We start from the raw sequence: 113,639 nt of genomic DNA, 5'->3' as shown, positions 1-113,639 counted from the left end.
GTCCCCCACCAGCTTGATCGCCGTAGCGAACTGGGGGTGGGTGGCGAGGTCCTTGATCTCGTCGCCCTCGGCGAAGATGCGCCGCCCGTCGTCGAGGGAAGCGAGGTACTGGGACCGGTTCATCATCGCCATCTGGGATCTCCTGCATCGAGGGTTTCTCGGGTACTTTTCTGATGCTAGATTCAGATTCAGAAGTGTGCAAGAGGGGAGGATGGTTCAAAATGCAGCACCCAGGGGCGCACCGGGGCGGAACTGCGAGGGCGCAGGGCTCCCTTCAGGGCGTGAGAAGGACCGAGACAGGGGTCGATGTACGTGGCAGCCACGACGAAGGGCCAGCGGACCGAGGCCGCATTTCTCGATGCGGCGCGCAGGACGTTCGCGGAGAAGGGCTACTTCAACACCAAGATCTCGGACATTGCAGCCGCCGCGGGGCGGTCGGCGGGATCGTTCTACAACTACTACGACAACAAGGAGCAGCTGCTCGAGGCGCTGCTGGAGGAGTTCTCCGCCGAGGTCGTCTCGGCCTCGTCCCTGCAGTCGAGTGCGGGCGACCCGCACGAGGGCGTTCGCGCCGCGGTCACGGCGTACTGGACGACGTACAAGAAGTACCTCCCCGAGATGATCGGGCTCTTCCAGATGTCCATGCTGGACCCGGACTTCCGCCAGCGTTGGCGGGACAACCGCGCTGCCGGCATCAAGGCCGTGCTGAGTGGCCTGCACGGCGCCGAACGGTCGGGACAGCACGTGGGACTCGACCTGCCGACTCTGGCGTCCGCCCTGGTCAGCCTGCTGGAATCGTTCTGCTGGACCTGGTTGGCGGCAGGTGGTGACGCCGATGTGGAGACGCCCGACGACGCCACGGCCATCGCGACGCTCACCGAGATCTGGTACCGCACGGTGTACGGCGCCACGCCACCTGGCTGATGCCTCTGCCCGCGGACGGCTCGTCGCCCAGACCGCCGGGGGTGCGGCGTGAGCGCGGGACCGCTGGACGGGATCACGGTCGTCGAGCTCGGTGGGTTCATCGCCGGACCTTTCGCCGGGCAGCTGCTGGGTGACTACGGCGCCCGGGTGATCAAGATCGAGCCACCGGCCGGCGATCCGATGCGGCGCTGGGGCGTGCTGCACGAGGGACGCAGCCTCTGGTGGCCGGCGATCGCGCGCAACAAGGAGTCGGTGGTCCTCGACCTGAAGTCCGAGAGCGACCGCGCCCTGGCGCGGTCCCTGGTGACGAGCGCGGACGTGGTCCTGGAGAACTTCGCACCCGGCCGAATGGCGGAGTGGGGCCTCGACTATGCGTCGGTGGTCGCAGACAACCCCGGCCTGATCATGGTGCACGTCTCCGGCTTCGGGCAGGACGGGCCGCGCTCCCACGACCGTGGATTCGGCAGCGTGGCCGAGGCGATGGGCGGTCTGCGGGCCCTGATGGGCTTCCCCGATCGCCCACCCGTGCGGGCCGGCATCAGCCTTGGCGACGAGCTCGCCGCCATGTTCGCCGTGATCGGCACCCTCGCGGCGATCAACGAGCGACACCGCACCGGCCGTGGTCAGGAGGTGGACGTCGGACTCTACGAGAGCGTCTTCGCGCTCACCGAGTCCCTGCTTCCCGACTGGGAGATCGGCGGCGTCACGCGGGGCCGGGCCGGGAGCACGCTGCCCGGCGTCGCCCCGTCGAACGTCTACCGGACACATGACGGGATCGAGGTGCTCATCGCGGCCAACGCCGACGCCATCTTCCAGCGTCTGTGCCGGGCCATGGGCCGGCCCGACCTCGCCACCGATGAGCGGTACGCGACGCACGAGGCGCGTGGCCAGCACGCGGACGAGCTCGACCGCCTGGTGCAGCAGTGGACCGCCGGTCTGAGCGCTGCAGCCCTCGAGGCGGTCCTCGACGAGCACGAGATCCCTCGAGGCCGGATCTACACCCCGGCGGACATCGTGACGGACGAGCAGTACGCCGCTCGGGGAATGGTCACGCGGCTCGAGGCGGCGGGGTATCCCCAGCCGGTGCCGATGCCGAGCGTCGTCCCCAAGTTCACTGGGACCCCGGGTTCCATCCGGCGGCCTGGCCCGGAGCTCGGGGAGCACACCGAGCGCGTGCGCCAGGAGTTCGCCACCCCCGAATGACCGGCGTGAGGCAGCCCGTCTCACCGAGATCAGCCACGTCGACAGGAGTCCCCGATGACCACCCCCACCACCACCCCGCCACGAACAGCGATCGTCACCGGGGCCGCACGAGGGATCGGCGCCAGCATCGCCCGTCGCCTTGCCGCCGACGGCCACGCGGTCGCCGTTCTCGACCTCGACCACGGGTCTTGCACCGAGGTGGTCAGCCAGATCGAAGCAGACGGCGGCCGAGCGATCTCGGTGGCGGCCGACGTATCCGACGAGGCCGCCGTCCGGCAGGCCGTCGACCGGACGGTGGCCGAGCTCGGCACGCCGACCATCCTGATCAACAACGCCGGGATCATCCGGGACAACCTGCTGTTCAAGATGGCCGCCGACGAGTGGGACGCCGTCATGAACGTCCACCTGCGTGGCGCCTTCCTGATGACCCGGGCGGTGCAGAGCTACATGATCCAGACCCGCTGGGGTCGCATCGTCAACCTGTCCAGCACCTCCGCCCTGGGCAATCGGGGGCAGGTCAACTACTCCGCCGCCAAGGCCGGCGTCCAAGGCTTCACCAAGACCCTCGCACTGGAGCTCGGCAAGTTCGGCGTCACCGCCAACGCGGTCGCGCCCGGCTTCATCGAGACGGAGATGACGGCGGCCACCGCCGAGCGCCTCGGGATGACCTTCGAGGACTTCAAGGCGGCCGTCGCCAAGGACGTCCCGGTCGGCCGCATCGGGTCCCCGGCTGACATCGCCCGGGCAGTCGCGTTCTTCGTCGACGAGGACGCAGGCTTCGTCTCCGGGCAGGTGCTCTACGTGGCGGGCGGACCTGCATCGTGAGAACCCTCGACGCGGTCGCGTCGAGCTGACCGGCCGGTCCCGCCCCGAGGGGCGGGACCGGCGTTTCGGTCTTTGCGGAGCCTCAGGCCGACTGCTCGCGCAGCGGGAACAGCCGCCGCAGCAGGTCGGCGACCGTGACCAGGCCGCGCACCCGGGACGGGTCGGCCGGGTCGGTCACGACCGCGAGCTGGTTGCTGGTCTCCCGCATCCGCGCGAGCGCGGCGTACACCTTCGTGTCGGCGGGGAGCCTCATCAGCGGCCGGGTCAGGCCGTCGACAGCTGTGCCGACGGGCTCCTCGAGGGTGTCGCGGACGTGCACGACCCCGACCGCGTGGTCGGCCTCGCCCACCAGGATGCGCAGGTGGCCGGTGCGCCGGCTGGCCTCCTGCACGTCGGCCACCCGAGCACCGACCGGGACGGCGGTCGGCGGCGTGGCGCGGACCAGGTCGCCGAGCGTGAGCGTCTCCAGCTCCAGGGCCCCCGAGAGCTGGCGGGAGTACGACGCGTCCAGCGCGCCGACGTTCGCCGAGTGCTCGACCAGCTGGCGCAGCGCGCCGGGGTCCTGGCCGGACGCGACCTCGTTGACAGCGTCGACACCGACCCGGTGCAGGCACCAGTTCGCGGCGTTGTTCAGGGCCCGCAGCAGCGGGCGGGTCAGCCACATGAAGCCGCGCATCGGGATCGCCAGCAGCGTGGCGGAGCGCTCGGGGTGCGCGATCGCCCAGGACTTCGGCGCCATCTCCCCCACCACGAGGTGCAGGAACGTCACGACGATCAGCGCCAGGACGAACCCGGCGACGTCGGCCATCCAGTACGCCGCGCCCCAGTCCGCGAACAGCGGGGTCAGCCAGTGGTGCACGGCCGGCTTGGTGATCGCGCCGAGGGCCAGCACGCAGACGGTGATGCCCAGCTGGGAACCGGCGAGCAGGACGGTCAGCTCCGAGGAGCTGCGCAGCGCCGCGCGGGCGGCGCGGCTGTCGGCGGCGGCGTCCTCGAGGCGGTGCCTCTTGGCGGCCATCAGCGCGAACTCGACGGCGACGAAGAACGCGCTGGCGGCGATGATGACGACGGTGGCGACGGCCACCACGACGGGGTTCTCCATCAGGACTCCTCCTCGCCGGCGCTCGGCCGGTCGAGAGTGACGCGGACGGTCGAGGGCACGTGCTGCTCGACCTCGACCACCTCCAGGCGGACGTAGCGGGGCTGCGGCTCGTCGCCGTGGGCCAGGTCCCCGGGGTCGTCGGGCAGCCGCAGCCGCACCACCGTTCCGGGCTCGGGGAGCCGGCCGTGCGCGGCGATGACCAGGCCGGCCAGCGTCTGGTAGTCGCCCTGGGGCAGGTCCTGGTCGATGGTGCGCTCGACCTCGTCGACCGGCAGCTCACCCGGGACCAGCCACGAGCCGGAGGCGTCGTCGACGGTCGCCGCGGGCTCGTCGTACTCGTCGTGCTCGTCGGTCAGCTCGCCGACCAGCTCCTCGGCCAGGTCCTCGAGGGTGAGTACGCCGACGAACCCGCCGTACTCGTCGACGACAGCTGCCAGCTCGTTGCGGGTGCGCGCCAGCTCCTCGAGCGCATCCGGCAGCGCCATCCGGGTGGGGACCACCAGCGGTGGCTGCGTCAGGTCGGCCAGGGTCGCCTCCGGGCCGGCGTCGAGCAGGTCGCCCAGGTGCACCACGCCGACGACCTCGTGGTCGGCATCGGTGACCGGGTAGCGCGAGTGGCCGGTGGCCATCAGCCGGCGCACCTCGGAGACCTCCATGGTGGCCGGGACCACGTCGACGCGGGTCCGCGGCACCATCGCGTGCTCGACGTCGCGCGTCGGGAAGTCCAGGATCCGGTCGAGCAGGACCGACAGCTCGTCCGGGAGGTCACCGGTCTGGCGGGAGTCGGCGACGATGTGCTCGAGGTCGCGGGCGGTGGCGGAGTGCTCGACGTCGTGCACGGGCTCGATCCGCAGCGCCCGCAGCAGCAGGTTGGAGGACTGGTCGAAGACCCAGATCAGCGGCCCGGTCACCTTGAGGTAGCCGAGCGTGGAGCGGGCCAGCCGGTCGGCGACCGGTCCGGGCCGGGCGATGGCGAGGTTCTTCGGGAACAGCTCGCCGAAGAGCATCTGCACGATCGTCGAGAACGCCAGCGCCAGGACCGTGCCCACCGCGACACCGACGGCGGTCGGCACCCCGACGCCGCCGAGCATCTCGCCGAGCGCGTCGCCGATCAGCGGCTCGGCGACGTAGCCGACCAGCAGGCCGGTGACGGTGATGCCGAGCTGGGCGCCCGAGAGCATGAACGAGGTCCGGCGGGTGACCTTCAGCGCCCGCTCGGCCGTGGCGTCGCCGTCAGCGGCGCGGGCCTTGAGGCGGGAGCGGTCGACCGCCATGTAGGCGAACTCCTGGGCCACGAAGTAGCCGGTGGCCGCGGTGATCGCGAGCACGACCAGCACACCCAGGAGCAGCGAGAGGATCGGAGTCATCGGCCACCCGCCTCGGTGACGTCGCGGCGGACGTCAGGTCGGAGTCGGGGGGCCCGGGATCGTCGAGGTTTCTTCTTGCGCATGGTGTCCAGTGCAACGACCGGACCTTCCCGAGGGTTCCGCACAGCCGCCGGCCCCCGGTACGGCGTACATCACACGTCCGCGGGGCCGACGAGGGACTCCAGGATGCGGCGCAGGGTCTCGTCGATCCGGGCCCGGGCGCCGCCTCCGCCCTTCCCGGCTTTCTCTCCGGCTCCCTCCCCGGCTCCCTCCTCGCCCTCCTCCTCGGCGAGCCAGAGGACCGCCTCGTTCATCGCTCCCGAGAGCAGGGTCGCGGCGGCCGTGGCGCTCCCCGCCGCGAGCTCTCCGGCCTCCTCGAGCGCGCGCAGCCCGCGCTCCAGCAGCGCCCGCGAGTGGTCGGCGTCCAGGGAGCGCCAGTGCCGCCAGCCCAGGACCGCCGGCGCCTCCAGGAGCAGGGTCCGGCGCACCGCCGGCGCCCCGGCGGCGTCCAGGAAGGCCAGGCACCCCGCGACCAGCCCGGGGCGCCCAGGGCCGGCCGCCTCCGCAGCCCGGCCCACCTGGACGGCGATCTCGCGGTGCAGCCCGGCGACCACCTCCTCGAAGAGCGGGCGCTTGCCCCCGAAGTGGTGGTAGACCGCGCCGCGGGTGACGCCGACCGCCCGGCCCACGTCCTCGACGCTGACGGCGTCGAAGCCCCGCTCGAGGAAGAGGCCCCGAGCCGCGTCCAGCAGCGCGGCACGGGTCCGCAGGCTCTCCTCGCGACTGGACCGTCCCATCGAAAGCCTCCTGACATCGATACCTACAGGCTGTATGTTACAGATACATACGTCCTGCATCTATCTGGGAGGTCGGCATGGAGATCTCGAGCTTCTACCCGGTGCTCACCGCGACCGACGTCGCGTCGAGCGCCGCGTTCTACCGCCGGTGGCTCGGCTTCGAGACCACCTTCGAGTCCGACTGGTACGTCTCGCTCGCCGGCCCGGCCGGCGAGCTCGCACTGCTGGACCCCACCCACGAGACCGTCCCCGCCGGCTTCGGACGCCCCGCCCAGGGCGTCCTGCTGAACGTCGAGGTGCCGGACGTCGACGCCGAGTGGCGGCGCCTGGTCGTCGACGGCGGGGTCGAGTGCGTCGTACCGCTGCGGACCGAGGAGTTCGGCCAGCGGCACTTCATCGCCCGGGGGCCCGACGACGTGCTCATCGACGTGATCACCGTGACTCCCCCCAGCGACCGGTACGCCGCGAACTACACCGACCGCGTCCCGGACTGAGCCGCCTCGCGCGACCCCCACGTCACGCGGCTCGGTCAGTCGGCGAGCGTGCCGCAGGTGAGGTTGGCGATCGCGGCCGTCATGGCCCCCGCCCGGTCCGAGGCGACGAACGCGGCGTACTCGGCGACGTCCGCCAGGGTCGGCAGCCGCCCCAGGAGCGTGGCCTGGTCGGCCATGGCCGCCAGCCAGCCCGGCACGTCGGTGCCCGCGCGCTCAGCGACCGGCGCGAAGACCTCGCCCACGTGGGAGGTGGCCACCGACTCGGGGATCGCGTTCGGACGCAGGCAGACGACCCGGATCCCGTCGCGACCCAGCTCCCCGGCGAGCACCCGGGAGAACGCCTCGACGGCGCCGCAGGCCGCGGCGTACCCGAGGTAGCCGGTGCCGGGCAGCTGGGAGCCGGGCGTGGAAAGGGTGAGCACGACGCCGGCCCCCTGGGCCCGCATCGGCTCCGCCACCGCCTGCGCCGTGACGAAGTTCGTGCGCAGGTAGCCCTCGATCGGCCGCAGGAACTGCGGGAGCGACACCTCCTCGAGCGGGGGCCCCTGGAGGTGCGGCACGCCGACCGCGTTGAGCGCGATGTCGACGCGGCCGGAGCCGCGGACGACCCGGGCCACGTGCTCGCGCACCGGCTCCGGCTCGAAGGCGTCGAGGACCGCCGTCGAGGCCCGGCCCCCAGCGGCCTCGATGTCGTCGGTCACCGCGTCCAGCGGCCCGGGGGTGCGGCCGACCAGGTGCACCTCGGCACCCTCCCGGGCGAACACGCGCGCGGCCGCCCCTCCCAGCGCGCCGCCCCCGCCATGAACGATCGCGACCTTGTTCTCCAGCAGCATCCGAGTCCACCTCCATTGTGCAACCGATGGTTGCACTAGCAGCCTGGCACTGCAACCGTTGGTTGCTCTTCTCGGCTAGCGTGGGACGGCACCCACCGTCGCAGCGAGGAGATCCATGGACCACGTGCGGGACACCATCGACCGCGAGGTGTACGTCGACGCGGCGCCGGCGACGGTGTGGCAGGTGATCACCCGCCCCGAGCACGTGCGGCGCTGGTTCGGCGACGACGCGACATTCGTGGCGGAGCCCGGCGCCGAGGGCACCGTGGGGTGGGACGCGCACGGGGAGTACCCGCTCCGCGTCGAGCTCGTCGAGCCGACGACCCGGTTCGCCTTCCGCTGGATCCGGCGGACCGGCGTCGACCTGCGCGAGTGCTCGACGCTGGTGGAGTTCGAGCTCGTCCCGGAGGGTCGCGGGACCCGGCTCCGGGTCACCGAGAGCGGGTTCGCCAGCCTGCCCTGGCCGCCCGAGGAGCGAACCGGGCACGCCGAGGAGAACGCGGCCGGCTGGCAGCGCGAGCTCGAGGAGCTCGTGGCGTACGTCGCGACCCTCCCCGCCGAGCCCGGCTCCGGGCCCGGCTCCGCATGAGGCTGCCTACCGGCACCGGGGCCGACGCCTGGGAGGTGCTGGCCGACGGCACCCGCCGACAGCTCGTGGACCTGCTGCTGGCATCCGGCGAGGCCTCGGCCACCGAGCTCGCCTCCGGGGTCTCGATCAGCCGGCAGGGGGTGCTCAAGCACCTGGCCGTGCTGGAGCGGGTCGGGCTGCTGCGGCGACGGGCCGTCGGCCGGGAGGTCCGGTTCCGGGTCGACGACGAGCGCCTCGCCCAGGCGGCGCGCGACATGGCGGCCGCGGCCCGGGACTGGGACCGGCGCCTGCGGTTGATCAAGGACCTCGCCGAGGACGTCGAGCGGGCGCGCGCCGACCACCTGTAGTGCGGGGCTCGGTCAGCCGTCCCGGTGTCGTCGCGCGCCCAGGACGAACTCGGCGACCGCGCGCCCGGTGCGGGTCTCCGTGCCGTCCAGGGTGAGGACGAGCTCCCAGCCGTGACCGCCGGGGAGGCCGAGGAACTGCGCGCCCGCCCGCTCGGCCAGGGTCCGGGCGGCCCGGAACTCCGAGGCGGCGCCGTCGCTCCGGGCGTGGACCACCAGTCCCGGCTGGCGCAGCCGCCCGGCGACGTCGAGGAGCCTGGTGCCATCCCAGGCGCTGGGGCCGGACAGGTCCACCCAGGCGTCGACGGCGGCGCCCTGGGCGGTGGCGCGCACCGCCTGCGAGCCTCCCATCGAGGCGCCGACCACCACGACCGTCGACGCGCCGGCCTCCCGCCGCAGCCACTGCCCGGCCAGGTCGACCTGGTCGGCGACCGCCGACGAACGGCCGGCGTCGCACCGGCTCTCGCCCCCCTCGCAGAGATCGAGGCTGACCGCCGCGATGCCGCGCGAGCTCAGCGCCGCGGCGTACGGCAGCCAGCCGCAGAGGCCGTGCGCGCCCGTCTGCGGAAGCAGGACCACGGCCGCGCGCGCCGGGCTCCCCGGCAGGACGGCGGCGGCCCGCAGGTCGAGGCCGGGCCCGCGCAGCGTCAGGGGCCGCAGCTCGACGTCCGCGGGCGCGTCGCTGACGCACCGCTCGGCCACGTCGTCGGGGTGCTCCCACGACGGGGACTCCTCCGGCTGAACCGGCTCCACCGCGGGGCGGGCCGCGGACTCGCCGGTGTCCTCGCACGCCAGGCCCGCCAGGGCGAGGGCCGCGGCCAGGACGAGCGCGACGAGGCCGCGGAACGGACTCCGGGAGCTGGGCATGGCGCCTCGACCTGGTGCGGAAGGTGCGGACCTCTCGCAAGTTACTACGAGTTCGTACTATCGGCCAGAGCGGACCGGCGCGCTCACGAGCCGGCGTCGCCCGACTCGCAGGCGCGGCCTGCGTCGTCGCGGGTGGGCGGGCACAGCGCCGCGTCGCGGGAGAGCGCGGCGCCCTCGTCGAACAGCCCGACCCAGGCGTCCGGGACCAGCGGCGGGTCGTGGTCGGCGTACCCGAGACGCTCGGCGGTGTCGTCCCCCTCAAGCGGATAGGCCAGGCCCAGCGGGTCCGCGAGGTACGCCGCGGCGCCGGCCGTGTCGTCCCACGACCCGGCGACGACGTACGCGCCGTGCCCGTCCTCGACCGAGATCCGCCGGCTCCCGGCCTCGACGTCCGCGGCGGACGCCGACCCGGTGGGATCGGTCGCCAGGTGCACCGCCGGCATCCGTCCGGCCGCCGTGTCGAGCACCGCGCACGGCGCGCCGAGGGTGGGCTCCAGCGTCCGGTCCGGCCAGTGCGCCCCGAGGAACGGCGCGATGCCGCCACTGACCTGGGGCGCGGCGGGCAGGTCGACCGGGCCGATGTCGACGCCCCGAGGATGCTCGGCGGCCAGGTAGACCGCGAAGGAGAACGGGTCGAGCTCGACCGGCCCGTCGGCGGTGAGCAGCTGGGGGTCCTCGCCGCCGACCGTGATCACCTGGCCGACCAGGGACCCGGCGGGCAGGCCGCGGCCCCCGGTCTCGGGGGCCGGGGCGCCGAATCCCTCCAGCGCGAAGCTCGCGTGGTCCAGGCGGCCGCCGGCCGGGAACAGGTCGACCCACTGCTCGGGGACCTCGACCGCCTCCACCGCCCGGCGCACCCCCAGCTGCTGCAGCATCGAGTCAGCGCCCGGGGTGTCCGGCACCTCGTAGCGGTAGGCCCGCAGCGGACGGTCGCGCTCCTCGCGCCCCTGGGCGAGGACGTAGAGCCGCCCGCCGCTGCGCACGGTGAAGCCGAGGGCGGCGTCGGGAGTCGCCCGCGGCTCCTCGGCCAGGTCCACCGCGACGCCGGCGCCGTCCTCGGTGCAGGCCGTCCAGCCGGTCCCGATCAGCCGGGACGGGGACGGCACCTGCTCGGGGGAACCGAAGATGCCGAGGGTGCCGAGCACCTCCTGGTCGGCGACGGTCTCCGCGGAGACCACTGTCGGACGGGCGTCGGCGCCCATGATCAGCCGGCCGGAGGTGATGTTGAGGACCGGGTGCAGCCGGGGGTCCTCGCTCTCCTCGAGGATCACGTAGAGACCGCCGGTGTCCCGGGTGAGCAGCAGCCCCGGCGAGCTCCAGTCGACCGGGTCCCGGCCCGAGACGACGCCCGCGACGGCAGCGCCCGCCAGCAGCAGGACCGACAGCGCGACGCCCGCGAGGATCGTGCGCAGCGGCCGGGCCGGCTCGACCTCGCGCCCGCCGGGGGCACCGGAGACGAACGCCGTGACCAGCCGCCGGCGACTGAAGGAGTACGCCTCGACGAGGTCGCGCTTGGTCGCCACGCCTGCCTCAGCCGCCGACCGCGGCCACGACGCCGGTGGCGACCAGGAGCAGCGGCAGCAGCGCGAGCAGGGCGACGCTCTCGGCGATGTCACCGAGCCGGCCGCGACGCAGCGACGGCGGGCCCGGGAGCAGCGTGGCGGCGAGCACGGCGAGGCCGGCGCCGGCGAGCACCAGGGCGAGGCCGGGCCGCCAGTCCGGGTGCAGCCACAGCACCGAGGCCGCCACGCAGCCGAGCCCGAGGACTCCCGAGACGAGGCCGACCAGGACCTCCGGGCCGGTGCGGTACTGGCGGGTCCGCAGCATGACCACCGCGCAGCACGCGAGCGCGAGCAGCGTGCCGGCCAGGCCGGTCCCGACGGCCACGGGGGCGACCAGGACCAGCAGCAGCCCGACGGTCGCCGAGATCGCGACCAGGATCTCGTGGGCGACCCGGGCGTCGGCCCCGACCCGCGCCGGGTCGATCTCGGCGGGGTCCGCCGTGACGTCGCGGGCGCTGTAGAGCTGGTCGGGGGCGGTGCCGGTCACGCCCAGCGCGAGCCACGGGAAGACGCTGCCGGCCAGCACCACCAGGACCAGGGCCGGGACCAGCACGGTCGCGGCGTCGAGGTCGGAGGCCCGGCCGACCAGGCCGGTGCCGAGGAAGACCGCACCGACCACGACCGGCGGGATCGCGAGGGCCCGACCGGCGCCGAGGCCGGTCAGCGCCACCAGCCCCGCGCCCAGCGCGCCGGCTCCGGCGTACGCGACGGGAAGCTGGAAGAACGGGCCCTCGGGAGCGAGCACCAGGCCGGCGACCGCGGCGTACGCCGTGCCCATCCAGGCCACCGCCACCCCGGCCTCCGGCTCCCGCTGCGCCCGCGAGAGCACGACCGCCCCGGCGAGCAGCGCCAGCGCGACGACGGCGGCGGTGCTGCCGGCGAGCTGCGCGCCGCGCTCGGTCAGCAGCGCGGCGGCGCCGAGCGCCATCAGCAGCCCCGACGCGGCCAGGGCGGTCCGGCGCCCGGAGGCCGGGTCCCACGGCCGGAGGTCGCGCTCGACGACGTCGGCCATCGCCTCGACCACGTCGTCGTAGACCCGGGGCGGGTCGTCGTCGACCCGGGCGGCAACCGTGAGCAGGCCGCCGTCCTCGACCCCCTGGATCGTGAGGCCGGCGTCGGTGGCCAGCTCCCGTCCCTCGGCGGTCACGACCCGGTAGCCGCCGTAGACGGTCGTCGCGTCCAGCAGTCCGACCGAGCGGACCAGCTCGGGGAGCAGCTCCGCGAGCGGGACCGAGCCCGGCAGCACGAGGTCGACCCGGCGGGTCCCGGAGGCGACGGTGACCCGGACCAGTCCCGACGCGGCGGTGGGCGCCTGGCTCATCGCGTCCTCCCCCACCTTCCTGGCTCGCCCGGTTGCCGCCCGGCGCCCGCCGACCAGGTCGGCGGCCCCGGGGCCGCCCGAAGGCTACCGCTCGGCGCGCTCTCCCGGCTGCTCCCCGGACCGGCGCGAGTCCCCGGGCATCGCCCGGGGACCCGCTCGCCGCAGGGGCCAGCACCCCCCGCGGACGTCGTGACGTGCCGGAACCTCAGAGCCGACTCAGGGCTGGCTCAGATCTGGAACGCCTGCGCGCCCCGGGCGTCGGCGGCCGCATAGTCGGCGTTCGACTGGTCCACGGCGCGGCCGGTGTCCTGCAGGAGGAGCCTCATCTCCTCGATGGCGCCGTCCCAGGTCGCCTTCGCGGAGTCGTAGGCGAGCCGGGCGTTGCCCGCCCACGAGGAGCGCAGCGCGCCGAGCTCGCGCTCCAGCTGGTTCATCCGGCTGTCGATGTCCTTGACCTTGGCGAGCAGGTCCTGGGCGGCCTGCTCGAGGCCGGCATGCTGGACGCGGATTCCGTCGAGTTCCATGTCGTTGTCTCCCACCGGTGTGCCCGGAGTCCGGGCGGATGTCGGACCGAGCCGCTCAGCTCCCGCCGAGCCGGCCCGCCGTCCGGGTGTAGTTGGCCGACTGGGTGTCGTCGGTCGTGGTGTTGTCGCGCTCGGTCGTCAGCAGCGCCGCCTCGAACTCGTCGAGCGCCCGCACGATCGTGCGCTGCTTCTCGGTCCAGGCCTGGTGCAGCGTGAAGAACGACGCCGCCCCCTGCCCGACCCAGCGGCCGCGCAGGCCGCTGATCTGCCCGTCGAGCTGGGTGGCCAGCGCGTCGAAGTCGCGCTTGGCGTCGGCCACCAGGGTGGCCGCCTTGGAGAGTGCCTGCTCTCCCTGTCCGTACTCGGAGGATCCGTGGGTCACCGCCTGCTCCCTTCCCTCCGCAGGGCGGCACCAGCCGCCGCCGGAGGCGTGTGTGACTCGTGTGTGTGACTCGGGTGTGTGCTGCGACGATCCCGGGCGGTGCGGCGGCCGGATGGCGAGCAGATGCCCGGGGCCTCGGCCGCTAAACCCGGGATCCGGGTTTCCCACAGGCCACGTCGGCCCGGGCCTGGGTTTCCCACAGGGACGGGCCCTCAGGAGGTGGTTTCCCACAGGCTGCGGAAGATCCCGACCGCGACCAGCAGCGCGCCGATGGCCAGGGAACCGGCGGCCCCCTCGGCGATCTCCGCGCACCGCGCCCACCACGCCGAGCGCCAGCCGCGACCGGTCCCGATGGCCGCGAGCACGAGCGCGGCGCCCAGCGCGACGCAGCCCAGGGCGAACGCCGTGGCCGGGCCGGCGGCGAGGGCGGGGAGCAGCACGACCGCCAGGGAGGTCCAGGCCGCCAGACCGGCGAGGCGGAGCAGCGCCCGGGCTCCCGGGTGGCGGTGGCTGCGGGCCGCGAGCAGCAGCGCGGCACCGCACAGCGCCACCAGCGCCCGGGCCCCGAGCCGGTCGATCTCCACGGTGGCCGTGGCCAGCAGCAGCGGCGCCGAGACCGCGACGACCCCGAGGATCGCGGCCGCGGCCGCGGTCACGGTCCGTCCGCCCCGGGCCACGACCCGCTCGACGGCCTCGGTCGGCACCGCCCCGCGGCGCCGACGGCGGGGCTGCTCGCGGGCCGACCAGGCGGTCACGGCCAGCCGGTCCAGGTCGAGCAGGTACTGGTCGGGGACGTCGACGGCCACGGCGGGGACCAGGCGCGCCGCGAGCGTGGCCAGGAGCAGCAGCACGCCCCAGGAGACCTCGGGCCGGAGCCCGGCGAGGGTGGCCGGGCCGGTCACCGCGAAGACGCCGGCGCCGGCGACCATCCAGACCCGCAGACCCTCCGCGGCACGGTCGTCGAGCGGTCGCCCGACGATGGCGCCCAGCCCGGCGACCAGCCCAGCGACCAGCCCAGCGAGCCCGACCGCCAGCGGCAGCCGCTCGGGCCCGGCGGCGACGAAGGCTGCGGCGCCCGCGAGGACTGGTGCGACCAGCACCCGGCGCCACGCGAGCCGGCCGACCGGGAGCAGGCCGAGGAGCGCACCGGCCGCCAGCAGCACCCCGACGACGTCCCGCGGAGCGCCGCCCCGGCCCGCGGCGCCCCACGCGGCCAGCACGGCGGCGGCGCCGGCCAGCGCGCAGCACAGGGCCCAGACGGCCCCCGGCTCCGCGCCGGGGGCCGGGCCGGGCAACTCCGCCGGGACCGGGGCGCTGCCCGGCGCGGCCGGCGGCGCGGCCACGAGCACCTCGCCGGCGCGGACCCCCGCCTCGATCAGCGGGCGGTCGGGGTCCAGCGGCGTCCCGAGGCGGTGCAGCACCGGCGGCACGGGGTGGTCGCCGACCCCGGCGCCGGTCTGCTCGGCGTACTCCCGGGCGACGTCGGCAGCGGTGGCGCCGGGCGGGGCGAGGAGGTCCAGCACGCCGACGGGTCCGTGGACGCTCAGCGCGAGGCTCTCGGCCGTCCGCCCGCCTGCGGTCACCACGCACCTCCGGGTCTGCCGGCTCGATCCAGGGCCGGCCGCCGCAGCGCCGGTAGCCGAGAGGGTAGTGCGTGCCGCGTGCCGGACGCGGCGTCGCCGCCCTATCATCGCCAGCGACCCGCGGGGAGTGCCGCTGCGGACGAAGGGGGCCCCACGGTGAGTACGACGCTGCGCGGCGCCCGGCTCGAGGAGCCGGAGGCGCCCACCGGGCAGATCGTGCTGCAGGCACCGCCGCCGATCCAGCCGCACGAGGGCGCGAGCGGGCTGCTGATGAACGCCATCCCGCTGCTCGGCAGCATCGGCTCGATCGTGGTGGTGGCGACGATGAGCCAGACCATGGGCGCCCGCAGCTACCTGGCCGCCGGGCTGTTCCTGTTCGCCACCCTCGGCTTCGTGCTGGTCCAGGTGGACCGGCAGCGCAAGCAGCGCACCCAGTCGGTGACCGGCTCCCGCACCGAGTACCTGCGCTACCTGGCCAACGTGCGCCGGCTCGCCCGCGAGGCAGCCGACCAGCAGCGCCGGGCGCTCACCTGGCACCACCCGGACCCGGGCGCGCTGCCGACGCTGGCCGAGGAGCGCACCCGGGTGTGGGAGCGCGGCCACGCCGACCCCCGGTTCCTCCAGGTCCGCTACGGCCGGTCCCCCCAGCCGCTGTCCCTGGAGCTGGTCCCCCCGGAGAGCACCCCGGTCGACCAGGCCGACCCGGCCGCCGCGTCGGCGCTGCACCGGCTGCTGGCCGTCCACCGGGTCCAACCGGACCTGCCGGCGGCGGTCGACCTGCGGGCCTTCGACCGGGTCGAGCTGTGCGGGTCCGACGACCGCGCGCGGTCCCTGGCCCGCGCGATGATCTGCTCGGCCGCGGCGTTCCACTCACCCGACCAGCTGCTGGTCGCGGTCCTGACCACGGACCGCTACCTCGCCCACTGGGACTGGCTGAAGTGGCTGCCGCACGGCCTGAGCACCCGCGAGACCGACGCGGTGGGGCCGCGGCGCATGGTCAGCACCTCCCTGGCGGACCTGGCCTCGATGCTCCCCGCCGACCTGGCCGAGCGGCCCCGGTTCGGTGCCGACGAGCGGCGGCCCTCGCCCCACGTCCTGCTGATCACCGACGGCGCCGCCCTGCCTCCCGGCAACCACCTGATCCCGCCCGACGGCCTGCACGGGGTGACCGTCCTGGACCTGCCGGCCCGCTGGGACGCCCTCGAGGACGGCACCCGGCTGCGGCTGCTGCTCGAGGACGGAGACCCGGGCGACGAGCACCCCCGGATCTCGGCGCAGCGGCTGCGCGAGGCCCCGGTCGGCGGCCGCGCCGACCAGTGCGACCTGGCCACCGCGGAGGCGTTCGCCCGGCGACTGGCCCCCCTGCACACGGTCTCGACCGCCGGTCCGGCCGTCGGGTCGGAGCCCGGGGACCTCGCGGGACCCTCGGACCTGCCCAACCTGATGGAGCTGATCGCGCTCGGCGACGTGCACACCTTCGACCCGGCCGCGGCCTGGCGACCGCGCCCGGCCCGGGACCGGCTGCGGGTCCCGATCGGGCTCGGCGACGGCGGCGCCCCGGTCCACCTCGACCTCAAGGAGTCCGCCCAGCAGGGCATGGGCCCGCACGGCCTGGTGATCGGCGCGACCGGGTCCGGCAAGTCCGAGCTGCTGCGCACCCTGGTGCTCGGCCTGGCCCTGACCCACTCCCCCGAGCACCTGAACATGGTCCTGGTCGACTTCAAGGGCGGCGCGACGTTCGCCGGCATGTCCTCGCTGCCGCACGTGTCGGCGGTGATCACCAACCTGGCCCAGGAGCTCACCCTCGTCGACCGGATGCAGGACGCCCTGTCCGGGGAGATGGTGCGCCGCCAGGAGCTGCTGCGCGAGGCCGGCAACTTCGCCTCGGTCCGCGACTACGAGAAGGCCCGCGCCGCCGGGGAGCCCCTGGAGCCGCTGCCATCGCTGTTCGTCGTCGTCGACGAGTTCTCCGAGATGCTCTCGGCCAAGCCGGAGTTCATCGACCTGTTCGTCGCGATCGGCCGCCTCGGCCGGTCGCTGGGCCTGCACCTGCTGCTGGCCTCCCAGCGGCTCGAGGAGGGCCGGCTGCGCGGACTGGAGTCGCACCTGTCCTACCGGATCGGGCTGCGCACGTTCAGCGCCCAGGAGTCGCGCTCGGTGCTCGGCGTCCCCGACGCCTACGAGCTGCCAGCGGTGCCTGGGCTCGGCTACCTCAAGCCGGACCCCACCACGCTGCAGCGCTTCAAGGCCGCCTACGTCTCCGGCCCGCCGTCGGGCCGGGCCCGGGTACGCCGTGGCGCGGCCGGCGAGGTCCAGGGGATCCTGCCGTTCACGATCTCGCAGGTGCGCACCCTCGAGGTCGCCGAGCCCGAGCCCGCCCCGGCGCCCGCCCCCGAGCCGGGAGACCAGGCCTCGCTGCTCGAGACAGCTGTGCAGCGGATGGCCGGGCGCGGGCCGGCGGCGCACCAGGTCTGGCTGCCGCCGCTGGACGTCCCCGACACCCTCGACCAGCTGATGGGCGACCTGGTCGCCGATCCCACGCTGGGGCTGGTCTCCCCGCAGTGGCGCCGGCTGGGCGGCCTCACGGTGCCGCTGGGCACCGTCGACCGCCCCCGCGAGCAGCGCCGGGAGACGCTGAGCATCGACCTCAGCGGCTCCGCCGGGCACGTCGCGGTCGTCGGCGGCCCGCGCAGCGGCAAGAGCACCCTGCTGCGCACGATCGTCGCCAGCATGGCGCTGACGACGACCCCGCAGGAGTCGCAGTTCTTCGTGCTGGACTTCGGCGGCGGCACCTTCGCGCCGTTCCCCCGACTGCCGCACGTCGCGGGCGTCGGCACCCGCTCCGAGCCCGACGTCGTCCGCCGGATCCTGGCCGAGGTGCACGGCATCGTCGACCGCCGCGAGGCGTACTTCCGGGCGCACGGCATCGACTCGATCGAGACCTACCGCTCGCGGCGCGCCGCGGGAGCCCCCGAGGCCCGCACCGACGACGGCTACGGCGACGTCTTCCTCGTCGTGGACGGCTGGAGCACGCTGCGCGCGGACTTCGACGACCTCGAGATCGAGGTCCAGCAGCTCGCGGCCCGTGGCCTGACGTTCGGGCTGCACGTCGTCGCCGGCGCCGGTCGGTGGGCGGACTTCCGGGCCGCGATGCGCGACGTCTTCGGCACCCGGCTGGAGCTGCGCCTGGGCGACCCGATGGACTCCGAGATCGACCGCAAGGTCGCCGCGCTGGTGCCGACCCGTCGCCCGGGCCGCGGGCTGGTCGCCGGCAAGCTGCACTTCCTCGCCGCGCTGCCCCGGCTGGACTCCGCGTCCTCCGCAGAGACCCTCGGCGGCGGCGTCGGCGACCTCATCGACCGCGTCGCCGCGGCGTGGACCGGCCCCTCCGGGCCGAAGCTGCGGCTGCTGCCCGAGCGCGTCGACCTGGCCGCCGTCCGCGACCTGGCCGGTGCGGGCGCCGGCACCGAGGCCGCCACCGAGGCCGACAAGCCCGGCGGTCGCCTGCTCATCGGGATCGACGAGAAGGAGCTGGCGCCGGTCGGCCTGGACCCCGCCACGGAGCCGCACCTGCTGGTCTTCGGCGATGGCCAGTCCGGCAAGAGCGCGGTGCTGCGGGCCTACATCCGGGAGGTGATGCGCACCCGGTCGCCCCAGCAGGCGCAGATCGTGCTCGTCGACTACCGGCGCTCGCTGCTCGGCGAGGTGCCCGACGAGTACCTGCTCAACTACCTCACCTCCGCGACCCAGGCGCAGCCGGCGCTCGCCGACCTGGCCACCTACCTGCACAACCGCATCCCCGGCCCCGACGTCACCCCCGAGCAGCTGCGCAACCGGTCGTGGTGGTCGGGCGCCGAGGTGTTCGTGGTCGTCGACGACTACGACCTGGTCGCCACCCAGCAGAGCTCACCGGTGCAGGTCCTCCAGCCTCTGCTGGCCCAGGCCCGCGACACCGGGCTGCACCTCGCGCTGGCGCGGCGCACCGGCGGCGCCGGCCGGGCGCTCTACGAGCCGGTCATCCAGTCCCTGCGCGACCTCGCGATGCCTGGCCTGCTGCTCGCCGGCAGCCCCGACGAGGGCCCGCTGGTCGGCAACCTGCGCCCGGCGCCGGCGCCGGCCGGTCGGGGCCGGCTCGTGACCCGCGACCGCGGCGTGGAGGTCGTGCAGACCGCCTGGACCGATCCGGCCCTGTGAGCGCACCCGGAACTTCCCCGTAACAGCGAGTCAACCTCCTGGCGATCTTGGTCCGCCACGGTGGGGCTCCACCGAGACCACCAGGAGGGCCGCATGGCACAGGCACCCACCCAGATCGGCACCGAGATCAGCACCGGGACCGGCACCGGGACCAGGACCGACCTGGAGGCCGAGATCGGCCTCCAGCAGGAGCGGGCCCTCGCCCGGCGGGCCGAGGAGCTGCGCAGCCGGCACTCCCAGGCCCTGAGCCGGCTGATGGAGGAGCGTCGTGACCTGCACGGGGTGCACGCGCTCGCGGACTTCGTGGCCGACTCGCTGCGCTGGACCGCCTGAGCCGACCGCGGGGCGGGCGGGCGGGCAGCACTGTCAAGAACGCCCGCCCGCCCGGCGTACCGCCCTCGTTATAGTCACAGCGTGATCTTCAAGCGCGTGGGGGACGGTCGGCCCTACCCCGACCACGGACTGTCCTCGCGCGCCTGGGCCGCCGTACCCCCGCGACAGGTCCGGCTCGACCAGCTGGTGACCACCAAGGACACCCTGCAGCTGGCCGCGCTGCTCGACGACGACTCCACGTTCTTCGGCGACCTGTTCGCCCACGTCGTGGAGTGGCGGGGCGAGTACTACCTCGAGGACGGCCTGCACCGAGCGCTGCGCGCCGCACTGCAGCAGCGCAACGTCCTGCACGCCCGAGTCCACACGGTGCCCGCGTGAGCCTGTCCGCCGGCGCCCGGTCGGCGCTCACCGTGCTCGTGCTGGTCCTGCTGCTGCTCGCCGCGCTCCTGTGGGGCTGGACGGCGGTGACGGCGCCGCTGCCCACCAGCACCGCCCCCACCGAGAAGTGCGTCCCGACCGAGGTCGAGAAGGGCAGCACGGTGCGGCCGGGTCAGGTCGTGGTCAGTGTCCTGAACGCCAGCAGCCGCGAGGGGCTGGCCGGGCGGACCATGCAGCTGTTCGAGGACGACGGGTACGTCGCGGGCAGCAGCGGCAACGCCCCGTCGAGCACCCGGGTCGCCAAGGCCCAGATCTGGGCCCCGAACCCCGACGACCCGTCGGTCCAGCTGGTCCGCTCCCGGCTCGGCCGGGGCACCAAGGTCGTCGACACCCCCACCACCGCACCGGGGGTGGTCGTGGTCGTGGGTGACCGGTTCCGCGACCTGGCCGAGGGCCGCAAGGCGGTCCGGGTCGAGGAGGACACCACGATCTGCAGCCCGCCCGAGGGCTGAGGTCCCTCAGGGCTCGCCAGGGCTCGCCAGGGCTCGCCAGCGCTCGTCGGGGCTCGTCAGCGCTCGTCGGAGAGCCAGTGCGCCAGCCGGCCGCGCAGGCTCACCTCGCGCAGCCGCGCCTCGGTGAGCTCGCGCTGCTTGCGCGGGGTCACCACCAGCAGCGCGTCGCCGCGGCGCAGCACCGTACGCCGCTCCGGCACCAGCGTCTCCCCGTCGCGGATGACGATCGAGACCGAGGCCCCCGGCGGCAGCCGCAGCTCCCCGACCTCGACCCCGTGCATCCGGGAGGCCGGGCTGATCGTGATCTGGAGCAGGTCGGCCGCGATCCGCTCCAGCGGCGCGGCCTCGAGCTCCAGCTCGCGCGGCTCCGCGCGCTGCGCGACGCCCAGCCAGCGGGCGACCAGTGGCAGCGTCGGGCCGGTGAGCAGCGTGTAGATGACCACCATCACGAAGACCACGTCGAAGAGCCGCTCGCCTCCGGCGATGCCGTCGGCCAGCGGGATCGTGGTGAAGACGATCGGGACCGCACCACGCAGCCCGGCCCAGGAGAGGAAGGCCAGCTCGCGCGGGGGCATCGGCTGCACCAGGGAGCAGACCAGCACCGAGATCGGCCGGGCCACGACTGTCAGGATCAGCCCGGCGGCGAACGCCAGCCCGACGACCTCCCAGGTGATCCGCGACGGGCTGAGCAGCAGGCCCAGCATCACGAACAGCCCGATCTGGGCGATCCAGGCGATCCCCTCGGAGAACGACCGGGTGGCGCCGCGGTGCGGCAGCTCGGAGTTGCCGAGGACCAGCGCCGCGACGTACACGGCGGCGAACCCCGACGCGTGCAGGCCGGCGCCGGCGCCGTACGCGAGGACGGTGAGGCACAGCACCGCGATCGGGTAGAGGCCGGTGGCGGGCAGGGCGGCGCGGCGCATCACCCAGGCGCCGCCGAACCCCACGGCCAGGCCGATCGCGACGCCGACGACGAGCTCGAAGGCGATCAGCCCCAGCATCGCCAGCGGGCCGTCCTCGACGGCCGCGCCGGAGGAGACCAGGACGACCAGGACGACCACCGGGGCGTCGTTCAGCCCCGACTCCGCCTCGAGCGCGCCGGTGAGGCGCCGGGGCAGCGGCACCGCGCGCAGCACCGAGAACACGGCGGCGGCGTCGGTCGCCGAGGTGACGGCACCGAGGAGGATCGAGACCTGCCACGACAGCCCCAGCAGGTAGTGTGACGCGACCGCGACGATGCCCACCGAGATGCTGACGCCGACGGTGGCGAGGGCGAGGCTCAGCCGCATGGTCGGCCTGATCTCGCGCCAGTTGGTGGTCAGACCACCCTCGGCCAGGATCACGACCAGGGCACCGAACCCGAGCGCGTGCGCCAGCTCGGCGTCCTCGAATGGGATCCCGAGCCCGGCCTCGCCGAGGAGCACGCCCATCAACAGGTAGATCAGCAGGCTGGGCAGCCCCGCGCGGCTCGACGCCCGGACCGCGAGGACTGCCAGCAGCGTGACGGCCGACCCGACGAGCAGGAACACGTCCAGCTGGTGGGCGTCGAACGTCATCTCACCTCGGGAGGTCGGCGTGGGCGGCCCCCGCAGTCTACCGGCAGGCGGCGTCTCGCCCGGGTCGCGTGCGGGGGCTGGGGGCCGGGGATCCCCGGCCCCCAGCCCACCCCGCCCTAGAGTTCCCCCGTGACCGCCGACCGCCTGACCGTGGCCCACCGGGCCAACGTGCCGCCGTTCCACGTGATGGACCTGCTGGCCGCCTCGGCGGCCAGGCAGCGCACCCACGGCGACATGGTCAACCTGCTGGCCGGCCAGCCCAGCTCGGGTGCGCCGCGGCGGGTCAGCGACGAGGCGGTCCGGCTGCTCCAGTCCGGCGACCCGCTCGGCTACACACCGGCGGCCGGCATCCTGGAGCTGCGCGAGGCGATCGCCGGACACCACCGCCGCGCGCACGGCATCGACGTCGGGCCCCAGGACGTCGTGGTGACCACCGGCTCCAGCGGCGGCTTCCTGCTGGCGTTCCTCGCCGCCTTCGAGGCCGGCGACAAGGTCGCGATGGCCCGGCCGGGCTACCCCTGCTACCGCAACGTGCTCAGCGCGCTGGGCTGCGAGGTGGTGGAGATCCCCACCGGTCCCGAGACCCGCTTCCAGCCGACCGTGGAGCAGGTCGCCGCCCTCGGCCCGGACATCCGGGGCCTGGTCGTCGCGAGCCCCGCCAACCCGACCGGCACCATGCTGCTGCCCGCCGAGCTCGCCGCGCTCGCGGCGTACTGCGAGGAGCACGGCATCCAGCTGATCTCCGATGAGATCTACCACGGCATCGAGTACGCCGCGCTCGACGGCGGCGCGCCCATGGCCCGCTCTGCGTGGGAGACCAGCCGCGAGGCGGTGGTCTTCTCCAGCTTCAGCAAGTACTTCTCGATGACCGGCTGGCGGATCGGCTGGATGCTGGTCCCCCAGCGGCTGCGCCGCGCCGTGGACGTGCTGACCGGCAACTTCACGATCTGCCCGCCGGTGCTCGCGCAGCGGGCCTGCATCGCCGCCTTCGACGACGCGACCTACGCCGAGCTCGACGGCCACGTGCACCGGTACGCCGAGAACCGCCGGGTCCTCCTCGACGGCCTCGCCGACCTCGGCATCACCCGGCTGGCGCCGGCCGACGGCGCCTTCTACGCGTACGCCGACGTCGGGCACCTGACCGACGACACGATGGTCTGGACCCACGACCTGCTGACCCGGATCGGCGTGGCGATCGCCCCGGGCATCGACTTCGACACCGTCGACGGGCACCGCTTCGTCCGGTTCAGCTTCGCCGGCCAGCGCGCCGAGATCGAGGAGGCGCTGACCCGGCTGGCGGGCGTCGTGTGAGGCGCGCCCCGGACCCGGTCCTCGCGGGGGCCGCGCGACCCCGCTAGTTTCGGAGCAGCACGGCCGGGAAGGTGCTCGGCACAGGCCGAGCCGACGGCACCGGAGGGAGCTCGATGTACGGCGAGACCGACGCGATGCGTCGACGCGTGCGCGCCCTGCGCGAGCAGGGCACCGACGTGCGGATGCTCGCCGACCAGCTGGTCGCGCAGACCGACGCAGTCGGCTGGAGCGGCCGCGCGGCCGCCGCGCTGCGCGAGCGGATCCGCGACCGAGCCGCCCACCTGCGCCGGGTCGCCTCCCGCCACGACGCCGCGGCCGACTCCCTCGAGCGGCACCTGCACGAGGTGGACCGGATCAAGGAGTCCATCGCCGCCGTGGAGCGCCGCACCCGCGACCTGGTCGCCGAGGCCCGCACCCGGGCTGCCCGCCTGGAGACGGTCCCGGACGACGACGCGGGCTCCGGCGTACGCCTGGAGCTGGCCGCGGCCGACCGGGCGCTGCTCGACCTCGACCCCCCGCCCCCGGGCCACCGCGACTGGCTCGGCGTGTCGGTGCCGGGGATGAGCGCCCGATGACAGTCATCGACCTGCGCGCCCCGGCGCCCGCCGAGTCCCTGCTGCTCGCGGCCCTGCCGCGGCGGCTCGCGCTGACCCTGCCCGAGCTCCGGTTCGTCGCCGCCGCGGCCGGCGACGCGCCGCTGCCGTTCACGATCGCGGACGCGCCCGCCGAGTCCGCGCTCGCGGGGCGGCTCGGCGCCAGCCCCGGCTCGGTCGAGGACTCCGCCTACACAGCGGTCCTGGACTCCCTGCGCGACCCGGAGACCTCGCTGGGGCGCCGCGGCCTGCTCACCGAGGACGGCCGCGTCGACGCCGGCCTGCTCGGCGCGGTCGGCCTGCTCGCGAGCCCCGAGGTCGCCCTCGACCTCGACGTCGCCGCCGGCGGGTTCCACGCCCGCGCCTGGCACCGCCAGGCCGGGAGCGCGGTCGCGACCCTGGCGACGGCGGACGGCATCGTCTTCGAGCTGGCCTGGTTCCCGCTGGCGCAGTGGCCCGGCGAGCTGGCCCGCGCGGCGGTGCTCCCCGAGGACCTGCCGGTGCGGCCCTCGACGGTCCCGGCGGCCGTCGATCTCCCCTTCGAGCTCGCCGACGCCGCCGGCGAGGCGGTCCGCTCCGGCCGGGCCGACCTGGTCCCGGTCCTGGTGCAGCGGCACGGCGAGCCGGTCACCGACGCCGAGGGCGCGCCGCTGAGCGAGGCGGCCGCCGGCGACGTGCTGCGCGGGCTGACCGCGGAGGCGCGCGGCCGGCTGCGCGCCCTGGTCGCCGACGTCTCCGGCAGCGAGACCACCACCGTCGGCGTCGTGTCCTGGGTGCTGCTGGCCGACGGCTGGCACGCCCTGCGTCCCCGGCACGAGCAGGAGGATCGCGACCACCGGGTGCAGGTACGCCGGGTCACGCCCGCCGAGCTCGCCGCGGAGCTGGCGCCGATCCTGGCCGAGGTGCTCGGCCTCCCGGCCGAGCCGGACGAGGGGACGTCGTGACCGACCTGACCGACCCGCGCCCCGCCGCCGAACCGACGGCGGACCAGGTCGCCGACCTGACCGACCGCTACGAGCAGATGACCCGGCTGGCGGCGCTCTTCGACTCCGCCGGGGGCGAGCTGCGCCGCCGCGCGACCCTCGGGGAGGAGATTCTCGCCGACCCCGAGGTCGCGGAGTCCGCCGAGCTGTCCCCGCGCACCTGGCAGCAGGTCGAGGAGGACCTCCGCGGCGCCACCGGACGCCACGGCCTGCTCGGCCGGTCCGCCGAGCTGGACGCCGACGCGCTCGTCGTCCGCGCGACCGTGCAGACCTACCGCTGGATCGACGAGCTGCAGCAGATCGCCTACGACACCCTCGGGTCGATCGCCGGCCGGGCGATCGGCTACCTCGCGCCCGAGGTCGCCCTGGGCGGGACCGTCGTGTCCGCCGGGCTGATCGAGATCGACCCCGACGACCGCGAGGACGTCGCGGCGTACCTCGACGAGCTCGCGCTCAGCAACCGCGAGCTGCTCGAGCACGTCAGCGGCGGCGGCGGGCTGCTCGACGGCCTCCAGCTGCGCGCGCTGCTCACCGTGGGGGCGCTGGCCTCCGACACCGCGCCGCTCGCCGCCCGCGGCGGCATGCGGGCGCTCGGGGCCGACTCCTTCGCGACCGGGTTCGGCCCGGCGCTGCGCGACATCGCCGGCGGGCTGGTCGAGGACGTCGTCCACTCCGAGGACGACCCGGCGACCGTCGACAGCGCCCCCCGGGGGCTCGGCGGGCTGCTGACCGCCCTGGCCGCCACCCGGCGCGCGGTCGCTGTGCAGCGGGTGACCGAGAGCCGCTACATCGCCTACCTGCCCGGGCCGGAGGGCACCGGGCGGCGGCTGCGGCTCGTCGGAGGCGACCCCACCACCTACACCGCCCAGGTGCTGCGCGCGCTGGCCGCGGCGCTCGGCGACGACCCCGACCCCCGGCTGCTGCTCGTCGGCTCCGGGCAGGGCGGCGTGAGCGCCGCCGAGATCGCCGCCGCCCCCGGGCCCGCGTTCACCGTCGACCAGGTGGTGACCGCCGGCGCCCCCGCCGCGCAGGCGGCGCAGGTCCCCGACGGCACCCACGTGCTCGCCCTGGAGGACCGCGGCGACCCGGTGGTGCTGCTGGGCTCGCTGCTCAACGCCAACGCCCCCAACCGCCTCACGGTGCTCTTCGACAGCGGCGACGACGGGTCCGGCCCCGAGCCGGAGCCCGGCGACGAGCGGTACGTCGCGGGCGGACGGGCCGCGGACGCCGCCGACCACCCCGAGCTGCGGGCGGTCCTGGACCGGCTGCGCGAGCAGGGCTTCCTGGCGCCCTGACCGCGGCCGCCGAGCGGTACCCGCTCAGACCAGCATCAGACCAGATCGTGCACGAACTCGCCGAGCTGGGTCAGGTTGCGGCACTCCACCATCGGCACCACCTCGCCGTACACGCCGGCCAGGGAGTCCCCGGTCTGCCAGTGCCGGCGGTGCTCGGGGTTGAGCCACCAGGCGTGCCGGGCCGCGCCGGCCATCTCCCGCAGCGCCTCCAGGCCGGGGTCGCTGTAGTTGGAGCGGGCGTCGCCCAGGATCAGCAGCGAGGACCGCGGCCCGAGCACGCCGCCGTACTGCTCGGTGAACGTCGTGAACGCCCGCCCGTAGCTGGTCCGGCCCCACCGCGCCGCGTGCTCGGCGCTGGCAGCGAGCTCGGCCATCACGTCGCCGAGGTCCGCCCCCGGGCGCAGGTGCCCGGTCACCTCGTGGACCTGGTCGACGAACGTGAACGCCCGCAGGTTCTGGAACTGCTCGCGCAGCGCGAGGACCAGGAGCAGCGTGAACTGCGCGAAGTTCGCCACCGACCCGCTGACGTCGCACAGCACGACCAGGTCGGTGCGGTGCGGCCGCTTCGGCCGGTGGTGGGTGGTCAGCGGCACGCCGCCGGTGGAGACCGACGCGCGGACCGTACGCCGGAAGTCCACCGGCCCCCGGCGGCGCGCGTGCTGCTCGCGGGTGAGCCGGGTCGCGAGCCGCCGGGCCAACGGATAGATCTGGCGCCGCATCTCCTCGACGTCGGCGCGCCGGGCGGCGGTGAAGTCGATCCGCTCGATGCTGGGCCGGACCGCTGTGCGCGCGACGTGGTCGGGCCCTTTCTCCTCGGCGATCCGGCGGCGCGCGTCGTCCTCGACCAGCGCGGTGAAGGCGCCCACGCTGCGAGCGGCGGCGCGCCGCGCCTCCGCCTCGCCGCTGCCCTCGGTGAGCAGGGCGGCCACGATCCGCCGGGTCAGCTCCGCGGGGGCCACCCGCCGCAGCGCGGAGTACGCCGACCAGCTGGACAGGCCGGGGCCGCGCCCGGGCATCGACCCGAAGCGGCTCACGGTCTCCACCGCCAGCGGGCCCAGCGTCGCGGGGTCGTCGGCCGCCAGCGCGTCGACCAGCCGGTCCCGCAGGTCGCGCAGCGCCACGGCGCCGTCGCGCAGGGGCGGCGGCTCCGCATCCCCGCCATCCCCGCCGTCCCCGTCCGCCGACCCGTCGGCGTCCGGCCCGGCCTCGGCACCCGCGACCCCGTCCCCCACCAGCCGGGGGAAGTACAGGTCGAAGAGCGTGTCGAAGGTGGTCCGCTGCGCCTGCCGCTTCACCAGCGTCGCGGCGTACGCCGCCCGGACCACCTCCCGGTCGTCCCACGGCAGCGCACCGAGCGCCGCGACGGCGTCCAGGTCCTCCACCAGCGAGACCGGCAGGCCGGCCCCGCGCAGCGCCTCGAGGAACGCGAGATGTCGCTCGAGCAGGCCCCCGGTCATCAGCGCATCACCCCCGGGTCACCGCAGCCGCAGCTCGCGGACGGCCCGGTCCTGGTCGGAGGCGTGCTTGAGCACCACGCCCAGGGTGTCGCCGATCGCCTTCTCGTCCAGCTCCCGGATCTCCAGCGCCACCAGCGTGCGCGCCCAGTCGACCGACTCCGCGATCGAGGGCGCCTTCTTCAGCTCCAGCTCGCGCAGCCGGGCCACGGTCGCGACCAGCTGCTCGGCCACCCGCTGCTCCAGGTCCGGCACCTGGGAGGCGACGATCTCCGCCTCGCGGGCCGCGTCCGGATAGTCCAGGTGCAGGAACAGGCAGCGCCGCTTGACCGCCTCGGACAGCTCCCGGCTGGCGTTGGAGGTGAGCACCACGAACGGGCGGCGTACGGCGCTGAGCGTCCCCAGCTCGGGGATCGTGACCTGGAAGTCCGAGAGCACCTCCAGCAGCAGCCCCTCGACCTCGACGTCGGTCTTGTCGACCTCGTCGACCAGCAGCACCGTCGGCTCCGCGCGCCGGATCGCGGTCAGCAGCGGCCGAGTCAGCAGGAACTCGTCGGTGAAGATGTCGTCGTGGGTCTCGTCCCACGACTCCTGGCCCTGGCTGGCCTGGATCCGCAGCAGCTGCTTCTTGTAGTTCCACTCATACAGCGCCCGGGCCTCGTCGAGCCCCTCGTAGCACTGCAGCCGCACCAGCTCGGCCCCCGTCGCCCGGGACACCGCCTTGGCCAGCTCGGTCTTGCCGACGCCGGCCGGGCCCTCCACCAGCAGCGGCTTCTCCAGCGCCCCGGCGAGGTACGCCGTCGTGCCGGTCGCCTCGTCGGCGAGGTAGCCGGCGGCCGCCAGTCGCGCCTGGGCGTCCGAAGGTGAGCTGAACCACTGTGCATCGGGCATGACGACATCCTGCCGGACCGGTGCCGGGGACGCGCCGCCGAGCCCTCAGCAGCGGGGAATGCTCGACTTCGCCATCGTCCCGCCCAGGCCCGGGCCGTCGATCTCGTCGATGCCGGCTCCCACGGCGTCGCCACGGTTCACCCGCAGCGACTTCGTGCCGGACCACTCGCCGCCCCCGGCGCGGACCCTGGCGTCGGTCCACTTGCCGCCGCGCAGCCGGTAGACGTAGCCGACGTGGCCGTGCTTGGCCCGCCGGTTGTCCAGGCGGACCTTGACCTTCAGGTCGCCCCCGCCCAGCGGGACCTTGCAGACCCGGACCTTGCCGCCGTCGTTGGCGACGCCGGTCGTCCACGCGGCCTCGGCGGACGGGGCGGCGACCATTCCAGCGGCCAGCAGGGACGTCAGGGCCGAGCCCACCAGCGCCGGTCGGAGTGCCGATCGGAGGAGGGAACGGGCCGGCGCCGGGCGGTATCGAGAGATCACGGGCACACCCTCCCACACGCCCGGGAAACGAAGATCCCGCCCAGGTCACCCTGGGCGGGATCTTCGATCGCTGCCGGGTCCGGCCGGACCCACTGGCGGTGGCGGTGGGATTTGAACCCACGGTGGGTTTAACCCCACACATCATTTCGAGTGATGCACCTTCGGCCGCTCGGACACGCCACCGCGGTGGAATGTACCGGAGCCCGGGGCCGGCCTGGAAATCGCCCCCGGTCAGCCGACCCTGATGGTCCGGGCCGCGGCGACCGAGGCCGCCACGGTGGCCGAGCCGGCGTACCGGGCAGTGACCCGGTGGCTGCCGCGGCGAGCGATCCGGACCGTGACGCTGGCCCGGCCGTTGCGCACGACGACCGTGCGCACGACCCTGCCGTCGACCCGGACCTTCGCCCGGCCGGTGGCCTTGACCCCGCTCGCGACGACGCGGACGGCCACCGTGACCGGCCGGCCGGGCTGGACCCGGGTGCGGTTCGGCCGCACCGTGGTGCGCGAGGTCGCCTTGCCCACCGGCGCGGTGGCCCGCGAGACCGAGGTCCCGGGCGCCTTGCCGGGCTTCGTCGCGGTCACCCGCACCGAGATCCGGCGACCCACGTCCGCCGCCCCCAGCCGGTACGCCGACCCGGTCGCGCCCCGGATGGCCGAGCCGTTGCGCAGCCACTGGTAGCCGAACGCGAGGCCCTTGGTGTTCCAGGAGCCGGCCGTGGCCCGCAGCGTCGAGCCGAGCCGCGCGGTGCCGGTCACCTGCGGCGCGACCAGGGCCGCGACCCGGTCCACGTCGGCCAGGGTGACGGTCTCGCGGCGCAGCGTCTCGGGGTTCCCGGCGACGTCGGTGGAGGCGAACTCCACCGCGTGCTCACCGAACCCGGTGACCGTGATCCGCTCCTGGCCCACGGTCCGCCACGGGCCGCCGTCGACGCGGTAGAGCGTCGCGGCCACCCCGCTGGTGGCGTCGGTCGCCTCGAACCGCAGCGTGGCCGAGTCCAGCCCCTCCACGCCCGGCCCGCGGGTCGCCGCGAGCGAGGTGGCCGGCGCCGTCGTGTCGATCCCGACCGTGACCGACCGGTCACCCGAGGAGTTGCCGGCGGCGTCGCGGGCGCGGAACCCCACGGTGTGGGTGCCGTCGCCGCTCACCGGCACCGGACCGACGTACTCCTGCCAGGTGCTCCCGTCGCCGGTCTCGACCACGGGCGCGGGGTCGCGGTTGTCCGCGGCACTGACGGCCACGCTGACGTCCGAGCGGTACCAGCCGGCGTCGCCCGCCGTGCCTGCGGCGACCGCCGCCGACACGTCCGGCGCCTGGGTGTCCTCCGGGACGGCGAGCACCCACAGGTCGGCGATGGACGGGTCGTAGAACCCGGCCGCGTCGGTGGGGAACTCGAACCGCACCCGCACGTTGCCGTCGTTGCCGGTCACCGCGGGGCCGGCGATCAGGGCGTCGTAGACCTTGGTCCCGGCCCCGGGCTCGCTGCGCGGGACCAGCTGGGTCTTGACCAGCACGTCGTCGACGTAGACGTGGTACTTCTTCGTCCGCGGCCCGTCGTAGGTCTCGATGTTGCGCAGGATGAACGGCTCACCGGCCGGCACGTCCAGCGTCACCGAGTACCACGACCCCGGATAGCCGGAGTGCGCGTAGCGGCGGGTCAGCCCGGCCTCGGCGTTGGTGCCGCTGCTCGCGGACGCCTGGATCCCGTGGGCGTTCTCCGAGGCCGCGTTGCCGAAGTCGACGTGGTCGAGCACGGCGGCGGCCGGCGGGGTCGGCAGGTCGAACGTCGCCGTCGTCTCCGCCGAGGCCAGGAGCACCCCGGCGCGGCGTACCGCCACGGTGACCGGCACTGCGCCGCCGACCCGGTCCAGCGGAAGCACCACCGGCACCTCGACGGCGGCGGTGCCGCCGGCCGGGACGAGGACGTCGGCGGAGGGCACCGTGCCCCACCCGGCCGGGACGGTCAGCGCCACCGAGGCGCGGACGTCCGCGCCTCCGGTGTTGCTCAGCGGGACCGTCACCGTGGCGTGCTCGCTGGGGTCGCTCCCGTCCAGCGCCGTCGTCAGCGCGCCGACGTCCAGCCCGGAGGTCACGGTGACCCAGTCGGGGGTGGTGTCGGTGAGCGTGAAGGTCTGCCCCCCGGCCGTGTAGGTCAGCGACAGCTCCGCGTCGTAGCGGCCCGGGTCCTGCTGGCGCGGGACCGCGATCGCGACCGGCAGCTGCGCCGAGGCGCCGGCCGGCACCTCGGCCAGCTCCACCGAGGCCTCCCCCAGCCCGGCCACGACGACCGAGCCCGAGAGCCCGGTCAGCGGGGTGGGCCCGTCGTTGGTCACCTCGATCGTGCCGCTCACCGTGCTGCCCGGCAGCGCCTCGCCGGCGACCGGCGGCAGCGCCACCGTGACCCCCATCGACGAGGTCAGGGCCCGGACCAGCTTGGCCTCGATCCTCCCCGCTCGGGCGTCCAGGTCGGTCCGGACGGCGGCGTCCAGGTCGGCGGCGGCCAGCCAGGCCCGCAGCTCCCGGGTCCCGCCGAGCGCGGCCTCCAGGGACGCGGTGACCGCGGCGTCGTCGCCCTCGAGCCCGGCGAGGAGCGCGGCGGTCACGTCCTCGCGGATCCCGTCCAGCGCGGTGTCGATCGAGGTGCGGTCCGCGCCGTCGAGCACTCCGCCCTGGGCCAGGTCACCGACGTGGGCCTGGGTGGTGTCGAGGTCCTCGAGGATCGAGCCGAGCAGCGCGTTCGCCGAGACGACCTGGAAGTCGTAGCTGCCCGAGCCGACCGACACCGTGACGGTGTCCCCGTCGTCGACCGCGCCGGTCACGCCGTCGGCGTCGCGCAGCAGCGTGCCGCTCTCGGTGGCCGAGAAGACGTTGGGGGCGGGCAGCACGACCTCGGCCGTGGTGTTGGCCGGGACGTCGACCCGCAGGTGCAGGTCCTCGCCCTCGACTGTCCAGTCGGTGCTGATCCGGCCGTAGACCGAGTCGTAGTCGCCGCCGCCGCGGGTCAGACCCCCGCCGACGACCGGCGCCACCCGGATCCTGCGGTAGCCGGCCTCGAGCGCGCTGATGCCGCCGATGTTCTGGTACATCCAGTCGCCGACCGCGCCGTAGGCGTAGTGGTTGAACGAGTTCATGCCCACGTCCCCGAAGGAGCCGTCCGGCTTGATCGAGTCCCAGCGCTCCCACATGGTGGTGGCGCCGTTCTCGACCTCGTAGCCCCAGGACGGGAAGTCCTTGTGGGTCAGCAGCGTGTACGCCAGGTCGTCGCGGCCGATGCTGCTCAGCGCCGGCAGCAGCCACGGCGTGCCGAGGAAGCCGGTCGAGAGGTGGTTGTTCTTGGAGGCGAGCTTCGCCACGAACCGGGCGGCCACCCTCGCGCGCAGCTCCTCGTCAGGCACCAGGTCCATCCCGAGGGCCAGCGCGTAGCCGGTCTGGCTGTTGCCGTTGACGGTGCCGTCGGCCGCCACCAGCTCGGCGGCGAACACCTCGCGGACCCGGGCCGAGAGCTCGGTGAGCTCGGCTGCGTCCTCGTCCTCCCCGATCGCGGTCGCCATCTCCGCGAGCATCCGGGCGTCCTCGGCGAGGTACGCCGTGCCCAGGACGCCGGTCGGCGTCGGGTCGTCCAGGTTGAGCCAGTCGTCCCAGTTGCCGCGCGCGGTGTCGACGAGGTCCGGACCGGCCCCGGCCCGCACGAAGTCCAGGTAGGCGGTCATCGCTGCATAGTTCTCCCGCACGATCGCGGTGTCGCCCTGGCTGTGCCACACCGCGTACGGGACCGTGATCACCGCGTCGGACCAGCCCAGGCCGCTGCCGAGGTCGATGCCCTTGGGCTGCGGGGCGACGCCCGGGATGTTGCCGTTCGGGTACGCCGAGTCGCGCAGGTCGGTCATCCACTTGCGCAGGAACGCCCGGGTGTCCTTGAGGTAGCTCGCCGTGGGGGCGAAGACGTTGATGTCGCCGGTCCAGCCGAGCCGCTCGTCGCGGGCGGGGGTGTCGGTCGGGATCGAGAGGAAGTTGCCGCGCTGGCCCCAGGAGATGTTGCTGGCCAGCTGGTTGAGCATCGGGTCGGACGTCTCGAGCTCGCCGGTGTCGGCGAGATCGGACTCCCACACGACGCCGGTGACGTCGGCGGCGGCCGGGGGCGTGGAGGCGCCGACGATCTCGACGTACCGGAAGCCGTGCTGGGTGAACTTCGGCTCGTAGGTGACTGTGCCGTCCTCGGCGAAGGTGTAGCGGTCGGTGACCTTCGCGGCCCGCAGGTTCGCGGTGTAGAGGGTGCCGTCGGGGTTGAGCATCTCGCCGTAGCGGATGGTGACCGTGGTGCCGGCCCTCCCCTGCAGGCGCATCCGGGCCACGCCGACCATGTTCTGGCCGAGGTCGTAGACGAAGGCGCCGGGGGCCGGCTCGGTGCGCTCGACTGTCGCGAGCTCCTGGGTCGCCCGGACCGGCTCGTCGGGCTGCGGCACGACCAGCTCGGTGGCCGAGGGGCGGGCCACGGCCGCGGCCCAGCCGGCGTCGTCGAAGCCGGCCTCGTCCCAGCCCGGCTGCTCCTGGCGGGCGTCGTAGGACTCGCCGTCGATGTTGTCGGTGAACGTGTACGGCCCGGTGTGGCTGGACCAGGACTCCGCGTCGGTGTCCACCCACTCGCTGGTGCCGTCGGAGTAGTCCAGCCGCAGCCGGGCGACCAGCGAGAGGTCGTTGCCGTAGACCCCGGGGCCCCACATGCCGACCTTGCCGCCCCACCAGCCGTCGGCGAGCTCGGCGCCGAAGGAGTTCGCGCCGCTCGTGACGAGCTCGGTGACGTCGTAGGTCTGGTGCTGGATGCGGTCCTCGTAGTCGGTCCAGCCCGGCGCCAGGAACTGGTCGCCCACCTTCTCGCCGTTGAGGTTCAGCTCGTAGATGCCCCGGGCGGTCGCGTAGACCCGCGCCTGGGTCACGGTCTTGTCGGCGGCGGTCTCGAAGTCGGTACGCAGCAGCGGCAGGTTGTCGTCCGGCGAGCGCCACAGCGCCTCGACGTTGCCCTTGATCTCGAGGCCGCGCTCGACGAGCGTGCCGGCCGAGAACGGGTTGCCCTGGGCCGCGAAGTCGGTGTCGAGGAGGACGTCGCCGTTCTCGGCCGTCACCCGGACATCGTGCACCGTGGCCGCCTCCGTGCCCTCGGTCGCCTGGGAGGCCCGGAAGCCCACGAACCCCTTGGCGAACGTCGCGTCGGTTCGGGTGTCGATGACCTCGCCGTCGAGCCGGGTCGTGATCGTCTGGCCGTCGAAGGCCACGCTCATCGTGTGCTGCCCGGTGCGCAGCTCCTCGGCGGTGATCGAGGCGGAGATGTCCTTGTTGTCCAGCAGCCGGTAGCTGCCGCCGACCTTGACGTGCGGGCGGAACCGCGGGGTCCCGTCGGCCAGGCTCAGCTGCCACAGGTAGCCGTTGTCGAGGTTCGCGGTGCGGACGAAGGCTGCGAGGACCAGGTTGTCGATGGTGAAGTCGATGTCGGCGGTGTAGTCGGTCCAGCGGTCCACCTCGGTGCCGGCCGGGGCGCCGATCCACTCCGCGTCGCCCCAGTCGTCGGCGTCGAGGAGGCCGGTCTCGAAGGTCGCCGGCTCGCTCCACGCGGTGGCCTGGTCGGCACCGTCCCAGGTGCGGACCTGCCACGCGTAGCGGGTCCCGGCGGCCAGCGCCGGACCGCCGTACTCCACGTCGACCTGGCGGGGGGAGGCCACCTTGCCCGAGCTCCACACGTCCGCGGAGTCGAGCGCGTCCTCGCTGCTCGCCACCCGGATCTCGTACGCCGTCTGCACCACGCCGCGGGCCGCCGAGACCGCCCGCCAGCTGAGCTGGGGCGCGGCGCCGGGGATGCCGAGCGGATCGGTGCGGCCGTTGGCCTGGAGGCCCTCGACCCGGACCGTGCCGTCGGGGGCGAGCGCCGCCGCGCCGGGGGTGACGGCCGGGACGACGCTCAGGGAGAGACCGGCGGCCAGCACCAGCCCGGGGATCAGCAGGCGTCGTGCTCGGCTTCGTTGGGTGGACATCGCGGCCTCTTCCCGCTCGGCATTGAAACGTTGCAAACGCAACGTAAGTCCGCGTGACCCAGGTCACAACAGGTCTGACCGGATCCGGCCAGCAACCGGCCCGGGCCGCGAGCAGCCCACCCGTCGTCGCCCCTCGCTAGCGGCCGAGGATCTTCTGCAGGGCTGCGATCAGGCTGGTTCGCTCCTGGGGCGCGAGCGGCTCCAACAGCTCGTTCTGGGCGACCGTCAGCCGGGCGTGGATCTGGTCGAGCCGGTCCCGTCCGTGAGCGGTGATGCGGACGAGGTTGCGTCTCGGATCCGCGGGGTCCGGGCGGCGCCGCAGGCACTGCTGGTCCTCGAGCTCGAGAACCCGCTGAGCCACGTCCTTCCTGTCCATGTTCAGCCGGCCGCCGATCTCAACCTGGCTGCAGGGGCCGAACTCCTCGACGGCGCAGAGGATCGCGTAGTGGTAGCGGCCGGCTCCGAGCGAGTCGAAGACCTCGCGGCTGCGCCGACCCGCGCTCGCCGCGATCTGGGTCAGCAGCCAGCTGGGCGTCTCCAGCAGTCGCTGGGGTGGACGGTCAGGCACGACATCTCCCTTGCGTTGGTGACACCAACGATTTACGTTGCGTTGGTGCCACCAACCATAGGGAGGGATGTCGTGAGCGAGAGGCCAAAGCCGTGGCTGGTCCTCGGCGCGGTGGTGACCGGCCAGCTGATGGTCGGTGTCGACGCGACCATCCTGGCCCTGGCGCTCCCCGGGATGGCCGCCGATCTGCACCTGTCGTCGCAGGCCGTGGCCTGGGTGATGGCCGCGTACGTCCTGGCGGCGGGCTCGCTGATGATCGCCGGAGGCCGGGTCGCCCAGGCAGTCGGATATCGCCGCGTCATGACGCTGGGCCTGATCGCCTTCGGACTCGCCTCGGCGGTGGGAGGCGCTGCCGACCTGGGCTGGCTGCTGATCTGTGCCCGGGTCGCCCAGGGGGTCGCCGCGGCCGCGATGACGCCGGCGGCGATGGCGCGCCTCTCGGCCGCGTTCCCCGATGCGGGCCGCGACCGGGCGTACGCCGTCTTCGGGATGATCATGGGCAGCGGGACCGCCATCGGGCTGCTGCTCGGAGGGGTGCTGACCCAGCTCGCGGGCTGGCGGGCGTGCCTGTACGTCAACGTCGCGTTCGTCGTGGTGGCCCTGGTTCTCTCGACCCTCGCCGGGGACGACGTCGAGCGCTCACCGGGGCACGGGCGCGGCTCCTGGCGGGGCGCCGTCCTGGCCGCGGGGGCTGCACTGGTCATCCAGGCGCTCACGGTCGTGGACGACCCGGGGCGGGCGACGGCCTCCGGGGTCGCCGGCGCCCTGGTGCTGATCGGGTTCGCGGCTTCCGAGCGGCGCTCGACGGCTCCGTTGATCCCGGCCGCGCTGTTCGAGAGCGCGACCAGGCGCGTGGCCTACTACGGGCTCTTCCTGTGGGGTGTCGCCACGATCGCCACGTTCGTGTCGGCGAACGGTTCGCTCCAGCACGACCATCACCTCGCACCGCTGGCCACCGGTGCCCTGTTCTCGATCTACCCGGCGGCCATCCAGCTGGGCCTGTTCCTCTCCCGCCGGCTCGGCGCCCGGCCACCGGACCGCCAGATCGGCGTCGGGCTCGCGCTCCTCGGCGCCGGACAGATCGTCTTCGCGCTGTCGCCGACCAGTCTCGCCGCGGTTCTCGCCGCGCTCGGCGTGATGGGACTGGGGACCTCCCAGGTCATGCCGGCCGCGAACAGCGCCATGAACCGTGACGCCGGACCCCACGCAGGAGTCGCCGGCGCCGTCGGAACGACCCTGCAACAGCTCGGAGCCAGTGTCGGCCTGGCCATCCCCGTGGCCCTCGCGGCGATCACCGCCCACGCGACCAGCATCGCCATCGGCGTCACGGCCCTCGCGTTGGTCGTCGGGTCGGCCCTCGCCCTGCGCCAGCAGGCGGGATCGACAGCCACACCGGCTCCCACACCGCACGAAACCTCGACCTGAATTGGCGTGCCGCACCGTCCGCTCGCCAGGCACGCTGTCTTCCGTCCCGCCCCGGTCCCGTCCGTCCCCTCCAAGGAGAACCATGGACCAGCAGTCGCTCGACGAGCTCCGCACCTTCTACGCATCCTTCGGTCGGCTGCCGCTGCCGGACGGCACCCGGATCACCGAGACCACGCTGGGCGGAGTGCCCGCCGTCGACATCGCGGTGCCGCAGGCCGTCCGCGGGACGGGCACGCTGCTCTACCTGCACGGCGGCGGCTACGCCATCGGCGCGGACCGCACCGGCGTTCCGCTCGCTGCCGGGCTCGCAGCGCGGGCCGGGCTGCGCGCCGTCTCCCTCGACTACCGGCTGGCCCCGGAGAACCCCTTCCCCGCAGCAGTCGACGACGCGCTCGCGTCGTACCGGCAGCTGCTGGTCGACGTCGACCCCGCCGGGCTGGTTCTCGCGGGCGACTCGGCGGGCGGCGGCCTCGCGCTGGCGACCATGCTCGCCGCCCGCGAGGCCGGACTGGGCCTGCCGGCCGGCCTCGCGGCGTTCTCGGGATGGTTCGACCTCACCCTGTCCGGCGCGAGCCTGACGGGCAAGGAGGCCGCCGACCCGGTCTTCGACGCCGCCGACATCCGGGCGTACGCCGACCTCTACCTCGCCGGCAGCGACGGTCGCGACCCGCTCGCCAGTCCGCTTCTCGCCGATCTGCGTGGACTGCCCCCGCTCCTGCTCCAGGTCGGCTCCCGCGAGGTCCTGCTCGACGACAGCACACGCCTCGCGGCCCGGGCCGCGACCGCCGACGTCGACGTCGCCCTCGAGGTGTACGCCGGCGCCACCCACGTCTTCCAGCACGACCACGCCACCGACCCGACCGCCGCGCGGGCGATCGACTCCGCGGCATCGTTCCTGCGACGACAGCTCGAGCCCCGCTGACCTGGAGTCGCTGACCTGGAGTGGCTGACCTGGAGTGGGCGGACCCGGCGTCAGAGCCGGGCGGCCAGCCGGTGGTACGCCGCGTTCCAGCGCAGCTCGCGCTGGAAGGCGCGCGGCGTGGTGTCGGCGTCGATCGTCAGCAGCTCGGTGCGGGTCATCTCGGCGAAGTCCTCGAGCACCTCGCGGCCGATCGCCTGGGACAGCACGGTGTGGTGGGGGGCGCCGGCCATCAGCCACGCCTCGGCCGAGGTGGCCAGCGAGGGCCGCGGCCGCCACACCGCGCACGCGACCGGCAGCCGCGGCAGCTCCTGGTCCGGCTCGACGACGTCGACCTCGTTGACGGTCAGCCGGAACCGGTCGCCGAGGTCGGAGAGCCCGGCCACCACGGCGGGGCCGGGGTCGGCGGTGAACCGCAGCCGCACCGGGTCGTCGCGGCCGCCGATCGCGAGCGGGTGGACCTCCAGCGAGGGCCGGGCGGTGGTGATCGTGGGGCAGACCTCGAGCATGTGGGCGCCGAGGATCTTCTCCTCCCCCGGGACCAGGTGGTAGGTGTAGTCCTCCATGAACGACGTGCCGCCGGGCAGGCCGACGCTCATCGCCTTGACAGCGCGCAGCAGCACCGAGGTCTTCCAGTCCCCCTCGCCGCCGAAGCCGTGGCCGTCGGCCATCAGCCGCTGCACGGCCAGGCCCGGGAGCTGGCGCAGGCCGCCGAGGTCCTCGAAGTTCGTCGTGAAGGCGCCGAAGCCGCCGTCGGTGAGGAACGTCCGCAGTCCCAGCTCGATGCGGGCGCCGTCGCGCAGCGACGCGTGCCGCTCGGCGCCCGGGAGCAGCTCGGGCGCGACCGTGTAGCTGTCGGCGTACTCCGTGACGAGCTGGTCGACCTCGGCGTCGGGCACCTGGTCGACCAGCGCCACGAGGTCGTTGACGCCGTAGGTGTTGACCGAGACGCCGAAGCGCAACTGGGCCTCGACCTTGTCCCCCTCGGTGACAGCGACGTCGCGCATGTTGTCGCCGAACCGCGCCAGCCGCAGCCGGGCCAGCTCGGCGCGGCCGAGGGCCGCCCGCGCCCAGTCCGCCACCCGGGCGGCGACCACCGGGGAGTCGACGTGCCCGGCGACGGTCTTGCGGGCCACGCCGATCCGGGACTGGACGAAGCCGAACTCCCGGTCGCCGTGGGCGGCCTGGTTGAGGTTCATGAAGTCCATGTCGATCGTCGACCACGGCAGCTCCATGCCGGCCTGGGTGTGCAGGTGGAGCAGCGGCTTGGCGAGCGCGTCGAGCCCGGCGATCCACATCTTCGCCGGGGAGAACGTGTGCATCCAGGCGATCACGCCCACGCATCCCGACTCGCTGTTCGCCTCGAGCAGCTGGCGGGAGATCGAGTCGGCGTCGAGCAGCACCGGCTTCCAGCAGACCCGGACCGGCAGGTCCGGCCGCGCGTCGAGGCGGGCCGCGATCTCCCGGGACTGCGCCGCGACCTGGTCGAGGGTCTCGGGCCCGTAGAGGGACTGGCTCCCGGTGAGGAACCAGACCTCGGGGACGGCGGTGGACGGGGAGGTGGTGGTCATGGTGCTCCTTCGGGGGCGCTCCCGACGGGGGTCGGGCGCGGGGCGGGACACGGGGGGCGGCGGGGGGTCGCGGCGGCTCAGTGCTGGCCGGGCTGGCCGTAGACGTTTCGGTAGCGGTCGTGGAGGGCGTCGACGTGGTGCTGCGCGATCGGCACCGGCTCGCCGATCTGGCGGGCGATGTGCACGGTGCGGGCGACGTCCTCGCACATCACCGCGGCCTTGACCGCGGCTGCGGCGGTCGGCCCGACCGTGAAGACCCCGTGGTTGCGCATCAGCACCGCCGAGGAGCGGCTCGCCCGCAGGGTCGACACGATGCCGCGCCCGATCGAGTCGTCGCCGATCATCGCGAACGGCCCCACCGGGATCTCGCCCCCGAACTCGTCGGCGACCATCGTCAGCACGCACGGGACCGGCTCGCCCCGGCTGGCCCACGCGGTGGCGTAGGTCGAGTGGGTGTGCACCACGCCGCCGACCTGCGGCAGCTCCCGGTAGACGTAGGCCTGCGCCTCGGTGTCCGAGGACGGGGCGTGCTCGCCCTCGACGACGCGCCCGTCGAGGTCGCAGACCACCATGTTCTCCGGCGTGAGCTCGTCGTAGGCGACCCCGCTGGGCTTGATCACCAGCAGCTCGTGGCCCGGCACCCGCGCCGAGACGTTGCCGGCGGTCCACACCACCAGCTGGTAGCGGATCAGCTGCTCGTGCAGCGCGCAGACCTCGCGGCGCAGCGCGGCGACGGTCTCCTGCACCCCGGTGACGGCGCTCATGCCCCCTCCTCCCCGGCCAGCGCGGACCTGCGGATCGCCTTCAGCCGCCGCATCGTGGTGGTCCGGCGGCCGAAGTGGTCGTGCAGCTCGAGGTAGACCCCGAAGAGCTCGTCGTAGGCCTGCGCGCGGGCCTCGTCGGGCAGGTACGCCGCCGGGCGCACCCGGCCCATGGCCTTGGCCGCGGTGGGGACGTCGGGGAAGCACCCGGCGGCGACCGCCGCGTGGATGGCCGAGCCGAGGGCCGGCCCCTGCTCGGAGTCCAGGACCGACAGCGGCAGCCGGGTGACGTCGGCGTAGATCTGCATCAGCAGCGGGTTGCGGACCAGCCCGCCGGCGACGACGAGCTCCTCGACCGGGACCTCGGCGTCACGGAAGGCCTCGATGATCACCCGGGTCCCGAACGCGGTCGCCTCCAGCAGCGCGCGGTAGACGTCCTCGGGCCGGGTCGCCAGGGTCTGGCCGAGCACCAGCCCGGACAGCTCGTGGTCGACCAGCACCGACCGGTTGCCCGAGTGCCAGTCCAGCGCCACCAGGCCGTGCTGCCCGACCGCCTGCGCCGCTGCCAGCCGGGTCAGGTGCTGGTGCGGGGACTCCCCCGCGGCCGCCGCCGCCTCGGCGTACGCCGGGGGCAGCGAGGTCGCGGTGAACCAGCCGAAGATGTCGCCGACGCCGCTCTGTCCGGCCTCGTAGCCCCAGCTGCCGGCGATCACCCCGCCGTCGACCACCCCGCACATGCCGGGGACCTCGCGCAGCACGTCGGAGCTCATCACGTGGCAGGTCGAGGTGCCCATGATCGCGACCATCTGGCCCGGCCGGACCGCCTGCGCGGCGGGCGCGGTGACGTGGGCGTCGACGTTGCCGACCGCGACCGGGATCCCGGCGGGCAGCCCGGTCCAGGCCGCGGCCTGCGTGGTGAGCAGGCCGGCGGGCTCGCCGAGCTGGCCGATCCGGTGGGCCACCTTCTCCTCGACGAACGACCCGAAGCCGCTGGCCAGCGCCTCCAGGTAGGCGCGGGTCGGATAGCTGCCGGCCGCGCCGTCGAGCCGCTGGTAGAGGCCCTTGTAGCCGGCGGTGCAGGCGTTGCGGACGTACTGCCCGCACAGCTGCCACACGATCCAGTCGGCGGCCTCGACCCAGTGCTCCATGCGGTCGTAGAGGTCCCGGTCCTCCTCGAAGAGCTGGAGTCCCTTGGCGAACTCCCACTCCGAGGAGATCAGCCCGCCGTACCGGGGCAGCCAGGCCTCCGCCCGCTCCTCGGCGAGCCGGTTGATCCGGTCCGCCTGCGGCTGGGCGGCGTGGTGCTTCCACAGCTTCACGTAGGCGTGCGGCCGGTCGGCGTGGCCGGCCTCGTTCAGCGGGGTGCCGTCGGCCAGGCAGGGCACCATCGTGCAGGCGGTGAAGTCGGTGCCGAGACCGACGACGTCGGCCGGGTCGATGCCGGCGGCGGCCACCGCCGCGGGCACCGCCGTGCGCAGCACCTCCCGGTAGTCCTCCGGCACCTGCAGGGCCCACTCCGCGGGCAGCCGGCGCGCATCGGCGCCGGTCAGCGAGGCGGGCAGCGTGGTGTCGAGGACTGCGTGCGGATACTCGTGCACCGCCGTGCCGAGCTCGGCCCCGTCGCTCACCCGGACGACGACGGCGCGTCCGGAGAGCGTGCCGTAGTCGACGCCCACGACGTACTGGTCAGGCATCTGCCCACCTCCTGCTGCTGGCTCGGTCGGTTCGGGTCCCGGGCGCCCCGGTGCTGGCGCGGACGACGAGCTCGGGCTCGATCAGCCGCCCGGGGCCGGGCTCCCCGGCGAGCGCGGCCTGGATGATCTCGATGGCGCGGCGGCCCACCGCTGTGAAGTCCTGGCGCACGGTGGTGAGGGGCGGGATGAGGTACGCCGCCTCCGGGATGTCGTCGAAGCCGACCACGCTCACCTCCCCGGGGACCGACCGGCCGGCCTCGGCCAGCGCTCGCAGCAGACCCAGGGCCATCTGGTCGTTGGCGCAGAACACAGCGCTCACGTCGCCGCGACGGGCGATGCCCCGGCCGGCCTCGTAGCCGCTGCGCGCTGACCAGTCGCCGGTGACGGCCGGGGCGGGGTGCAGCCCCGCGGCGTACATGGCGTTCTGGAAGCCGGCGAGCCGGGACCTGGCCTCGGTCCAGGACGGCGGGCCGCCCAGGTGCAGGATCTCGGTGTGGCCGAGCTCGATCAGCAGCGAGGTGCCCAGCTCGGCGCCGGCCACCTGGTCCACGCCCACGGTCCAGCGGGTCTTGGTCTCGTCGCCCTCCACGACGACGACCGGGATGCCGAGGTCCTCCTGGGCCCGGGCCGCCTCGAGCGCGTCGTCGGTGCCGCCGATCAGCACGATTGCCTCCACGCTCTGGTCGCGCAGGTGGCTAATCGCGTCGACGAGCTCCTCGCGGGTCAGGCTCGGCAGGTTGGCCGAGCTGACGAAGTAGCCAGCCTCGCGGCCGGCCGCCTGGATCGTGCGGTGCACGGTGCTGGGCCCCCAGAAGCCGGCCTTGGAGCCGATCACGCCGATGGTCGCCGAGCGCCGGGTCACCAGCGCCCGCGCCGCCGTGTTGCGCCGGTAGCCGAGCTGGCGGATCGCCTCGAGCACCCGCTCCCGGGTCTCCGGGCGCAGGTTGTGCTGCCCGTTGACGACCCGGGACACGGTCTGGTGGGAGACCCCGGCGAGCCGTGCGACGTCGGCCATCACCGGCGTCCGCTCCGCCGGCGTCCGCTCGGCCGGCGTGCGGGCGGCCTCGCTCACGGCTGCCGCCGGGTGGCGAAGCGCTGCACCACGACGAAGGCCAGCAGCAGGACTCCGGTGATGATCCGGATCCAGTAGGAGCTGAGGGTCCCGTCGAAGGAGATCAGCGTCTTGATGATCCCCAGCACCAGGACGCCCAGCAGCGAGCCCACGACGTACCCGCGGCCACCGGTGAGCAGGGTGCCGCCGATGACGACGGCGGCGATCGCGTCCAGCTCCATCCCGATCGCGTGCAGGCTGTTGCCGGAGAGGATGTAGAGGGAGAACAGCAGCCCGGCGAGCGAGGCGCAGAAGCCGCTGATCACGTACACGCCGACCTTGGTGACCGCGACCCGCAGGCCCATCAGCATCGCCGAGCTCTCGCTGCCGCCGATCGCGTAGACGGTGCGGCCGAAGCGGGTCCGGGCCAGGACGTACGCCGCGATCGCGACGGTCGCCAGCGCGACGATCGCCGTCCAGCGCAGGTAGTACTCGCCGAAGTAGACGGTCTTGAAGGCCAGCTGGGTGAAGGTCTCGTCGCTGATCGAGATCGACTCGACGCTGATCAGGTAGGTCAGGCCGCGGGCCAGGAACAGCCCGGCCAGGGTGGCGATGAACGGCTGGATGTCGAAGTAGTGGATGAGCAGGCCCATCAGCAGCCCGAGCAGGGTGCCGGTGGCCAGCACCGCGGCGATGGAGAGGTACGGCGACCACCCCAGCTCCAGCGTCTTCGCGGCGATCATCGTCGAGAGCGCCACCACCGAGCCGACCGAGAGGTCGATGCCGCCGGTGAGGATCACGAAGGTCATGCCGACCGCGAGCACGATCAGGAACGCGTTGTCGATCAGCAGGCTGAGCAGAACCTGCGGGTCGGCGAAGCCCTCGTAGCGCACGCCGCCGACCCCGAACAGGCCGACGAGCAGCGCGAACGTGGCGATCACCGGCAGGTAGCGGGTGGGCGGGCTGTAGCCCCGGACGCGGTCCCAGACCGAGGGGGCGGGGGCGGTGGCGGTGCTCATGCCGAGGAACCTGCCTTCGCGGGAGCGGCGGGTGCCGGGGGTGCCGGTGGTGCTGGGGGGCCGGAGCGCCGGACGCGGAGGACCGCGCGGGCCTTCGGGGACTGGACCAGGCAGACCGCGATCACGACGACTGCCTTGAACAGGTAGTTGGCCTCCGAGGGGATCCCGATGTTGGGGATGGTGCGGCTCAGGGTCGCGATGAACAGGGCGCCGATCAGGGTCCCGGTCAGCGAGAAGCGGCCCCCGGCGAGCGAGGTGCCGCCGATCACGACGGCGAGGATCGCGTCGAGCTCGATCCACAGCCCCAGGCTGTTGGCGTTGACCGAGTTGGTGTTGGCGGCGATGACCAGGCCGGCGATCCCCGAGCACAGGCCGGAGAAGGCGTAGACGGTCCAGATGATCGTGCGGGACCGGACGCCGGCGAGCCGGCTGGCCTCCGGGTTGATGCCGACCGACTCGATCAGCATGCCGAGCGCCGTACGCCGGGTCAGCAGCGCCGTGAGCGCGAAGACGCCCAGCGCGATCAGGAACGCCAGCGGCACCGTGAGCACGAACCCGGAGGCGAGGTCGCTGAACCAGCCGTTGTTGACGGTGGTGATCTGGCCGTCGGTGACCGCCATCGAGATGCCGCGGCCGGCGACCATCAGGATCAGTGTCGCGATGATCGGCTGGATGCCCAGCACCGAGACCAGGAAGCCGTTCCACGCACCGAGGAGCACGCAGACGACGAGGGCGTAGGTGGCGGCCATCACCGCGGTGACCAGGGCGCCCTCGTCCCCGGCGCCCACGATCCGCGTGCAGGCCACGGCCGCGGCGATCGCGGCGATCGCGCCGACGGAGAGGTCGATGCCGCGGGTCGCGATGACCAGGGTCATGCCGAGCGCGACCAGCAGCACCGGCGCGCTGTTGCGGACGATGTCGACGAGGTTGCCGTAGAGATGGCCGTCCTGCATCCGGATGTCGAGGAAGCTCGGCGTCGCGACGACGTTGAGGACCAGCAGCACCGCGAGCGCCAGCACCGGCCACAGCAGCTGGTGGCCCAGGAGCCGCCGGACCCGGGTCGGGGACTCAGCCACGGGGGGCCTCCTCCTGCTCGGAGCGGGCCTCGCCCGCGATGATCTCGAGCACGTCGCTCACGCTCACGTCGCGGTTGGGGCGCTCGTCGATCTTGCGCCGGTCGCGCATCACGACCAGCCGGTCGCTGAGGCGCAGCACCTCCTCGAGCTCGGCGGAGATGAAGACCACCGAGATGCCCTGCTCGGCGAGCTCGGCGACCTTGGCCTGGATCTGGGTCTTGGCGCCGATGTCGATCCCGCGGGTGGGCTCGTCGAGGATCAGGATCTCCGGCTCGGTGATCAGCCACCGCGCCAGGAGCACCTTCTGCTGGTTGCCGCCCGAGAGGTTGCGCATCAGCGCGGTCGGGTCGGCCGGGCGGATGTCGAGCGCCCGGAGGTACTGCTCGACCAGCCGGGTCCGGGTCGCCTGCGGGATCGGGCGGAGCCAGCCGCGGGAGGCCTGCAGGGCGAGCAGCATGTTGTCGGCGACTGTCAGGTCGCCGACCACGCCCTCGGCCTTGCGGTCCTCGCTGGAGAACGCGATGTGGCGGTCGATCGCGTGCCGCGGGCTGCGCAGCCGGCGCCGCTCGGAGCGGATCGCCACCTCGCCGGTGTCGGCGGTGTCGGCGCCGGAGAGCAGCCGGGCGAGCTCGGTGCGGCCGGAGCCGAGCAGGCCGGCGAGCCCGATCACCTCCCCTCGTACAGGTCCAGGTCGGTCGCCTCGAGCGAGCCCTTGCGGCCCACCCCGAGCGCCCGGAGCACCGGGGTCCCGGCCACGGCGGCGGTGTTGGCCTGACTCTCCAGGCGCTCCAGGACCGCCAGCTCCCGGCCGATCATCAGCCGGACCAGCTCCAGCTGGCTGGTCTCGGCGACCATGCGCTCCTCGACCAGGAGGCCGTTGCGCAGGATCGTCATCCGGTCGGCGATCTCGTAGACCTGGTCGAGGAAGTGGGAGACGAACACGATCGCGACGCCCTGCCCGCGCAGGCGGCGCATCACCTCGAAGAGCTTGGCCACCTCGTCGGCGTCCAGGCTCGAGGTGGGCTCGTCGAGGATCAGGACCCGGGCGTCGACGTCGACGGCGCGGGCGATCGCGACCAGCTGCTGGACCGCGATCGGGTGCTCGCCGAGGACCGAGGCCGGGTCGATGTCCAGGCCGAGCCCCTCGAGGGTCTCGCGCGCCCGGCGGTTCATCGCCCGGACGCTGATCGCGCCGAACCGGCGGGGCTCGCGGCCCAGCAGCATGTTCTCCGCGACTGTGAGGTTCGGGACCAGGTTGACCTCCTGGTACACCGTGCTGATCCCGGCGGCCTGCGCGGCGGACGGGGAGTGGAAAACCTGCTCCTCCCCGCCGACCAGCACCGTGCCGGCGTCGACGGCGTACACCCCGGTGAGCGCCTTGATCAGCGTGGACTTGCCGGCGCCGTTCTCGCCCATCAGCGCGTGCACCTCGCCGGGGTAGAGCCGCAGCGAGACCTCGCTGAGCGCGCGGACGCTGCCGAAGGTGATCGAGATGTCGCGCATCTCGATCACCGGCGCCCGGCCGGGCGGAGTGGCGTCGGTCTGCGCAGGGTCGACGTCCATCTGCGTCATCTCGTTCCTCCGTGCTGGTGCGACCGAGCGACGTGGTGGCTGCTGCGGCATCCGAAAGCGCCTGCCAGGGCTGATCCGCGCCGGATCAGTACTGGCGGTCGGGGAGGGCGGCCTTCGCCTGCTCCTGGGTGAAGGTGGTCTCCTCGGTGACGACCCGGGGCTCGACCTCCTCGCCGGCGACGACCTTCTTGGCCAGGTCCATCAGCTGGGGACCGAGCAGCGGGTTGCACTCGACGATGAAGTTGATCTTGCCCTCGGCCAGCGCTGTCATCCCGTCCTTGACGGCGTCGACGGTGATGATCTTGACGTCCTGGCCCGGCGTCTTCCCGGCGGCCTCGATCGCCTCGATCGCACCCAGGCCCATGTCGTCGTTGTGGGCGTAGACGACCTCGATCGTGTCGTCGGACTGCAGGAACGACTCCATGACCTGCTTGCCGCCGTCGCGGGTGAAGTCGCCGGTCTGGGAGGCGGTGACCTCGATGGTCGGCTCGGCCTCGATGGTGGAAGCGAAGCCCTCCGCGCGGTCGAGCGCCGGGGCGGCGCCGGTGGTGCCCTCGAGCTGGATGACGTTGATAGTGCCGTCGCCGTTGGCGTCGGCGTCCGCCGCGTTGTCGACCAGCCACTGGCCGGCCTGCTCGCCCTCCAGGACGAAGTCGGAGCCGAGGAACGTCTCGTAGAGCGAGTCGTCCTCGGAGTCGACGGCGCGGTCGGTGAGGATCACCGGGATGTTCGCGGCCTTGGCCTCCTGGAGGACCGCGTCCCAGCCGGTCTCGACGACCGGGCTGAACGCGATCACGTCGACCTTCTGCTGGATGTAGGACCGGATCGCCGCGATCTGGTTCTCCTGCTTGCCCTGGGCGTCGGTGAACTTCAGCTCGATGCCCTCGGCCTTCGCCGAGTCCTGGACCGACTTCGTGTTCGCCGTGCGCCACCCGCTCTCGGCGCCGACCTGCGCGAAGCCCATCGTGATCGAGTCGTCGCCCCCGCCACCGGCGGCGTCGTTCCCGGAGTCGGAGTCGTCGCCGCAGGCCGAGAGCAGCACGGCACCCAAGGAGATCGCGCTCGCCGCGATCAGGCTCTTCTTCGCCACTGTCTTCCTCCAGATCATTGGCAGCTCATCGGCAGAACGTCGGCAGATCGTCGGACCGGGGCCCTGTGATCGACGTCACTGAATCCAGAGTGTGAGCGCTAACATTCGACGGCGTCAAGACCCTTCGGCACCGATTCGGCACCGGATGTGAGCGCTCACCCGGTCGCCTGGCGATGTGAACGATCCAAGCCGGCCTGAGGCCGGCTCTGCCCTCAGGCCGGCGCGCCGGCTCTGCCCTCAGGCCGGCCCGCCGGCCGTGGAGCCGCGGACGACGAGGTCCGGCGTGATCAGCGCCGCCGTGGGCGCCGGCTCCCCCTCCAGGGCGCGGACGGCGAGCTCGACCGCGCGCCGGCCGAGGGCGGAGAACTGCTGGCTGACAGTGGTCAGGCCGGGCCAGAAGTACGCCGCCTCCGGGACGTCGTCGAAGCCGACCACGCTCACCTCGCCCGGCACCGCGCGGCCCTGCTCGTGCAGCGCCCGGAGCACCCCCAGCGCCATCGCGTCGTTGGCCGCGAACACCGCGGTGACCGCGGGGTCGGCGGCGACCCGCTGCCCGGCCTCGTGGCCGCTGCGGGCCGACCAGTCCCCGAGCAGCTCCGGCCCCGGCAGCAGGCCGCGGCGCTCGTGGGCCGCCCGCCAGCCCGCCCGCCGCTGACGTGCCTCGTCCCACTCGAGGGGACCGGTGACGTGGGCGACGTGCCGGTGCCCGAGGTCCAGCAGGTGCTCGGTGGCCAGCAGCGCCCCGTGCTCCTGGTCGATGCCCGCGGCCATCGGCTGGTCGGCGCTCACGCCTTGGACCAGCACGACCGGGACCGGCAGGTCCAGGGACAGCGCCTGCTCGGTCGCGTCGCGGTGGGCGACCGCGACGACCAGCGCCTCGACAGCCTCGTCGAGCAGGCGGTCCACGGCGCCGCGCAGCGTCGTCCGGGAGAAGTCCGAGACGCCGACCAGCGACACGTCGTACCCGGCGTCGTGGCCGGCCTCCTGCACCGCGACCGCGATCATGCTCGGCCCGTGCAGCGCGAGGTGCGCCGAGATCATGCCGATCCGGCCGGACCGGTTGGTCGCCAGCATCCGCGCAGCCTGGTTGCGCCGGTAGCCCAGCGCCTCGACCGCCGCGAGCACCCGCGACCGGGTCTCGGGCTTCACCATCGGGGAGTCGTTGAGGACGCGCGAGACCGTCTGGTGGGAGACCCCCGCGTGCGCAGCCACCTCGGCCATGCTCGGCGGGCGCCGTCCGGGCCTTCCCCGCGGTGCCGGCATGACCCGCATCGTAGAGGCGCCGGCCCGCGACGGCAGCGGCCGGGCGTCAGTCGACGACGAGGACGTGCAGCACCCGGGGGCCGTGGACGCCCTCGACCCGGTTCAGCTCGATGTCGCTGGTCGCGCTGGGGCCGCTGATCCAGGTCAGCGGCCGGGCCGGGTCCAGGACCGCGATCGCGTCCGGCACGTCGGCCACGACCTGCGCGGCCCGGACGATGCACACGTGCCGGTCCGGCACCAGCGAGATGATCCGGCGGCCCTGGCCGGGGCCGTGGTCGAGCACGATCGTGCCGGTCTCGGCGATACCGACGACGGCCTCGGTGACCACCGCGTCGAGCGCGTCCAGCTCGGCGGCCGACAGCCCGTCGTCGACGCGCGCGCCGGGCACCTCGACGCCGAGGCCGGGCGGTACGACGACCCGCGCGCCGGCCGGCAGCGCGGCGGCGACCCGGCTGGCCAGGTCGGCCTCGGAGCACCGCTCGACGACTGCCCGGTAGTCCTCGACCCGCTCGGCGAAGCGGCCGACCAGGTCCGCGACCGGGGTGACCCGCGGCGCGGGCGGCACCGTCCCGGTGCGGTCCACGCCCTCCAGGGCGGACCGGACCCGGCCCAGGATCTCCTCGCGCGCGCTCACGAGCCCTCCCCCGTTTCAGTGTCCGTGTGATCCGTCCGGCCGCCGTCGGTCCGTCGCCACCAGGCCCGGAAGGACTCCCGCGGCGGCGCCGGCAGGTCCCGGGCTCCGGTCCAGGCAGCGGCGCCCGGGCCGGGGATCCGGCCCGCGGCGGCCCGTCCACCGGGCAGTCTCGTACGCCCGAAGCGGGTCAGCGCCCGGCCGGCGAGACCGGAGGCCTTCTCGACCCAGGCGAGCCGCCGGGCGTCGGAGAGGGTCCAGGCGGCGCCGGCCATCGCGGCCGCCTCGGCCTTCGGGACCCGGTCGCCGCGGTGTCCGTCCACGACCTCCGCGCGCAGGTGCACCAGCACCTCGGGGATGTCGATGCGGACCGGGCAGACCTCGAAACAGGCCCCGCACAGCGAGGAGGCGTACGGCAGCGAGTCGGTCTGCGGGTCCCCGGTGCCCTTCATGAGCGGGTTCAGGATCGCCCCGATCGGACCCGGGTAGACCGACCCGTAGGCGTGGCCGCCGACCCGCTCGTAGACGGGGCAGACGTTGAGGCAGGCCGAGCAGCGGATGCAGCGCAGCGCCTGGCGGCCGACGTCGTCGGCCAGCGCCCGGGTCCGGCCGTTGTCGAGGAGTACGACGTGCACCTCCTGCGGGCCGTCGCCGGGGGTCACCCCGGACCAGGTCGAGGTGTAGGGGTTCATCCGCTCCCCGGTCGAGGAGCGCGGCAGCAGCCGCAGCAGCGGGTCCAGCCCCTCCCAGGTCGGGACGACCTTCTCGATGCCGACGACCGAGACCAGGACCTCCGGCAGGGTCAGGCACATCCGGCCGTTGCCCTCGGACTCCACGACGACCAGGGTGCCGGTCTCAGCGACCGCGAAGTTGGCGCCGGAGACGGCGACCTTCGCGCGCAGGAACTTCTCCCGCAGGTGCTCCCGGGCGGCGCCGGCCAGCACCGCGGGCTCGTCGGTGAGGTCGGCCGGCGCGGGGCGCCCGACCCCCGCCATCTCGCGCAGGAAGATCTCCCGGATCTCCGCGCGGTTGCGGTGGATGGCCGGGACCAGGATGTGGCTGGGCAGGTCGTCGCCGAGCTGGACGATCAGCTCGGCGAGGTCGGTCTCCCAGGCCAGGATCCCCTCCTCCGCGAGCGCCTCGTTGAGGCCGATCTCCTGGGTCGCCATCGACTTGACCTTGACCACCTCGTCGGCGTCGTGGTCGCGGGCGATCCGGGCCACGATCGCGTTGGCCTCGGCGGCGTCCCGGGCCCAGTGCACGGTCGCGCCGTTCGCGGTCAGGGTCTCCTCGAGGCGGACCAGGTGCCGGTCGAGGTCGACCAGCGCGGACTGCTTGACAGCGGCGCCGGCGAGCCGGAGGTCCTCCCACTCCTCGACCTCTGCGACGACCCGCGCCCGCTTGTCGCGGATGGTCCCGGTGGCGTGGGCGAGGTTGTGCCGCAGCTGGGTGTCGGCCAGGGCCGCCCGCGCGGCGCTCGGGAACGCCGGCATCCCGACGAACGTGGCGCTCATGCGACCACCTCGGGGACGCTGGCCTCGGTGGCGGCGAGGATCTCGGCGAGGTGGACGGTGCGGATCCCGGCCTGCTGGCGCGAGAGCATCCCGCCGACGTGCATCAGGCAGGAGTTGTCGCCGGCGACCAGGACCTCGGCTCCGGTCTCCCGCACATGGCGCGCCTTGTCGGCGCCCATCGCGACCGAGGTGTCGGCGTTCTTGACAGCGAACGTGCCGCCGAAGCCGCAGCACTCCGCCGCCCCGGGCAGCTCGACCAGCGTCAGCCCGCGGACTGCCTCGAGCAGCCGGCGCGGCCGGTCCCCGACCCCGATCATCCGCAGCGAGTGGCAGGTCGGGTGGTAGGTGACTGTATGCGGGAAGTACGCCCCGACGTCGGTCACGCCGAGCACGTCGACGAGGAACTCGCTGAGCTCGTAGACCTTCGGCGACGTGGCCGCGACGGCCTCGGTCAGCGCCGGGTCGCCCGCGCGGCGGGCCACGATCCCGTGCTGGTGCCGGGCCGAGCCCGCGCAGGACCCGGACGGCGTCACGATCGCGTCGTACCCCGCGAAGGCCTCGACGAAGGTGCGCACCACCGGGACCGCCTCGTCGAGGTAGCCGGTGTTGACCATCGGCTGGGCGCAGCAGGTCTGCGCGGCCGGGAAGTCGACCTCGACGCCGAGCCGGCGCAGCAGCGTGACCACGGCCTTCCCGGTCTCCGGGAACATCGCGTCGTTGAAACAGGTGACCATCAGGGCGACCCGCATGGCTCCACTCTCCCAGACCTCGAGCGACCGGCGACCTGTCGTGCCTCGTCGTCCGACGCCGCTGTGAAACGATTCATAAGATAGCCGCTCGACACGGATGCCGCCACGCGCCCTGCCGTCCCGCCCGGCTCAGATCAGCCCGCGGCGGACCGCCTGGACGACTGCCTCGATGGTCGAGTCGACACCCATCCCGTCGGCGGTGCTGCGCAGCCGTCGCCGGACCGTGCGCTCGGAGACGCCGGTACGCCGGGCGATGACCTCCACGGTGTGGCCCGCCGCGAGCAGGGCCAGCACCTGGAGGTCGGCGTCGTCCGGGCGCCACCGAGCGGGCACCTCGGAGGCCCCGCGATCCTCATCCGCCCGGCCCACGGCTGCCCCTCAGGCCGACCCGCGCCGGCTCACGGGGCGACCGCCCCCGCGCCGGACAACCGGGTCTCGGCCGCGTCCCAGTCCAGGCCCGGCCGGGGCTCGAAGCGGTGCAGCTCGTGGGTGCGCCGCACCAGCGCCCGCATCGCCGCCAGGTCGGGCACGTCGGCGCCCAGGGCACGCGCCTGGACCAGCACGTTGCCGAGCGCGGCGGCCTCCGCCGGGCCCGCCAGCACGGGCACCCCGCAGGCGTCCGCGGTCAGCTGGCACAGCAGGGAGTTCTGCGAGCCGCCGCCGACCACGTGCACCACGTCGACGCGCCGGCCCGCGAGCTCGGCGGCGAGCCGGACGTTGCGCCGGTAGGCCAGCGCCAGGCTGTCCAGGATCGTGCGGGTGATCGCCTGCGGCGTTTGCGGCACCGGCTCCCCCGCCTCCCGCGCCAGCGCGGCGATCCGCGCCGGCATGTCGCCGGGGGCCAGCAGCCGCGGGTCGTTGATGTCGACGACCGTGCGCAGGGCCGGCTGGTCGTGCGCCGCGGCGAGCAGCGAGACCAGGTCGGTGCCCGCGATCCGCTGGTCGGTCCAGGTGCGCACCGACTCCGAGAGCACCCACAGCCCCATCACGTTCTTGAGGAACCGGGTGGTGCCGTCGACGCCTGTCTCGTTGGTGAAGTCGGCAGCGCGCGCGGCCTCGGTGAGCACCGGGCGCTCCAGCTCCAGGCCCACCAGCGACCAGGTCCCCGAGGAGATGTAGGCGAAGTCCTCCTCCTCGGCGGGGACACCGACGACGGCGGACGCGGTGTCGTGGGAGCCCACCGCGACCACCGGGACCGGCTGCCGGGCGCCGAGCTGGCGACCGATGTCGTCGAGCACCGGGCCGACCTGGTCACCGGCGTCGCGCAGCGGCGGCAGGATGCTCCACGGCAGGCCCAGCTCGCGGGCGAGGCCCGCGGCCCAGGTGCCGGTGCGGACGTCGTACAGGCCGGTGGTGGAGGCGTTGGTGCGCTCCGCCCCGACCTGCCCGGTCAGCCAGTAGCCGAGCAGGTCGGGCAGCAGCAGCAGCGTCTCGGCCGACTCCAGCGCGGCGGTCCCGAGCGAGGCGACCAGCTGGTAGACGGTGTTGAACGGCAGCTGCTGCAGCCCGGTCACGGCGTACTGCTCGGCGGGTTCGACGATCCCCGCCACCCGCTCGCGGACGCCGTCGGTGCGGTCGTCGCGGTGGCTGTAGGGGTTGCCGAGCAGGTGACCGTCGCGGTCCAGGAGGCCGTAGTCGACGGCCCAGGAGTCGATGCCGATCCCGTGCAGGGAGCCGGTGCGAGCGACCTCCCGGATCCCGTTCAGCGACTCCCGGTAGATCCCCAGGACGTCCCAGAACAGCGACCCGTTGGCCCGGACCCCGCCGTTGGGGAAGCGGTGCAGCTCCTCCAGGTGCAGGCCGGTCCGGGTCACGGTGCCGGCCATCACCCGGCCGCTGGTGGCGCCCAGGTCGACGGCCGCGACCCGGACCGCGGAGGCGGGGCTCATCGGCTCATCGCAGGAACGCCGCCGCCACGCCCGCGTCCACCGGCACGTGCAGGCCGGTGGTGTGGGACATCTCCGGGCCGCAGAGCACGAAGACCGCGTTGGCGATGTTCTCGGGCAGCACCTCGCGCTTGAGGATGGTGCGCTGGGCGTAGAACTTGCCCAGGTCCTTCTCCTCCACGCCGTACACCGCCGCGCGGTTGGCCCCCCAGCCGCTGGCGAAGATGCCGGAGCCCTGGACGACCCCGTCGGGGTTCACGCCGTTGACCTTGACGCCGTACTGGCCCAGCTCGGCGGCGAGCAGCCGGACCTGGTGGGCCTGGTCGGCCTTGGTCGCCGAGTAGGCGATGTTGTTGGGGCCGGCGAAGACCGAGTTCTTGCTGGAGATGTAGACGATGTCGCCGCCCATCTCCTGCGCGATCAGCACCCGGGCGGCCGCCTGCGAGACCAGGAAGGAGCCCTTGGCCATCACGTCGTGCTGGAGGTCCCAGTCCGCCTCGGTGGTGTCCAGCAGCGACTTGCTCAGCGAGAGCCCGGCGTTGTTGACGACCAGGTCGAGGCCGCCGAAGGCGAGCACCGTCGCGTCGACCATCGCCTGCACGGCGTCGGCCTTGCTCACGTCCGCGGCCACGCCGATGGCGACGTCCGGGCCGCCGATCTCGGCGGCGGCGGCCTGCGCCTTCTCCAGCGACAGGTCGGCGACGACGACGCAGGCGCCCTCGGCGGCGAGCCGCTTCGCGGTGGCCTTGCCGATGCCGCCGGCCGCGCCGGTGACCAGCGCGACGCGGGTCGCCAGCGGCTTGGGCTTCGGCATCCGCTGGAGCTTGGCCTCCTCCAGCGCCCAGTACTCGATGCGGAACTTCTCCGCCTCGTCGATCGGGGCGTACGTCGAGAGGCCCTCCGCGCCGCGCATCACGTTGATCGCGTTGACGTAGAACTCGCCGGCCACGCGGGCGGTCTGCTTGTCCTTGCCGAAGCTGAACATGCCGACGCCCGGGACCAGGACGATGAGCGGGTCCTTGCCGCGGATCGCGGGGCTCTCGGGGGTCGCGTGCCGGTCGTAGTAGGCCTGGTAGTCCTCGCGGTAGGAGACCGCGAGCTCCTTCAGCCGCGCGATCGAGTCCTCGACGGAGGCGTCGGCGGGCAGGTCCAGCACCAGCGGCTTGACCTTGGTGCGCAGGAAGTGGTCCGGGCAGGAGGTGCCCAGGGCCGCGAGCCGCGGGTGCTCGGCCGCGGCGAGGAAGTCCAGGACCACGTCCGCGTCGGTGAAGTGACCGACCATCGGCCGGTCGGCCGACGCGATCCCGCGGATCGTCGGGGCCAGGGCGGCGGCCTTCGCGCGGCGCTCGGCCTCGGGCAGCGCGGCGTACCCCGCGAGGGCGGGGCCGAACGGCTCGGCCTTCGAGTGCTCGGCGATGTACGCCGCGGCGGTGTCGATGATCCACAGCGAGTTCTGCTCGGCCGCCTCGGAGGTGTCGCCCCACGCGGTGATGCCGTGGCCGCCGAGGATGCAGCCGATGGCCTGCGGGTTCTGCTCCTTGATCGCGGCGATGTCGAGGCCGAGCTGGAAGCCGGGCCGGCGCCAGGGCACCCACACGACCTTGTCGCCGAAGATCGTCGAGGTCAGCTGCTCCCCGTCGGCGGCGGTCGCGATCGCGATGCCGGAGTCGGGGTGCAGGTGGTCCACGTGCGCGGCGTCGACCAGCCCGTGCATGGCGGTGTCGATCGACGGCGCGGCGCCGCCCTTGCCGTGCAGGCAGTAGTCGAACGCCGCGACCATCTCGTCCTCGCGCTCGACGCCCGGGTAGACGTCGACCAGCGCGCGCATCCGGTCCAGGCGGAGCACGGCGAGGCCGGACTCCTTCAGGGTGCCGAGGTCGCCGCCGGAGCCCTTGACCCACAGCAGCTCGACGGGCTCGCCGGTGACCGGGTCGGTCTCGGTGCCCTTCGCCGAGGTGTTGCCGCCCGCGTAGTTGGTGTTCTTGGGGTCGGCGCCGAGGCGGTTGGACCGGGCGATCAGCTCGGCCGCGGTGCTCGCCGAGGTGCTGGATGCGGAGGGGTTGGTCATGGTTCCTATCCGTTTGCTGGAGAGAAGCGTGGGGTGCGAGGAGGGAGGAGGGCGCGGACCGGTCAGGTCCAGGACAGCTGGGAGCCGCCGGCCCGGGCGGCCTCGATCTCGGCCTGGTAGCCGGACTCCGCGTAGGCCCGCATCGGGTTGGCGGGCAGGCCGCGCTCCTCGCGCCAGGCGGCGAGGTCGGGCCGGACGTCGGTCGAGAAGGCGTCCATGAAGATCTCGTGGGCACCGAGGACGTCGCCGGCCGTCTGCGCGGCGTCGAGCGCGTCCCGGTCGACGAGCAGGGCGCGGGCGGTCATCTCCTGGACGTTGAGCACCGAGCGGATCTGGCCGGGGATCTTGTCCTCGACGTTGTGGCACTGGTCGAGCATGAACGCCACGTCGGAGTGCCCGTCCGGGTTGGCGGGGCCGTAGCCACCGCCGCGGATCACCTCGAAGAGGATCCGGAACAGCTGGAACGGGTCCGCCGAGCCGACGATCAGGTCGTCGTCGCCGTAGAAGCGGCTGTTGAAGTCGAAGGAGCCGAGCTTCCCCAGGCGCAGCAGCTGCATGACGATGAACTCGATGTTGGTGCCGGGCGCGTGGTGGCCGGTGTCCAGGCAGACCACGGCGCGCTCGCCGAGCGCGCTGACCTGGGCGTACGACGTGCCCCAGTCCGGGACGTCGGTGTGGTAGAACGCCGGCTCGAAGAACTTGTACTCGAGGACGAGTCGCTGCTCCTCGCCGATCCGGTCGTAGATCGTCGCCAGCGACTCGGCCAGCCGGTCCTGGCGGCCGCGCAGGTCGGCCTGGCCCGGGTAGTTGCTGCCGTCGGCGAGCCAGATCTTCAGGTCCCGCGAGCCGGTCTGGTCCATCACGTCGATGCACTCGACGTGGTGGTCGATCGCCTTCTGGCGGATCCGCGGGTCGGTGTGGGTCAGGCCGCCGAACTTGTAGTCGTCGTCCTGGAAGGTGTTGGAGTTGATCGTGCCGAGCGCGACGCCGTGGTCCTCGGCGTACCGGCGCAGGGCTGCGTAGTCGTCCACGCGGTCCCACGGGATGTGCAGCGCCACGGTCGGCGCCAGCCCGGTGAAGCGGTGCACGGTCGCGGCGTCGGCGATCTTCTCCTCGACCGAGCGGGGGGTGCCGGGGGTGCCGAAGACCTTGAAGCGGGTGCCGGAGTTGCCGAAGGCCCAGGAGGGCAGCTCGATGGCCTGGCCCTCCAGGTGGTCGGCGATGTCGGCGAAGTGGGTCATGTCAGCTGCCTTCGTGAACGGTGGGAGCGGTGGTGGGGAGCTGGTCCTCGAGGTGGAAGACCTCCTCGAGCTGGAGGAAGCCGGTGTCCGGGGCGGCGCCGTCGAGGTCGACGAAGAACTCCGCCATCTCGGCCTGCCACCGGGCGTTGACCTCGGTGGCGGCCATGCCGGCCTGCGCGGCGGCGAGATCGGGGGTCTCGAGGTAGCCGATCAGCATGCCGTCCTCGCGCAGGAACAGCGAGTAGTTGTGCCAGCCGGTGTCGTGCAGGGCCTGGCACATGTCGGGCCACACGGCCGCGTGCCGCTGCCGGTACTCCTCGATGCGCTCGGGGCGGACCTGGAGCTGGAAGCAGACGCGCTGCACGGGGCACCTTCTCGGGGCTGGGAGTGACGGGGGGACTGAGCTGGGGGATCTGGAGCGGGTGGTGCGGGGGGTGCCCGGCCGGCCCTCCGGAGAGGGGCGGGCCGGCCGGGCCGACGACTTCGAGGGGCGCTACCTCAGAAGTCGAAGTCGGCGATGTTGTCGGCGTTGAACCGGAACGGCTCGCCGAGCAGCACCACGTTGTCGGCGCCGACGGTGTACTCACCGAGGTCGCCCGCCTCGAAGGTGTCGCCCTCGCCCTCGATGTCGCCGTCGACCAGGGCCTTGGCGGCGTACGCCGCGAGGTAGCCGAGCTCCTCGGGGTTCCACAGCGCGAACTCGGTGACGGTGCCGTCCTCGACGTACTCACGCATCTGGTTGGGCGTGCCGAGCCCGGTCAGCGCGACCTTGCCCTTGTACTGCGAGGTGGAGAGGTAGCGCGCCGCGGCGGCGATGCCGACGGTGGTCGGCGAGACGATGCCCTTGAGGTTCGGGTGCGACTGCAGCAGGGCCTCGGTCTTGTCGAAGGAGGTCTGGTCGTCGTCGTCGCCGTAGACGGTGTCGACGAGCTCGATGTCGGGGTGGCTGGTCTTCAGCTCCTCCTCCATCAGCTCGATCCACTCGTTCTGGTTGGTCGCGTTGGCGGCCGCGGAGAGGACCGCGATCTCGCCGGCGCCGCCGATCTGCTCGGCGATCATCTCGACCTGGACCTTGGCGATGCCCGCGGCGTCGGCCTGGTTGACGTACAGGTCGCGGCACTCGGGGTCGGTGTCGGAGTCGAAGGTGACGACCTTGACGTCCGCGCCCTCGCGGGCCTCGTTGAGGGCGTCGCAGATCGCGCTCGGGTCGTTGGCGGAGACGACCAGCGCGTCCACGCCCTGCTGGGCGGCGGTGTTGATGAACTGCACCTGCGAGTCCGGGGTGGCGGTGTCGGGGCCGACCTCCTCGAACGTGCCGCCGAACGCCTCGACGGCCGTCTTGCCGCCGGCGTCGCTGGTCTCGAAGTAGGGGTTGCCGAGGTTCTTCGGCAGGAAGGTGATCGTCGCGGCGTCGCCGCCGCCACCGCCGCCGGAGCCGCCGTCGTCGTCCCCACCGCAAGCGGTCAGGCCCAGGCTGGCCACCAGCGACATCGCCGCCACAGCGGTGAGTCGTCGATTGCTGAACTTCATCGTTCTTACCTTTCGGTTGTCACTCGGGCAGCGACCGCTTGCCGGCGCCGTCCGGGGCGCGGCCGGGAGACCGGGCCCCTCTCCGACCTGAGAGCACAGCCGAGACCCAGGCCAGGAAGCTGGTGGACATCACCGAGAGCACCAGGAGCGCTCCGATGACGATGTTGATGACGTTGACCGTGTGGCCCTCCAGGCGCATGGCGCTGGAGATGACGCCGATCAGGATCGCGCCGGCGACGACGCCGTGCAGGGCCCCGCGGCCGCCGAAGATCGACACGCCGCCGAGCAGGACCGCCGCGATGACCTGGAGCTCCAGGCCGTTGGCGTTGTCGCCGCGGGCGCTGCCGTAGCGCAGCGTGTAGTAGATGCCCGCGAGCGCCGAGACCGCCCCGGCCAGCACGAAGAGCCAGAACTTGGTGAGCTCGACGTTGACGCCGGTGAAGTGCGCGGCCTCGTCGTTCAGGCCGATCTCGTAGACGCCACGGCCGAAGCTGGAGAAGTGCAGCAGCCACACGAACAGCACCAGCAGCACCAGGAACGGCACCAGCACCATCGGGTAGCTCGAGCCCTCGACGATCCGCTCCTTGGCCAGGTCGGTCCACTTCTCGGGGAAGTCGGTGACGGCAGTGGTGCCGAGCATCCCGACCGCGATGCCGCGGTAGAGCGCCAGGGTGCCGATCGTGACCGCCAGCGAGGGCAGCCCGACGTACGCGACCAGGAAGCCGTTGAAGGCCCCGCACACCGCGCCGACCAGGATCGCGATCGCCGCGGCGGCGGGGATCGAGAGGCCGGCGTCCTGGTGGAGCACGCCGACCATGACGCTGCTCAGCCCGACCGTGCTGGCGACCGAGAGGTCGATCTCGCCGGTGATGATCACCATCGTCATCGGCAGCGCGATCAGCAGGATCGGCGCGATGTCGAGGAAGAGGTAGTACATCGTCAGCGGGCTGTCGAAGTTCGGCACGCTGGTGGTGGAGTAGAGCAGGACCACGAGCAGCAGCACGATGATCGCGAACTCGCGGGTCAGCAGCGCCCGGCGCCACAGCGGCCGGGAGTACGACGGGTAGGTGCGCTCGCCCTCGGGGCGGCTCAGCGTCGCGGTGCTCATGCGGAGGTCCTCACTTCGTCTCGCGCGGCCACGAGCCGGCGTTCCTGCCGGATCGTGAGCACCCGGTCCAGGACGATGGCGGCGATGATCAGGACACCGACCACGGCGCGCTGCCAGAAGTCGGAGATGCCGACGATCGGCAGGGCCCGGTTGATCGTGATCAGCAGGAAGGCACCGAGCGCGGCGCCCCACACCGTGCCGGAGCCGCCGAAGATCGCGACGCCGCCGATGACGGCAGCGCCGACGGCCTGCAGCTCGATGTTGAGGCCGGCGCCGGAGCTGACGGTGCCGTAGCGGGCGGCGTACACGACGCCGGCGAGGCCGGCGAGCGCGCCGCTGATCACGAACGCGACCAGCACCCGGCGGGTCACGGGCAGCCCGTAGAGCTTCGCGGCGTCGGGGTCGGAGCCGATCGCGTAGAGCTCGCGGCCGCCGCGGGCGGTGTGCAGGTAGTAGCCCACCGCGGCGAGCACGACGAGGGCGATGATCGTGAGCACCGGGATGGTCAGGATCGTCTTGGTGCCGAGCGCCAGGAAGTCCCGCGGCATGTCGGAGGCGTTGATCCGGTCGCTGCCCGCCCAGGACAGGAAGACGCCGCGGTAGATGTAGAGCGTGCCCAGCGTGATCACCAGGGCCGGGACCTTGCCGAAGGCGACCAGCGCCCCGTTGATCAGGCCCAGCACCGCGCCGAGCAGCATGCCGAGCGCGAAGACCACGACGATCGGGATGCCGGGGTTGTCGATGAACATCCGGCCGGTGAAGTACGCCGTGAGGCCCAGGATCGAGCCGACCGAGAGGTCGACGTTGCGGGTCACGATGACCACTGTCTGGCCGACCGCCAGCAGCAGCAGGAGCGACGGCGTGACCAGCAGGTTGCGCCAGCCGTCGGAGCTGAAGATGAAGTCGCCGCTCTTGAGAGTGGTGCCGAGGATCAGCAGCAGCAGGACCGCGGCGACCGCGATCTCGCGGGAGCGCAGCAGGGTGCCGAGCAGGCGCCGGCTGCGCGGCTGCGCGCTGGGCTCGACGAGCAGGGTGTCGCTCACGGGTGCACCATCCTCTGGTCGGCCGCGGGGGCGGCGGCCGGCGTGGTCGCGGTGGCGGCGCGCATGACCGCCTCGGGGGTCGCCTGCTCGCGCGGCAGGTCGGCGGTGATCCGGCCCTCGCAGACGACCAGGACGCGGTCGGCCATGCCGAGGACCTCGGGGAGCTCGGAGGAGATCATCAGGATCGCCAGGCCCTGGCCGGCCAGGTCGGAGAGCAGCCGGTGCACCTCGGCCTTGGTGCCGACGTCGATGCCGCGGGTGGGCTCGTCGATGATCAGCAGCTGGGGGTCGGTCGCCAGCCACTTGGCGATCACGACCTTCTGCTGGTTGCCGCCGCTCATCGTGGCCGCGCCCATGTCCAGCGCGTTGGTCTTGACCTCCAGGCGCGCGGCCCAGGGGCCGGCGGCGGCGTTCTCGGCGCGGCTGGTGAGCACGCCGGCCTTGGTCAGGCCGCGGCGGATGCCGGCGGCGACGTTGCGGGCGACCGACGCCTCGGCCACCAGGCCCTGCTTGCGGCGGTCCTCGGGGATGAAGGCCATCCCGGCCCGGATCGCGGCCCGCGGGTTGCGCGCGGGGACGTCCTTGCCGAGCATCCGCACCTCGCCGGCGTCGTACCGGTCGACACCGAAGACGGCGCGGGCGATCTCGCTGCGGCCGGCGCCGACCAGGCCCGCCAGGCCGACGATCTCGCCGGCGCGGACGTCGAGGTCGATGTCGTGGAAGACCCCGGCCGCGGTGAGGCCGCGGACCGAGAGGACCACGTCGCCGATGGGGGCGGGGGTCTTGGGGAAGAGCTCGGCGACCTCGCGGCCGACCATCTGGGAGACGATCTCCTCCACGGTGGTCTCGGCGATCGGCCGGGTGGCGATGTAGTCGCCGTCACGCATCACCGTGACGGTGTCGCACAGGTCGAAGACCTCGTCGAAGCGGTGCGAGATGAAGACCAGCGCGCGGCCCTCGTCGCGCAGGCTGCGGGCCACCGCGAAGAGCCGGTCGACCTCGACGCCGCTCAGCGCGGCGGTCGGCTCGTCCATGATCAGCAGGCTGGCGTCCAGCGAGATCGCCTTGGCGATCTCGATGATCTGCTGGTCGGCGATCGAGAGGCCCCGGGCGGGACGGCGCGGGTCGATGTGGACGCCGAGCCGCTCGAAGAGGCCGCGGGCCTCCGCGTGCATCCGGTTGCGGTCGATCCGGCGGCCCCGGCCGACCGGCTGGCGGCCCATGAAGATGTTCTCGGTGACCGACAGGTCCGGGAACAGCGTCGGCTCCTGGTAGATGACCGCGATGCCCGCGGCCTTGGACTCGGCGGTCGAGCCGAAGTCCACGTCCTGGCCCTGGAACCGGAAGGTGCCGCCGTCGCGGCGGTACAGGCCGGCGACGATCTTGACCAGCGTGGACTTGCCCGCGCCGTTCTCGCCCACGAGCGCGTGGATCGAGCCCGGCTGGACCTCCAGGGTCCCGCTGCGCAGGGCGACGACCGAGCCGAAGCTCTTGCTCACCTCGCGCAGCACGAGGGTCGCGCCGCTCCCCGGTCCCGACATCAGCGCTCCCTTGCGTTGAAAGGTTTCATTTGCGTGAACGTGACGCTAAGTTCCCGTGCGGGCTCCGTCAAGCCTTGAGACAGGTTTTGTACTTCGTGTTGCCAGATCGAAATCACTACTACGGTGGTTCAGATCGTTTCAAAGAGAGATCCCGACGGACGCAGGAGGCTCGATGGCGGCACGTCAGGGCCGGGCCGCGTCGGTCAAGGACGTGGCCGCCACCGCGGGGGTCTCGCTCGGCACGGTCTCCAACGTGCTCAACCGCCCCGACCGGGTCAGCGCGGCCACCCGCGAGCGCGTCGAGCGGGCGATGGCGACCCTCGGCTTCGTCCGCAACGAGTCGGCGCGCCAGCTGCGGGCCGGCTCCAGCCGGACCCTGGCCTACGTGATGCTCGACGCCAAGAACCCGTTCTTCACCGACGTCGCCCAGGGCATCGAGACGGCCGCCGAGGCCGCGTCACTCTCCCTGGTGCTGTGCAACAGCGGCCACCGCGCCGCCCGGGAGCAGGCCCACCTCGTGCTGCTCCAGCAGCAGCGGGTCCAGGGCATCCTGGTCACGCCGGTCGACCCCGACGCCCCCGACCTCGTCGAGGTACGCCGCCGCGGCACCCCGCTCGTCATCGTCGACCGGACCCGCGCGGACGCGACGTTCTGCTCGGTGGCCGTCGACGACGTCCTCGGCGGCCGGCTCGCCCTCGAGCACCTGATCGACCGCGGACACCGGCGGGTCGCCTTCATCGGCGGCCCCGCGACGCTCGGTCAGGTCAACGACCGGCTCCAGGGCGCCCGGGAGGCCTGGGCGGCGGCCGGCCGGCCGGTCGAGGACCTGGTCGTGCTCGGCACCGAGGCGCTGGTGGTCGATGAGGGCCGCTCGGCCGGGCAGCGCCTGGCCGGGCTCCCGGCCCGGCGCCGCCCGACAGCGGCGTTCTGCGCCAACGACCTGCTCGCGCTCGGCCTGCTCCAGCAGGCCATCAGCGCCGGGATCCGGGTCCCCGAGGAGCTGGCGATCGTGGGCTACGACGACATCGAGTTCGCCGGCGCGGCCGCCGTCCCGCTGACCTCGGTGCGCCAGCCGCGTCAGGAGCTCGGCCGCACCGCCGCCGAGCTGGTGCTCGCCGAGGCGGCCCATCCTGGCCATAGCCACCAGCAGATCCTGTTCACGCCCGAGCTGGTCGCGCGCGCCTCGACGCAGGCCTGAGGCGGGTCAGACGGGGATTGCCAGCGCTCGCCCGGGGCCCAGCAGGCCCTCCCGGCGGGCCACCAGGGCCGCGGCGCTGATCGTGGCGGTGATGGCGAGGGCGTTGAGCACCAGCACCGAGACGCTCTTGAGCAGCACGAACGTCTCGACCGACGTCGACTCCAGCAGCCACAGCGTGCCGCCCGCCTTGCCCAGGCACAGCAGCGCCCACATCAGCGTCAGCCGGCGGAAGAGCCGCCGGATCCGCGGGCGCAGGTGCAGCTCACGGTCCATGGGGTAGAAGTCGCCGGCCAGCCGGGCGACCAGGGGCCGGGCGGTGACCAGCGAGAGCAGGAACGCCACGGCCACGACGCCGTCGCTGAGGACCGGCTGGAGGAAGTACAGGTAGGTGCTGTCCGCGACCAGGGAGAGCACCGTCCGCACCGTCATCAGGGCCGTGACCAGGACCAGGAGCCCAGAGATCCGGCGCCCGGTGGCCGCGCGCCACACGATCGCGGCGTAGGACCACACCAACGCGGCCACGATCGCCGACCACACGCCGCCGATCAGCATCACGACGTAGAACAGCGTGGCCGGGACCAGGCAGGCGACCGCCAGGCTGGCGGCGACCCGCCGGACGACGGCGGGCAGGCTCGGCCGGTGCGGCGGAGCGGCGGTGCTGGTGGAGCTGGAGCTGCAGGTGTCAGTGGTCGGTGCGCTGGCGAGGGAGGTCATAAGGCCTGTACTGCCGGCTGGAGGCACCGGACGAGAGAGAAAAGGGTGACCTGGACCACGGTACCCGGCGGTCGTGAGCCCCGTGGCGATGTGGCCGGATCGGGGTGCTCCCCGACCGCAGCGGGTCAGCCCGCGGGGGTCGGCTCGGTCGACCGCGGCCGGGCCGGCTCGGCCGGTGCGGGCTCGCGGGAGTCCGCCGGCGCGACGGGGGCGGACTCGTCGCTGGGCTCGCCGCCGCCGGGACCGGCCGGGGGCGTCGTGGCGGGAGCCGAGGGGGTGGCGGGACCGGACGGCTCCGGGGCCGGCGGGGTCGGCTCGGGCTTCGGCTCGGGCGTGCGCTCCGGCTTCGGCTCGGGGGCCTGCGGCTCGACGGGGGCCGGCTGCTCGGCCGGGGCGGGCTGCGGCTCCGCGGGCTGCTGGTTCTCTGCCTGCGCGGGAGCCGGCTGCTCGGCGTTGCCCTGGTCCTCGTTCTTGTCCTCGGCCTTGTCCTTGGCCTTGTCCTTGGCCTTGTCCTTCTTGCCTGCGGCCTCGTCCTTCGGCCCGACCTCCACCACCAGCGGCGCCGACACGCTGCCCTCGGCGGCCGGACGGTCGCCGAACCGGAAGCGGTAGGCAGTGGTGCGCTCCGGAGTCACCGTGACCGCGCCCTGGGCCCCCGTGACGACGACGGCCTCCCCGGACTCGGTCAGAGCCTTGCGCCAGACGCCGTCGACGCGCTCCTCGAGCGCGAGCGTGGGCTGGGAGAGGGCCGCGCCGGCGCTGACGCTGCCGGTCAGCCGGACGTCCTTGCCCTCGGCGACCCGGGCCGGGCCCGCGATCGTGGTCCGGCTGGGCATGCCCTCGATGTCGTAGGTGCGCACGCCGCCCGCGGCGCCGACCTGAAGGCGGTCGATCGTGAACGCCGCGCCGTCGCACCCGAACCCGACCGAGTAGAAGCCGCCCCCGCCGCCGGAGCGGGCCGCGAACGAGGCGACCGTGGCCGCGGCCGGTCCGGCGGCGACCCGCTGGCCGGTGGTGAGGTCGATCTTGGCCCAGGCGTAGCTCAGCCCGGTCGCGTCGACGCGCTGCCAGGTGCCGCCGGCGACCGAGACGTCCGCGCGGCCGACCCAGTACCGCTGCGTCCCGCGGTCGGTGGCCTCCTGGTAGCCGGCGTACGCGACGCCGCTGGTGCCGAACGGGGCGTGCACGTCGACGGACGCGGCGGTGGTGCCGGCGAGCGAGGGCACGGTGAAGCCGGCGCCGGCGGCGCCGCCGGGGCCGGCCGGGGTGAGCTCGAGGCTGCGGCGCAGCGGCATGCCGGGCGTGACCGCCGACTCACCGGCCAGCCAGGGGGCGGCGTCGGGGTCGTAGGCGAGGGCGGTGCGGGGCGCGGGGGCGGGTGCCGTCATCGCGGCGCAGCCGGTCAGGGAGAGCCCGGCGGCGCGTGGGTCCGGGAAGGCGGTGCCGCGGACGACCACGGTGCCGCCGGTCGCACCCTCGACAGCGGCTGCAGCGGTGCCCGGCAGACCCAGGAGGGCGGCCGTGGCCACCAGCCCGATCCCGGTCATTCCCGCCACGCGGCTCATCACTCGTCCCGACACCTGACCATTGTGACCCGACGGGTCAATCCCTCGCCTGGGATTGCGGAACTTCCCGTCCTTCGGCCCGGCGGCCGCGGAAGAACGCGTCCAGCAGCTCGGTGGACTCCTCGGCGAGCACGCCCGCAAGCACCTCGGGCCGGTGGTTGAGCCGGCGGTCGCGGACGACGTCCCAGAGGCTGCCGACGGCGCCGGCCTTCGCGTCGTACGCCCCGAAGACCACGCGGTCCACACGGGCCAGGACGGCGGCGCCGGCGCACATCGTGCACGGCTCCAGCGTGACCACGAGCGTGCAGCCGTCCAGGCGCCAGCCGCCCCGGCTGCGGGCCGCCGCCCGCAGCGCCACGACCTCGGCGTGCCCGGTCGGGTCGGCCTCGGCCTCGCGGACGTTGCGCCCGGTGCCGATCACGGCGCCGGCGGGGTCGACGACCACGGCACCGATCGGCACGTCGTCGGTGGCCAGGGCCGCACGGGCCTGCTCGAGGGCGGCCTGCATCGGCGCGCGCCAGGGTTCGGGCGGCACCTCAGGCGCTGGTGAGCCCGACGGCGTCGTCGAAGAGCTCGCCGAAGCCGACCCGGCGGGTGATGTCGGAGAGCATCTCGTCGGGGTAGAGGTCGAAGTCGTCGATCAGCACCGCCATGTCCATGGCGTGCATGCCGAGGTCGCCGAGGATGTCCAGGTCGCCGGCCGGGACCTGCTCGTCGTCATCGAGGGGCAGCGGCAGGCCGAGGTACTCCAGCGCCGAGGCGGCCAGCTCCCACTCGTCAGCAGCGGTGACGTCGGAGAGCAGCACCCGGGTGGTGGTGCCGGTGGTGCGCACGATCAGGAAGAAGTCCTCGTCCATCGCGACCAGCCCGACCGCGCCGTGCTCGCCGGGGAACCGGCGCAGGGCCGCCGCGAGCGTCTCGAGGTCGACGAGGTGGTCGAGGGTGAGGTCCTGGACCGTCCAGACGCCGTCCTCGCGGAAGGCCGCCAACGCGAAGTCGACGGCGTCGAGCTGGGCGGACATGACATCCCTCCGGTGCACTCTGATCCCGGACGATCCGGTCCTTCTACAGTGGCAGACCGGGCGGCCTCGGCCAACCCCTCGCCCCGCCGGTGGACGCCGCGCTGCACTAGCCTGTGGGCCATGCGCACCCACGTCGTGGACCACCCCCTGGTCTCCCACAAGCTGACCACCCTCCGCGACGAGCGCACGGACTCCCCGACGTTCCGGCACCTCACCGACGAGCTGGTGACGCTGCTGGCCTACGAGGCCACCCGCGACGTGCGCGTGGAGCCCGTCGACATCACCACCCCGGTCACCGCGACGACCGGCGTACGCCTGGCCTCGCCGAAGCCGCTGGTCGTCCCGATCCTGCGCGCCGGGCTCGGGATGCTCGACGGGATGATGCGGCTGCTGCCGACCGCCGAGGTGGGCTTCCTCGGCATGGTCCGCAACGAGGAGACCCTCGAGGCGGCGACGTACGCCGAGCGGCTGCCCGACGACCTCTCCGGCCGCCAGTGCTACGTCCTGGACCCGATGCTCGCCACCGGCGGCACCCTGGCCGCGGCGATCCGGTTCCTGACCGGCCGCGGCGCCGACCACATCACCGCGATCTGCCTGCTCGCCGCCCCCGAGGGCTGCGCGCGCCTGGAGCGCGACCTCGCCGGCGTCGACGTGCCGGTCACGATCGTCACGGCCGCGATGGACGAGCGGCTCGACGAGAAGGGCTACATCGTCCCCGGCCTCGGCGACGCCGGCGACCGGCTGTACGGCATCGCCGGCTGATCCCGTCGGCCGCCTCGACCTTGTGCAGGGCCTCGTCGATGCTCGGCACGTCGATCACGATGTGAGGCCACCAGTCAACTCCGGTCGCGGGGCCTAGTCAACGGCCCCCGGGGGGCGCGGCTCCGGTGGGGTCAGCGGTGAGATGGCCACCGTTTCGGGGCCGGAGATGGTGGCTGGCTCACCGCTGCGGCGTGGTTCGCTGGGAGTTGTCCGCAGGGCCTCTGACCTGGGGTGATGGTGGGTCTGGACACCGACTGGCGGGTGGCCGGGAGTCGGCCACGCTCGTGGCCCGCGTTGACCTCCGGGTCGACAGTGGCGCGATGACTCAGCGCAGAATGCCCGCGACCAGCCTGTTGACGGCGGCATCGACCGACAGCGTCGATTCGACGGGGACCGTCAAGCGATCGAGCATCAGCCCGTCAATCGCGTAGTGGAACAGGGCGATCTTCGTGCGCCCTCCGGGGAGGCCGGCACTCTCGTTGAAGGCGACGTCGGCGTCGAATGCCTGCCGGCGCCAAGCCCCTAGCGCGTCGGCGACCGCTGGGCGCCGGGTCGCCTCGAGTCGGAGCTCGAACAGGGCGATCGCGACGTGGGGGTCGGACAGGAGGCGACGTACGACGTCACGGACGTAGTCGGCGAACAAGGCCGGGTCGGGCGTGCGCTTCTCGAGCGCTGCGAGCATCTCAGGTGCGGGGGTGAGCCGCTCCTCAATGCGACCGACCAGTGCGCGGATCAGGTCGTCTCGCGTCGGGAAGTAGTTGGAGGCCGTCCCTCGGGGCGTGCCCGCTGCGGCATCGACGGCACGGTGGGTCAGACCTCGGGCACCTTCCTCTGCCAACACCTGGATGCCGGCGTCTGCCAGAGCCATGCGGCGCTCGATGTTGCGAACCATGACTCGAAGGGTAGCGACAATCACGACAGGTGTCGTAGTCTTGACCACGACACCTGTCGTGATTGGAGTGCCTGTGCGTGACCTTGTGTACTACGTCGCCGTCAGCATCGACGGATTCATCGCTGACCCGGACGGCGGATTCGACGCGTTCCTCATCGAGGGCGACCATGCGACAGTCGTGTTCGGCGAGTACGCCGACGCCCTCCCTGGGCACGCGCATGCCGCGCTGGGGACAACGCCCCCTGGGACCCACTTCGACACCGTGATCATGGGATGGAACGCCCTCACGCCGGCCCTGGACATGGGGATCACCAGCCCGTACCCGCACCTGCGTCAGGTGGTTGCAACCCGCAGGCCCCGCGACCATGACCCTGCAGTCACGCTCACCCGCGATCCAGTGGGGACTGTCAGAGAGCTGAAGGACATGGAAGGGCTCGACATCTGGTTGTGCGGAGGAGGGGAGCTGGCGGGATCCCTTCTGCCAGAGATCGACCGGTTGGTGCTGAAGCGAAACCCCATCGCACTCGGGGCTGGGATCCCCTTGTTCGGGCACGTCCCACCTGCCCCGGTCTCGTTCACGTCGACCGGGACCCGCTCCTTCGAGTCAGGCGTCGTGATCGAGGAGTACGCAGTCCGGCCCTGACGGCAGCACGCGGCTGCCCGATTGCCGACGCGATGCGGCGATGGAGGGACACCGCGCGGTCGCCTCACGTGGTCGAGGAGCTCCTGCACCCCCGCCCGGGTCAGCCCGGGATGTCGCGCGGGTCGTGCCCGTAGCTGAACCCCCAGGAGCAGCCCGGCCCAGGCGACGTCAGCGCCGGCTGGACGAGCCGGACCTGGCTGACCTGGTCGCGGCCGTCATCGCCGCCGAGGGCCAGCGCGGGAGCGGATCCTGGCCGACCGCGGGGCGGAGTCGATGTACGTCAGCGGCCTCCTGCAGGCCGCGGCGCTCGAGGTCGTCAGCCACCCGGCTGGCGCACCTGTCTGCGGCACCTGCGAGCAGCTGCCGCCCGGTGGCCTCGAGCTCTGGTCCGCCTCCCGGACGGCACGGACGCCGACCGGCTCGGGCTCGACTGCGAGCGAGCGGGCCTCTTCCTGGCGCCGGGCAGCGAGTGGTTCCCCGCAGAGCCCTCGGCTCCCTTCGTGCGCCTGAACTACGCCGGCCCCAACCCGGCCGCGTTCCCGGCCGGCGCGCGGATCCTGGGTGCGGCGCTGGGCGGAGTTACGCACCCGTGCCGACGGCAGTAAATGCGGGTCCGGGTTGTTGTCCACAGGGGTGCTGACCTGGGAGAACAGTCGATCAGAACTGTCGGTGGTCGGTGGTGTAGTAGGTCACATGACGGCAGCGTTCGCACCTCGGTCCGGGCACCCGGTGGCCCGGGCGGTGGCGTGCGTGCACGAGGCGCTGAACGTCGTTGCGGATGCCCCGGTGTGGTCGCTGGACGCGGCCGAGGCGGGTGCCGCGCTGCTGGATCTGACCACCGAGATCGCCCGGCTGCAGGAGCTGCGGCTCCGGGTCGCGGCCCACGCCCACACCGTCGAGGTGGGTGCGGCGGTCGGTGCGACGAGTACGGCGAACTGGTGGGCCCACGAGGCCCGGCTGACCCGCCCGGAGGCACACCGGCTGATACGGCTCGCCCGCGCCCTGGACATCCCGCGCCACGACCCCGTCCGAGACGCCCTCGCCGCGGGCCGGGTCAACCTGGACCAGGCGCAGGTCGTCGTGGACGCGGTCGACGACCTGCCCGCCGAGCACGTCGACGAGGACACCCGCTTGCAGGCCGAGGAGTTCCTCCTCGGGCAGGCCCGCCACCACGACGCGATCGCGCTGCGCAGACTGGGCAAGCGGCTGATCGAGGTCATCGCCCCCGAGCACGCCGACGCAGTCGAGGCCGCCCGCCTGGAACGCGAGGAGGCCGCCGCGCGTGCCGCCGCCCGGTTGACGATGTCCGATGACGGCCACGGCAAGACCCACGGCCGATTCACGATCCCCACCCACCACGCAGCGATGCTCCGCACCGCCCTGCTCGCCATCGCGGCCCCCAAGCACCAGCACGCCGTGAACGGCGCCGGGGCCGGTAAGCGGCGGCCGGGTCCGGAGCGGATGGGCCAGGCGTTCTGCGAGTACGTGGAGAGCTACCCGGTCGACCGGCTTCCCGACGCCGGCGGCGTCGCGGCCACGATCGTGGTCACGATGCCCCTCGACTCCCTCCTCGGCGGGCTGCGGGCCGCGCACCTGAGCACCGGCGAGACCATCTCCGCCTCCGAGGCCCGGCGGCTGGCCTGTCAGGCCGGGATCGTCCCCGCCGTCCTCGACGGCGCCGGTCAGCCCCTCGATGTGGGCCGCACCCGGCGGCTGTTCACCAAGGCCCAGCGGGTCGCGATGGCACTGCGAGACGGGGGCTGCACCGCCGAGGGCTGCGACTGGCCCCCGGGCCTGTGTCACGGCCACCACAACGTTCCCTGGCACCTCGGCGGCGACACCAGCCTGGCCAACGGACGCCTTCTCTGCCCCCGCCACCACGCCCGCGCCCACGACCCGGCGTACGAGACCCGGACCCTGTCCGACGGCAAGGTCGTTTTCCATCGGAGGTGCTAGACCGGGGAGGGGCTCAAGTCAGGCCCCGACCGGACACGCCAATCGCGGCGGAGTGCAGCAGGTTCGGTTGTCCCAAACCTTGCAACTGTCCCTCCGTGCAACTCGAATGTCGGGCTCTGTCCGAACCCCCCCCCGTGCTGAACGAGTTCGTGCCTTCGGGCGCGAGCAAGGCGCAGCGGGCGCTGGTGTCGCCCGGGCCTGGGAGTGTTTGGCCGCGACGTCGATCAAGGCGAACTAGCGTGGGCAGCGTCAACGACACTGAGAGGACCGATTCATGGTGGAGGATTCTGCGCGGGCCGGCCTGCTCGCCGACAACGGCGGGCACTTCTACCGCGCTGACTTCCAGGTCCATACACCTCGCGATACCCAGTGGGACGGGCCCAGGCCGACGCTAGAGGAGCGCGATGCTTGGGCCGGCAACTTCGTTGCGGCCGCACGTGCGAAGGGCCTACACGCAGTCGCGATATCAGATCATCATGACTTCGCATACTTCCCACACATCAAGCAAGCCGCTGCCGAAGAGGTGGGCGCGGTTGGTGAGCCCGTTCCGTACCGGCAACGCCTCGTGGTCTTTCCGGCGCTAGAGCTTTCACTAACAGTCCCGTGTCAGGCGATCATGATCCTCGACGCTGACTTTCCGGTTGAGCGCCTCGACGATGTATTGAAGGCGCTCCATTGTGAGCCCGTAGATCCAACCCTGGACGCCATTCCGCAAACTCAGAATCTCACCGACTCGGGCGACCTGAACGAGTTGCATGCGAAACTCGACAAGAACCAATGGCTCAAAGGTCGGTACATCATTTTACCGAACGTGACGCCGAGTGGGTACCGGACGCTTATGCGGGAACAGTTTCAAGGAAAGTACAGGGACATGATTCCCGTGGGCGGTTACGTCGACGGATCGTTCGACAAGTTTGCCGCGAAAAACGCGGTGGGGACGAAACGTATCCTCGACGGCCTAGTTCCAGCATGGGGATCAAAAAAGGTTGCGATATTTCAGACGTCCGATTCACGAAAAGCAGATTTCTCGACCCTGGGAGCGCACGCCTCATGGGTGAAGTGGTCAGCGCCAACCGCCGAAGCGATCCGCCAGGCCTGCCTTGCGCAGGAGTCTCGAGTCGCGCAGGTTGAACCGGCGTTGCCCAACATTTGGATCTCGCGGGTGGTCGTTTCGCAGAGCAAGTTTATGGGACGGGTGGATGTAGCTCTTAACCCGCAATACACCGCGTTGATCGGCGGCCGTGGAACGGGCAAGTCCACAGTTCTCGACTATCTTCGCTGGGCCCTGTGCGATCAACCCGCAAAGTCCACGGAGGATGACGAGGTGGCTGACCCGCGGGTCCGGCAGCGCCGCTTGATCGAAGCCACACTGAAGCCGCTCGGAGCGCATGTTGAAGTGCACTGCGTCATAAACGGCATCACTCATGTCGTACGCCGGGACGCAGGTGACGGCACTGTGCAACTCAGGGTCGGATCTGGCGACTTCGAGAAGGTTCGCGAGAGCGCCATTCAGAGCCTCTTGCCGATCCAGGCCTATAGCCAGAAGCAACTGAGCAGCGTCGCGATCCGAGTAGACGAGCTCCTCCGGTTTGTGACCTCTCCGATCCAGCAGGAGTTGGACGAAATCTCGCGGCGTCAAGATGAGATATCCGGACGTCTTCGAGAAAACTACGGCACGTTGCAAAGGCACCGGATTCTCAGTAGCGAGATTCAACGGTCCGAGCTTCGGGCGAAGTCGTTGGCGGAACAGGCTCAGGCCCTGCGAGACGGACTGGCTGGCCTGTCTGAGGACGATCGAAAGATCCTTGACGAGAAGGCGGCCCATGACGCCGTCGCCTCTTCCCACGCGGCATGGACGCAGCGACTTCTTGATGGACAGGCTGAACTGGCCTCGCTGATTGAGCACCTGACTGCGTCAGTCGACGACATTGCGAAACCGACCGACGTGCCCGCTGGTATCGGTCATGAGGTCGAGCAGTACGTCACAACCGCCGGCGCGGCACTCAACGCAGTCCGTGCCGGGTTGGAGGCCCTGGCTCTCGGCCTGGAACGGACCCTCACCGCCGGGGGTGCTGCGGATACAGCAAGTCGGACGCTCCGGGCCCGCCTGGATGAGTACGAGGCGACTTACGTGGCGGTCAAGGGCCGGTCGTCAGCCCACCAGGCCAAACTTGTCGAGCTGGCGAAGCTTGAGGAGCTACAACGAGCGGCCAGCTCGTCGGCCCAAAGGCATGGCAGGGACCGAGACGAGCTGGGAGACCCAATCCAGCGACACCGCGAACTTCGTACCGAGCTCACATCCACCAGGGACCAGCGGATAACCGCACTCTCAGCTCAGTGCTCTCGACTTTCGGATTCGTCCGGCGGCTTGATTCGAGCACGCCTCTCTTCGGGTAGGGGCTTCGACGACGTGCAGGCCCGGTTCAGGGGCCTCATCGCTGGCTCCAACGTTCGGAGCAACAAGGTCGACGCGTTGTTCGACGCCCTTGGCAGCGATACTTCGCCGACTACTTCCTGGGAGCTGATCCTGGATGAGTTGGAGTGGGTGATGCTGCAAGAGCCCGATGCCGAGATCAAGTCCGAAGACACTCCGACGCTGTCACGCCTGGGGTTCGGCCCGGCCGACCAAAAGCGAGTGGTCCCAAAACTTACGCCGGACGGTTGGCTTGATCTTTCTTTGACTGAGTTGACCGACTTTCCCGAGTTCGAGTACCGAGCCAAAGAGGGTGAGTACATTCCCTTCGGCTCTGCCTCCGCTGGCCAGCAGGCGTCGGCGTTGCTTGCGACGCTCCTCGCTCAAGGGGGAACGCCGCTCGTCATTGATCAGCCTGAGGACGACCTTGATAGCGACACCGTCCAGGACATCGTGACTAAGATCTGGGCCGCAAAGGCTGGTCGACAGCTGTTGTTTTCAAGTCACAATGCCAATCTGGTCGTAAATGGCGACGCGGATCTTGTACTTGTATGTGCGTACGTGACGGCAGGAGACCAGTCGGCGGGACATATCAAGGAACAGGGTGCGATTGACGTAGCTGCCGTCCGCGATCAGATCACCGCTGTCATGGAGGGCGGAGAGAAAGCGTTCCGCCTCCGCAAGGCCAAGTACGGTTTCTGACTGGGGTTTCGCTGCTTGGCGGCAGTCCCGTAGGAAGTCGCGGGGCCATAGTGAGTTTTCAAGAGTGGCTTGGTCCTCAGCCGATTCGCTGTCACAATCGCTCAGTGCAGACAGTCGACACTGATCTCGAGGCCTGGTTCCTTCATCAAGAACTCGTGTTGAAGGTGCTCGGACCGAGTTTGAGCGCTCAGATCTCATCGGATCTGTCTGACACCGGCCACGTCTTCGCGCGAGCGAGGACTAAGTCTATCCTCGAGAACGCCGTGGCTGCGGCGGTCCGGGCCCTCGAAGTACCTTCGCTTAACGAACTGCACCACGGGTCGGGCCCATCTCCGGGACAACTGGTCTGGGTGGAGCAGTCCATGCATTTCCGTGGGATAGGGGAGGCGTACTACAGGTCCAAACGCACCGGAACATCCCACCGGGGGACGGTCTGGGGAAAGTTGGCGACCGACTCCAACCTGCGGTTTGAGGCAGAGGTAAACGCCTCTCGCTGCACCTCAGACACCGGAGCACACCTGATGTCCGGTACGAGCAAGGCGTTCATGCTGGCATTCGTCCGCGACGTCAATGACGGCCTTGTGAACTTGCGTGCTGTCACTGTCGGTCAACGACTGGTCGCCTCCGGTGACCAGGCCTTCTTCGGCGTCGTCGGAGACATCGCACATGTATGGCCCCAGCAGGTGGACCAGTTTGAAGGCGTCGACTTCACCCGCGGCGAGAACTCGGACCTCGAACTCATGCGCGGCGTAGGCGAGGAGGCCGTCAAGCATTGGTTCGCGGAGATCATCGGGCAGTCCGACGTGCCAAAGGACTGGGGAGGTGAGCAGTTCGACCTCTGGACGCGGTTCCTGTCAGTTGACGGTACGCCACTGCGAACGGCATTCGCCTTCAAAGGTCCTGCTGCGTTCCACCCGATGCGGATCGCCGACCTCGGCAAGAACGGCGACCAGATTCAACGCCTCGCCGAAAGCCCTGCAGACCTTCTTGTGGTGCAGCACTGCCACACAATCACTTCCAGAGTCGAACACATGCTGCGTACATACGCCACGTCACCCAAGAACGTTCGCAGGTACATGCTCATCGACGGTTATGCAACGGCCGCCATTTTGAAGCATTTCGAGTATTTGCCTTAAGCGCCTCGACAGAGTCACCCCTCGTATAGCCTGCGAGGCTGCAGCCCCGGTGCGTCATAGTGGGCGGGAAGGGCGACCCCAACGACGCCGACTCACAACCCCTTCAGCGCCGCCAACAACTTCGCCAGCGACTCCTTCGCGTCACCGAAGAGCATGGTGGTCTTCGGGTCGAAGAGCAGCTCGTTGTCGATGCCGGCGAAGCCGGGGCGCATCGACCGCTTGAGGAAGACGACCTGGCGGGCCTGGTCGGCGGCGAGGATCGGCATGCCGTAGATCGGGGCGGCGGGGTCGGTGCGGGCGGCGGGGTTGACCACGTCGTTGGCGCCGACGACGAGGACGACGTCGGTGTGCGGGAACTCGCCGTTGATGTCGTCCATCTCGACCAGCTGGTCGTAGGGCACCTGGGCCTCGGCGAGCAGCACGTTCATGTGGCCGGGCATCCGGCCGGCGACGGGGTGGATCGCGTAGTCGACGCGGGTGCCGCGCTCGCCGAGGACGTCGACGATCTCGCGCAGCGTGTGCTGGGCCTGGGCGACCGCGAGGCCGTAGCCGGGGACGACGATCACGCGCTCGGCGTACCCGAGCAGGATCGCGACGTCCTCCGGCCCCGCCGAGCGCACCGGCCGGTCCGAGGCGGTGCCGGCGCCCAGGGTCGAGCCGCCGCGCAGCGCGCCGAAGAGGATGTTCGGCACCGAGCGGCCCATCGCCCGGGCCATCAGCAGGGTCAGGAAGGTGCCGGCCGCGCCCACGAGCGTGCCGGCGACCAGCAGCACCACGTTGCCGAGCACGTAGCCGCCCGCCGCGACGGTCAGGCCCGTGAACGCGTTGAGCAGCGAGATCACGATCGGTACGTCGGCGCCGCCGACCGGCAGCACCAGCAGCACCCCGATCAGCAGGCCGAGGACGGCGAGCCCCACGCCGGTCGGTACGCCGGGCTCGGCCACCACCCAGACCGCGAGCCCGATCGTCGCCAGCAGCGCCACCCCGAAGGCCACCGGCAGCCCGGCGAAGACGATCGGCCGGGAGGTCATCAGGTCCTGGAGCTTGGCGAACGTGACCACGGACCCGGCGAACGACACCGAGCCCACCACGACCGTGAACGCGGTGGCGGCCAGGTCGAACTCGGCGGTCGAGGCGCCCATGTGCTCCAGCTCGAGGAGCGCCACCAGCGCCGCGGCCCCGCCGCCGACGCCGTTGAACAGCGCCACCATCTGCGGCATCTGGGTCATCTGGACGCGGCGGGCGCCCAGCACGCCGCCCAGAGACCCGAGCGCGATCGCGGCCAGGATCAGCGGGACGTGGTCGAGGTCGAGGTAGCCGAACGGCACCACGACCGCGACCACCGCCGCGGCCGCGCCGACCAGGTTGCCGGCCCGCGCGGTCCGGGGCCCGGCGAGGCCCTTGAGGGCCAGCACGAAGCCGATCGCGCAGGCGAGGTAGACCAGCTGCGCCCAGGTGGGGATCACTCGCCGGCCTCCTTGCGCGGACGCCGGGCGCCGGGGCCCCGGGTGAACATCTGCAGCATCCGGTCGGTCACCACGAAGCCGCCCACCATGTTCACGGCCGCAAGCACGATCGCGACCAGCCCGACCACCAGCGCGAGCGTCGAGTCGGTCGACCCGGTGACGATCACCGCCCCGAGCAGGATCACACCGTGGATGGCGTTCGCCCCCGACATCAGCGGGGTGTGCAGCGTCGAGGAGACCTTCGCGATCACCTCGATGCCCACGAATACGCTGAGCACGAAGATGGTCAGCCAGACGACCGGCTCGCTCATCGGGGATCCCCCTCCAGCAGCAGCCGGGTCGGCTCGTGGCGCACCTCGCCGGCGTGGGTGACGCAGGCGCCCGCCACGATCTCGTCGTCGAAGTCCGGCGCGAAGCCGTCCTCGCCGGTCATCAGCGTCACCAGGTTCACGACGTTCTGGGCGTAGAGCCGCGAGGCCGGCCCCGGCATCTGGGAGGCGACGTTGCGCCCGCCCCACACCTGGGCGTTGCCGATCCGGACCACCTCGCCCGCGACCGAGCCCTCGACGTTGCCGCCGGCGCCGCCCGGGGAGTCCGCGGCCAGGTCGACCACCACCGAGCCCGGGCGCATCGCCTCGACCATGGCCGCGGTCACCAGCACCGGCGCGGCGCGGCCGGGGACGGCCGCGGTCGTGATCAGCCCGTCGGCCGCGGCGACGTACGGCGCGAGCAACTCGCGCTGGCGGGCGGCCCGCTCCTCGCCCATCTCGCGGGCGTAGCCGCCGGCGCCCTCCAGCGTCGGCAGGTCCAGCTCGATGGCCTGGGCGCCCATCGAGCGGATCTCCTCCGCGGCGGCCGCGCGCACGTCGTACGCCTTGACGACCGCGCCGAGGCGGCGCGCCGTCGCGATCGCCTGAAGCCCCGCGACCCCGGCACCGAGGACGACGACCTGGGCGGGCGGCACGGTGCCGGCCGCCGTCATGCTCAGCGGGAAGAACCGGCGCAGCATCCCGGCGCACACGATCGCGCAGCGGTAGCCGGAGACCAGCGACTGCGAGGACAGCGCGTCCATGGACTGCGCCCGCGAGATCCGCGGCACCAGCTCCATCGCGAACGCGGTGACGCCGACGTCGCGCAGGTCGGCCACCAGCCCGGCCTGCTGGCCGGCGGGGAGGAACGACACCGTCGCGGCGCCCTCCGGCAGCCGCCGGACCTGGCCGGGACCGAGCGGCTGCACGGACAGGACGACGTCGGCACCCTCGAGCGCGGCGTCGTCGAGGACGGCACCGGCCGCGGCGTACTCCTCGTCGGCGAGCAGCGCCCGCCGTCCCGCGCCGGGCTCGACCGCGACGTCGTAGCCGAGGCCGGTGAGCCTGCCGACCAGCTCGGGCACCAGCGCGACGCGGGACTCGTCCTCGCGGGTCTCGCGGGCCACGGCGATCTTCACGGCTCGAACGTAACGCAACTCACACGTCGGGACCGGGGAACCGCGCGGCTGCGCGGTTGGGTCGCCGCCGAAACCGGTTGCCCACCGGGGGCCCGGACCCGAGACTGCGTCGGTGCACCGCGACGCCTACCCCAGCCCACCGCCCTGGTCGGGATCGCTGCGCGCCGAGGTCGAGAAGGGGTTCGCCACGACCGGCGCCGACACCCCGGGGTGGCCCAACCCGCGTCCGGACATGGAGCCGCCCGCGGACGAGGAGTACTCGCGCTGCCTGGACCCCGGCAAGTACCGGATCCTCGACGCCCGCGTCGCGGCGTGGGCGCAGGTGCTGGCGGGCCGGGGCCTGGCGAGCACCAGCGACCTGCCCGCCGCGTCCGCCGCGACCTGGATCGGTGCCTTCCGCGGCGTAGAGGGCCTGCTGCGGGTCCAGGAGATCCGGCCGGTCCGCCCCCGTGGGCTGGCCCTGCTGCTGGCCACGACACTCGTCGACGGCGAGCCGTTCGGCCTGGACATCGCCGTCGCCGGCGACACCGCGGCGCCGGTGCTCATCGACGCGATGCCCAGCTGCGGCTGCGACGCGTGCGACGACGGCTCGGCGAGCCTCCTGGACGACCTCGACGGATGGTTCGTCGTGGTCGCGACCGGCGGCGTCGTGCACGCCCGCGACGGCAAGCGCTCGATCACCCGGACCGCAGACGGCTGGCAGGGCACCGGCGACGACCTGGACGAGGCCTGGCTCCGCGCGGAGACCCCGGTCCCGCCGGGGATGCGGCGGTGGATCGGCGCGCCCTGGCTCTGAGCCCGGCAGCGCCGCCGGTCTCACCGGTCGCCGGCCGGGAGCGTCACTCGGAAGACGCTCCCCCGCCCGGGCTCGCTCTCGACGATCACCGAGCCGTGGTGCGCGGCGACGATCGAGTTGACGATGTTGAGGCCGAGCCCGGTGCCGGGGATGTGGGTCGACAGCGCGCCGCTGCCGCGGAAGAAGCGGGAGAAGACGTGGTCGATCTCGTCCCGGGCTATGCCCATGCCGGTGTCGCGCACCTCGAGCTCGACCGCGTCCGGCCCGACCCGCAGGCCGACCCGCGCCTCGCCGCCGGACGGGCTGTACTTGATCGCGTTGGACAGCAGGTTGTCGAGCACCTGGCTGATCCGGTGCGCGTCGACGGTGAGGACGAGGCGGTCGGGGGCGTCCAGGGTGACGCTCACGCCGGCCTGGTCCGCCGCCGGCCGGGCGGTCTCGATCGCCTCCTGCGCCAGGACCACGAGGTCGGCGGGGGCGCGGTGCAGGCGCAGGCTGCCCTCGCGGGCCTGGGCCACCTGGAGCAGGTCGGTGACCAGGACCTTGAGCCGGGCGGCGTTGCGGCGTACGACCCGCAGCTGCGCCTCGACGCCGGCGGGGAGGTCGGCGCGCTCGCCGAGGATCTCGAGGTGTCCCAGCACCGAGGTGAGCGGGGTTCGCAGCTCGTGGGAGACCGAGGAGACGAACTCGTCCTTGACCTGCATGGCCCGGATCAGGTCGGTGATCTCCTGGTAGGCGAGGGCCGCGCCGAGCCGTTCCCCGTCCGGCCCGCGCACCTGCCGCGCGGAGCTGGAGAACGCGGCGCGGGTCAGCGGGTCGGCGCCCACCCAGTAGGTGTAGTCGTCGAACTCCTCGCCCTGGGTGGCCCGGTAGGACGGCATCTCCTCGCGGGCCATCGCCGTCGTGCCGTCGAGGTGGTAGACCTGCCCGAGCTGTCCGGCGCGGCCGGCGTGGCCGTCAGGGAACGGCAGCACCATCGTCTCCTGGTGCCGACGGTTCATCCGCCGGTAGTTGCCCTCCGCGTCGATCAGCAGCAGCCCGACGTTCACGGTCTCGAAGATCGCCTCCAGGGTCTGCCGCTCGTGCTCGATCTCCGCGTTGGCCGCCTGCAGCCGCAGCTCGTAGTCGTGCTGCTCGCTGACGTCGAGGATCTGGGCGATGAAGTGCCGGGCACGTCCGGCCCCGTCGCGGACCAGCGCCACCGAGAGGTCGCCCCACACGCCGTCGCCGTTGGCGTGGAGGTAGCGCTTGCGGAGCCGGAAGGAGTCGACCTCACCGGCCAGCACCCGGCCGACGAGCTCCAGGCTGGCGTCGATGTCGTCGTCCTGGGTGATCTCCTGGAACCCCCGCGTCAGCAGCTCGTCGGCGTCGCGGCCGAGCATGGCGCAGAACGCGTCGTTGACAGTGAGCAGCCGGCCGTCGAGCCCGACCAGGGCCATGCCGACCGGGGAGTGCTGCATCGTCAGGCGCCACAGCTCCGCGCTCTCGGAGGTCTCCGGCATGCGACACCTCCCTCACCCGAGCGACCACCCTCACGGTAGGGGACGCGCTCCGCGCCCGGAACCGGCCCGCGCCGCGCCGCGCCGCGCCGCGCTCAGCGGGTCAGGTCGTCGAGCCGGTCCTCCCAGTAGCGCCGCAGCACCGTCGGCACGTCGCCGGCCAGCGCCTGCTCGAGCCGGCTGAGCTGCGCCTGGTCCAGGACGAACGGCGGGAAGGCCTGGCCGACCACCTGCGAGAACGCCTGCCCGCGGCGGGCGGCGAGCCGGGGCCCCTCGTCGAGGTAGCGCTCGGCGTACGGCGCCAGGAGCGCGGCCTGCTCGCCGGACCAGAGCCCGCCGGCGAGGGCCGCGAAGCGCCGGTTCGAGACCTGCTCCTCCCCCATCGCCGCCCACGCCTCATCCTTGGCCGAGGCGGTGGGGCGGGCCGCCAGCGCGGCGGCCGCGCCCAGCTCACCGGTCACGCTGGGGTCGCGCTCCAGCTCCGCGGCAACCAGCGCCTCCACCGCTCCCCCGACTTCGGTACCGATCTCGGCGAGCCGGTGCAGCACCGTCCACCGCAGGCCCGGGTCCAGCTCGACCCCGGCCAGGCTGCCCTCCCGCAGGGCGCCGCCGAGCAGGTCCCGGTCGCGGGAGTGGGCCAGCAGGCCGGCGGTGAACGCGTGCGCCAGCTCGGCGTCGGCCTGCTCGCCCAGCCCGGCGGCGCAGGCGGCGGCGAGCGCGTCGCGAGCCGCCGCCACCTCCGCCGGCGGGACGCGTCGGGCCAGCACCGCCGCGGAGGTCCGCTCCAGCACCGCCGTGACGACGGCCGGGCGCGTCTCGCCGGGCAGGTGGTCGGCGACCAGCCGGAGGTAGTCGGCCGGGGCGAGGGTCCGGGCCTGCACCATCGCGAACGCCGTCTGCCACAGCACCGTGCGGGCCAGGTCGTCACGGAGCCCGGACAGCCCGGCCTGCACGGCCCGCCAGGACTGCTCGTCGAGGTCCAGCCGGGCGAAGGTCTCGCCGTGGCTGTTGGGCACCACCACCAGCCCGGCCCACTGCTCGAGCCGGACCGGCTCCTCACCGAGGTCGACCAGCGCCGAGCCGACCTCCGCCAGCCCCGCGTCGTACGCCGTGACCCGCAGCCGGTGCGGGCGGACCCCGTCGCGGACCAGGACCGGCACGTCGCCGTCGCGGACCACCCGCAGCGTGTCGTGGCCGCTGCGCCGCAGCCACACCTGCGCCCAGCCGCGCACGTCGCGCTCGGAGACGGCGTCCAGGGCGTCGACGAGGTCGTCGAGGGTGGCGTTGCCGAAGCGGTGCCGGGTCAGGTGGTCGTTCACGCCGGCGAGGAACGCCTCGTCGCCGAGCCAGGTCACCAGCTGGCGCAGCACCGAGTTGCCCTTGGCGTAGGAGATCGCGTCGAAGTTCGCGAAGGCGGCGTCGACGTCGGGCACGTCCTCGGCCCGCGGGGCGACCGGGTGGGTCGAGCGGCGCAGGTCCGCGTCGTACGCGCCGGGCTTGCGCTGCGCCTCGTGCGTCACCAGCGTGCCGGGGAAGCCGGCGGCGTCCTCGGCGACCCGGAAGCCCAGGTAGTCGGCGAAGGACTCGTTGAGCCAGGTGTCCTCCCACCAGCGCATCGTCACCAGGTTGCCGAACCACATGTGCGCCATCTCGTGGGCGATGATCGTCGCCCGCATCGACCGGCGCCGCTCGGTGATCCGCCCGGGCGGCAGCAGCTCGTCGCGGTAGAGGACGCAGCCCGGCATCTCCTGGGCGCCCCAGTTCTGTCCCGGGACGAACGCCTGGTCGTAGGAGTCGAAGGGGTAGGGCTCCTCGAAGAGCTCGGCGTAGTGGTCGAAGCACGCCTCGGTGGTCGCCCGCAGCTCGGGGGCGTCCCGCTCGAGCTCGGCCGCGAGCGAGCGGCGGGCGTGCCAGCCGAAGGGCAGCCCGGCGTGCTCCCAGGTGACCGAGTGCCACGGACCGGCGCACACCACGAACAGGTCCGGCGGGATCGGCGGGGTCGGCGCGAACCGCCACTCGCCGCCGGACCGGCTGGTCGGGCGGCCGTTGGCCAGCACCGTCCACGCGGGGTCGGCGCGCACGGTGAGCGTCAGCGGCGCCTTGAGGTCGACCTGGTCGAAGCACGGGAAGACCCGCTGGGTGATGTCCATGCCCAGGTACGCCGAGACGTAGGTCTCGCCGTCAACCGGGTCGACGACCAGGTGCATCCCGTCGCCGTCGCTGACGTAGGGCAGCCGCGCGCTCACCAGCACCTCGTTCTCCCCGGCCAGGTCACGCAGCCCGATCCGCCGGCCGTCGTACGCCGGGTCGACGCGGACGCCGTTGAGGACCACCTCCAGGTCGGTGGCGGCGGTCAGCTCCAGGAAGGTCTGCGGGGTGGTCGCGGTGAAGCGCACAGTGGTGCGGCACCCGAAGGTGCCCTGCTCGGGGGCGATGAGGTCGAGCTCGATGTCGTAGGAGACCCCGGAGAGGCCGGCCGCCCGCTCGCGGGCCTCCTCCAGGGTCAGGGACCGGGGCGGGGACTCTTGGGCTGACATGGACCGACCCTAGGGGTCGGCGGGCGCCCGGCCGAGCGGATACTCCGCGACGACCTCGTAGCGCGGGCGCCCCCGCGGCCCCTCGCCGAGGTGGGACTCGACCAGCGTGAGCGTGTCGACGGTCCAGCCCGGCCCCTCGTAGGCGTCCAGCAGCCGCACCCAGTCCGACACCTCCTGCGGCCGGCCCATCCGGGCCACTGTCACGTGTGGGCGGAACCGCTGGCCGTCGACCGCGATGCCGGCCTTCGCCGCCGCCGCCCGGGCCCCGGTGGCGAGCCGGTCCAGCTCGGTGCGCCCGGCCTCGTCCAGGCCGAGCCCGGCCCACAGCACCCGGGCCCGGGCCGGGTTCGGGAACGCGCCGCCGCCCACCACCCGGGCCGGGAACGGCGTACGCCGTCCGGCGGCGCGGGCGAGCCGCTCCAGCAGGTCGTCCAGGGCGCGGTCGGGCACCTGCGCCAGGAACGCCAGTGTCAGGTGCAGCTGCTCGGCCCCGGCCCACCGGAACCCCGCCGCGTCGCGGCGTACCTCCAGGAACTCGTCGAGGTGCTCGATGGCGTCCTCGGGCGGGACCACCGCCGCGAACATCCGCATCACCAGATGCTAGACGCCGCTCCGGACGGAGGATTGCCCCGGCGCGACCCGGGGCAGGGTGCGGTCCCGGGCCGGGGTGCGGCCGGTGATCGGCCGAGGCTGTGCTGACAGGGGAGGACAGGGAGGACATGCGCGACGGGCAACGGCGGCTGAGCCAGCCGCACTACTACCACAACCCCGCCCTGACGCTCACGTCCTCCGCGCCGCCCGAGGCGGCCATGGCGGCGCTCGTCGACGCGCTCGTCGACGCCCGGTTCCGGCTCCAGGAGAGCGGGCCCGGCCGCGCCCGGCTGCGGGCCGGGTCGTGGCTGCGCGACCTGGTCTTCGACCCCATGGACGTCGCCATGTTCCTGCCGCGACGCTTCGCCACCTGGGGCTTCGTGGCGACTGTCGACCTGGAGACGCTCGACACCCCGGCAGCGACCCAGGTGCGGGTCCGGATGCACCGGATGTCGGAGCCGCGGTTCGCCGTACCCCACATCCTCGACGCGGTCGATGCGGCGGTGCGGGCGCTGTCCGCCGCCGGCCACGACGCGGTGGCCGGCGAGGTGGGCCACGGGCCGTAGGGACCCGCTCAGACCTGGGTCCCCAGCAGCGACCCGATGGCGTAGGTGACCCCCATCGCGAGGGCGCCCCCGACGACGTTGCGCAGCACGGCCCGGGTGCGCGGCGCATAGCCCAGCGTCGCGCTGGTGAAGCCGGTGATCGCGAGCGCGACCAGCACGCTCAGCACCGTGATCGGGACCCGGGTGTCGTCCGGCGCCAGCAGGATCACCAGCAGCGGCAGCAGCGCGCCGCTCACGAAGGACACCGCGGAGGCGAACGCCGCCGCCCACGGGTTGGTGATGTCGTCGGGGTCGATGCCGAGCTCGACCCGCGCGTGCGCGGCCAGCGGGTCGCGGGCCATCATCTGCTCGGCGGCCTCGCGGGCGACGTCCGCGCTCAGCCCGCGCTCGACGAGCAGGCCGGCGAGCTCGTCGAGCTCGGCGTCGGGCTGCTCGGCGAGCTCGCGGCGCTCGGTGGCCAGCATCGCGAGCTCGGAGTCGCGCTGGGTGCTCGTCGAGAGGTACTCGCCGGCGGCCATGCTGATCGCGCCCGAGACGAGGCCGGAGACGCCGGCGACCGCGATCGCGCCCTGGTCGGTGGTCGCGCCCGCCACCCCCACCACCAGGCCGGCGGTGGACACCACGCCGTCGTTCGCGCCCATCACGCCGGCCCGCAGCCAGTTCAGCCGGCCCCGAACGCCGCCGCCCCCGCCGCCGCCCGGCTCACCGGCCGATCCGGGCTCCCCGGGGTGGGTGGTGGATGCGGGGTGCCGCGCCTTCGGGCTCATCCCCCGATGGTCGCCCGGCCGGCACCGCCCGACAAGCAAGGGCAGGCTGACCGGGACCGGTCACAGACCGAGGTCGCGGCCGATGAGCTCCTTCATGATCTCGTTTGAGCCGGCCCAGATCTTCGAGACCCGGGCGTCGCGCCAGGCGCGGGCCACGCGGTACTCGTTCATGAACCCGTAGCCGCCGTGCAGCTGCACGCAGTGGTCGAGCACCTCGTTCTGGACCTGCGAGGACCACCACTTGGCCTTGGCGGCGTCGACAGCGGTGAGCTCGCCGGCGTCGTGGGCGACCACGCACTGGTCGATGTAGGCCTGGGTGACCTCGATCCGGGTGAACAGCTCGGCGAGCAGGAACTTGTTGTGCTGGAACTGCCCGATCGACTGCCCGAAGGCCTGGCGGTCCTTGGCGTACTGCAGCGTCTCGACCAGGATCTGCTGGGCGTGGGCGACGTTGGAGATCGCACAGCCCAGCCGCTCCTGGGGCAGCTTCTGCATCATGTGGATGAAGCCGCCGTCGAGCTCGCCGACGATCTCGGCGTCGGTGACCCGGACGTCCTCGAAGAAGAGCTCGGCGGTGTCGGACTCGTCCTGGCCGACCTTGTCGAGCTTGCGGCCGCGGCTGAAGCCCGGCGCGCTGGTCTCGACCGCGAACAGCGTGATCCCGCGGGCCTTCTTCTCCGGGCTGGTGCGGGCCGCGACCAGGACCAGGTCGGCGGAGTAGCCGTTGGTGATGAACGTCTTCGACCCGTTGATCACCCACGAGTCGCCGTCGCGCACCGCCGTGGTCTTCAGCGCGGCCAGGTCCGAGCCGCCCGAGGGCTCGGTCATGCCGATCGCGAGCAGGATCTCGCCGGCGGCGACGCCGGGCAGCCAGCGCTTCTTCTGCTCCTCGGTGCCGAGCTCGACGAGGTACGGCGCGGTGATGTCGGCGTGGATGCCCACGCAGGAGCCCAGCGCCGCGTTGACCTTGTTCAGCTCCTCGAGCAGCACGGCGTTGAAGCGGTAGTCGCCAGCACCGGCGCCGTCGTACTCCTCGGGGATCTCCAGCCCGAGCAGGCCCAGCCGGCCGGCGCCGAGCCAGAACTCCCGCGGGATCGCCTTGTCAGCGGCGTGCTGATCGACGTGCGGGAGGACCTCGCGGTCGATGAACTCCCTGACCGATGCCCGGAACGCCTCGTGGTCCTCGTCGTAGATCGCGCGCTTCATGGGCGTCAGTGTAGACACCGAAGTTACCCGCGCGTAGGTGTGAGCCAGGTCCTGCGAGCCGCGCGGTTCCCACCCGCCCGGAACGGGTACAACCCGGCGCCGGAGCCCCGGCCCCCCGATGTACGCGAGGTGCACTTTGAACGATCCAATCCACGTCGACGCCGCTGCGACCGAGGCGACGGACCCCGAGTCGACCGCGCCGAGCGGTCCCGAGGTCTGGCCCGGGCAGGCGTACCCGCTGGGGGCGACCTTCGACGGCATCGGCACCAACTTCGCGCTGTTCAGCGAGGTCGCGGAGCGCGTCGAGCTCTGCCTGTTCGAGGAGACCCCCGACGGCTCGTGCACCGAGACCCGGGTGGAGCTGACCGAGGTGGACGCCTTCGTCTGGCACGGCTACCTGCCGACGATCCAGCCGGGTCAGCGCTACGGCTACCGGGTGCACGGCCCCTGGGACCCGGCCAACGGGCTGCGCTGCAACCCGAACAAGCTGCTGCTGGACCCGTACGCCAAGGCCACGACCGGCGAGATCGACTGGGACCAGGCGCTCTTCTCTTACAACTTCGGCGACGAGGACTCCCGCAACGACGCGGACTCCGCCCAGCACATGACCCACGGCGTGGTCGTGAACCCGTTCTTCGACTGGGAGGGTGACCGCGCTCCGGGCTACGCGTACAACGACACGGTCATCTACGAGGCGCACGTCAAGGGCCTGACCCAGCTGCACCCCGAGGTGCCGGAGGAGATCCGCGGCACCTACGCGGCGCTGGCGCACCCCGCGATCACCGACCACCTCACCAAGCTGGGCGTGACCGCGATCGAGCTGATGCCGGTGCACCAGTTCGTCCAGGACAGCACGCTGCTGGAGAAGGGCCTGCGCAACTACTGGGGCTACAACACCCTGGGCTTCTTCGCCCCGCACGCGGCGTACGCCGCGACCGGCGAGCTGGGCCAGCAGGTCCAGGAGTTCAAGTCGATGGTCAAGGCGCTGCACGCCGCGGGCATCGAGGTGATCCTCGACGTGGTCTACAACCACACCGCCGAGGGCAACCACCTGGGCCCGACGCTGAGCATGAAGGGCATCGACAACCAGGCGTACTACCGGCTGGTCGAGGACGACCAGCGCTACTACATGGACTACACCGGCACCGGCAACAGCCTCAACGTCCGGCACCCGCACTCGCTGCAGCTGATCATGGACTCGCTGCGCTACTGGGTCACCGAGATGCACGTCGACGGGTTCCGCTTCGACCTCGCCTCGACGCTGGCCCGCGAGTTCTACGAGGTGGACCGGCTCGCGACGTTCTTCGAGCTCGTGCAGCAGGACCCGGTGGTCAGCCAGGTCAAGCTGATCGCCGAGCCCTGGGACGTCGGCCCCGGCGGCTACCAGGTCGGCGGCTTCCCGCCCCAGTGGACGGAGTGGAACGGCGCCTACCGCGACACCGTGCGCGACTTCTGGCGCGGCGAGCCCTCCCTGGGCGAGTTCGCCAGCCGGCTGGCCGGCTCCTCCGACCTCTACGAGCACTCCGGGCGGCGTCCGTTCGCCTCGATCAACTTCGTGACCGCCCACGACGGGTTCACGCTCAGCGACCTGGTCTCCTACAACGAGAAGCACAACGACGCCAACGGCGAGGACAACAACGACGGCGAGAGCCACAACCGGTCCTGGAACCACGGCGTCGAGGGGCCCACCGACGACCGCGACGTGCTCGTCGAGCGGGCCCGCTCCCAGCGCAACTTCCTCGCCACGCTGCTGCTCTCCCAGGGCGTGCCGATGATCCTGCACGGCGACGAGCTGGGCCGCACCCAGCGCGGCAACAACAACACCTACGCCCAGGACTCCGAGCTGTCCTGGGTGCACTGGGAGGACGCCGACCTGCCGCTGGTGGAATTCACCGCCGCCGTCTCCCGGCTGCGGCGCGAGCACCCGACCTTCCGCCGCAAGCGGTTCTTCACCGGCGGCACCGTGCGGGTCCCCGACGGCGGCGACGGGGACCGGCTCGACGACATCGTCTGGCTGCACCTGGACGGTCGGCCGATGGAGGACCACGACTGGCACGCCGAGCACGCGGACGCGAGCGCGAAGGCCATCGGCATGTACCTCAACGGGCACGGCATCCGCGGCAAGGACGGTCGGGGACAGGCCATCGTCGACGACCACTTCCTGCTCTACTTCAACGCCGACGGCCCGGCGACGCTGACGCTCCCGCCCGCGGAGTACTCCGAGGCCTGGGACGTCGTGGTCGACACCGGCGGCGACGGCGAGAGCGTGACCGGCCTGGCGGCCGGGTCGACCTACGAGCTGGGACGGCGCAGCGTGCTGGTGCTGCGCGAGCACCGGGAGGCCGAGGCGGAGCCGGACGGCTCGGTGGCGGCCTCGCTCGCGGCCGCCTCGCGGAGGTCCTGACCGTGCGCGTGCCCGTCAGCACCTACCGGCTCCAGGTCACCGAGGACTTCGACCTGTTCGCCGCGGCCGAGCTGCTCCCCTACCTCCACGACCTGGGCGCCGACTGGGTCTACCTGTCCCCGCTGCTCGCCGCGGAGCCGGGCAGCAACCACGGGTACGACGTGGTCGCCCACGACCACATCGACGAGAGCCGCGGCGGCGCGGCGGGCCTGGCGGCCGTGTCCGCCGAGGCCCGCCGGCTCGGGCTGGGGGTCCTGGTCGACATCGTCCCCAACCACGTCGGGGTGGCGACGCCCGCCGCGGGCCCCTGGTGGTGGGACGTGCTCAAGCACGGCCGCGCCGCCGAGCACGCCGACTACTTCGACATCGACTGGGACGCCGGGGACCAGCGGCTGCGGGTCCCGGTCGTCGGCGACGACGACCAGGCGCGCCCGCACGGCCCGATCAAGCACCTGAGCCTGGTCGAGGGGCCCACCGGCCCCGAGCTGCACTACTGGGACCAGGCATTCCCGGTGGCGCCCGGCACGGTCTCCAGCAGCCCGGACGGCGCGTGGGACGACCCCAACCAGGTGCACGCCCGCCAGCACTACGAGCTGGTGCACTGGCGGGTCGCGGACAGCGGGCTGAACTACCGCCGGTTCTTCGCGGTGAACACCCTGGCGGCCGTGCGCGTCGAGGACCCCCGGGTCTTCGCCGAGACCCACGCCGAGATCCGGCGCTGGTTCGACGAGGGGCTCGTCGACGGCCTGCGGGTGGACCACCCCGACGGGCTGCGCGACCCCGGGAAGTACCTGCGCGACCTCGCCGAGCTCACCGGCGGCGCCTACGTGCTGGTCGAGAAGATCCTCGAGCCCGGCGAGCTCCTGCCGACGTCCTGGGCGACCGCCGGGACGACCGGGTACGACGCGCTGGCCCACGTCGACCGGGTGCTCACCGACCCGGCCGGGCAGGAGCCGCTCGACGCCCTGGAGGCGCGGCTGCGCGGCGCACCGGTCGACTGGGCGGAGCTGGTGCACGGCACCAAGCGCGCGGTGGCGGACGGCATCCTGAACTCCGAGGTGCGCCGGATCGTGCGCGAGCTGCGCGCCCACCTGCCCGGCCTCCCCGCCCCCGGGCCGAGGACGCCGTGGCGGAGCTGTTCGCCTGCTTCCCGGTCTACCGCTCCTACCTGCCGGAGGGAAGCGAGCACCTCGAGCACGCCTTCGCCGAGGCCCGCCGCCGTCGGCCCGACCTCGGCGGGACGCTGGACCAGCTCGAGCCCGCGCTGCACGACCCCGACCTGGACGCCACCCAGCGGTTCCAGCAGACCAGCGGGATGGTGATGGCCAAGGGCGTGGAGGACTGCGCGTTCTACCGCTGGTCCCGGCTGACCTCGCTCAACGAGGTCGGCGGCGACCCGTCGGTGTTCTCGCTGGCCGTGCCGGACTTCCACGCCGAGATGGCGCAGCGCCAGCGGGACTGGCCGCACGCGATGACCGCGCTGTCCACCCACGACACCAAACGCGGCGAGGACGTCCGAGCCCGGATCACCGTGCTCGCCGAGCTGCCCGAGGTGTGGGCCGACGCGCTGGGCCGGCTCCTGGAGCTGGCGCCGCTGCCCGACCCGGGCTTCGGCTCGCTGCTGTGGCAGGCGGTGCTCGGCGCGTGGCCGGCCGAGCGCGAGCGCCTGCACGGGTACGCCGAGAAGGCGATGCGCGAGGCCGGCGACCGGACCACCTGGACCGAGCCGGACGCGAAGTACGAGGCGGCCGTGCACGCAGCCGTCGACGCGGCGTACGACTCCGCGGAGGCGCGCGCGATCCTCGACGGGCTGCTGGCGCGCGTCGTGCTGCCGGGCTGGTCCAACGCGCTGGCCGCCAAGCTGGTCGCGCTGACCCTGCCGGGGGTGCCGGACGTCTACCAGGGCAGCGAGCTGTGGGAGCAGAGCCTGGTCGACCCCGACAACCGGCGCACCGTCGACTTCGACGCCCGCTCGGCGCTGCTGCGCAGCGGGGAGTGGACAGCCCCGACCGACCGGGTCGACGACCCCGGGACCGCCAAGCTCCGGGTGACCAGCGCGGCGCTGCGGCTGCGCCGCGACCGCCCCGAGCTGTTCACGACGTACGCCGCAGTGGCGGCGGCCGGGCCCGCGGCCGACCACGTGCTGGCCTTCGACCGCGGCGGCGCGGTCACTGTCGCGACCCGGCTGCCGGTCGGCCTGGCCGAGCGCGGCGGGTGGGGCGAGACGGTCCTGGACCTGCCGGCCGGCACCTGGACCGACGCGGTGACCGGGACCCGGCTCTCCGTGGGCCCCGACGGGGCCCGGCTCGACGACGTGCTCGCGCAGCTGCCGGTGGCGCTGCTGGTGAAGGAGGACTCATGACCGCCCAGGCTCCTGCCCGGGGACCGTTCGACGTGTGGGCCCCGCGGCCCGCGCGGCTGCGGCTCTCGGTCGGCGACGCGGTCGTCGACATGCGGCGCGGCGAGGACGGGTGGTGGACGCCCGCGTCCGCCGTGCCCGACGTACCGGCCGAGGGGCTGGACTACGGCTACCTGATCGACGACGACGAGACCCCGCGGCCCGACCCGCGGTCGCGGCGCCAGCCCGACGGCGTGCACGGGCGCTCCCGCACCTTCGACCCCGGCGCCTTCGCCTGGACCGACGCGGGCTGGACCGGCCGACAGCTGGCCGGCTCGGTCGTCTACGAGCTGCACGTCGGCACCTTCACCCCCGAGGGCACCTTCGACGCCGCCCTCGAGCGCCTGGACCACCTGCGCTCGATCGGCGTCGACCTGGTCGAGGTGATGCCGGTCAACGCCGTCAACGGCACCCACAACTGGGGCTACGACGGGGTCGGCTGGTTCGCGGTGCACGAGCCGTACGGCGGGCCGGAGGCCTACCAGCGCTTCGTCGACGGCTGCCACGCCGCCGGGCTGGGCGTGATCCAGGACGTCGTCTACAACCACCTCGGACCCTCGGGCAACTACCTGCCGCTGTTCGCGCCGTACCTCAAGGAGGGCTCGAACACCTGGGGCGACCTGGTCAACCTCGACGCCGAGGGCTCCGCGGAGGTGCGGCGGCTGGTCCTCGACAACGTGCGGATGTGGCTCGCGGACTACCACGTCGACGGGCTGCGGCTGGACGCCGTGCACGCGCTCGAGGACTCCTCCGAGGTGCACCTGCTGGAGGAGATGGCGATCGAGGTCGCCGCCCTCTCCGCCCACCAGCGCCGGCCGCTGACGCTGATCGCGGAGTCCGACCTCAACGACCCGGTGCTGATCACGCCCCGCGAGGGGGGCGGCCGCGGGCTGGACGCGCAGTGGAGCGACGACTTCCACCACGCGGTCCACGTCGCGCTGACCCGGGAGACCGAGGGCTACTACGCGGACTTCGAGCCGCTCTCGGCGCTGGCGAAGGTGTGCGAGAAGGGGTTCTTCCACGACGGCACCCACTCCTCGTTCCGGGGCCGCGACCACGGCGTGCCGATCGACACCGAGCGGATGCCGACCTGGCGGCTGGTGGTCTGCTCCCAGAACCACGACCAGATCGGCAACCGCGCGGTCGGCGACCGGATCACCGAGAAGCTCGACGACGACCAGCTCGCCTGCGCGGCCCTGCTGACCCTGGCCGGGCCGTTCACCCCGATGCTCTTCCAGGGCGAGGAGTGGGCGGCCTCGACGCCGTTCCAGTTCTTCACCAGCCACCCGGAGCCGGAGCTCGGCACCGCCACCGCCGAGGGCCGGATCGCGGAGTTCGAGCGGATGGGCTGGGACCCGGCGGTCGTGCCCGACCCGCAGGACCCGGCGACGTACGAGCGCTCGAAGCTGGACTGGTCGGAGTCCGAGCGGGGGCGGCACGCCGTCCTGCTCGGGGTCTACCGCGAGCTGGCCCGGCTGCGGCGCACGCTGCCGGACCTGACCGACCCCGCCTTCGGCTCGGTCTCGTGCACCGCCGAGGAGTCCACCCGGGTCTTCACGATGCGCCGCGGCTCGCTGCTCGTGGTCGTGAACTTCGGCGACCGGCCGGTCACCGTGCCGGTGCCCGCCTCCGCCGGCGTCCTGTTCGCCACGCCCTCCGGCGCCGACCTGTCCGACGGCACGCTGACCCTGCCGGCGCATGCCGGGGTGCTGGTGGGCTGAGCGGGGGGCCGGGATCCGAGGACCGCACCTCGCCCGCCCGACCCTCGCAGCGGTGAGCCGCCCACCGTTCTCATCCCGAGAACGGTGGCCAGCTCACCGCTGACCCGGGGTCAGCCGAGCTTGCTCAGGTCGACGACCTCGTTCTCGGGCGGGGCCTCGACCTGGAACTCCTCGTTGAAGTCGGTGAGCGTGACCGCGCCGCCCTCGGCGCCCTGGCGCTCCAGCTTGGTCAGGTAGTGCTCGCCGTCGACCAGGACGTAGGCGGTGGACTTCTCGCCGTCCTCGTCGGTGGCGTCGATCGCGATCGCCTGCTCGCCCTCGACGTCGCCGACCTCGCCCTTCTCGTAGGTGTTGTCGGTCTCGTCGACAGTCTCCTCGAGCAGCGAGTCGAGGTCGCAGACCTCCGCGAAGCCCTCGTCACCGGGCTGGACGACCCACTTGTTGCCGATCAGCGCGATCAGCTGGTCGGCCTGGGCGCCGCCCTGCGCGCGCCAGAACGCCTCGTCGGGACGGAACCAGGTGGTGCCGTCGAGGCTGCGGATCTCCGCCGTCGCGTCGCCCAGGGTGATCGAGCCGGTGCAGTCTCCGCCCTTGCTGGCGACCAGGTCCATGCCGATCGTCTGGCCGTCGCTGGTGAGCTCGCCGAGCAGGCGTACGGAGGTCAGCGTCCCGGTCGCCTTCTTGGCCTCGGCCACGATCTCGTCGGCGGACTGGTCGACGAACGCCTCCGCCGCGGCGCCGCTCGAGGCGTCGCCCGAGCCGCTCGAGCCGCCCGAGTCGTCCCCGGAGTCACCGGAGTCACCGCACGCCGTCAGGAGCGCCAGCCCGCCGACCAGGCAGCCGACGGTCCGCATTCGCCTCATGTCTCGTCTCACCTCATCCATGAGACCACACCGGTCCTGACGGTCCGGGGCCGGCGGTCGAGCGGTCAGCGACCCAGCAGCTGGTCCACCCACGCCGGCACCAGCTCGCCGGCGGGACCGAGCCGCGACTCGTCGAAGTAGACGCTGCCCTCGCTGGGCTCCAGGTTGAGCTCGAGGGTCCGGGCGCCGTACGACGCGGCGGCCTGCACGAAGCCCGCGGCGGGGTAGACGGCGCCGGAGGTGCCGATGGAGACGAACAGGTCGCAGCCCTCGAGGGCCTCGAGGATGTGGTCCATCCCGTAGGGGATCTCCCCGAACCAGACGACGTCCGGGCGCAGCGCGACCGCGCCGCAGCGGGGGCACGGCGGCTGGTCGGCGAGGTCGCCGGACCACGGCACCTGCTCCCGGCAGGCCACGCACAGGGCGGAGAGCAGCTCCCCGTGCATGTGCAGCACGCGGTGCGAGCCGGCGCGCTCGTGCAGGTCGTCGATGTTCTGGGTGACCACCAGCAGGTCGTCGCCGATCGCCCGCTCCAGGCGCGCCAGCGCCTCGTGCGCGGGGTTGGGCTCGACGGCGGCCAGCGCGGCCCGCCGGGTGTCGTAGAAGCGCTGCACGACCCCCGGCTGGTGCTCGAACGCCTCGGGCGTGGCCACGTCCTCGACCCGGTGCCCGGCCCACAGCCCGTCGGCGTCGCGGAACGTCGGCACCCCGCTCTCCGCCGAGATGCCGGCCCCGGTCAGCACGACGATCCTCATGCCAGCTCCCCCGGGCCGCCCGCCCGCCCGTGCACTGTCACGACGTACCCCGCCCCCGGCTCGAAGGCGCCGCGGTCCCAGGTGCCGTACGTCGCGACCGGGTCCAGCCCGGCCGCCGCCATCGCCTCCTCGAACTGCGCCAGCGGTGTCACCGGGCAGCCGGCCGGCAGGTGGTCCGCGTCGAGCCCGAAGCCGCACACGACCCGGCCGCCGGCCGCGGTGTGCGCGGCGAGCCGCTCGCAGACCGCCGGCAGCGTGCCGGGCTCGAGCAGCGGCACGATGTTGCCGGCGAGCAGCACCACGTCGAAGGTCGCCCCGAGGTCGAACGCGGCGAGGTCGCCGAGCCGCCAGTCCAGGCCGGGCGCCTCGGCCCGGGCCTGCTCGAGCATCGTGGCGTCCACGTCCACCCCGACGACCCGGTAGCCCAGCTCGTCGAGGCGTACGGCGATCCGGCCGGTGCCGCACCCCGCGTCGAGCACCCGGGCGGGCGGATCGACCAGCCCTGTCACGAACGTCGCCTCGCCGTGCACGTCCTGGCCCGCGGCGGCGAGCTCGCCGAAGCGGCGGGCGTACGCCGCGGCGTACTCCTCGCCGTTGGTGGCGCGGGCGATGCGCTCCCAGCGTGTGGCCACGACCCGGCCGCCGCTCAGTAGTACCAGGGGAACGGCGACCAGTCCGGCTCGCGCTTCTCCAGGAACTGGTCGCGGCCCTCGGCGGCCTCGTCGGTCATGTACGCCAGCCGGGTGGTCTCGCCGGCGAAGATCTGCTGGCCGACCAGGCCGTCGTCGATGAGGTTGAAGGAGTACTTCAACATCCGCTGCGCGGTCGGGGACTTGCCGTTGATCAGCCGGCCCCACTCCAGGGCGACCTTCTCCAGCTCGGCGTGCGGGACCGCCTTGTTGACCACGCCCATCGCCTTGCCCTCCTCGGCGGAGTACTCCTGGCCGAGCAGGAAGATCTCGCGGGCGAACTTCTGGCCGACCTGCCGGGCGAGGTACGCCGACCCGAAGCCGCCGTCGAAGGAGCCGACGTCCGCGTCGGTCTGCTTGAACCGCGCCTCCTCGGCGCTGGCCAGGGTCAGGTCGCAGACCACGTGCAGGCTGTGGCCGCCGCCGGCCGCCCAGCCGGGGACCACGCAGATGACGATCTTCGGCATGAACCGGATCAGCCGCTGCACCTCGAGGATGTGCAGCCGGGCCAGCTTCGCCTTGTCGATGCGCGAGGGCTCCTCGGCGCCGGTGTCCGCGGCTCCGATCGCCTTGTCCTCGTACTGGTAGCCGGCCTTGCCGCGGATCCGCTGGTCGCCGCCGGAGCAGAACGACCACTTGCCGCTCTTCGCGCTGGGGCCGTTGCCGGTGAGCAGCACGCAGCCCACGTCGGCGGCGCTGCGGGCGTGCTCGAGCACCCGCAGCAGCTCGTCGACCGTGTGCGGCCGGAAGGCGTTGAGCACGTCGGGCCGGTCGAAGGCCACCCGGACGGTGCCGTGCTCCTTCGCCCGGTGGTAGGTCAGGTCGGTCAGGTCCTCGAAGCCGGGAACGACGTCCCAGTCGTCGGCGTCGAAGATCTCCGACACCCCGTCGATCGCACTCATGCGCGCAGGCTATCCCCGGGCGCATACTCATCCGTCGGCTGGTCACGGGTATGGCATGGCACTTCACGGTGAGTACGAGCCCAGTCCCGAGCAGTGGGTCCGCGACCAGGTCGCGGAGTTCGAGGCCTCCAACGGCCAACGCGCGAACACCCTGCTCGACAGCGACGACCCGATCGTGGTGATCACCTCGGTGGGCGCGAAGTCGGGCAAGCTGCGCAAGAACCCGGTCATGCGCGTGGAGCGCGACGGCACCTACGTCGCGATCGCGTCCTTGGGCGGCGCCCCCAAGCACCCGACCTGGTACTACAACTTCCTCGAGCACCCCGAGGTCGAGCTCCAGGACGGCGCGGAGAAGCACACCTACCGGGCCCGGATGGTGACCGGCGCGGAGCGCGAGGAGTGGTGGCAGTACGCCGTCCAGACCTGGCCGACGTACGCCTCCTACCAGGAGAAGACCGACCGGGAGATCCCGGTCTTCGTGCTCGAGCGGGAGTAACCAGCCGGGGCTGCGGTAAACCTCAAAAGAGCCCCAAGAGGGCACCCGGTTTCCTCAGGTTCCAACCCCATCCCCGCAAGGTTGGCCTCAGGGTCTGGTTGAGGTGGTAGGCGGCCACCAATGCTGGCGCTATGACCACCACGACGAGGCGGGCCGAGGGCACCGCACGCACCGTCGGCCCGCTGGTCGCACTGCTCCCCGCGCACAACGAAGAGGCGTCGCTGGGGGCGGCGCTGGACTCGCTGGCCGGCCAGACCCATCCCCCGGAGCGCGTCGTCGTCGTCGCCGACAACTGCACCGACCGGACCGCGGAGATCGCCCTGTCCCGCGGAGCCGAGGTCTTCTTCCCGGTCGACAACGTCCACAAGAAGGCCGGCGCGCTGAACCAGGCGCTCGCCGAGATCCTGCCCACCCTGGACCCCACCCACCTGGTGCTGGTCATGGACGCCGACTGCGCGCTCGACCCGCAGTTCCTCGAGGTGGCGCGAGGCCACCTGGCCGACCCCACGCTCGGAGGCGTGGGCGGGACCTTCCGCGGCGGGCCGGGCGGCGGGCTGCTCGGCACCTTCCAGCGCAACGAGTACGCCCGCTACGAGCGCGACGTACGCCGCCTCAAGGGGCGGGCGCTGGTGCTCACCGGCACCGCGTCGGTCTTTCCGATCCCGGTCCTCGAGGAGGTCGTCACGGCCCGCCGCGACGGCTGGCTCCCGGATCGGTCCGGGAAGGGCGCGGTCTACGACGTCCACGTCCTCACCGAGGACAACGAGCTCTCGCTGGCCCTGCTCCACCTCGGCTACCGGATCCTCGCGCCCCACGAGTGCACCCTCGAGACCGAGGTGATGTGCACCTGGAAGGACCTGTCCAACCAGCGGCTGCGCTGGAAGCGCGGCGCCCTGGAGAACCTCCTCGACTACGGCTGGACGCCGGTGACCCGGCGCTACTGGGGCCGGCAGGCGCTGAGCGCGCTCGGCGTGCTCGCCACCGGCCTGTACCTGGCCAGCCTCGTCGTCGGCCTGATCCTGGGCATGGAGATGCACTGGTTCTGGCTCGCCCTGACCGGCGTCTTCGCGCTCGAGCGGGTGGTCACGGTCCGCTCGCGCGGGCCCCGCCAGATGCTGCTCGGCGCCGTCATCGTCGTCGAGATGGCCTTCGACGTCTTCCTGCAGTTCGTGCAGGCCCGTGCCTTTGCCCAGACCTCACTGGGCACCGAGAGAAAGTGGTAACAACGATGTACAACAACGGCTCGATCACCGCGGGTGGCGCCCTCGCCGCCACGGGCCTCGCCTTCGACGCGGTGTGGTTGCTCCTGGCCGCGTTCGCGATCATCTCCGCCATCCTCGCCGCGGCGCGGATCCTGCCCCGCCTGCACTGATGCGTCGCCTCCTGGCGGCCCTGATCGTGCTCGCCGCGATTCTGGCGGTCCCTGTCGGGCACGTCGCCGTCACCGGCCTGCAGACCTCCCGCGCCCAGACCGAGCTGCTCGAACAGCTGGAGCAGCTGGAAGCGGACGGGACGCAAGCAGCAGCCGGGACGGCCGGGGCCGCCGGGGGGCAGGCCGCAGCAAGCACCCGCAACCGACCTTCGCCGGTGGCCGCCGGCGTCGAGCACGGCCGTCCGCTCGCCGTCCTGGAGATTCCCCGGCTGGGGAAGTCCTGGCGGTGGGCGGTGCTCGAGGGCACCGAGGACGACGTGATCGCCGACGGGATCGGCCACTACGCCGGGACCCCGCTGCCCGGCGCCGCCGGCAACGTCGCGCTGGCCGGCCACCGGGCGGGACACGGGTCGCCGTTCCTCGACTTCGAGGAGCTGCGCCCCGGCGACGAGGTCCGGATCACCCAGGGCACCAGCACCTGGACCTACCGGCTCACGACCAGCCCCCGGAAGGTGGACAACGACGCCGACTGGGTCCTCGACCCGCTGCCCGGCCACCAGCTGACGCTGACCACCTGCTGGCCGAAGTACGGCTCGCTCGCCCGGCTCTACGTGCGCGGCGAGCTCGTCGACCCGCGGAGCGCCCCGGCTACCTGAGCAGCCGGCGCAGCACCCGCAGCGACTGCGGCGAGGAGTTCACCCGCCAATCCCGCTCCTTGCGGGCGTGGAACCAGACGATCGCCTTCAGCCGCGGGAAGCCGCGCCCGGTGAGCGCGTCCTTGGTCCACCGGGCCTTGCTGTGCCGGGGGTCCCGCGGCGCGCCGTCGGCGCGGGTCGGCTCCTTCGAGCCGACCTCGCAGATCCACACCGGCGCCGTGGGGTGCAGCCGGGTCAGCCGGCGGTACATCGGGGTGAACAGCTCGGGGAAGGACTTCCACCGTCCCCACTTCGCGTCCTGTCCCCAGTTGAAGCCGTCGATGCCGAGCACGTCGACGTAGTCGGCGCCGGGCCAGATGCTGGCGACCGGGGTGGTGCCCGCGTAGACGTCCACGGTCGGGTTGAAGACCCAGCGCAGGTTGGTCACGCCGCGCGCCCGGAAGTACGTCACCAGGTAGCGCCAGGCCGAGCGGAACTCCGCGTAGGTGCCGCCGTAGGGGCGATCGCCGTCGGCGGTCGGCTGGAACTGCTGCCAGTCCCCGTTCATCTCCGGCCAGGGGCGCACGTACACCGTCCACGGGTAGTCCCGGGCGGCGCTGACCAGGTCGTCGAGGTAGCCGTCGTGCTGCCCGCTCGTCCACTCCGAGAACCGGGTGGGGCCCATGTCCCAGGAGAGCAGCACCTTGCGGGTCCCGCCGCGGGCGAAGGCGCGCTCGGTCGCGGCCGGGAAGATGTCGCCGTACCCCCAGTAGTAGGAGGCGATGTCGGTCGGGGTGCGGACCATCGACTCGAAGGCGGCCAGACGCTCGGGAGCGTTGGTCATCCCGTCGACGTAGGCGCCGAACTCGACCCGGTCCACCAGCCGCCGGGCCCGCTTCTTCTTCTTTTTCTTCTTGCGACGCTCGTCGGGCGATGCGGTCGACACGTGGGAGGTCTTCCCTGAGGCGCTCGTCGGGGCTTTCGTGGCGCCGACGCTAGCAGTGGAGGCGGTCGTGGGACTCACCGTGCCGCCCACCACCAGCGCCAGGACCAGGGCGGTCATGGCGAGCGTCGGAAGGGCACGGCGCATGCGCTGCGCACCCGTTGGCCTTCGTCCGAGCTTCGGCACGAGTCATCCTCAGGAGGTCATCGACATAGAGCAATTGTTACTCCTATCGGTGACACGCCCCCGAATATGAACAGTTCGCCCACAAATCAGTGACAGGACTGGACCAGATCCGACCGGCCCGTGTTGATCGCCGGATCAGCTCTCCGGGCGTGGTGTCGCGGGCTTCAGCCGGCGCGCGCGATCGACATGGCCAGCGAGGCCAGGTGCCCCAGCCGGGCGACCTCGGAGTCGAGGAACTCCGGACCACCGCGGCGGCCGATCAGCACCGCCTCCTGGTGGTTGAGCCGGGCCCCGCAGTGCACGTTGTCGTCGCCGGTCTCCAGGCGGGCGGCGCGACCCAGCGAGATCCACGCCAGGTCGCTCGGCGCGGCCGGGGTCGCGTGCACGACGCCCTCCGTCTGGCTGACCCGGGCCGCCCAGTCCGCGCGGAACGTGATCGGCAACAGGTCGACGAGCCGGTCCAGGGCCTCCGCCGGGTTGGCGGTCAGCTCCTCGACGGCCTCGAGGTCGAGGAAGAGGTTGCCGCCCGCGGCGTACCTGCTGATCCACACCACCCGGACGCCGGGCAGCACGTTGCAGGCCGAGACGATGGTGTCCGCCATCGTTCCGGGCGCGATCTCGAGCAGCACGTCGTCGACCGCGAGGCCGTCGTGGCCCTTGTCGACGATCTCGATCGCCTCGATGTCGCCGCCGGCCTCACCGATGGCGGTGGCGACCCGGCCGAGCGATCCGGGTACGTCGGGCAGCTCGACACGCAGCAGGTACGGCATTCACAACTCCAGGTCGGGGAGGACTCGACCTTAGCGACCGAGCGCCGGGTCGGCCGGGTTCCTCCCGATCCGCGGACCGGCGGCCAGACGGAGCCGCAGACCGGTGGCCCGCTGGGCCCGGCGCCCGATCGCGGCGCGGACGGACTCCTGCGACCCGACCACGCGGACCCGGCGCTGGGCCCGGGTGACGGCTGTGTAGAAGAGCTCGCGGGTCAGCAGCGGCGAGTCCTCCGGCGGCAGCAGCACCGTCACCTCGCGGGCCTGGCTGCCCTGGCTCTTGTGCACGGTCATCGCGTGCAGCGTGTCGACGTCGGAGAGCCGGGAGATGGCGAAGCGGACCAGCTCGCCGCGACCGGCCACCACCGCCCGCAGCTCGTCGTCCTCGCGGACGACCACGCCGGTGTCGCCGTTGAACAGGTCCAGGCCGTAGTCGTTGGCGGTGACCAGCAGCGGACGCCCGGCGTACCACTCCTGGCCCCAGACCGCGCCGACCGGCTGACCGGTCGCCTCGCCCAGCCATCGCTCCACCTGGCGGTTCCAGTGCTGCACGCCCCACGGCCCGTCGCGGTGGGCGCAGAGCAGCCGGTGGTCGTCGGTCGCGGCGACCGCCGCCTCGGCGTCGCCGGCGAGAGCGGCGGTGCGGACCCGGAGGGCGTGCTCGACGAGGAGGTCCCGCATCCCGTCGGCGGCGGCCGGGTCGTCGGGGTCGACGAGCACGACGTCGTCCGCGCCGGACGTGAGCAGCGCCAGGGCCTCGTCGGCGTCGCCGGCGCGCAGCGCCTCGGCCAGGGCGCCGATGCTGCCGCCGAAGCGGTGGGTGGTGCGCAGCGCAGCGACGGCGTCCGGAGCGGTGCCGGCCAGTCCCTGGACGAGGTCGGAGAGCACGGCGCCCGCCTCGACGGAGGCGAGCTGGTCGGGGTCGCCGACCAGCACCAGGCGGGCGTCGGGGCGCACCGACTCCAGCAGCCGGGCCATCATCGTCAGGGAGAGCATCGAGGTCTCGTCGACCACGACCACGTCGTGCGGGAGCTTGTTGCCGCGGTGGTGGCGGAAGCGGGTGCTGGACTCCGGCACCCAGCCGAGCAGGCGGTGCAGGGTCGAGGCGCTCAGGTCGGCCAGCCGGGCGCGGTCCGCGTCGGTGAACCGCTCGCTGCGCTGCGCCTCCTCGACCGCCTGCTGGAGCCGGGCCGCGGCCTTGCCGGTGGGCGCGGTCAGCGCGACCCGCAGCCGCCGGCCGCTCGCCTCGGCCTGGTCGGTCAGCAGCGCCAGCAGCCCCGCGACCGTCGTGGTCTTGCCGGTGCCGGGGCCGCCGGTGAGGACGGTGGTCCACTGGCGGGCCGCGGCCAGCGCGGCGGCGCGCTGCTCGGCGTACCCGGGCCCGGGGAAGAGTCGCTCCGCGGTGGACTCCAGCCGACCGGCCCCGATCGGCGGCGCGGGCGCGGCCGCCCGGGCCAGCAGGTCGTCGCGGACCTGCCCCTCCTCGCGCCAGTAGCGGTCCAGGTAGAGCAGGCCGTGCTCGACCTGGAGCACCGACGCGACCGCTGCGGGGCTCGCCGCCACCCGCTCCAGCCAGCCCTCGGCGGCCGGCCACGGCAGCGGGTCGCCCTCGTCGGCCGCACCGAGCGCCGCTGTCGCGGCGAGGTCGACGCAGACTGAGCCGTGCCGGGCGGCGCGGACCGCGAGCGCGATCGCGAGCCGGACCTCCTCGTCGGCAGTGCCGGTCAGCTCCCCGAGCCGGGTGGCCACATGGACGTCGGCCGCCGTGATCGCCCCGCCCTGGTTGAACGCGCGCAGCAGGCCGGTGGCGCCCGCCGCCAGCCGTGCGTCGTACCGGTCCTCGACCTCGAAGCGCTCGATCACGCGCCCTCCTCCCGTACGCCGTCGAGCACGTCGGACAGCGCGGTGACCAGGGACGCTGGCGGACGCCACCCGAAGACCCCCGACGGGCAGCCGTCGACGGTCGGGGTGTCCGCGCCGCACATGCCGCGGACGTAGAGGTAGAGCACCCCGGCCAGGTGGATGTCCGGGTCGTAGCCGGGCAGCCGCCAGCGCAGGTAGCGGTGCGCGACGACGCAGTAGAGCATCGCCTGAAGCGGGTAGTGGGAGTGCAGCATCGCACCGGCCAGCAGCGGCGGCGCGTAGTCGGCCGCGGTGAGCGGGCGGCCGGGCTCGCCGAGCATGTTGGTCTTGTAGTCCACGACGAGGAAGCGCGGGCCGTCCTCGGTGGCCAGGCGGAGCACCGCGTCGACGGAGCCGGAGAGGTAGCCGCGCAGCGGCTGGTCGCCCAGCGGCCGGGTCTCGAGCCGGTCGGCGTACGGCGCGAGCGGGTCGTCGGCGGCCAGGTGCCGGCGCAGCAGCGGCGCGAGGTCGCGCAGCAGCACCTCGCTGCGACCGGTCCGGTCCCGCACGTCGCCGCCGGCCAGCGGCAGCTCGAACTCCAGCTCGCGCAGCCGGTCGCGCAGCGGCACCCGGCCCAGCGTCCAGCCGGGCGCGAGCGGACCGAAGGGGGTCTCGTGGAGCGGCACCAGGGACTCGGCCAGCGCGTCGACGCCCACCTCCGCCGGCCACCAGGCCAGCTGCTCGGCGACGTGGCGGCGCAGCTCCGCGCGCAGGTCGGGGGCCTCCGGGTCGGTGTGCTCGAGCACCGCGTGGACCAGGCTGCCGAACCCGGCTCCCGCAGGCAGGTCCGCCATCGGGGACGGGACCGACGCGGCCGGGTCGAGGGCGGCCCCGGCGGCACCGAGGCCGGGGTCGGGCGCGGGCGGCTCGTCCTCGAGGCCGGCGACCTCCGGCTCGCTGCCGACAGCGCCGCCCGGCCCGGCGGCCTGCTCCTCCTCGATCCGGATCAGCCCGGAGTACGACGTGCGCCGCCAGTCGGTGTCGACGGTGCGGTCGAAACGGCGCGCGGCGAGCGCACCGGGGCGGCCCGGGCGCTCCGGGGCTTGGGAGTCGGCCGGCTCGGCGAGCTCCGGGACCGGGCCGCCGAGCTCCGCGAGCATGCCCAGCACCCGCGCGGCGTGCTCGTCGTCGCGCACGTCCTGGGCGTCGGGGACCTCGGGGGTGCCGGGTCGCCGGCCGAACAGCAGCCGGTGCAGCCCGCCGATCTTGGTGTTGAACGTGGGCGCCCACCACGCGACCACCTGACCCTGGGCCCGGGTCAGCGCGACGTAGAGGTCGCGCAGCTCCTCGCCGGCCTCCTCCGCCCGGTGGCAGGCCAGGTTGGCCTCCCATCCCGGGCCGGAGCCGCTGACGTCGAGGGTGCGCCGGCCGGTGTCGTCGTGGAACAGCGCGACCTCGGTGGGGAACTCGAAGGTCTGGTAGGCGAAGGGCAGGTAGGTGACGGGGTACTGAAGCCCCTTGCTGCCGTGCACGGTGACGATCTGCACCGCCGCCGCGTCGGAGTCGAGCCGCCGCGGCCGCTCGGTGGCGGTCGTGCGGCGCTGCTCCTCGCGGAACCAGGCCAGCAGGGCCGTGAGGCCGAGCTGCTCGCGGGTCGCGAGCTCGTGCAGGAGCTGGGTGAGGTGGCGCAGGTCGGTCAGCAGCCGCTCGCCGTCGACGGTGCCGAGCACGCGTGCGCTCAGGCCGCGCTCCTCGGCCGCCTCCATCAGGGCCGCGACGCCACGCCCGCGCAGCAGCAGCGCCCACCCGCGCAGGGCGTCGGCGACCCGGCCGGTCAGCCGCTCGCCACCGGCGTCGAGCTCGGCGGTCGTGTGGCCGAAGAAGCTGGTGAGCGCGGCGGCCCGGACCAGCCCGGAGCGGTGCGGCTGCTCCAGCGCCTCCAGGAGGGTCAGCCACTGCTCGGCCGCGGGGGTCGAGAAGACGTGACCGCCACCGGCCAGCACGGCCGCCACGCCGCGGCGGGCCAGCGCCCGCTGCACGAGCAGGCCGTGGTCGCGCACCCCGACGAGGACGGCGACCTGGCGCGCCTCCAGGGGCGCGTCGCACCAGGTCGCGCCCGAGCCGAGCAGCTCGGCGATGTCGGCGGCGCAGTCCTCGGCGATCGCCTCCCGGGCGTCGGGCGTCCCGATCAGGCCCTTCTTGAGGCGGAAGCCGTCGCGCGGGACCCGGCGCAGCCGGAACGGCGCGGTGGACGGGGCACCGCGCAGCCGCGGGCCCTCGTGGTGGGCGACGACGTCGCGCACCACGATCTCCGGGTGCCCGAGCGCCGCGCCGCGCAGCACGACCTGCAGGCGCTCCACGAGCCCGGCGTCGCTGCGCCAGTTGGTGTTGAGGGTCGCCTGGGTGGTGGCGGTGCGGGCCGCGGCGAGGTAGGTGACCACGTCGCCGCCCCGGAAGGCGTAGATGGCCTGCTTGGGGTCGCCGATGAGCACCATCCGGGCGTGGCCGCTGAACGCGCGGTCCAGCACCTGCCACTGCACCGGGTCGGTGTCCTGGAACTCGTCGACCAGCACCACCCGCCACCGCTCGCGCATCCGCGCCCGGGCCGGCGCCTCGTCGTCCTCCAGCGCCGCGGCGAGCCGGACCAGCAGGTCGTCGTAGCTGAGGACGCCCCGGCGGCGCTTGCGCCGGTCGACCTCCTCGCGCACCGCCTGGCCGAACGCCACCCGGGCCCCGGCGGCGCTCGCGGGGTCGTCGGCGGGGGCGAGCACGGCCTGCGGGTCGCCGACGACCCGGCGGCCCAGGGAGAGGGCGCAGGTCCGGTCGAACGGCGGCCGCTCGCGCAGGTGGCCGAAGCGCTGGAGGTAGAGGTCGTCGACGACCTCCACCACCAGGTCGTCGAGGTTGTCGACCAGCTCCGCGCCGGAGTCGGTGTCGCCGGCCACCCCCAGCGAGCGCAGCACCAGCTGGCAGAACTGGTGGGTGGTCGCGATCGTGGCGGCGTCGAAGGACGCGAGCGCGTCACGCAGTCGCCGGCGCATCGTGGCCCGGGCGTCCTCCCCCGCGGCCAGCAGGTGCATCACGACCGCGTTGTCGCGGTTCGCCGACGCGGGGTCGCCCAGCGCCCGCTCCGCCTCGACGAGCTGGTCGCGGACCCGCTCGCGCAGCTCCTGGCTGGCGGCCCGGCCGAAGGTGATCACCAGCATCTCCTCGAGCGCGGCCACGCCCTCGGCGACGTAGCGGGTGACCAGCCCGCCCACGGTGAAGGTCTTGCCGGTGCCGGCGCTCGCCTCGAGCAGGGTGGTGCCGACGCCGGGCAGCTCGCCGGTCAGGTCGAACGGCGCCACCGCGGCCCCCGGCTGGTCCGTCTGGTCGCTCTGGTCCGTCTGCATGCTCACCAGCTCCCCTGCTCGGCCACCAGCAGCGGGCTCCACAGCCGCAGCGCGAGCGCGCCGAACCGGGTCGTCTCGCCGGGGAACTCCTCGCCCTCGCGGGGGGCCGCGTCCAGGCCGGGCAGCGGCGCGCCGCGACCCCAGACCACCCGGTGCGCCGGCAGCGACTGCTCCCCCTCGAACCGGCCGTCGCGCCAGTCCCAGCCGGCCTTGAGGACCGCCTCGTCGGCGGTGGCGTGGGTACGCCGGGTCCGGGCGTAGGCCAGCGAGGCCTTCAGCGGCAGCGGCAGCGGCTCGTCGAGGCCCCGGTCGCGCAGGGCCACCAGGTCGCGCAGCACGGTGACCGCTGTGTGGTCGAGCGGCCCGAGCAGCGAGACCGCGAAGGTCTCCCGGGAGCGGCTGTTGGTCGGCCGGCCGACGGTGTGGGCCGTCCAGGCCTGGTCCTCGTCGGTCGCGGCCAGCGCCAGCAGCCGCAGCCAGGACTGCAGCCGGGCGGTGGCGCTGAGGCGGGAGTAGGACACCGGCACCAGGCGGTCGCCGTACACGTCGGGGACGGTGCCCCGCAGCCGGCGCCCGTGGCCGAGGTCGACGTCGACCTCGACCGCGCGGGGCGGGCGGGTCCGGCGCTCGCGGGCAGCGGCCGCCAGCGGCTCGGCACGCATCAGCAGGTCGCCGAGGATCCGCCAGCCGAGCATGCCGGGCGGGAGCACCCCGCGTCGCCACTCCTGCTGGCGGGCCTGCTCGACGTCCAGGCCGCCGAGCAGGTCGCGCAGCACCCGGTCGCCGACCTGCCACTGGACCAGCTGGTCGACCTCGACCGGGAGCCCGTCGTCGAGCGGCTTCTCCTCGAACGGCAGCGCCACGTCGAGGCGCTGGCGGGAGAGGAACCCCTGGACCGGCCCGCCGCGGCGGGAGAAGAAGGCGACGAGGTCGTCGAGCGAGACGTCGGCGGGCGGCGCCGGGGGCAGCGGCCCGGTGAGGAAGGCGGGGGCCGGGTGCCGCTCGCCGGCCGCGGCCCGCGCACCGGCCAGCGCCGCCCGGTCGAACGTGAACGGCGTGCCGGGCACCAGCGCGCCGGGAACCAGGTTGCGGACGTCGAACGGCTGGAGCGGGTGCCGCACGGTGACGGCCTCGGCCACCGTGCCGGCGGGGGCGGTCGCCGTCAGGTCGAGGGTGTCGAGCAGCTCGCCGAGGGGTACGGCGGGCGGGCGCGGCTGACCGGAGTACTCGTTGGCGCCGGTGTAGGTGACCACGAGGTGCTCGGTGGCGGCCAGGATCGCGTCGAGGAAGAGCTGGCGGTCCTCGCTGCGCGGGTCCCGCTCCCCGACCAGCGGGTCGCGGGCGAGGACGTCGTCGCCGTCCACCGCGCCGGTGCGGGGGAAGACCCCGTCGTCGAGGCCGAGCAGGCAGACCACGCGGTGCGGCACCGAGCGCATCGGGACCATCGTGCAGACCGTGAGCGTGCCGGTGCGGAAGTTGGCGCGGGTGGGCCGGCCCGCGAACCGGTCGGCCAGCAGCGCCCGGACGTCCGGGAGCCGCATCGACGTGGTGCCCAGGCCGGCCGCGGCCTCCCGGACCCGGCCCAGCTCGCGCTGGACCTGCCCGGTCTGCCAGGACTCGCTGGACGGCACCGCCGTCAGCGCGTCGACGCCCTCGCCGAGCACCTCCAGCCAGTGCTCGAGCGGGTGGCTGCCGACCAGGCGGTCGGTGACCGAGCGGAGCCGGTCGACGTACTCGGTCAGCCGGCCGGCCAGCTCGACCTGGCCGCTGCCCACGTCGTCGATCGGGAGCGTGCGGTCCAGCCAGGTGCCGGTGTCCTCGGACATCGCCACGCCGGCGAGCAGCCGGTCCAGGCCGAAGCGCCAGGTGTTGGCGACGTAGGAGGACAGGCCGTACTCGGCGCGGTGCTCGGCGTCGAAGGCCCAGCGCACGCCGGCGGTGCGGACCCAGTCGGTGAGCTGCTGGAGGTCGTCGTCGCGGAAGCCGAACCGCCGGCGCACCGGCTCGGCGTGCGCGAGGTCGAGCACGTCGCCGGCGCCGGCCCGTCCGCCGGCGAGATCGAGGAGCCGCTCGGCGACCGAGAGGAGCGGGTTGGTGCGGGTCAGCGCGCGGTCGGCCAGCCGGACCCGCAGCCGGTGCGCGGGGTGGCCCTGCTCGCCGGTGATGTCGCCGAGGCCGAAGCCGGCGGAGATCAGCGGCGCGAACGTCTCGATGTCGGGGCACATCACCAGCACGTCGCGGGGCTCGAGCGTCGGGTCGTCGGCGAGCAGCCCGAGCAGGACCTCCCGCAGGACGTCGACCTGGCGGGCAGTGCCGTGGCAGGCGTGCACCTGCACGGAGCGGTCCTCGGCACGCAGCGGCCGGGCCGCCGCCGACCCGAGGGCGTTCGCCCGCAGGTCCTGCTGGAGCCAGCCCAGCAGGGTCTCCGGGGTCGCCGGGTCGGGCCCCTCCGCGACGTCGACGGCGGGGACCGTCGCCAGGGTGCGCTGCAGCTCCCGGACGTCCCGACCGAGCGTGGAGAGCAGCGGATGGCCCACGACCCGGTGGGTGCGGTCCTCGCGCCGGTCGACGGCGCTCGCCTCGGGGACCCCGGACTCCCGCAGCGCGTCCCACAGGGCGGCCGAGGGGTGCGGCAGCCACAGGTGCACGTCGCGGTGGTGGCCCAGCGCGCCGAGCAGTGCGGCCTCCGTCGTCGGCAGCCGAGTGTGCCCGAACAGCGAGAGCCGGTCGGGCAGGTCGACGGCGTCGGGGTCCTCCCGCAGCCGGGCCACGGTCTCGGCCAGCCGCACCTGCGGGGCGGGGGCGTCGACCCGCGCGGCCACCCGCCGCCACAGCTCGGGCTGCCAGGCCAGGTCGCTCGGCAGCGCCCGCCCGCGCCCGTCGGTGTCCCGGCCGGCGGCCCAGTCCGTGACCAGGGCGGGCCGCTGGACGGCGTACGACGCGAAGAGGTGCGCGAGGCGGCGGGCCACGGCGAAGCGCCGGCCGTGGCGCAGGTCGGCCTCCTCACCGGCCAGGCCGTGGCCGAGGTGGCGGGCCAGCGGCCGGGCCCAGCCCTCGTCGAGGCTGTCGTCGATCGCGGCCAGCAGCGGCCACACCAGTGCCTCCGGCGCCCACGGGTCCGTCTCGCGGGTGCCGACGACGTCGGCGAAGAGCGACCAGGGCGCGCGGAAGTCGACACCGGCGCAGACGCCGTCGCCGCCGCCCGGACCGGCGCCCAGGTGGTGGGAGAGCCGCTGGCTGAGCCACCGCTCGATGCCGCGGGTCGGCACCACCACGACCTCCGCGGCGAACGGGTCCGCGAGCGGGGAGGCGAGCATCCCGGCCAGCGCGTCGGCCAGCACGTCGGTGCGGGCGGCGCGGTGGAGGTGCAGGGTCACAGCGCGCAGCATTCCACGCGGGTCCGACACGGGCGTCCGGACCCGTGGGCGACCGCGATCAGACCTCGGCCCGGCGCTCCCGGTCCTCCTGGGCGCGGTGCATGTCGGCCTCCAACTCCGCGACCGCGTCCGGGTTGCCGTGGAATCGGCGGTAGCTGTAGACGATCAGCGCGAGGGCCACGAGCGCGGAGAGCACCTGGGTGACGCCGGTGACGTCCTCGCCCGGGAGCCACCAGCGCTCGGCCACGGGCCACCAGCCCGGCACGTCCGGGCCGACGACCCAGACCACGCCGCAGCCCAGCAGGACCAGCGCGGCCAGGGAGGACAGCGTGATCCGGACCCAGGTCTCGACGCTCTCGGCGGCGCCCTTGAGCGCCCGGAACTTCAGCGGCTCGAGGCGCCGCTCGGCCCACTCGTACTGCTGGGAGAGGATCGCGATGCCCCCGAAGAGCATCAGCAGGCCCGGGCCGGGAAGCACCAGTGCGGCGATGCCGGCGACCACGAGAAGCCAGCCGAGCACCTCGAGGGTGATCCGTCGGGCCGCGCGCATCATGCCCCTCAGCATCCCAGATCGGACCAACGACGCCGACAGCCGGGGACGGGTGATTCAACATATAGACGATACGATCACCGGACCCGTCTCCCAGGAGGTCCGTGTGAAGCTCATCCTCGTCGGCATCGACGGCAGCACGACCGCCTCGGCCGCGGCCACCCGGGCCGCCGACCTGGCCTCGCGGTACGGCGCCCGGCTGCACGTGATCTGCGTGCACCGCCCCGACGGCGAGGGGCGCGGGCGGGTCAGCGACGCCGAGCGGGCGCTCGCGGTGGTCCAGGAGGAGCGGGCCCGCCTGCTGGCCTTCCACGACGACATCACCATCGACGCGCTGCCCGGCCGGGCCGCGGAGGTGCTCGTCGAGCAGGCCGCCGACCTCGACGCGGACCTGGTGGTGGTCGGCAACCGCCGCCTGCAGAGCCCGCTGCGGGGCCTCGGCTCGATCCCGGGCGCGGTGACCCACCACGCCGAGTGCGACGTGTACGTCGTACACACCACCTGAGCGACCCGGGCCGGGCTCAGCGCTCCTCGGCGAACACCTGCTGGGCGATCCGGAACGCGATGTTGGCCTCCGGGACACCGCAGTAGACGGCCGTCTGCATCAGCACCTCGGTGATCTCCTCCACGGTGAGCCCGTTGGTCCGCGCCGCCCGCAGGTGCATCGCGAGCTCCTCGTGGTGGCCGCGCGCGACCAGCGCGGTCACGGCGATCATCGACCGAGACCGCCGGTCCAGGCCCGGCCGGGACCAGATGCCGCCCCAGGCGTACTCGGTGATCAGCTCCTGGAAGTCGCGGGTCACCTCGGTGGCCGCGGCCATGGCGCGGTCCACGTAGGCCGCGCCCAGCACCTCACGGCGTACCGCCATCCCCGCCTTGCGGACCTCCGCGACCGTCATCGTGTCCCGACTGGGCCCGAGCACCTGGTCGCGCACCAGCCGGGCGAAGGCCTCGGGGGCCTCGGCCGGCACCAGCCGGGCGACGCCGTCGAGCACCACCGCGCGGCCGTGCCGTACGCCGTCGGCGATCTCGCGGGGACCCGTCGCGGCGGCGGGGACGTCGTGGCCGCCGGCGACGGTCACGACGGGTGCGGCCACCTCACCGAGCCGGTCCCGCACGTCGAAGCGGGCCAGGGCCTCGCACACCACTGCATACCCCTCGGGGTCGGTCCCGCGCAGCGCGTCCAGGAGGGCGGCGCAGCGCCGCGGCTCGCGGGCCTCGAAGGTCGGCGCGAACCAGCGCCGGGCCGCGTCGTCGAGACAGGCGGCGGTGCCGCCCTCCCGGACGGTGGCGGCGCGCCCGGCCCAGTCGTTGTCGCCGGGCGCGGCGCGCGTGCTGACCAGGACGGCGGAGGCGACCCGCGCCGGGGCATCGAGGAGGAGCTGCAGCCCGACGGCCCCGCCGGCGCCCACCCCGGCGTAGTGGAAGGTCGGCACCTCCAGGCCCGAGGCCATGTCGTCGACGAGGTCCAGCACGGCGGCCGCCAGGTCGGCGACCTCGACCGGGTGCTCGGGGACCAGGGTGTTGGTGCCGTGGCCGGGCAGGTCCCAGCCGACCACCTGGAAGTCGGGGGCGAGCCGGGCCGCCGTGTCGGCCCACAGCGTCTGGGCGGTGGTGCCGAGCGCGGGTCCGAGGACCAGCAGCGGCAGGTCCGGCCGCCCACCGAGGCGCACTGCGGTGAGATTCATCGGTCTCCTCCTGGGCTCGGTCCTCCGGGACGCCACCGCCCCTCCCCGTCAGTGTGGCCGATGGGGCCGGACGGTCAGCGCGCCGCGAGCCGCTCGGCGATGACAGCGGGGTCGGTGGTGGCCCGCGGCAGGGCGACCGGCGGGAGCGCGACGGCGTCGCCGGGGGCCGTCCGGCCGCCGGTCAGCTGGCGGTAGATCTCCTGGGCCGCGCCGCGCATGCCGCGCAGGAACGGGTGGAAGTCGGCAGCCCGGAGCGGGTTGAGCGTGCTCCCGTTGACCCACGCCTCCTTGCCGGCGCAGGCGTCGTGCCCGCGCGAGGCCGGATACAGGTCGACGTACGTCGCGCCGGTGCGGGCCGCCGCCTGCCGCAGCGACTTGTTCAGCCGCCGCTCCACCCGGTTGCCCCACCGGTAGTCGCCGGCGGCGAACTTCACGGCCTTGCAGGTGCCCTTCTGGGGCAGCAGCCGCGGGTAGCCCACGACGTACACCTCGGCGCGGGGCGCGCGGCGCGCCACGGCCCGCAGCACCCGGACCACCGGCTTGCGGATCCGCGCCGCGTCCCGGAGCTTGGTGTCCACCCCGCGCTTGGTGGTGAAGTGGCGTCGGCAGGGCGCGCCCTTCGGGGCGAGCTCGGCGACCTTCCCGCACACCTTGATCATCGACCCGAACAGCTTGTGGTCGTTGCCGCCGATCCCGATCGTCACCAGGTCGGTCTCCACGCTCAGGGCGTCCACCTGCGGCCGCGGCCGCGGGCCGGGCAGGATCGTCTTCTGCCGGCGTCGGTCGAGGTCGGCGGTCTGCGCGCCGGAGCAGGTCTTGTCGACGTAGCTGGCGACGTCGAAGTAGCCGGCCAGGAAGGCCGGGTAGTTGTTGGTCGAGCGCAGGCAGCCGAGCGGGTCGGCGCGCTGGGCGGGGACGAGCGGCCCGGCGCTGTAGGAGTCGCCCAGCGCGACGTAGTCGATCTCAGCACCCTCGGTCACCAGGATGCTGCTCGGCGCGACCCGCGCCGAGTCGTCGGTGACGCCGGCCGACGCGGCCGGGACCATGCCGACGCCCAGGGCGGCGGTCAGGACCCCGGCCCCGAGGGCGGCGCCCATCCGTCGCAGCGAGCGGGGTGGGGTGGTGCGGACAGGGACGCCGTGGGGTGCTCGAGACATGGATCACCTGTGACCGGACTCACCGACGGTGAAACCCGGCCGAGGCCACCGGTCACGGCGCCGGTGGCAGGCCCAGGTAGCCGCCGAGCAGTCGCCGCAGCCGCCGCAGGGGCAGGTCGCGCTGCACCTCCTGCGGCGAGCACTCGGGGTCGCCCGACCCGGCTCCGCGCGAGGCCTGCACGATCATCGCGTCGATCAGCTCGGCCATGGCGGGCACCTCCGGCTCGCCGTACGCCGCGAGCGCCTCCCGCAACGGGACCTGCAGCCGCCGGTGGAACTGCTCCATCGGGCCGCGCAGCACGTGCGGCTCGACCACCCGGCTCAGTGCGTGCGCGACCGCCTGCTCGGAGCTGGCGAACAGGTCGACGTTCGCCTCGATGTAGGCCCAGACCTTCTCACCGGGGGTCGTCGCCTCGTCGACCCGCTGCTGGACCTGGCCGGCCCAGTCGGGGAACACGTCGGCGACCACGGCGTGCAGGAGCGCCTCGGGGGACCCGAAGTACTGGTAGACGCTGCTGCGCGCGAGGCCGGCTCGACGACCCACTGCCGCCATGGACGGCGCCTCGCCGGTCTCGGCGAGCAGCGACCGTGCCGCGTCCAGCAGCGCCCGGCGCTGTCGGGCGTGGTGCTCGACGACCGTGGGCGCATCGATCCTCGGCACCCTCGCCCCTCCCTGCCACCCGAAGGAGGGTCAGCCCTCCAGCATCCTCAGCTGCCCGTCGACCATCTCATAGACCCGGTCGCAATGGCCGAGGACCTCGTGGTCGTGGGTGACCATCACCGTGGCGACCCCGTGCCCGTGGGTCTCCCGGGCCAGGAGTCCGACGATGTCCTGGCTGCGCTGGCGGTCCAGCGCCGCCGTGGGCTCGTCGACCAGGAGCACCTCGGGCCGGTTCACGAGCGCGCGGGCGATGCCGACGCGCTGGCGCTCACCGCCGGAGAGCTCGTGCGGGCGACGCGTGGCCTTGTGGTCCATGCCGACCTCGGCGAGCAGCTCGAGCGGGTCCCGGCCGGCGCCGGAGCGCCGGAACGTGCCGGGCAGCCGGAGCTGGTCGACGGCGGTGAGCGCGGGGACCAGGTTGCTGGACTGGAAGACGAAGCCGATCCGGTCGCGGCGTACGGCGTCGCGCTGGCGCGGCGTGGCGGCGACCAGGTCCAGCTCGCCGAGCCGGACCTCGCCCGAGGTGGGCGTGGTCAGCGCCCCCGCGACCGCCAGCAGGCTCGACTTGCCCGAACCCGAGGGGCCGACGACCGCCACCAGCTCACCGCGGCCCACCCGCAGCGTGACGCCGTCGAGCGCTGTGACGGTCTCCTCGCCGTCCCCGTGGACGAGCGTGACCTCGGAGATGGACAGTGCGGCGTTCATCGGCTGCCTCCCAGAGCAGTCAGCGGGTCGACCCGGGTGATGCGCAGGACCGCGACCGCGGCTCCCGCGACGCCGAGGACGAGCAGGAGCAGGGTCGCCGCGACGATCGGACCGGCCTCCAGCGCGAACGGCATCTCGGTGGCGCCGATCGCGAGACCGAGTCCGACGCCCGCAGCGATCCCGATCCCGGCGGAGACGGCCAGCAGCACGATCGACT

99 protein-coding genes and 1 tRNA gene (2 of these 100 cut by a window edge) are annotated in these 113,639 nt (G+C 73.3%); 32 read left to right on the top strand and 68 right to left on the bottom strand.

Annotated features, from left to right (window positions below):
- On the bottom strand, positions 1–132 hold the 5' end (the start) of the coding sequence (locus EBO35_RS01025) for a 4-hydroxyphenylacetate 3-hydroxylase N-terminal domain-containing protein (protein WP_122816080.1). It extends 1,245 nt beyond the left edge of the window; the window shows 132 of its 1,377 coding nt (coding positions 1–132); the start codon lies at positions 130–132; its stop codon lies off the left edge, out of view.
- Between the two features lie 180 nt (positions 133–312).
- Between EBO35_RS01025 and EBO35_RS01020 the strand changes: the two genes are divergently transcribed.
- From EBO35_RS01020 to fabG, 3 genes are read left to right on the top strand one after another with little or no spacing between them, the layout of a single operon-like run.
- Entirely contained in the window at positions 313–924 is a 612-nt protein-coding gene (locus EBO35_RS01020; RefSeq protein ID WP_122819188.1) for a TetR/AcrR family transcriptional regulator, read from the top strand.
- A gap of 48 nt (positions 925–972) precedes the next feature.
- Complete coding sequence (locus tag EBO35_RS01015) at positions 973–2,127, top strand: CaiB/BaiF CoA transferase family protein (protein ID WP_122816079.1); 1,155 nt, start codon at positions 973–975, stop codon at positions 2,125–2,127.
- 54 nt (positions 2,128–2,181) lie between these two features.
- A complete protein-coding gene (gene fabG / locus EBO35_RS01010; RefSeq protein WP_122816078.1) occupies positions 2,182–2,952 on the top strand; it encodes a 3-oxoacyl-ACP reductase FabG in 771 nt (256 codons plus the stop codon).
- 82 nt (positions 2,953–3,034) lie between these two features.
- Here the strand turns inward: fabG and EBO35_RS01005 are convergent, their stop codons facing one another.
- The 3 genes from EBO35_RS01005 to EBO35_RS00995 all read right to left on the bottom strand — a co-directional run bounded on the left by EBO35_RS01005 (position 3,035) and on the right by EBO35_RS00995 (position 6,218).
- Positions 3,035–4,054 carry a CNNM domain-containing protein gene (locus tag EBO35_RS01005; RefSeq protein ID WP_122816077.1) on the bottom strand — a complete coding sequence of 340 codons (1,020 nt, stop codon included), beginning with the start codon at positions 4,052–4,054 and terminating at the stop codon, positions 3,035–3,037.
- A complete protein-coding gene (locus tag EBO35_RS01000) occupies positions 4,054–5,421 on the bottom strand; it encodes a hemolysin family protein (protein WP_122816076.1) in 1,368 nt (455 codons plus the stop codon). The genes EBO35_RS01005 and EBO35_RS01000 overlap by 1 nt, the downstream gene beginning before the upstream one ends.
- A gap of 152 nt (positions 5,422–5,573) precedes the next feature.
- Positions 5,574–6,218 (bottom strand): TetR/AcrR family transcriptional regulator, encoded by a 645-nt coding sequence (locus tag EBO35_RS00995; protein ID WP_164477747.1) that lies wholly within the window; start codon positions 6,216–6,218, stop codon positions 5,574–5,576.
- Positions 6,219–6,295: 77 nt separating this feature from the next.
- On the opposite strand from EBO35_RS00995, the gene EBO35_RS00990 reads away from it, so the two are divergent.
- Positions 6,296–6,712 (top strand): VOC family protein, encoded by a 417-nt coding sequence (locus EBO35_RS00990; RefSeq protein WP_122816074.1) that lies wholly within the window; start codon positions 6,296–6,298, stop codon positions 6,710–6,712.
- A gap of 35 nt (positions 6,713–6,747) precedes the next feature.
- Here EBO35_RS00990 and EBO35_RS00985 read toward each other — a convergent pair whose 3' ends face one another.
- Complete coding sequence (locus EBO35_RS00985; RefSeq protein ID WP_122816073.1) at positions 6,748–7,545, bottom strand: SDR family NAD(P)-dependent oxidoreductase; 798 nt, start codon at positions 7,543–7,545, stop codon at positions 6,748–6,750.
- A 115-nt stretch (positions 7,546–7,660) separates the two neighbouring features.
- Here EBO35_RS00985 and EBO35_RS00980 point away from each other — a divergent pair, with 115 nt between their 5' ends.
- Complete coding sequence (locus EBO35_RS00980) at positions 7,661–8,134, top strand: SRPBCC domain-containing protein (protein WP_122816072.1); 474 nt, start codon at positions 7,661–7,663, stop codon at positions 8,132–8,134.
- Positions 8,131–8,481: an ArsR/SmtB family transcription factor gene (locus tag EBO35_RS00975; protein ID WP_122816071.1), complete on the top strand. Its 351-nt coding sequence runs from the start codon at positions 8,131–8,133 to the stop codon at positions 8,479–8,481. The genes EBO35_RS00980 and EBO35_RS00975 overlap by 4 nt, the downstream gene beginning before the upstream one ends.
- A gap of 12 nt (positions 8,482–8,493) precedes the next feature.
- On the opposite strand, the gene EBO35_RS00970 is transcribed toward EBO35_RS00975, so the two are convergent.
- The 6 genes from EBO35_RS00970 to EBO35_RS19295 form a co-directional block, all read right to left on the bottom strand.
- Entirely contained in the window at positions 8,494–9,345 is an 852-nt protein-coding gene (locus tag EBO35_RS00970; RefSeq protein WP_122816070.1) for an alpha/beta hydrolase, read from the bottom strand.
- Positions 9,346–9,428: 83 nt separating this feature from the next.
- Positions 9,429–10,868, bottom strand: a complete 1,440-nt coding sequence (locus EBO35_RS00965; protein ID WP_164477746.1) for a type VII secretion protein EccB — start codon at positions 10,866–10,868, stop codon at positions 9,429–9,431.
- 7 nt (positions 10,869–10,875) lie between these two features.
- On the bottom strand, positions 10,876–12,228 hold the full coding sequence (gene eccD, locus EBO35_RS00960) for a type VII secretion integral membrane protein EccD (RefSeq protein WP_122819187.1): 1,353 nt from the start codon (positions 12,226–12,228) through the stop codon (positions 10,876–10,878).
- Between the two features lie 227 nt (positions 12,229–12,455).
- Positions 12,456–12,752 carry a WXG100 family type VII secretion target gene (locus tag EBO35_RS00955; protein WP_122816068.1) on the bottom strand — a complete coding sequence of 99 codons (297 nt, stop codon included), beginning with the start codon at positions 12,750–12,752 and terminating at the stop codon, positions 12,456–12,458.
- A gap of 55 nt (positions 12,753–12,807) precedes the next feature.
- Entirely contained in the window at positions 12,808–13,134 is a 327-nt protein-coding gene (locus tag EBO35_RS19300; RefSeq protein ID WP_164477745.1) for a WXG100 family type VII secretion target, read from the bottom strand.
- A gap of 212 nt (positions 13,135–13,346) precedes the next feature.
- Positions 13,347–14,717, bottom strand: a complete 1,371-nt coding sequence (locus EBO35_RS19295) for a ubiquitin family protein (protein WP_164477744.1) — start codon at positions 14,715–14,717, stop codon at positions 13,347–13,349.
- Positions 14,718–14,873: 156 nt separating this feature from the next.
- On the opposite strand from EBO35_RS19295, the gene eccCa reads away from it, so the two are divergent.
- The 4 genes from eccCa (at position 14,874) to EBO35_RS00930 (ending at position 20,134) form a co-directional block, all read left to right on the top strand.
- A complete protein-coding gene (gene eccCa, locus EBO35_RS00945) occupies positions 14,874–18,911 on the top strand; it encodes a type VII secretion protein EccCa (RefSeq protein WP_122816066.1) in 4,038 nt (1,345 codons plus the stop codon).
- A gap of 93 nt (positions 18,912–19,004) precedes the next feature.
- A complete protein-coding gene (locus EBO35_RS00940) occupies positions 19,005–19,244 on the top strand; it encodes a hypothetical protein (RefSeq protein ID WP_122816065.1) in 240 nt (79 codons plus the stop codon).
- 81 nt (positions 19,245–19,325) lie between these two features.
- Positions 19,326–19,622 carry a type II toxin-antitoxin system VapB family antitoxin gene (locus EBO35_RS00935; RefSeq protein ID WP_122816064.1) on the top strand — a complete coding sequence of 99 codons (297 nt, stop codon included), beginning with the start codon at positions 19,326–19,328 and terminating at the stop codon, positions 19,620–19,622.
- A complete protein-coding gene (locus EBO35_RS00930) occupies positions 19,619–20,134 on the top strand; it encodes a LytR C-terminal domain-containing protein (RefSeq protein WP_164477743.1) in 516 nt (171 codons plus the stop codon). The genes EBO35_RS00935 and EBO35_RS00930 overlap by 4 nt, the downstream gene beginning before the upstream one ends.
- A gap of 56 nt (positions 20,135–20,190) precedes the next feature.
- On the opposite strand, the gene EBO35_RS00925 is transcribed toward EBO35_RS00930, so the two are convergent.
- Complete coding sequence (locus tag EBO35_RS00925; protein WP_122816062.1) at positions 20,191–21,690, bottom strand: potassium/proton antiporter; 1,500 nt, start codon at positions 21,688–21,690, stop codon at positions 20,191–20,193.
- A 129-nt stretch (positions 21,691–21,819) separates the two neighbouring features.
- On the opposite strand from EBO35_RS00925, the gene EBO35_RS00920 reads away from it, so the two are divergent.
- The 4 genes from EBO35_RS00920 (at position 21,820) to EBO35_RS00905 (ending at position 25,872) form a co-directional block, all read left to right on the top strand.
- Positions 21,820–23,001: a pyridoxal phosphate-dependent aminotransferase gene (locus EBO35_RS00920; protein WP_241153798.1), complete on the top strand. Its 1,182-nt coding sequence runs from the start codon at positions 21,820–21,822 to the stop codon at positions 22,999–23,001.
- 113 nt (positions 23,002–23,114) lie between these two features.
- Positions 23,115–23,576, top strand: a complete 462-nt coding sequence (locus EBO35_RS00915; RefSeq protein WP_122816061.1) for a hypothetical protein — start codon at positions 23,115–23,117, stop codon at positions 23,574–23,576.
- A complete protein-coding gene (locus EBO35_RS00910; protein ID WP_122816060.1) occupies positions 23,573–24,538 on the top strand; it encodes a hypothetical protein in 966 nt (321 codons plus the stop codon). The genes EBO35_RS00915 and EBO35_RS00910 overlap by 4 nt, the downstream gene beginning before the upstream one ends.
- Positions 24,535–25,872: a hypothetical protein gene (locus EBO35_RS00905; RefSeq protein WP_122816059.1), complete on the top strand. Its 1,338-nt coding sequence runs from the start codon at positions 24,535–24,537 to the stop codon at positions 25,870–25,872. Before EBO35_RS00910 ends, EBO35_RS00905 begins: the two co-directional genes overlap by 4 nt.
- Positions 25,873–25,907: 35 nt before the next feature.
- Here EBO35_RS00905 and EBO35_RS00900 read toward each other — a convergent pair whose 3' ends face one another.
- The 6 genes from EBO35_RS00900 to EBO35_RS00875 all read right to left on the bottom strand — a co-directional run bounded on the left by EBO35_RS00900 (position 25,908) and on the right by EBO35_RS00875 (position 35,289).
- The gene (locus tag EBO35_RS00900) at positions 25,908–27,329 is read right to left on the bottom strand and encodes a VWA domain-containing protein (RefSeq protein WP_122816058.1); all 1,422 of its coding nucleotides are present in this window, start codon (positions 27,327–27,329) and stop codon (positions 25,908–25,910) included.
- Between the two features lie 18 nt (positions 27,330–27,347).
- A complete protein-coding gene (locus EBO35_RS00895; RefSeq protein WP_122816057.1) occupies positions 27,348–28,217 on the bottom strand; it encodes an AAA family ATPase in 870 nt (289 codons plus the stop codon).
- A 45-nt stretch (positions 28,218–28,262) separates the two neighbouring features.
- On the bottom strand, positions 28,263–28,634 hold the full coding sequence (locus EBO35_RS00890) for a hypothetical protein (protein WP_122816056.1): 372 nt from the start codon (positions 28,632–28,634) through the stop codon (positions 28,263–28,265).
- 159 nt (positions 28,635–28,793) lie between these two features.
- Positions 28,794–28,883 (bottom strand) — tRNA-Ser (locus EBO35_RS00885).
- Between the two features lie 48 nt (positions 28,884–28,931).
- Positions 28,932–34,721 (bottom strand): family 78 glycoside hydrolase catalytic domain, encoded by a 5,790-nt coding sequence (locus EBO35_RS00880; RefSeq protein ID WP_122816055.1) that lies wholly within the window; start codon positions 34,719–34,721, stop codon positions 28,932–28,934.
- Positions 34,722–34,857: 136 nt separating this feature from the next.
- Positions 34,858–35,289, bottom strand: a complete 432-nt coding sequence (locus EBO35_RS00875) for a MarR family winged helix-turn-helix transcriptional regulator (RefSeq protein WP_164477742.1) — start codon at positions 35,287–35,289, stop codon at positions 34,858–34,860.
- A gap of 72 nt (positions 35,290–35,361) precedes the next feature.
- Between EBO35_RS00875 and EBO35_RS00870 the strand changes: the two genes are divergently transcribed.
- Entirely contained in the window at positions 35,362–36,714 is a 1,353-nt protein-coding gene (locus EBO35_RS00870; RefSeq protein WP_164477741.1) for an MFS transporter, read from the top strand.
- A gap of 82 nt (positions 36,715–36,796) precedes the next feature.
- The gene (locus EBO35_RS00865) at positions 36,797–37,636 is read left to right on the top strand and encodes an alpha/beta hydrolase (protein ID WP_122816052.1); all 840 of its coding nucleotides are present in this window, start codon (positions 36,797–36,799) and stop codon (positions 37,634–37,636) included.
- A gap of 50 nt (positions 37,637–37,686) precedes the next feature.
- On the opposite strand, the gene araA is transcribed toward EBO35_RS00865, so the two are convergent.
- The 22 genes from araA to EBO35_RS00760 all read right to left on the bottom strand — a co-directional run bounded on the left by araA (position 37,687) and on the right by EBO35_RS00760 (position 62,041).
- On the bottom strand, positions 37,687–39,204 hold the full coding sequence (gene araA / locus EBO35_RS00860; RefSeq protein WP_122816051.1) for an L-arabinose isomerase: 1,518 nt from the start codon (positions 39,202–39,204) through the stop codon (positions 37,687–37,689).
- Between the two features lie 77 nt (positions 39,205–39,281).
- Positions 39,282–39,968, bottom strand: coding sequence for an L-ribulose-5-phosphate 4-epimerase (locus tag EBO35_RS00855; protein WP_122816050.1), 687 nt, complete (start codon positions 39,966–39,968; stop codon positions 39,282–39,284).
- Positions 39,965–41,659, bottom strand: coding sequence for a ribulokinase (araB, locus tag EBO35_RS00850; protein ID WP_122816049.1), 1,695 nt, complete (start codon positions 41,657–41,659; stop codon positions 39,965–39,967). Before araB ends, EBO35_RS00855 begins: the two co-directional genes overlap by 4 nt.
- Positions 41,652–42,731 (bottom strand): LacI family DNA-binding transcriptional regulator, encoded by a 1,080-nt coding sequence (locus tag EBO35_RS00845; RefSeq protein ID WP_206422630.1) that lies wholly within the window; start codon positions 42,729–42,731, stop codon positions 41,652–41,654. The genes araB and EBO35_RS00845 overlap by 8 nt, the downstream gene beginning before the upstream one ends.
- Positions 42,728–43,729 (bottom strand): galactofuranose ABC transporter, permease protein YjfF, encoded by a 1,002-nt coding sequence (gene yjfF, locus EBO35_RS00840; RefSeq protein WP_122816048.1) that lies wholly within the window; start codon positions 43,727–43,729, stop codon positions 42,728–42,730. The genes EBO35_RS00845 and yjfF overlap by 4 nt, the downstream gene beginning before the upstream one ends.
- Complete coding sequence (locus tag EBO35_RS00835) at positions 43,726–44,805, bottom strand: ABC transporter permease (protein WP_206422629.1); 1,080 nt, start codon at positions 44,803–44,805, stop codon at positions 43,726–43,728. Before EBO35_RS00835 ends, yjfF begins: the two co-directional genes overlap by 4 nt.
- Complete coding sequence (locus tag EBO35_RS19810) at positions 44,798–45,475, bottom strand: ATP-binding cassette domain-containing protein (RefSeq protein WP_241153797.1); 678 nt, start codon at positions 45,473–45,475, stop codon at positions 44,798–44,800. Before EBO35_RS19810 ends, EBO35_RS00835 begins: the two co-directional genes overlap by 8 nt.
- Complete coding sequence (locus tag EBO35_RS19805; RefSeq protein ID WP_241153796.1) at positions 45,472–46,377, bottom strand: ATP-binding cassette domain-containing protein; 906 nt, start codon at positions 46,375–46,377, stop codon at positions 45,472–45,474. The genes EBO35_RS19810 and EBO35_RS19805 overlap by 4 nt, the downstream gene beginning before the upstream one ends.
- Positions 46,378–46,462: 85 nt before the next feature.
- Positions 46,463–47,485, bottom strand: coding sequence for an ABC transporter substrate-binding protein (locus EBO35_RS00825; protein ID WP_122816047.1), 1,023 nt, complete (start codon positions 47,483–47,485; stop codon positions 46,463–46,465).
- A 219-nt stretch (positions 47,486–47,704) separates the two neighbouring features.
- A complete protein-coding gene (locus EBO35_RS00820) occupies positions 47,705–48,688 on the bottom strand; it encodes a LacI family DNA-binding transcriptional regulator (protein ID WP_396954403.1) in 984 nt (327 codons plus the stop codon).
- Positions 48,689–48,776: 88 nt separating this feature from the next.
- The gene (locus tag EBO35_RS00815) at positions 48,777–49,364 is read right to left on the bottom strand and encodes a LutC/YkgG family protein (RefSeq protein ID WP_122816045.1); all 588 of its coding nucleotides are present in this window, start codon (positions 49,362–49,364) and stop codon (positions 48,777–48,779) included.
- Positions 49,361–50,875 (bottom strand): lactate utilization protein B, encoded by a 1,515-nt coding sequence (locus EBO35_RS00810; RefSeq protein WP_122816044.1) that lies wholly within the window; start codon positions 50,873–50,875, stop codon positions 49,361–49,363. Before EBO35_RS00810 ends, EBO35_RS00815 begins: the two co-directional genes overlap by 4 nt.
- Positions 50,872–51,624 carry a (Fe-S)-binding protein gene (locus tag EBO35_RS00805; RefSeq protein ID WP_122816043.1) on the bottom strand — a complete coding sequence of 251 codons (753 nt, stop codon included), beginning with the start codon at positions 51,622–51,624 and terminating at the stop codon, positions 50,872–50,874. Before EBO35_RS00805 ends, EBO35_RS00810 begins: the two co-directional genes overlap by 4 nt.
- 129 nt (positions 51,625–51,753) lie before the next feature.
- Positions 51,754–51,993 carry a helix-turn-helix domain-containing protein gene (locus EBO35_RS00800; RefSeq protein ID WP_206422627.1) on the bottom strand — a complete coding sequence of 80 codons (240 nt, stop codon included), beginning with the start codon at positions 51,991–51,993 and terminating at the stop codon, positions 51,754–51,756.
- Positions 51,994–52,022: 29 nt separating this feature from the next.
- The gene (locus EBO35_RS00795; RefSeq protein WP_122816041.1) at positions 52,023–53,513 is read right to left on the bottom strand and encodes a rhamnulokinase; all 1,491 of its coding nucleotides are present in this window, start codon (positions 53,511–53,513) and stop codon (positions 52,023–52,025) included.
- A 4-nt stretch (positions 53,514–53,517) separates the two neighbouring features.
- Positions 53,518–55,578: a bifunctional aldolase/short-chain dehydrogenase gene (locus EBO35_RS00790; RefSeq protein ID WP_122816040.1), complete on the bottom strand. Its 2,061-nt coding sequence runs from the start codon at positions 55,576–55,578 to the stop codon at positions 53,518–53,520.
- Between the two features lie 62 nt (positions 55,579–55,640).
- A complete protein-coding gene (gene rhaI / locus EBO35_RS00785) occupies positions 55,641–56,819 on the bottom strand; it encodes an L-rhamnose isomerase (RefSeq protein ID WP_122816039.1) in 1,179 nt (392 codons plus the stop codon).
- Position 56,820: 1 nt separating this feature from the next.
- Complete coding sequence (locus EBO35_RS00780) at positions 56,821–57,183, bottom strand: L-rhamnose mutarotase (protein ID WP_122816038.1); 363 nt, start codon at positions 57,181–57,183, stop codon at positions 56,821–56,823.
- A gap of 134 nt (positions 57,184–57,317) precedes the next feature.
- Entirely contained in the window at positions 57,318–58,349 is a 1,032-nt protein-coding gene (gene rhaS / locus EBO35_RS00775) for a rhamnose ABC transporter substrate-binding protein (protein WP_122816037.1), read from the bottom strand.
- A 19-nt stretch (positions 58,350–58,368) separates the two neighbouring features.
- Positions 58,369–59,457 (bottom strand): ABC transporter permease, encoded by a 1,089-nt coding sequence (locus EBO35_RS00770; RefSeq protein WP_122816036.1) that lies wholly within the window; start codon positions 59,455–59,457, stop codon positions 58,369–58,371.
- Positions 59,454–60,500 (bottom strand): ABC transporter permease, encoded by a 1,047-nt coding sequence (locus EBO35_RS00765; protein ID WP_122816035.1) that lies wholly within the window; start codon positions 60,498–60,500, stop codon positions 59,454–59,456. The genes EBO35_RS00770 and EBO35_RS00765 overlap by 4 nt, the downstream gene beginning before the upstream one ends.
- On the bottom strand, positions 60,497–62,041 hold the full coding sequence (locus tag EBO35_RS00760) for a sugar ABC transporter ATP-binding protein (protein ID WP_122816034.1): 1,545 nt from the start codon (positions 62,039–62,041) through the stop codon (positions 60,497–60,499). Before EBO35_RS00760 ends, EBO35_RS00765 begins: the two co-directional genes overlap by 4 nt.
- Positions 62,042–62,213: 172 nt before the next feature.
- Between EBO35_RS00760 and EBO35_RS00755 the strand changes: the two genes are divergently transcribed.
- Positions 62,214–63,239, top strand: coding sequence for a LacI family DNA-binding transcriptional regulator (locus EBO35_RS00755; RefSeq protein ID WP_122816033.1), 1,026 nt, complete (start codon positions 62,214–62,216; stop codon positions 63,237–63,239).
- Between the two features lie 6 nt (positions 63,240–63,245).
- Here EBO35_RS00755 and EBO35_RS00750 read toward each other — a convergent pair whose 3' ends face one another.
- From EBO35_RS00750 to EBO35_RS00735, 4 genes are all read right to left on the bottom strand, one after another.
- Positions 63,246–63,953 (bottom strand): VC0807 family protein, encoded by a 708-nt coding sequence (locus tag EBO35_RS00750; RefSeq protein WP_122816032.1) that lies wholly within the window; start codon positions 63,951–63,953, stop codon positions 63,246–63,248.
- Positions 63,954–64,078: 125 nt separating this feature from the next.
- Positions 64,079–65,533 (bottom strand): hypothetical protein, encoded by a 1,455-nt coding sequence (locus EBO35_RS00745; protein WP_164477740.1) that lies wholly within the window; start codon positions 65,531–65,533, stop codon positions 64,079–64,081.
- Positions 65,534–65,555: 22 nt separating this feature from the next.
- Complete coding sequence (gene tadA, locus EBO35_RS00740; protein ID WP_122816030.1) at positions 65,556–66,026, bottom strand: tRNA adenosine(34) deaminase TadA; 471 nt, start codon at positions 66,024–66,026, stop codon at positions 65,556–65,558.
- Positions 66,027–66,054: 28 nt separating this feature from the next.
- Positions 66,055–66,540 carry a tRNA adenosine deaminase-associated protein gene (locus EBO35_RS00735; RefSeq protein ID WP_122816029.1) on the bottom strand — a complete coding sequence of 162 codons (486 nt, stop codon included), beginning with the start codon at positions 66,538–66,540 and terminating at the stop codon, positions 66,055–66,057.
- Positions 66,541–66,660: 120 nt separating this feature from the next.
- Here EBO35_RS00735 and upp point away from each other — a divergent pair, with 120 nt between their 5' ends.
- A complete protein-coding gene (gene upp / locus EBO35_RS00730) occupies positions 66,661–67,302 on the top strand; it encodes a uracil phosphoribosyltransferase (RefSeq protein WP_122816028.1) in 642 nt (213 codons plus the stop codon).
- Between the two features lie 325 nt (positions 67,303–67,627).
- Here upp and EBO35_RS00725 read toward each other — a convergent pair whose 3' ends face one another.
- Complete coding sequence (locus tag EBO35_RS00725) at positions 67,628–68,194, bottom strand: TetR/AcrR family transcriptional regulator (protein WP_122819183.1); 567 nt, start codon at positions 68,192–68,194, stop codon at positions 67,628–67,630.
- Positions 68,195–68,267: 73 nt separating this feature from the next.
- Here EBO35_RS00725 and EBO35_RS00720 point away from each other — a divergent pair, with 73 nt between their 5' ends.
- The 4 genes from EBO35_RS00720 (at position 68,268) to EBO35_RS00700 (ending at position 75,044) form a co-directional block, all read left to right on the top strand.
- Positions 68,268–68,837 (top strand): dihydrofolate reductase family protein, encoded by a 570-nt coding sequence (locus EBO35_RS00720; RefSeq protein ID WP_122816027.1) that lies wholly within the window; start codon positions 68,268–68,270, stop codon positions 68,835–68,837.
- Positions 68,838–69,530: 693 nt separating this feature from the next.
- A complete protein-coding gene (locus EBO35_RS00710; protein ID WP_122816026.1) occupies positions 69,531–70,793 on the top strand; it encodes an HNH endonuclease signature motif containing protein in 1,263 nt (420 codons plus the stop codon).
- Between the two features lie 274 nt (positions 70,794–71,067).
- Positions 71,068–73,908, top strand: a complete 2,841-nt coding sequence (locus tag EBO35_RS19290; RefSeq protein WP_164477739.1) for a TrlF family AAA-like ATPase — start codon at positions 71,068–71,070, stop codon at positions 73,906–73,908.
- Positions 73,909–74,012: 104 nt separating this feature from the next.
- Positions 74,013–75,044 carry a hypothetical protein gene (locus EBO35_RS00700; RefSeq protein ID WP_122816024.1) on the top strand — a complete coding sequence of 344 codons (1,032 nt, stop codon included), beginning with the start codon at positions 74,013–74,015 and terminating at the stop codon, positions 75,042–75,044.
- 92 nt (positions 75,045–75,136) lie between these two features.
- On the opposite strand, the gene EBO35_RS00695 is transcribed toward EBO35_RS00700, so the two are convergent.
- The 3 genes from EBO35_RS00695 to EBO35_RS00685 are packed head-to-tail and all read right to left on the bottom strand — an operon-like array spanning position 75,137 to position 77,957.
- Positions 75,137–76,510 carry an NAD(P)(+) transhydrogenase (Re/Si-specific) subunit beta gene (locus EBO35_RS00695; RefSeq protein ID WP_122816023.1) on the bottom strand — a complete coding sequence of 458 codons (1,374 nt, stop codon included), beginning with the start codon at positions 76,508–76,510 and terminating at the stop codon, positions 75,137–75,139.
- Positions 76,507–76,821: an NAD(P) transhydrogenase subunit alpha gene (locus EBO35_RS00690; RefSeq protein ID WP_122816022.1), complete on the bottom strand. Its 315-nt coding sequence runs from the start codon at positions 76,819–76,821 to the stop codon at positions 76,507–76,509. The genes EBO35_RS00695 and EBO35_RS00690 overlap by 4 nt, the downstream gene beginning before the upstream one ends.
- Entirely contained in the window at positions 76,818–77,957 is a 1,140-nt protein-coding gene (locus EBO35_RS00685; RefSeq protein WP_122816021.1) for an NAD(P) transhydrogenase subunit alpha, read from the bottom strand. The genes EBO35_RS00690 and EBO35_RS00685 overlap by 4 nt, the downstream gene beginning before the upstream one ends.
- Positions 77,958–78,069: 112 nt before the next feature.
- On the opposite strand from EBO35_RS00685, the gene EBO35_RS00680 reads away from it, so the two are divergent.
- Positions 78,070–78,753 (top strand): DUF6226 family protein, encoded by a 684-nt coding sequence (locus EBO35_RS00680; RefSeq protein WP_122816020.1) that lies wholly within the window; start codon positions 78,070–78,072, stop codon positions 78,751–78,753.
- 20 nt (positions 78,754–78,773) lie between these two features.
- Here EBO35_RS00680 and EBO35_RS00675 read toward each other — a convergent pair whose 3' ends face one another.
- From EBO35_RS00675 to thpR, 3 genes are all read right to left on the bottom strand, one after another.
- Positions 78,774–80,255, bottom strand: coding sequence for a sensor histidine kinase (locus EBO35_RS00675; protein WP_122816019.1), 1,482 nt, complete (start codon positions 80,253–80,255; stop codon positions 78,774–78,776).
- Positions 80,256–80,347: 92 nt separating this feature from the next.
- Positions 80,348–82,789 (bottom strand): aminopeptidase N, encoded by a 2,442-nt coding sequence (gene pepN, locus EBO35_RS00670; protein ID WP_122816018.1) that lies wholly within the window; start codon positions 82,787–82,789, stop codon positions 80,348–80,350.
- A 9-nt stretch (positions 82,790–82,798) separates the two neighbouring features.
- Positions 82,799–83,380 carry an RNA 2',3'-cyclic phosphodiesterase gene (gene thpR / locus EBO35_RS00665; protein ID WP_122816017.1) on the bottom strand — a complete coding sequence of 194 codons (582 nt, stop codon included), beginning with the start codon at positions 83,378–83,380 and terminating at the stop codon, positions 82,799–82,801.
- Between the two features lie 128 nt (positions 83,381–83,508).
- Between thpR and EBO35_RS00660 the strand changes: the two genes are divergently transcribed.
- Positions 83,509–83,946 (top strand): hypothetical protein, encoded by a 438-nt coding sequence (locus tag EBO35_RS00660; protein ID WP_122816016.1) that lies wholly within the window; start codon positions 83,509–83,511, stop codon positions 83,944–83,946.
- A gap of 8 nt (positions 83,947–83,954) precedes the next feature.
- On the opposite strand, the gene EBO35_RS00655 is transcribed toward EBO35_RS00660, so the two are convergent.
- The gene (locus tag EBO35_RS00655; RefSeq protein ID WP_122816015.1) at positions 83,955–84,713 is read right to left on the bottom strand and encodes a VIT1/CCC1 transporter family protein; all 759 of its coding nucleotides are present in this window, start codon (positions 84,711–84,713) and stop codon (positions 83,955–83,957) included.
- A 60-nt stretch (positions 84,714–84,773) separates the two neighbouring features.
- Entirely contained in the window at positions 84,774–85,919 is a 1,146-nt protein-coding gene (locus tag EBO35_RS00650; RefSeq protein WP_122816014.1) for an acyl-CoA dehydrogenase family protein, read from the bottom strand.
- Between the two features lie 136 nt (positions 85,920–86,055).
- Here EBO35_RS00650 and glgX point away from each other — a divergent pair, with 136 nt between their 5' ends.
- The 3 genes from glgX to treZ all read left to right on the top strand — a co-directional run bounded on the left by glgX (position 86,056) and on the right by treZ (position 92,442).
- Positions 86,056–88,323 (top strand): glycogen debranching protein GlgX, encoded by a 2,268-nt coding sequence (gene glgX / locus EBO35_RS00645; protein WP_263457642.1) that lies wholly within the window; start codon positions 86,056–86,058, stop codon positions 88,321–88,323.
- Between the two features lie 2 nt (positions 88,324–88,325).
- Positions 88,326–89,645: an alpha-amylase family glycosyl hydrolase gene (locus tag EBO35_RS19800; protein ID WP_241153795.1), complete on the top strand. Its 1,320-nt coding sequence runs from the start codon at positions 88,326–88,328 to the stop codon at positions 89,643–89,645.
- 1,036 nt (positions 89,646–90,681) lie between these two features.
- Entirely contained in the window at positions 90,682–92,442 is a 1,761-nt protein-coding gene (gene treZ, locus EBO35_RS00635; RefSeq protein WP_122816012.1) for a malto-oligosyltrehalose trehalohydrolase, read from the top strand.
- Between the two features lie 110 nt (positions 92,443–92,552).
- On the opposite strand, the gene EBO35_RS00630 is transcribed toward treZ, so the two are convergent.
- The 4 genes from EBO35_RS00630 to EBO35_RS00615 all read right to left on the bottom strand — a co-directional run bounded on the left by EBO35_RS00630 (position 92,553) and on the right by EBO35_RS00615 (position 95,651).
- Positions 92,553–93,305 carry a LolA-like protein gene (locus EBO35_RS00630; RefSeq protein ID WP_164477738.1) on the bottom strand — a complete coding sequence of 251 codons (753 nt, stop codon included), beginning with the start codon at positions 93,303–93,305 and terminating at the stop codon, positions 92,553–92,555.
- A 65-nt stretch (positions 93,306–93,370) separates the two neighbouring features.
- Complete coding sequence (locus EBO35_RS00625; RefSeq protein WP_122816010.1) at positions 93,371–94,060, bottom strand: NAD-dependent deacylase; 690 nt, start codon at positions 94,058–94,060, stop codon at positions 93,371–93,373.
- Positions 94,057–94,692: a class I SAM-dependent methyltransferase gene (locus EBO35_RS00620; protein WP_206422626.1), complete on the bottom strand. Its 636-nt coding sequence runs from the start codon at positions 94,690–94,692 to the stop codon at positions 94,057–94,059. The genes EBO35_RS00625 and EBO35_RS00620 overlap by 4 nt, the downstream gene beginning before the upstream one ends.
- Before the next feature lie 14 nt (positions 94,693–94,706).
- Positions 94,707–95,651: a 1,4-dihydroxy-2-naphthoyl-CoA synthase gene (locus tag EBO35_RS00615; protein WP_122816009.1), complete on the bottom strand. Its 945-nt coding sequence runs from the start codon at positions 95,649–95,651 to the stop codon at positions 94,707–94,709.
- A gap of 55 nt (positions 95,652–95,706) precedes the next feature.
- On the opposite strand from EBO35_RS00615, the gene EBO35_RS00610 reads away from it, so the two are divergent.
- The 4 genes from EBO35_RS00610 to EBO35_RS00600 all read left to right on the top strand — a co-directional run bounded on the left by EBO35_RS00610 (position 95,707) and on the right by EBO35_RS00600 (position 98,175).
- Positions 95,707–96,147, top strand: coding sequence for a nitroreductase family deazaflavin-dependent oxidoreductase (locus EBO35_RS00610; RefSeq protein WP_122816008.1), 441 nt, complete (start codon positions 95,707–95,709; stop codon positions 96,145–96,147).
- Positions 96,148–96,278: 131 nt separating this feature from the next.
- Positions 96,279–97,370 carry a glycosyltransferase gene (locus EBO35_RS00605; RefSeq protein ID WP_122816007.1) on the top strand — a complete coding sequence of 364 codons (1,092 nt, stop codon included), beginning with the start codon at positions 96,279–96,281 and terminating at the stop codon, positions 97,368–97,370.
- A 5-nt stretch (positions 97,371–97,375) separates the two neighbouring features.
- The gene (locus EBO35_RS19285; protein ID WP_164477737.1) at positions 97,376–97,519 is read left to right on the top strand and encodes a hypothetical protein; all 144 of its coding nucleotides are present in this window, start codon (positions 97,376–97,378) and stop codon (positions 97,517–97,519) included.
- Positions 97,519–98,175, top strand: a complete 657-nt coding sequence (locus tag EBO35_RS00600; RefSeq protein WP_122816006.1) for a sortase — start codon at positions 97,519–97,521, stop codon at positions 98,173–98,175. Before EBO35_RS19285 ends, EBO35_RS00600 begins: the two co-directional genes overlap by 1 nt.
- Here EBO35_RS00600 and EBO35_RS00595 read toward each other — a convergent pair.
- The 6 genes from EBO35_RS00595 to EBO35_RS00570 form a co-directional block, all read right to left on the bottom strand.
- A complete protein-coding gene (locus EBO35_RS00595) occupies positions 98,168–99,217 on the bottom strand; it encodes a glycoside hydrolase family 26 protein (RefSeq protein ID WP_164477736.1) in 1,050 nt (349 codons plus the stop codon). The two genes, EBO35_RS00600 and EBO35_RS00595, sit on opposite strands and share 8 nt — an antisense overlap.
- 230 nt (positions 99,218–99,447) lie before the next feature.
- Complete coding sequence (locus EBO35_RS00590) at positions 99,448–100,044, bottom strand: ACT domain-containing protein (RefSeq protein WP_396954402.1); 597 nt, start codon at positions 100,042–100,044, stop codon at positions 99,448–99,450.
- Between the two features lie 39 nt (positions 100,045–100,083).
- Complete coding sequence (gene recD / locus EBO35_RS19670) at positions 100,084–101,913, bottom strand: exodeoxyribonuclease V subunit alpha (protein ID WP_206422625.1); 1,830 nt, start codon at positions 101,911–101,913, stop codon at positions 100,084–100,086.
- The gene (locus EBO35_RS00580; protein WP_122816003.1) at positions 101,910–105,284 is read right to left on the bottom strand and encodes a UvrD-helicase domain-containing protein; all 3,375 of its coding nucleotides are present in this window, start codon (positions 105,282–105,284) and stop codon (positions 101,910–101,912) included. The genes recD and EBO35_RS00580 overlap by 4 nt, the downstream gene beginning before the upstream one ends.
- Before the next feature lie 2 nt (positions 105,285–105,286).
- The gene (gene recC / locus EBO35_RS00575) at positions 105,287–108,661 is read right to left on the bottom strand and encodes an exodeoxyribonuclease V subunit gamma (RefSeq protein WP_122819180.1); all 3,375 of its coding nucleotides are present in this window, start codon (positions 108,659–108,661) and stop codon (positions 105,287–105,289) included.
- A 58-nt stretch (positions 108,662–108,719) separates the two neighbouring features.
- Positions 108,720–109,226: a PGPGW domain-containing protein gene (locus EBO35_RS00570; protein WP_241153794.1), complete on the bottom strand. Its 507-nt coding sequence runs from the start codon at positions 109,224–109,226 to the stop codon at positions 108,720–108,722.
- Positions 109,227–109,317: 91 nt separating this feature from the next.
- Here EBO35_RS00570 and EBO35_RS19280 point away from each other — a divergent pair, with 91 nt between their 5' ends.
- Positions 109,318–109,716 carry a universal stress protein gene (locus EBO35_RS19280; RefSeq protein WP_164477734.1) on the top strand — a complete coding sequence of 133 codons (399 nt, stop codon included), beginning with the start codon at positions 109,318–109,320 and terminating at the stop codon, positions 109,714–109,716.
- Between the two features lie 16 nt (positions 109,717–109,732).
- Here EBO35_RS19280 and pcaDC read toward each other — a convergent pair whose 3' ends face one another.
- The 5 genes from pcaDC to EBO35_RS00540 all read right to left on the bottom strand — a co-directional run.
- A complete protein-coding gene (gene pcaDC / locus EBO35_RS20405; RefSeq protein WP_122816000.1) occupies positions 109,733–110,899 on the bottom strand; it encodes a bifunctional 3-oxoadipate enol-lactonase/4-carboxymuconolactone decarboxylase PcaDC in 1,167 nt (388 codons plus the stop codon).
- Between the two features lie 74 nt (positions 110,900–110,973).
- A complete protein-coding gene (locus tag EBO35_RS19275) occupies positions 110,974–112,056 on the bottom strand; it encodes an SGNH/GDSL hydrolase family protein (RefSeq protein ID WP_164477733.1) in 1,083 nt (360 codons plus the stop codon).
- Positions 112,057–112,108: 52 nt separating this feature from the next.
- Entirely contained in the window at positions 112,109–112,717 is a 609-nt protein-coding gene (locus EBO35_RS00550; RefSeq protein ID WP_122815999.1) for a TetR/AcrR family transcriptional regulator, read from the bottom strand.
- Positions 112,718–112,747: 30 nt separating this feature from the next.
- A complete protein-coding gene (locus tag EBO35_RS00545; RefSeq protein WP_122815998.1) occupies positions 112,748–113,422 on the bottom strand; it encodes an ABC transporter ATP-binding protein in 675 nt (224 codons plus the stop codon).
- On the bottom strand, positions 113,419–113,639 hold the end of the coding sequence (locus EBO35_RS00540; RefSeq protein ID WP_206422624.1) for an ABC transporter permease. It continues 919 nt past the right edge of the window; only the last 221 of its 1,140 coding nucleotides appear in the window; its start codon lies off the right edge, out of view — the gene reads right to left on this strand; the stop codon is at positions 113,419–113,421. Before EBO35_RS00540 ends, EBO35_RS00545 begins: the two co-directional genes overlap by 4 nt.

It is taken from the genome of Nocardioides pantholopis (assembly GCF_003710085.1).
GTDB classification, from domain to species: Bacteria; Actinomycetota; Actinomycetes; order Propionibacteriales; family Nocardioidaceae; genus Nocardioides; species Nocardioides pantholopis.
Note: the sequence above shows the minus strand (reverse complement) of the source record. Positions and strands in the feature narration are given on the sequence as shown.

Excerpts from the sequence above, each read along its gene's own strand:
- fabG (WP_122816078.1), top strand. The coding sequence starts at position 2,182 with ATGACCACCCCCACCACCACCCCGCCACGAACAGCGATCGTCACCGGG.
- EBO35_RS01005 (WP_122816077.1), bottom strand. The coding sequence starts at position 4,054 with ATGGAGAACCCCGTCGTGGTGGCCGTCGCCACCGTCGTCATCATCGCC.
- EBO35_RS01000 (WP_122816076.1), bottom strand. The coding sequence starts at position 5,421 with ATGACTCCGATCCTCTCGCTGCTCCTGGGTGTGCTGGTCGTGCTCGCG.
- EBO35_RS00995 (WP_164477747.1), bottom strand. The coding sequence starts at position 6,218 with ATGGGACGGTCCAGTCGCGAGGAGAGCCTGCGGACCCGTGCCGCGCTG.
- EBO35_RS00990 (WP_122816074.1), top strand. The coding sequence starts at position 6,296 with ATGGAGATCTCGAGCTTCTACCCGGTGCTCACCGCGACCGACGTCGCG.
- EBO35_RS00985 (WP_122816073.1), bottom strand. The coding sequence starts at position 7,545 with ATGCTGCTGGAGAACAAGGTCGCGATCGTTCATGGCGGGGGCGGCGCG.
- EBO35_RS00980 (WP_122816072.1), top strand. The coding sequence starts at position 7,661 with ATGGACCACGTGCGGGACACCATCGACCGCGAGGTGTACGTCGACGCG.
- EBO35_RS00975 (WP_122816071.1), top strand. The coding sequence starts at position 8,131 with ATGAGGCTGCCTACCGGCACCGGGGCCGACGCCTGGGAGGTGCTGGCC.
- EBO35_RS00970 (WP_122816070.1), bottom strand. The coding sequence starts at position 9,345 with ATGCCCAGCTCCCGGAGTCCGTTCCGCGGCCTCGTCGCGCTCGTCCTG.
- eccD (WP_122819187.1), bottom strand. The coding sequence starts at position 12,228 with ATGAGCCAGGCGCCCACCGCCGCGTCGGGACTGGTCCGGGTCACCGTC.
- EBO35_RS00955 (WP_122816068.1), bottom strand. The coding sequence starts at position 12,752 with ATGGAACTCGACGGAATCCGCGTCCAGCATGCCGGCCTCGAGCAGGCC.
- EBO35_RS00940 (WP_122816065.1), top strand. The coding sequence starts at position 19,005 with ATGGCACAGGCACCCACCCAGATCGGCACCGAGATCAGCACCGGGACC.
- EBO35_RS00925 (WP_122816062.1), bottom strand. The coding sequence starts at position 21,690 with ATGACGTTCGACGCCCACCAGCTGGACGTGTTCCTGCTCGTCGGGTCG.
- EBO35_RS00915 (WP_122816061.1), top strand. The coding sequence starts at position 23,115 with ATGTACGGCGAGACCGACGCGATGCGTCGACGCGTGCGCGCCCTGCGC.
- EBO35_RS00910 (WP_122816060.1), top strand. The coding sequence starts at position 23,573 with ATGACAGTCATCGACCTGCGCGCCCCGGCGCCCGCCGAGTCCCTGCTG.
- EBO35_RS00900 (WP_122816058.1), bottom strand. The coding sequence starts at position 27,329 with ATGACCGGGGGCCTGCTCGAGCGACATCTCGCGTTCCTCGAGGCGCTG.
- EBO35_RS00895 (WP_122816057.1), bottom strand. The coding sequence starts at position 28,217 with ATGCCCGATGCACAGTGGTTCAGCTCACCTTCGGACGCCCAGGCGCGA.
- EBO35_RS00880 (WP_122816055.1), bottom strand. The coding sequence starts at position 34,721 with ATGTCCACCCAACGAAGCCGAGCACGACGCCTGCTGATCCCCGGGCTG.
- EBO35_RS00865 (WP_122816052.1), top strand. The coding sequence starts at position 36,797 with ATGGACCAGCAGTCGCTCGACGAGCTCCGCACCTTCTACGCATCCTTC.
- araA (WP_122816051.1), bottom strand. The coding sequence starts at position 39,204 with ATGACCACCACCTCCCCGTCCACCGCCGTCCCCGAGGTCTGGTTCCTC.
- EBO35_RS00855 (WP_122816050.1), bottom strand. The coding sequence starts at position 39,968 with ATGAGCGCCGTCACCGGGGTGCAGGAGACCGTCGCCGCGCTGCGCCGC.
- araB (WP_122816049.1), bottom strand. The coding sequence starts at position 41,659 with ATGCCTGACCAGTACGTCGTGGGCGTCGACTACGGCACGCTCTCCGGA.
- yjfF (WP_122816048.1), bottom strand. The coding sequence starts at position 43,729 with ATGAGCACCGCCACCGCCCCCGCCCCCTCGGTCTGGGACCGCGTCCGG.
- EBO35_RS19805 (WP_241153796.1), bottom strand. The coding sequence starts at position 46,377 with ATGACGCAGATGGACGTCGACCCTGCGCAGACCGACGCCACTCCGCCC.
- EBO35_RS00825 (WP_122816047.1), bottom strand. The coding sequence starts at position 47,485 with ATGATCTGGAGGAAGACAGTGGCGAAGAAGAGCCTGATCGCGGCGAGC.
- EBO35_RS00820 (WP_396954403.1), bottom strand. The coding sequence starts at position 48,688 with ATGGCCGAGGTGGCTGCGCACGCGGGGGTCTCCCACCAGACGGTCTCG.
- EBO35_RS00810 (WP_122816044.1), bottom strand. The coding sequence starts at position 50,875 with ATGAGCGCCACGTTCGTCGGGATGCCGGCGTTCCCGAGCGCCGCGCGG.
- EBO35_RS00805 (WP_122816043.1), bottom strand. The coding sequence starts at position 51,624 with ATGCGGGTCGCCCTGATGGTCACCTGTTTCAACGACGCGATGTTCCCG.
- EBO35_RS00795 (WP_122816041.1), bottom strand. The coding sequence starts at position 53,513 with ATGAGCCCCGCCTCCGCGGTCCGGGTCGCGGCCGTCGACCTGGGCGCC.
- EBO35_RS00790 (WP_122816040.1), bottom strand. The coding sequence starts at position 55,578 with ATGACCAACCCCTCCGCATCCAGCACCTCGGCGAGCACCGCGGCCGAG.
- rhaI (WP_122816039.1), bottom strand. The coding sequence starts at position 56,819 with ATGACCCACTTCGCCGACATCGCCGACCACCTGGAGGGCCAGGCCATC.
- rhaS (WP_122816037.1), bottom strand. The coding sequence starts at position 58,349 with ATGAAGTTCAGCAATCGACGACTCACCGCTGTGGCGGCGATGTCGCTG.
- EBO35_RS00770 (WP_122816036.1), bottom strand. The coding sequence starts at position 59,457 with ATGAGCACCGCGACGCTGAGCCGCCCCGAGGGCGAGCGCACCTACCCG.
- EBO35_RS00760 (WP_122816034.1), bottom strand. The coding sequence starts at position 62,041 with ATGTCGGGACCGGGGAGCGGCGCGACCCTCGTGCTGCGCGAGGTGAGC.
- EBO35_RS00755 (WP_122816033.1), top strand. The coding sequence starts at position 62,214 with ATGGCGGCACGTCAGGGCCGGGCCGCGTCGGTCAAGGACGTGGCCGCC.
- EBO35_RS00750 (WP_122816032.1), bottom strand. The coding sequence starts at position 63,953 with ATGACCTCCCTCGCCAGCGCACCGACCACTGACACCTGCAGCTCCAGC.
- tadA (WP_122816030.1), bottom strand. The coding sequence starts at position 66,026 with ATGCAGGCCGCCCTCGAGCAGGCCCGTGCGGCCCTGGCCACCGACGAC.
- EBO35_RS00735 (WP_122816029.1), bottom strand. The coding sequence starts at position 66,540 with ATGTCCGCCCAGCTCGACGCCGTCGACTTCGCGTTGGCGGCCTTCCGC.
- upp (WP_122816028.1), top strand. The coding sequence starts at position 66,661 with ATGCGCACCCACGTCGTGGACCACCCCCTGGTCTCCCACAAGCTGACC.
- EBO35_RS00725 (WP_122819183.1), bottom strand. The coding sequence starts at position 68,194 with ATGGTTCGCAACATCGAGCGCCGCATGGCTCTGGCAGACGCCGGCATC.
- EBO35_RS00710 (WP_122816026.1), top strand. The coding sequence starts at position 69,531 with ATGACGGCAGCGTTCGCACCTCGGTCCGGGCACCCGGTGGCCCGGGCG.
- EBO35_RS19290 (WP_164477739.1), top strand. The coding sequence starts at position 71,068 with ATGGTGGAGGATTCTGCGCGGGCCGGCCTGCTCGCCGACAACGGCGGG.
- EBO35_RS00690 (WP_122816022.1), bottom strand. The coding sequence starts at position 76,821 with ATGAGCGAGCCGGTCGTCTGGCTGACCATCTTCGTGCTCAGCGTATTC.
- EBO35_RS00675 (WP_122816019.1), bottom strand. The coding sequence starts at position 80,255 with ATGCCGGAGACCTCCGAGAGCGCGGAGCTGTGGCGCCTGACGATGCAG.
- pepN (WP_122816018.1), bottom strand. The coding sequence starts at position 82,789 with ATGTCAGCCCAAGAGTCCCCGCCCCGGTCCCTGACCCTGGAGGAGGCC.
- thpR (WP_122816017.1), bottom strand. The coding sequence starts at position 83,380 with ATGCGGATGTTCGCGGCGGTGGTCCCGCCCGAGGACGCCATCGAGCAC.
- EBO35_RS00660 (WP_122816016.1), top strand. The coding sequence starts at position 83,509 with ATGCGCGACGGGCAACGGCGGCTGAGCCAGCCGCACTACTACCACAAC.
- EBO35_RS00655 (WP_122816015.1), bottom strand. The coding sequence starts at position 84,713 with ATGAGCCCGAAGGCGCGGCACCCCGCATCCACCACCCACCCCGGGGAG.
- EBO35_RS00650 (WP_122816014.1), bottom strand. The coding sequence starts at position 85,919 with ATGAAGCGCGCGATCTACGACGAGGACCACGAGGCGTTCCGGGCATCG.
- treZ (WP_122816012.1), top strand. The coding sequence starts at position 90,682 with ATGACCGCCCAGGCTCCTGCCCGGGGACCGTTCGACGTGTGGGCCCCG.
- EBO35_RS00630 (WP_164477738.1), bottom strand. The coding sequence starts at position 93,305 with ATGAGGCGAATGCGGACCGTCGGCTGCCTGGTCGGCGGGCTGGCGCTC.
- EBO35_RS00625 (WP_122816010.1), bottom strand. The coding sequence starts at position 94,060 with ATGAGGATCGTCGTGCTGACCGGGGCCGGCATCTCGGCGGAGAGCGGG.
- EBO35_RS00615 (WP_122816009.1), bottom strand. The coding sequence starts at position 95,651 with ATGAGTGCGATCGACGGGGTGTCGGAGATCTTCGACGCCGACGACTGG.
- EBO35_RS00610 (WP_122816008.1), top strand. The coding sequence starts at position 95,707 with ATGGCACTTCACGGTGAGTACGAGCCCAGTCCCGAGCAGTGGGTCCGC.
- EBO35_RS00605 (WP_122816007.1), top strand. The coding sequence starts at position 96,279 with ATGACCACCACGACGAGGCGGGCCGAGGGCACCGCACGCACCGTCGGC.
- EBO35_RS19285 (WP_164477737.1), top strand. The coding sequence starts at position 97,376 with ATGTACAACAACGGCTCGATCACCGCGGGTGGCGCCCTCGCCGCCACG.
- EBO35_RS00600 (WP_122816006.1), top strand. The coding sequence starts at position 97,519 with ATGCGTCGCCTCCTGGCGGCCCTGATCGTGCTCGCCGCGATTCTGGCG.
- EBO35_RS00595 (WP_164477736.1), bottom strand. The coding sequence starts at position 99,217 with ATGACCGCCCTGGTCCTGGCGCTGGTGGTGGGCGGCACGGTGAGTCCC.
- EBO35_RS00580 (WP_122816003.1), bottom strand. The coding sequence starts at position 105,284 with ATGCAGACGGACCAGAGCGACCAGACGGACCAGCCGGGGGCCGCGGTG.
- EBO35_RS00570 (WP_241153794.1), bottom strand. The coding sequence starts at position 109,226 with ATGCTGAGGGGCATGATGCGCGCGGCCCGACGGATCACCCTCGAGGTG.
- pcaDC (WP_122816000.1), bottom strand. The coding sequence starts at position 110,899 with ATGAATCTCACCGCAGTGCGCCTCGGTGGGCGGCCGGACCTGCCGCTG.
- EBO35_RS19275 (WP_164477733.1), bottom strand. The coding sequence starts at position 112,056 with ATGTCTCGAGCACCCCACGGCGTCCCTGTCCGCACCACCCCACCCCGC.
- EBO35_RS00545 (WP_122815998.1), bottom strand. The coding sequence starts at position 113,422 with ATGAACGCCGCACTGTCCATCTCCGAGGTCACGCTCGTCCACGGGGAC.